This is a genomic window from Hydrogenophaga sp. (assembly GCF_030656115.1).
In the GTDB taxonomy this organism is placed as follows: domain Bacteria; phylum Pseudomonadota; class Gammaproteobacteria; order Burkholderiales; family Burkholderiaceae_C; genus Hydrogenophaga.
Genome location: NZ_JAUSOO010000073.1, coordinates 1 through 111,720, shown reverse-complemented (window position 1 = coordinate 111,720; position 111,720 = coordinate 1). Strand labels below are relative to the sequence as shown.

Genomic DNA, 111,720 nt, shown 5'->3' with positions numbered 1-111,720 from the left:
TCGCCCGCCAAAGCGCAGGCCTGGGTGACCGAGTTCGGTGGTGCTGCCCAGAGCACGCCACGCACAGCGGCGATGGGTGCCGACATCGTGTTCGCCTGCGTGGGCAACGACGACGATCTGCGCTCCATCACCCTGGGCGCCGACGGCGCGTTCGCTGGCATGGAACCCGGCGCGGTGTTCGTGGACCACACCACCGCATCGGCCGACGTGGCGCGCGAGCTGTATGGCGCGGCCAAAACGCTGGGCCTGGCCTTCATCGATGCGCCCGTCTCGGGCGGTCAGGCCGGTGCGCAAAACGGCGCTCTGACCGTGATGTGCGGCGGCGACGAAAAGGCTTTTGACGCCGTGAAGCCGGTGGCCCTGGCGTTTTCGCGCGCGTTCACCCGCATGGGCCCCAGCGGCACGGGTCAGCTGACCAAAATGGTCAACCAGATCTGCATTGCCGGGCTGGTGCAGGGGCTGGCCGAAGCGATTGCGTTTGGTCAGAAAGCCGGGCTGGACATGAACCAGGTGCTGGACGTGATCGGCAAAGGCGCCGCACAAAGCTGGCAGCTCGACAACCGGGGCAAAACCATGGTGGCCGATCAATTTGATTTCGGGTTCGCTGTGGACTGGATGCGCAAGGACCTCGGGCTGGTGCTGGACGAAGCCCGCCGCAACGGTGCCCGGTTGCCGGTCACGGCGCTGGTGGACCAGTTTTACGCCGACGTGCAAGCCCAGGGCGGCAACCGACTCGACACGTCCAGCCTGATCAAACGCTTGAAATAAGCCCACCCGCGCACCGCCTGCGGCGTCGCCCCTTCAGGGAGGCGTTACCAGCGCCCCGGCAAAGCCGGTTGCGTGGTAGCGGTGGGTGGTGCGTTCGCCGCCGGCGATGGTGGGCAACCCCTTACTTGGCGAGCGTTGCTTTTTCGTTTTCAGACGGTTTGGGCAGCATGCGGGCGAGCTCTTCCTCGCTGAGGATTTCCAGCACCCGCACCACGCGCTGCACGCCTTGGGTGTTGCGGGTGATTTCGGTGGCGCGGTCGGCTTCACGCTGGGTCAGAAGGCCCATCAAATACACCGTGCCTCGGGTCGTGACCACCTTGACGGCCGACGCCGACAAGTCGCGCGCATCGATCATGGCGGCCTTCACCCGGCCAGTGACCAAGAGGTCGGACGAGCGCTGCGAGAGCGAAGAAGCCCCCAACACACCCAGCTCGTTGACGATGCCGCGCACATTTTCGACACCCATCACGGTGCTTTCGGCCAGCGCCTTGTCCTGTTCGCTGGCCACATCACCCGTCAGCAGCACACGGCGGTTGTAGCTGGTGACGGACACATTGCCGCGCTGGCCTATTTGTTCACGCAGGCGGTTGGCCGCGCGCAGCTCAATGCCTTGGTCCTCCAACTGGGCGCCCGAGGTGCGGCGGTCGGTGACCACAAAGGCGCCGGTCATGGCACCTCCCACCACCAGAGGGGCGCAAGCCGACACCGCAGCCCCCAGCAACACAACCGTCAGGGTCGCGGCCGCCACACGGCTCCAGCGGCTTGGCTCAATGGACTTCATACGGGGTTCTCCTGCTCGTTGCTCAGCGCGTCGGGCAGCCCCAGCAACTGGGCGTCCACACCGTCGCAAATACAGTGCAACACCATGTGGTGCACCTCCAGAATCCGGGCCGGCACATCGTGGGGCACGCACACCAGCACGTCGGTGTCGCGCAGCATTTGCGCCAGGCGGCCACCGCGCCCGCCAGTCAGGGCCAACACGGTCATGTCGCGCTCGTGCGCGGCTTCCACCGCCGCCAGCAAATTGCCCGAATTGCCGCTGGTGGACAGCACCAGCAACACATCACCGGCCTGGCCCAGCGCGCGCACCTGGCGGGCGTAGACGGCGCGGGCGTCGAAGTCGTTGGCAATGCCGGTGAGCACGGCCGCGTCGGCCGAAAGCGAAAACGCGGCCAGTTCGGGGCGTTCGCGGTCGTAGCGCCCCATGAAACTGGCGGCAAAGTGCTGTGCCGCCGCGGCAGACGCGCCGTTGCCGCAGGCCAGCACCTTGCCGCCGCCCGTGACGCTGACGAGCACGGCGGTGGTGGCCGCTTCGACCACCGGGGCCAACGACTGCGCGCACTGGTATTTCAGGTCGGCGCTGTCAATGAATTGTTGTTGTATTCGTTGCAAAAGCATGGGGCGATCATAGCGGTCAAGGAAGTCATCAAAAGCCGGTGGATGCGTCAAAAGCCGCGCGCAACCAGTCGATGCGCAAGGGTTCTGGCGCCGGGGCTTGCGGCTCCAGCCGCCCGTGTATCAGCACCGCATCGAACCGGCATGGGGGCTCTGATCCGAACCGCAGCAAAAAGTGCCGCGCGGCCAGCACAATGCGGCGCTGTTTGGTGGCGGTGATGCTGGCACCGGCGCCACCCTGGCGGGTGCTGGCGCGCTGGCGCACCTCGACAAACACCAGCGTGCCGTCGGGCTCGCGCATAATCAAATCGACTTCGCCACCGCCCCGGCCCGGGGTCTTGAAATTGCGCTGCACCAGCGTCAGGCCGTGGCGCTGCAAATGCGCCAGCGCCAGGTTTTCTGCGGCATCGCCCCGGCCCTTGGTGGTGGGCCGCGTCGGCCGGTTGGGCTGCGGCGCTGGCGCCACCTGTTTTCTGGAAAACCACATTGTCTGCAAGCACTCCATCCCTGTTGGCCGCCGCACGCGAGGCAGCCGCTCACCAGCATTATCCGCAGGGCGCGCTCTACATGGTCGCCACGCCCATCGGCAACCTGGCCGACATCGGGCTGCGCGCCTTGCAGGTGCTGTCGCTGGCCGACACCGTGGCCTGCGAAGACACGCGCCACACCGCCGGCCTGCTGCAAGGCTACGGGCTGCACAAGCCGCTGCTGGCGCTGCACGAACACAACGAAGCCGAGGCCGCACAAACCGTGGTGCAGCGCCTGCAAGCAGGCCAGCGCGTGGCCTACGTGAGCGACGCTGGCACCCCCGGCGTGAGCGACCCGGGCGCGCGCCTGGTGTCGGCGGTCACGGCGGTGGGCCTGCGCTGCGTGCCCATTCCGGGCGCCAGCAGCATCACCGCGCTGCTGAGCGTGGCGGGCTCACCGCGCACCGGCGGCTGGGATGGCCGGTTTGTGTTTGCCGGTTTTTTATCGCCCAAAGCGGCCGAGCGCCAGCGCGAGGTGCAGCACATGGCCGACGACGCCCGGGCCTGCGTGCTGCTGGAAGCGCCGCACCGCATCGAAGCCCTGGCCAAAGACCTGGCCGCCCTGGGCGCGCGCATGCTGACCGTGGGGCGCGAGCTGACCAAGCAGTTTGAAGAAGTGGCACACCTGAGCGCCGAGGCATTCCCGGCCTGGCTGCAGGCCAACGCCCACCGCACGCGCGGCGAATTCGTGTTGCTGGTGCACCCGAGTGCCGCCGACAAAACGGAGGGCGGCGCGCTGAACGCCGCCACCCAGCGCACGCTGGACCTGCTGCTGACGGAGTTGCCGCTGAAAACCGCCGTGAAGCTGTGCGCCGACATCACTGGCCAGCCGCGCAACACGCTGTACGAAGCGGCCCTGGCCCAGCGCAAAAGCCGGCAAACGGAAGAAGACTGAAGACGCCCCCGCAAGCCCGGAAAAACAGCCGCTTCAGGGCAGCCGCACAACGGGGTCGCTGGCGGCACGCGGTGCGGCGCCGGGCGCCGTGGGTTCGGGCACTTCGTGGGCTTGCACGTCCACCACATCGCCCGGCTCAGCGCCGCGACCGGCTGTGCGGCCGGCGCCGGTTCGGCCCGACCACACACCCCCGGTATAGCGCTGCGACGCCTGCCGGAAGTGCTGAAACATGACCACCGGCGCCGGCTTGCGCCCGCTCAACAGCGCCCACAGCGAAGACACCAGCACAACAACCAGCACCGCCAGCAGCAGACTCAGCACAAAAATGGCCACAGCCAGTCCAAAAACCAGCTTGATGATGCCGCTGACCACGCGGCCGAGAAAGTCTGTAAAACCGTTCATAGAAGGAAGAGCCCGACGGGCCAGTGGAGTTCCGCAAGTATCGGCACACGCGCCCAACCGATTTGCCCAACAATCAACAGCGCTTTAAAACCAACGTTCATTACATAGGGACAAGCCCCTCGCTTGCAAGCATTTTCTGGAGTCTGCCATGGTTCTGGCCCACCCTTGCCTCACGCCCCACGTTCGCTTCGCTGCCAGCACACTGCTGGCGTTCGCGCTGCCCCTGGCCGCACAGGCCCTGGAGCTGTCCGACGTGGCGCTGGAAGGCGAGCTGCGCTTTTTGAGCGAACGCCCCGACCCCGGCGCCTACCACTACGCCTCGCGGGTGCAGATCAGTGACGAGAGCCTGACCAGCGGCGTGGTGCGGCTGTCCACCTGCCACCACCAGCTCGACCCCAACGCCAAAATCGTCATCGCGTTCAACCCCCAGCGGGTGCAGCAGATTGAAATGGCGTCCACCCAAGGCGTGGAGCGCGCGCAGGTGCAAGGCCACCGGGTGGAGCTGACCCAGGTTCAGCGCGGCGGCAGCGCCTGCATCAACCTCACCTCCAAAGCCCTGGAGCGGGTGAACGAACACACCTGGCGCCTGCACGCCGGACCGCTGATGCGCCGCTACCTCGACGGCTACCTGCCGATGCAAGCCCGCCTGGCCTTTCACTGGCCCGACGGACTGCTGCGCCTGCAACGCACCGAACCCGCCGGGCAACCCGGCGTCATGGTTCACAGCAACCGCGGTGGCGCTCAGCTGGACCTGGTGTTTGCCGGGCGCATGACCGCCACCCTGGACCTGGTGCGCGGCACGCCCTGAACGCATCACGCAGCGCCATCCGCCATTCTTGTCGCAGCAGCGGGAAGCTCCCGCTGCGCATGTCATGCGGCAACGGTGGTCGGCTGCTATGCTGAGAAACAGCCGCGCGCAGTCGACGCGTGGTTTTTTTACCGCCTGTCATGAAACCGATTTACCAATACTTCTTTCGCGGTCTGATCACGTTTTTGCCCCTGGCATTGACGGTCTACGTGCTGTTCCTGTTCGTCACCTGGACCGAAAGCGTGGCCATGGCAATCATCCGCCCCGTCATTGGTGACTTCTACCTGCCCGGGCTGGGCATTGTGCTGGGCGCCGGGTTGATTGTGGGGCTCGGCTTCTTCATTTCACTGCCCTCCACCGCGCGCCTGCTGTCGTGGGTGGAACTGCCGTTCACCAACCTGCCGGTGGTGAAAAGCATTTATTCGTCGCTGAAGAATTTTGCCGACTACTTCGCCCCGCACGAAAAAGACGCCCAGCAGGTGGTGCTGCTGCGCATGCCCGGGGGCGAGCTGTCCACCGTGGGCCTGGTCACGCGCCAGTCCATGAAAGGCCTGGCGCGGGGACTCAACGAACTGGAAGACCATGTGGCGGTGTACCTGCCCATGGGCTACATGATCGGCGGCTACACCGTGTTTGTGCCGCGCAGCTGGACCACGCCGATCGACATGACGGTGGAAGAAGCCATGCGCTCGGCGCTGATCGCCTTCATGTCGTCCAACCGCAGCGACAAAAGCGTCGAAAAGTCACCCACCCAAGAAAGCACATCAGCATGAGCATCCGCCACCTCGACGCCCTCTTTGCCCCCGCCTCGGTGGCGGTTTTTGGCGCCTCCGAGCGCCCCGGCAGCGTGGGCGGCACGGTGTGGCGCAACCTGCTGGGCCACGGCAACAGCGGCTACCGCGGCCGGCTCTACCCGGTCAACCCCAAACACAGCCAGCTCAGCGGCGTCACCGCCTACCGCAACGCAGAAGCCCTGCCCGAAGCGCCCGACCTGGCCGTGATCTGCACCCCCGCCCACACCGTGGCGCCGCTCATCGCGGCCCTGGGTGCGCGCGGCACACGCGCCGCCATTGTGGTCACCGCCGGACTCGACAAAGCACAAAAGCAGGCCATGCTCGACGCCGCCCGGGTGCACACGCTGCGCATCCTGGGGCCCAACTGCATCGGCATGCTGGTGCCCCACCTGGGGCTGAACGCCAGCTTTGCGCACATCGGCGCGCAACCGGGCGACCTGGCGTTTGTGTCGCAGTCGGGTGCGCTGGTCACGGCCATGCTCGACTGGGCCGGCTCGCGCGGCATCGGGTTTTCGCATTTCGTCTCGCTGGGCGAACGCGCCGACGTGGACTTTGGCGACATGCTCGACTTTTTGGGCAGCGACCCCAAAACCCGCTCGATCCTGCTCTACATCGAAAGCATCGACGACGCACCCAAGTTCATGTCGGCCGCCCGCGCTGCCGCCCGCAACAAGCCGGTGATCGTGGTCAAGGCCGGGCGCTCGGCGGCAGGCCAGCAGGCCGCCGCCACGCACACCGGTGCCCTGGCCGGGTCTGACGCGGTGTTTGACGCGGCCATTGCCCGCGCTGGCATGCTGCGCGTGGACACGCTGCACGAGCTGTTTCTGGCCGCTGAAACGCTGTCGCGCTTTCGCGACGGCCCCTCGGGCCAGCTCATCGTGCTCACCAACGGCGGCGGCGCCGGCGTGATGGCGGCGGACGCCGCAGCCGCAGCGGGCGTGCCGCTGGCTGCGCTGGACGGCGCCTTGCTGGCCCGGCTGGACGCCGTGTTGCCCGCCAACTGGTCGCGCGCCAACCCGGTGGACATCATTGGCGACGCGCCCGCCGCCCGCTACCAGGCCGCGCTGCAAGCGCTCTCGCACGAGACCGACAGCGCGGTGCTGTTCATCCACGCGCCCACCGCCATCGTGCCCAGCGCCGAGATTGCGCAGGCGCTGCTGCCGCAGGTCACGGCCGAGCCCCGGCGCGTGCTGGGCTGCTGGCTGGGCGATGCAGCGGTGGCACAAGCCCGCCAAACCTTCCGCCAAGCCGGGGTGCCCGATTTCAACACGCCCGAAGAAGCGGTGCGCGCGTTTTCTTTTCTGCGCACCTACCGCCTGCACCAGGAAGCGCTGTTGCAAACCCCGCCCGCGCGCAGCGCCGCCCAGCCGGTGGACCTGCCGCGCCTGCGCGCCATCGTCGAAGCCGTGCTCAGCAGCGGCCGAGAGCTGCTGACCGAGCCCGAAGCCAATGACTTTGTGGCCGCAGCGGGCCTGCCGGTTGTGCCCACCCGCACCGTGGGCATCGACCCCACCGAAGCCGTGGCTGCCGCCGACGCCATGGGCTACCCGGTGGTGGTCAAGATTCTGTCGCACACCATCAGCCACAAGAGCGACGTGGGCGGCGTGCGCCTGAACATCGGCAGCGCCGACGAACTGCGCGAGGTGTGCACCGCCATGCTGGAGCGTGTGCGCACCCTGCGGCCCGACGCCGATGTGCAAGGCTTCACCGTGCAGCCCATGGTGCGCAAAAAACACGCCCACGAACTCATCATCGGCGCCAGCGTGGACCCCATTTTTGGCCCGGTCATCTTGTTTGGCGCTGGCGGCACGGCGGTGGAGGTGCTGGCCGACCGCGCACTCGCCCTGCCCCCACTCAACACCCCGCTGGCGCTGGCGCAAATTCAGTGCACCCGCATTGCCAAGCTGCTCCAGGGCTACCGCGACGAGCCCGCTGCCGACGTGAACGGCATTGCGCAGGTGCTGGTGGCCGTGTCGCAGCTGCTGGTCGAAGTGCCCGAGCTGGCCGAGCTGGACATCAACCCCCTGCTGGCCAACCACGAGGGTGCGGTGGCGCTGGACGCGCGGGTGCGCCTGTCGGCCGCACGGCCCGCGGGTGCGGCGCACTTTGCCATTCAACCCTACCCGCAGCATCTGGTGGAAAGTTGGGCCTGGCAGGGCGAGGCCATCACGCTGCGCCCCATTCGCCCGGAAGACGAAGCCCAGCACCGCCGTTTTCTGGAGCAGCTGGACCCGGAAGACATTCGCCTGCGCGTGTTTTACAGCCGCCGCAGCATCGAACACAGCGAACTGGCCCGACTCACGCAGATCGACTACGCCCGCGAAATGGCCTTCATTGCCACCCGGCCGCTGTCCCATGACGGCGAAGAAACCCTGGGCGCCGTGCGCGCCACGGTGGACCCGGACAACCACACCGCCGAGTTTGGCGTGATCGTGCGCTCCGACCTGAAAGGCAGTGGCCTGGGCCACCGGCTCATGGGCAAAATGATCGAGCACCTGCGCGCCCGGGGCACGCAGCGCCTGGTGGGCACGGTGCTGCGCGTCAACACCGGCATGCTGGAACTTGCGCACGCGCTCGGCTTCCAAGAAAGCCGCAACCCCAGCGACCCGGGCGACCACCAGGTGCGCTTTGTGTCGCTGGAACTGCAACCCGCCGCCAGCACCGACCACCGCAGGGGCTGAGCCTCAACGCAAGTTCTGCTGCCCGCCGAAGGAGCCCGCCATGCCCATGCCGCCCCACCTTTTGCCAACGCCCTCGCGCCGCCAGTTGCTCGTGCGCAGCGCCTCAATGATCGCCGCCACCGCCGCACCGGCCTGGCTCACGCCCGCGCTGGCGCAGCCCAGCCTGCGGCCCACGCCCAGCCAGACCGAAGGCCCGTTTTACCCCGTGGCCCTGCCCGCCGACAGCGACTTTGACCTGCTGCGCAACGGCCACGCCACCTACAGCAAAGGCCAGCCCGCTTGGGTCGAAGGCGTGCTGACCGACACGCGCGGCGTGCCAGTGACAGGCGCGGTGGTGCAAATCTGGCAGTGCGACCAGGCCGGCCACTACCACCACCCCGGCGACGGCGGCAAGGCCGACCCCGCCTTCCAAGGCTTCGGCCAGGTGAGCGTGGGGCGCGACGGCCGCTACCGCTTTCGCACCCTGCGCCCGGCGCCCTACAGCGGGCGCACGCCGCACATCCACGTCAAGGTGCGGCTCGATGGCCAAGACCTGCTCACCACCCAGCTCTACGTGGCCGGTGACCCGGGCAACGAACGCGATTTTTTGTGGCGCCGCCTCGGTCCCGAGGGCCGCACCGCGCTCACCGTGCCGTTTGTGCCCGGCGCAGACGGTGTCAGGGCGACTTTCCCCATCGTCGTCCAGGCTTGATGGTGTCTCCCGCACGGTGCGGCGCAACCTGCCAACACCGCCAACCCACCACCCCATGGATTCTTTGACCCAAATCGCCCTCGGATCGGCCGTCAGCGTGGCCGTGATGGGCCGGCGCACCGCCGTGTGGAAAGCCGCCCTGTGGGGCGCTGTGGCCGGCACCCTGCCCGACCTCGACGCCTTCATCGACCACGGCAATGCCATCCTCAACATGACGCGCCACCGCGCCGAGAGCCATTCGCTGCTGTTGCTCACGCTGGTATCGCCGCTGCTGGCCTGGGCAGCGTCCCACATCCACCGAAGCCCGCACGCGCCAGCGGCCAGCAGCGCCCTGCACGGCGACACCCCGCAGGCGCCAGCGTTCTTGTGGTGGTGGCTCGCGCTGTGGCTCGGGCTGTTCACCCACCCCCTGCTCGACACCATGACCGTCTACGGCACCCAGCTGCTGCAGCCGTTCACCGACCACCCGTTTGGCGTGGGCAGCATCTTCATCATCGACCCGCTCTACACCGTGCCGCTGATCGTGGGCGTGGTGGCTGCGCTGCGGCTCAAGAATGCGCGCGGCCTGCGCTGGAACCTGGCCGGCCTGGCCCTGAGCACGCTCTACCTGGCCTGGAGCTTCGGCGCCCAGCAACACGCCACCCAGGTGGCCCGCGCGTCTCTGGCCGAACACAACATCCGTGCGCAGGGCCTGCTCGTCACCGCATCACCGTTCAACACCGTGCTCTGGCGCCTGGTGGCAACCACGCCCACGCAGTACTTTGAAAGCCACTATTCGCTGCTCGACAACGGCCGGCGCATCACCTGGACCGCGCACGACCGCGGTGCGGCGCTGATCGCCGAGCACGGCAACGAGCCGTCGGTGGCGCGCATGGCGGCGTTCACCCACGGGTTCTACAGTCTGTCTGAAACCGACGGCCGCCTGTTTGTGACCGACCTGCGCATGGGCCAGGAACCCGCCTACACCTTCCGCTTTGACCTGGGCAGCGCACCCGCCCGCGCCAGCGGCCAGCACCTGCCGGTGCAACAAACCATGCGCCCCGACCTGGGCAAGGCCCTGCCCTGGCTGTGGCAGCGCCTGTGGGGCCACGACGTGCCACTGCCCCGGATGTAGGGCACCAGCCTCAAGACATCCAGAACGTGATCGCAATGATCACCACGCCAATCGCCAAATTGATGCCCACCGCCGTGCGGATGCTCGCCAGCGCAGCGCCGCCCGCAGGCCAGTCGCTGGCGGCCACGGCTTTGCTCAGGCGCTTGAACAGGGCGAAGCGGATGTGGCCAAAGATCAGCATCATCACAATGCCGAGCGTGGCCATGAGGGTCCAGTTCAGCGGCATGGCGAAACCCAGGCCGGCTTGCACCGACTCTTTGGCCACACGCCCGATCATCCACAAGCCGCTGGCCAGCACCACCCCAATGGCCACCAGCACGGCGGCAAAAAAGCGCTGCAGCGTGGCGTGCATCAGGCGCACGCGCACCGGGGCTTCGAGCTGCATGGCGGCCGGGCGCAGGAAGAAATGGGCAAAGACCATGCCGCCGATCCACACCACAATGGCCAGGACGTGCAACAGTTTCAGGGTGGCGTAGATCATGTGGGGGTTTTCGTTGAGGGTGGAACAGGTTAGGCGCTCACGTCCGACAGCACGCCGTTCTGGCGGCGCTGCAGCCGGTACGGTGGCAGGCCCTTGAGCATGCGCCGGCCATAAGACTGGCGCAGCAGCCGGGCATCGTAGCAAACGACCACCGCCTCGTCGGTCTCGGCGCGGATGGCCCTACCGGTCCACTGCAATAGGCGCGCGCCGGTGGCCGGCACCACCAGTTCGCTGAACGGGTCGCGGCCCTGGCTTTTGAGCCAGTCGGCGCGGGCCTGGCCCACCGGGTCGCTGGGCGATGCAAACGGCAGCTTGGTGATGAACACCCATTCGCACAGCTCGCCCGGCAAATCGAGCCCTTCGCCAAACGACTGCAGGCCAAACAAGATGGACGGGCTGCCCGCCGCCACGCGCTCGGCGTGTTGGCGCAGCAACTGGATGCGCGAGGCGTCGCCCTGCACCAGCACCTGGTCGCGCAGGTCGCTGTGCAGGCCGCGTTCGAGCAGCGCTTGCGCGCGCCGCATTTGCACCCGGGACGTGAACAGCACCAGCGCACCGCGCTGCACCTCGGCCAGGTCGGTCATCAGCGCGTCGAGCATTTCGCGGGTGTAGGCCTCCACGTCTTTCGGGTCGGCCTGGGTCTGCACCACCACCAGGCGGCCCTGGCGGGCGTGGTCGAACGGGCTTTGCACCTCGCGCGCCACCACCGCGTCGTCAAACGCCAGACCCGACTCGTGCAGAAAATGCTCGAAACCGCCGCAAGTGACGAGCGAGGCCGACGTGACCACCGCCGCACGCACCTTGCTCCAGAGCTGGTTGCGCAGCAGGCTGCCAGGCTCCAGCGGGCAGGCGTGGGCGGTAAGGGTCACGAGCCCGTGGTTCAGACCCGCTTGCAGCCACTTGGCCAGCGGCGCCTGCCGGGGTTGCTCGGGGTCGTGGGTGGCGGGTTCTTGCAGCCACAGCGTGGCGGTTTCTTGCGCGCTTTGCAGGCGCGGCGCCAGCACGCCCAGGCGGCTGTAGAGTTTGGCGCAGCGCGCAGCGTCGCCGGGGTTGTCGCGCGCGGTGGCCTTGAGCTGGGTGGCCAGCGCGTCAAACACCTTCAGCAGCGCGCTGGCGTTGGCCTGCAACCGGGCCACGGTTTCCAGCCATTCTGGCGGCAGGGCGCCGCTTTCAAAACGGTCCGTCACCGAGGCCGCGCCGTCGCCCCAGCCGACTGTGGCGGGTGTGCCGACCTTGGCCTGTGCGCCCGCCCAGCCAGCGCGCGCCGCTGGGCGCGCCGGTGCGCGTCCGGTCAGCGCTTGCCAGTCGGGGTTGTCGCCCAAACGCGCCATGGCCATGCGCGCCAGCTCGTTTTGGGCCGACTTCATCTCGCGTGCCAGCGTGGCCACATCGGCGTTGGGGGTGTGCTGCAGCGCGCCGGCCACTTCGTCCACCGCGCGCGGCAGGCGGTCGAGCCACTGGGTGCGCATCAGGTCCATCGACGCGGTGAACTGCCCCTGCGCCACCGCGCCCAGGTGGTGCGCTTCGTCAAACACCAGGTAGCAGTCTTCGGGTGCGGGCAGCGCGTGCAGGCCCAGCGTGGCCAGCAGCAGGTCGTGGTTCACCACAATCACCTGCGACTGCGCCAGCCGCGCCCGCGCCTGGTAGTAGCTGCAGCTGTGGTAGCTGGGACAGTGGCGCGCGGTGCAGCTGTGGCGCTCGGCCGCCACCGGGCTCCACACGTCGCTCTCGGGCGGTTCGTCCAGGCGGTCGCGGTCGCCGTCCCAGGCGCCGCTGTCGAGCTGCTGCGTCCACTGCGTGTATTGCTTGGCCCGCTCGGTCCAGCGCTCGGCCGCCCGCGCGCTGGCCGCCGCCGTGGCCACGGTGTGTGCGGCCACGCCCGAAGCTGTTTCGTCGGCAGCGGCGGGTGCGTCGTCGCTCTCAAACAGGTCGGCGCTGGCCGCATCGCCGCCGCTGAGTTGGTCCAGCTTCAGGCGGCACACATAGCGCCCACGGCCCTTGGCCAGCGAAAACGTGAACGGCTCGGGCAGCGCCGCCGCCAGCGCGGGCAGGTCTTTGGCGATCAACTGCTCTTGCAGCGCCACCGTGGCGGTGGAAATGACCACCCGCTTTTGCTGCGCCAGCGCCAGCGGAATCACGGTGGACGCATACGCCGCCGACTTGCCCACACCCGTGCCGGCCTGCACCACCGCAATGCCGCGATCGGGCAAACCCGCGTCGCCGCTCACCGAACCGTCGCCCAGGCTCACGCCGCTGAGCGTGTGGGCAATGAGCGCGGCCATGTCGCGCTGGCCGGGCCGCGCCCGAAAGCCGCTGGCGTGCGACACCACATGGTCAAACGCGGCCAGCGCCAGCGCCTCGCGCGCCAGCGGGCCAGACGGCATGGCCTCGGGCGCGGGGTCGGCGGGGTCGGCGTTGAATTCGGGGGTTTGGGACATGTGGGGCGGATGGCAGGGGAACAGGCGGGCGGGGCGGAAAGCTGCGGACGCAGCTTGCAGGCAAGGTCGAGCGTGCATTGTCCCAGACCCATCACCCGCACAGCTGGTGCAACCAACCCCCTTCAGCCGCCCCACCCCCAGCGGGCACAAGGCGGCAACCGTTCCGTCCGACGGCATTTGGCGCGATTTATGGTACCGCTGGCGCAATTTCGAGTTTTGCGCCAAAATCGCGCCAATCATCTGTTAAATAGCACCCCCATGAACAACGACACCGGCCTATTACAAAGCCTTCAAGCCAGCACCACCAGCCTGAGCCTGGCGCAGCTGCTGGCATTGCACCCCGCGTTGCCGCGTCGCAGTGCGCAGCGCCAGCTGGCGCAGTGGGTGGCTGCTGGCTTGGTGCGGGCTGAGGGCCAGGCTCGGGCGCGCCGTTACCAGGTGTCCACGTTCGCGGCACCCGCCCCGGTCACGGCCGCGTTTGCGGTGCGCGAAACGGTGGCCGACCTGCTGGCGGGCAGCGTGGCCTTGTCGCCAGAGGGCCGGGAGATCCTGGCCTACATTGAGCAAGCGCCCACCGCGCGCAAGCCCGTGGGCTACCAAACCGACTTTTTGGCGGCCTACCAGCCCAACCAGACCCACTACCTGCCCGAAGCCCTGCGCAGGCATTTGCACCGCCTGGGCCGCACCCCACCGGGCCAGGCGCAAGAACCCGCCGGCACCTACAGCCGCGCCATCCTGAACCGCTTGTTGATCGACCTGTCCTGGGCCTCCAGCCACCTGGAAGGCAACACCTATTCGCGCCTGGACACCCGCAAGCTGATCGAGCAAGGCACCGCCGCCAGCGGCAAGCCCGCCATCGAAACCCAGATGATCCTGAACCACAAGGCCGCTATCGAGTTTTTGGTGGGCAACATCGACAGCGTGGGCTTTGACCGCTACACCCTGCTCAACCTGCACAGCGCCCTGGCCGAAAACCTGTTGCCCAACCCCGCCGACGAAGGCCGGGTGCGCCAGCACGCAGTGGACATCGGCCTGTCCGTTTACCGCCCCCTGTCGGTCCCCCAACAGATTGACCACCAGCTCAACCTGCTGCTGACCCAAGCCAGCCAGATTGCCGACCCCTTTGAACAATCGTTTTTCATGATGGTGCACCTGCCTTACCTGCAGCCCTTTGCCGACATCAACAAACGCACCTCGCGGCTGGCGGCCAACCTGCCGCTGTTCAAGGCCAACCTCTGTCCGCTGACCTTTGTGGACGTGCCCGAGCCCGCCTACCGCAGGGCCGTGTTGGGCGTGTACGAAATGACGCGCGTCGAGCTGCTGCGCGACCTGTATGTGTGGGCCTACGAACGCTCCACGCAAGAGTATCTGGCCATCCGCCAGGAGCTCAGCGAACCCGACCCGCTGCGACTGGCCTGGCGCGACCTCATCAAAACCACCGTGCGCCACGTGGTGCAACACCCCGAGAAGCACCCCACCAGCACCATCGCACAAGCCGTCGCCGACAGCGTGCCCAGCTCTGAACGCGCCACCGTGCAAGCCCTCATCGAAGCCGAACTGCTCCGCCTGCACGAAGGCGTGCTGGCACGCTATGGACTGCGGCCTTCGGAGTGGGTCGCTTGGCGGCGGGCGCAGGCGGGTGCTTGAAGCATTCAGGACATGAAACCACCGCTCAAGGCTTCTCTTCGTTGCGTGGTCAGATGCGCCCCATCCAGGTACTGGGCCAGCAGCTCTATGTCTGCTGCGCGTACGCCTTCGCCCTGAAACACCGGTTTCCAATGCGCCACCTGCTGCGCCACGTGTGCGGCCATACCGCGTGCGCTGGCGGCGCTCAAACCAAACGCGCTGGCTTCTGACAAAGCATTGGTAAAGCTGGCCTCATGGCCTTGCTGGCCCACGCGCATTTGCTGGTGGCCCAGGCCTTGTGCGGCGGGCAACACGTCGTAGGCGGCAGACAGTTCATAAAACCCATCGGCACCGCGCACCAAAGCATGGTTTTTTTCGTGGTCGTCCGTGTTGTCGATCAGGATGTTGAACACCATGCGCCGGAACAGCTCTTGCTGCTGTGCACGCACCTGCTCGGGGCGGCCCAGCCGCCGCAGCAGCTGCGCCAACTCCGGGTAACCCATGGGCTCGCCCGCTGCGCGCAGCGCCACATGGGCCGACAGCACATGCACACGCTGGGCGCCCGCACGGTCAAACCGCTTCACCGCAACCGCGTGCCCGCGTGGCAGAGGCAACGCACGGGTTTCGGCGGTGTGAATGCCGCAGCGCCGGGCCAGTTGCATGCTAGCGTGTTCGATCAGCGGGGCGTCCAGTTCCCCACCATCTGAAAACTTCACCACCCACGCGTGCCCGTCCATCTGCATCAACGATTTGGGTCGCGCACCGCCCATGCTCACGCCCGGCTGCAGCAGGCGGCGCTGCTGTTCGGTGACGGCCTCCCCCGCCATCACGCGCTGCACGGCGCGGTGCATGTCGTCCAGTCCGTCAAAGCTCGCCATGACGGCCGTAGGCGCGGGTTCATACACCGCGTCGCCCAAAGAAACGCCCAAAGCGCCAAACCGGTCATCGCCCGCGAAATACACATATTCCAGCAAAGACAAGCGGGCGGGCCGCTCAATCAGCCGAATGACGCGCTCGCCCCACTGGTCTGGCCGGGCGTCGTCCACCGCACCGGCAGCGGTGTCGCGCTCAGCGGGCAGGTGCAAACCGGGCTGCAGCGGCAGGTCTTCGCTCAAAGCAAAGCCTTGCGGCCACGCTAACCAGCCCGGGGCATAGCTCAGGCCCAACTTGCGCCGGTTGTCCTGCAAGCTGAGCGTGCCGATGCGCTGCGGGGCAGCCGGGTCGGCCAACCACCACAGGCTCATGCTGTCTTGCGGTTGGTATGGCATGTTCACAACACTTGGGCCGGTTTGCGCGACATGCGCCGCCCCCGCTGGCGCACGGCTTCAATGTCTTGCTCCAGCGCGTTCAGATCTTGCGCGGGCGCGGCCACGTCGGGCAAAGCGGCATGCCGACCCATGAGCCACAGCGCCGTGGCGTACACGCCCATGCCCACCGACGGGTCGCCTTTTTCCATGCGGATGAGGGTGGGAACCGACACCGCCATGCGGCTGGCCCAGGCGCGCAGGCTTTCCTTGCGGCGCTGGCGGGCCAGCGCCAGGTTTTCACCCAGATCGCGCAGCGCCTTGGCGGCAGAGGCAGGCAGTTGTTCGGCAGCGGCAGCGGGTTTTGGCATAAAGCAAACTTTAACAGAAGCGATTTTTTGTATGGTTTTGATTATCCAAGAAGTTGCACAGGGCTGCACCCTGCGCTTCATAATGCACGCACCCCTAAACCCACCCGCATGACGCTCAACCCCCTCTTTGTTTCACTCGCCCTGGCCGGCGCTGCCCTGCTCGGCGCACGCCAGTTGCTGCGCTGGGGCCTGGCCCCCACCGCCACCGTGGCCGGCACCCAACCCGGCGAACTGGGCCTGCACGCCCGCAGCGTGCACCTGAACGGGCCCAACGGCCTGCGCCTGTTTGCCTGGTACCTGCCGCCGCTTTCGCAGACCAGTGGCGCCCCCGCCGTGGCGCTCATGCATGGCTGGGGCGGCAACGCCAGCACTCTGCTGCCCGCTGCGCAGGCCCTGCACGCCGCAGGCTACGCCGTGTTGCTGCCCGAATCGCGCAACCACGGCCGCAGCAGCCGCGACGACCACAGCTCCCTGCCCCGCTTCGCCGACGATCTGGACCGCGCACTCGACTGGCTCGCCGCGCAACCCGAGGTGAACCCGCAGCGCCTGGCCGCGCTCGGCCATTCGGTGGGTGGCGCGGCGGTGTTGCTGGTGGCATCGCGCCGCCCGGGGCTGGCCGCAGCCGTGAGCGTGGGCGCGTTTGCCCACCCCGAACAGGTCATGCGGCGCTGGCTCGCCGCCTACCGCGTGCCTTACTGGCCGCTGGGCTGGCTGGTCAACCGCTATGTGGAATGGGTCATCGGCACCCGCTTCAGCCGCATCGCCCCGCTGGCCACGCTGGCGCAAGCGCGCTGCCCGGTGCTGCTGCTGCACGGCGCGCAAGACACCACCGTGCCCCTGGCCGACGCGCAAGCCCTGATCGCCCAGCGCGGCACCGCCCATGCCCGCTTGTTGGCATTGGACGGCACCCACGAAGCCTTTGCGGACCCGGCTGCGGCTGAACAGGCGGTGTTGGGGTTTCTGGCTGGGCAGATGGCTGGGTAACGGTTCAACCAACCCAGTGTCTGCGCGGCATCGGTTTCACCCATTGCACAGCTGTAGCCCAAGAGCTACACTTTGCTGATGCAAGTTGAAAAGACCGATCAGTACCGCGACTGGATTGACGCTCTGAAAGACCGAACCGGGCGGGCACGGGTGCTGATGCGCGTTGATCGCTTGATCCATGGCAATGCGGGCTCACACCGCCATTTGACGGAAGGCGTCTCGGAACTCAAGGTCGATGTTGGCCCCGGCTACCGGGTGTACTACTCGCAACGAGGTCACAAGATCCTTTTGCTCATTGCAGGCGGCGACAAGTCAAGCCAGACCAAAGACATCGCGCTCGCTATGGAACTCAACCGAAAATTTGTGGAGCCGTCATGACAAAAATTGCCACCAAAGCGCCTGAGAAACCAAAGACCTCGGCCTACGACGTATCCGAACACCTGCGCACACCCGAAGAGATGGCTGCCTACCTCGACGCGTGGTTGGAGGAAGCACCGGAAGACGCCGCTGGCATTGCCCGCGCACTGGGCGACATCGCCCGGGCAAAAGGCATGTCACAAGTAGCCAAAGATGCCGGCCTCAGCCGCGAGAGCCTCTACCGCGCCCTAAGTGCTGAGGGCAACCCCAGCTTCGCTACCGTGCTCAAAGTGGCCAAGGCCCTTGGCGTCAGGCTTCACGCACAGGCTGTGCCGAGCGGCAGCTGATCGGGTGGGCAACGGTTTCTAACCATCGCCTGTCCCCAGTGGGGCGGGGGAACTCCCGTGACTTTTCTGCAATTTGATGAGGGGGTGGGTTCGCTGCCGTACCCACCCCCTCAAGCGCGTGGCGGCGCTTGTGGCGCCATGGCGTCAAAGCCGGCCACCACGTCGAACAGCTCTTCGTCAATGCCGCTTTGGCGGATGCGGTGAAACCTGGCGCCCAGCTCAGTGAGCAGTTCCCCGATGTTGCGGTCGGCACGTTGCATGGCGGCCAGGCGGCTGGCGTTTTCGCTGGCCAGCGACTCGGCGCTGGCGCGAAACAAGGACACAAACAGGTGTTCGCGCACAAAGGCCCGCAGCACTTGGGGGCTGGTACCCAGCACCTCGGGCTGCTGTGCCGTGGGCCAGGGCTGGGCGGCGAGCCCGGCTTGCCAGTGCCCGTCCAGCGGCAGCAGGCGCTGGCTCACCGGTTCGTAACTGGCACCGCTGGGACGGTTGTAAAACAGCACCAGCGTTTCACCCGGCGCGGCGCCCTCGTTCTCTTGGCCCGGCGTTGGCACCTTCAACAAGATCTGCCCGACCAGGCGCGTGATCAGTTCCACCGACCCAGGGACCGGAAACGTGAAGGCGGGCGACAGACCCTCGTCGTGCAGACGCGCCTGCACGCGCTCGCCCACCGCCCACACCTGCGCCTTGGCGGGCTGCTGGCCCAGTTGCGCCATGGCGTGCTCAACCACCGCCTCGTTGAAGCGGCCCACCAGCCCTTGGTCGGAGCCGAACACGATGGCGTGCACAACGGTTGGGCTGTGGGTCTGATGGGTCTGGTGGGTCTGGTGGGTCTGGTTTTGGGCCAGCGCCTGCCCGCCTTGGGCATGGGCCGAGCGCAGGCACAGGCTCAGCCCCAGCTCCACCGTGCGGGCGTAGTCGCCCAGCGCGGCCACCGAATTTTCGTATTGCCCAATGGCCGAAGCCGCCGACGCTTTCATGGTGCGCACCACGGCCTTGAGGTCGCGGGCGCTGCCGATCTGGCGGCGCAGTGCGGTGGTGGTGTTGGCCATCAGCGCGCTGTTTCGGTCATGGCGGGCCTTCCGCGTTTGCCGTGGCCTCAGCGTTTTCAACGCCTTCATCGCCTTCCGCGCCCTCCCCGTCTTGATCCAAAAAGCAGGCCAGTGCCTCGCGTGCGGCTTCGGTGACCCGATGGCGGTCGTCATCGCTCAGGGCATCGGCATCGGCCAGCCGCTTGACGAGGTCGTCGGGCAACCCCAGGGCGGCGGCTTGCACGGCCTGCTGCGCGGCGGCCATGCGGTGCAGCGGCATGGGGTCGAACAGCGCCGCGTTCAGGGCCAGCAAGATGGCGATTTGCGCGGGCACGGGCACCGGTGCCAACTCCGGCTGGCCCAGGCAGGCGCGGATGCGCTGGCCGTGGGCAATGGCTTGGCGGGTGTCGTCGTCGAGCCGAGCGCCAAAGCGGGCGAAGGTTTCAAGCTCTTCAAACTGGGCATAGGCCAGCTTCAAATCGCCCGCCACCGCCCGGTAGGCCGCGCGCTGCGCCTTGCCGCCCACGCGCGACACCGACTGGCCCACATCCACCGCAGGCAACACCCCCAGCGCGAACAGCGAGGGCGACAGCACGATCTGCCCGTCGGTGATGGAGATCAGGTTGGTCGGGATGTAGGCCGAGATGTTTTGCGCCTCGGTTTCGATGATGGGCAGCGCCGTCAGGGAGCCGCCGCCACGCGCAGCGTTCAGGTGGGTGGCGCGCTCCAGCATGCGCGAATGGATGTAGAAAATGTCGCCCGGAAACGCCTCGCGCCCCGGCGGGCGGCGCAGCAGCAACGACAGTTCGCGGTAAGCGCGGGCGTGGTGGGTCAGGTCGTCGTAGACGATCAACACGTCGCGACCCACTTCCATGAAATGCTCGGCCATGCTGGTGGCCACATAGGGCGCGATGTAGGCCAGGCCCGGCGCGTCGTTGCCTTCGGCCACCACCACCACGGTGTATTCCAGCGCGCCGTTTTCGCGCAGGTTCGCCACCGCTTTGGCCACGGCGGAGGCGCGTTGCCCAATGGCGCAGTACACGCACAGCACGCCCTTGCCGCGCTGGTTGAAGATGGTGTCGATGGCAATGGCGGTCTTGCCGGTCTGGCGGTCGCCCAAAATCAGTTCGCGCTGGCCGCGCCCGATGGGAATCAGCGCGTCGATGACCTTCAACCCCGTTTGCAGCGGCTCGGAGACGGGCGCACGGTCCATGATGGCCGCCGCTGGCCGCTCCATGGGCAGGCGCGTGTCGGTGCTGATCGGCCCTGCGCCGTCCAGTGGCCGCCCCAGCGGGTCCACCACGCGGCCCAGCAACGCATCGCCCACGCCCACATCCATCACGCGGCCGGTGCGCTGCACCTCCTGGCCCGCGTGCAGGTGGGCATGGTCGCCCAGCAACACCACGTCCACCCCGTCGGCGTCGAGGTTGAAGGCAATGCCCGACAACCCGCCGGGAAACTGGAGCAATTCCTCAAAGCCCACCTGCGGCAGCCCGTGGACCCGCGCAATGCCGGTGGACACGCGGGCCACGGTGCCCACTTCGCGCGGCAGCAGTTGAGGCTGAAAGGCCTGCAGCCGCTGGCGAATGCCAGCAAAGGCTCCGTCCAGCGCGCCTTGCAGCGTGGTGGTCTCGGATGCTGCGGTGTTCACGCGAGCGCCCTCACGCCGAACCGTTCTGGCCCAGCCGCGCTTCGGGCAGGCCCGACGACAGCGTGGTCAGGTAGTCCGACATGCTCCAGGTCAGTTTTTGGCCCTGCGCGCTCAGTTCTATGCCGCAAACCAGCGCGGGAGCGGTTTCAAACTTCAGTGGAATCGACTGTCCAAACGCTTCATCCAGCGCGGTTTGAACAGCGGCTTGCTGCGCCGCTGGCAGTGCAAAAGCGCTGCGCAGCAAGGCCGGTTCGGCTGTGGTTGCGGCCTTGAGCGCGTGGGCCAGCGTGTCGCGTACGGCGCCTGTCATGGCTTGCAGGCGCTGGACAAACACCTCGCAGACCCGCTGCTCCAGGCCAGCCGAAGCCAGGTCGCCCAGCACCCGGCGGGTGATGTGAAACACCTGCTGTTGCGTGTGGCGGGTCAGGTCCATGCGCAGGCGCTGTTCGTCGGCCCGCAGCGCCTTCGCCAGCGCGGTGCTGGCCGCGTCGGCTGCCTCGCGGGCCTGGGCTTGCAGGCGTTCGCCCTCGGCTTTCGCGGTGTCTCGGGCCTGTTGCAGCATATCGGCGCGCTGCTCGTCAAAGGCCTGGTTCTTCTGCTCAAACGTGTCTTGCTGTTGCTTCGCCTGGGCCTGGGTGGTGGCGGCGTCGGCCAGCTCCGTGGCAATTTTTTCCTCGCGTGCGGCGATGGCGCCCAGCACCGGCTGGTACAGAAAGCGCTTCATCAGCCACACCAGAATCACGAAGTTCAGCAACTGCGCACCCACGGTGAACCCGTCGATCAACATCGATTTACTGCCCCGCCGCTTGGGTGGTGGCTTGCAGCGCGGCGTTCCAGAACGGGTTGGCAAAGATCAGGATCATCGACACCACAAAGCAGTAAATGGCGGTGGACTCGATCATGGCCAGGCCCACGAACAGCGTGCGGGTGATGGTGGCCGAGGCGTCGGGCTGCTGGGCCAACGCACTGAGCGCCACCGACACCGCCCGCCCTTCGGCCAGCGCCGGCCCCATGGTGCCAAAGCCGGTGGTCAGGCCGGCCATGACGATGGACGCAACGGCAATCCAGGTGAGAGAGTCCATGGGGGTTTCCTTGATGTTGATGGGGTGGGGCAAAAAACGCGGCACCCCTCAGGGCGCCACCGGGGGTGGCTTGGGCTTGTGGCGGCCCGGGCTGCTGGTCGCGGCGGCGATGTACACCGCCGCCAGAATGGTGAAGATGTAGGCCTGCACCATGCCGGTCAGCAGGCCCAGCACCGTCATCACCACGGGGAACACAAAGGGCGTGATCGACAGCAAGATGGCGATGATCATGGCGCCGCTCATCATGTTGCCGAACAGGCGCACGGCCAGCGCCAGCGTGCGCGAGACCTCGCTGATGAGGTTGAACGGCAGCATCACCGGCGTGGGCTCCACATACGATTTCAGGTAGACCACCAGACCCTGGCCCGAAATGCCGAACAGCGGCACCGCCACCAGCACGCACAGCGCCAGCGCCGCTGTGGTGGACAGCGAGGCGGTGGGCGGCTCAAAGCCGGGCACCACGGTGGCCAGCGCCGAAGCGGCCACAAACAAAAACAGCGTGCCCAGAAACGCCAGATAACGGCGCGGCTGCTTCAGGCCAACGTCTTCGATTTGGTCCACGATGCCGGTGACCACGATCTCCAGCAGGTTTTGCCAGCGCGAACGTTGATGCCCGGTGGCAAGCTTGCGCGTGATGAGCGCGGCCCCCATGACGAGCACCCCCATCAGCACCCAGGTGAACACGATGGTGGCGTTGAGCTTGACGAAGCCGTACTGCCAAAAAATCCATTCGTCGGGCGTCAGGCGCATGGCGGCTCCATCGCGGCGGGGGTGGGCCGTGTGGCGCGCACCACGGCAGCCCGCGCCAGCACAAAGCCCAGCAGACACAGCCCCATGCGCACCGGCTGGCCATCGCCCACGGCGTAAAACCCCGCCAGCACGGCGGCGGTGCGCACAAACAGGCTGCCCACGAACCAGCGGGCGGGGTTTGCCGACGCGGCACCCCGGCGCACCGTCCACCACAGGCCCCCAAAAAAGGCCACGCCCAGCACCCCGCCCGCGAGCAGCGCACCCAGCCACACCCAAGGCCCATCGGCGTATTCAGGCATCGCCGTCCTCCTCGTCGCGCATGGCGCGGTCTTCTTGCGACACCCAGTGCCAGGCGTTCAGGCAGCCCAGCGTCAGCCCCGCCACCAGCAGGGCCAGCGTCCACGAGCGGCCACCCGGATCGCGCTGGTCGAGCCACAGGCCCAGCGCCGCGCCCAGCAGCGTGGGCACCGCCACCGACCAGCCGATCAAACCCATCATGCCCAGGCCAAACCAAACCCCCGGCGGGCCGCCGCGGCGGGCCTTGAGCTTGCGCGCAGCCCGTGCGCCCACCTGTTCGGCCAGGGTCTGGGCCCGCGCTGACCCGGGGCGCTTGGGCTTTGGGTCTTGGCTCATGACGGACGGTCCCGCATCGAGGCAAAGCGGCGCATGAAGCCGGTCTCCAGCCGAGCCATGGCGGTGCGCAGGACTTCTTCGTGTGCGTCCAGCGTCAGAAACTCTTGCTCCACCGCGTCGCGCAAGCGCGACAGATCGTCGCCGCGCAGCGCACGCCGCACCGAGATCAGAACCGATAGACCGGTCTTGACCAGCACGCCCTCGTCCAGCGCCAAAAACACCTCGCCGTCTGAAGCGGTCTCAAAAATCAAGATGCCCGGTGCCAAAGCGGCCACGCAGTCCAGCCGCTGCGGCAGCAGGCCAAACGCGCCTTGCGCTGTTTCGAACACGATGCGACTCACGCCCTGCTCCTGGGCAAAAACCTCAAAGGGCAGCAGCACCTTAAGCGTCATCGAGCGCATGCGCTTTCTCCTTGGCGGGCTGCTGTTCGGGGGCGGGTTGGGGCTTCCTTGCCCCATGAACCTTGGCCTTGGCCGTGGCCTCGTCCACCGCACCAATCATGTACAGCGCACTCTCCGGCAGGTCTTTGAACTCGTCGGCCAAGATGCGTTCGCAGCCATCCAGCGCATCCTGCAGGCTCACCAGCTGGCCACTGAGGCTGGTGAACTGCTCGGTGGTGAAAAAGGGTTGCGTCAGAAAGCGCTCCAGCCGCCGCGCGCGGGCCACCACCTTGCGGTCGTCGGGCGACAGCTGCTCCAGCCCCAGCATGGCGATGATGTCTTTCAGCTCGGCGTATTGCGCCAGCGTGCGGCGGATGGCCTGCGCCAGCGCGTAATGCCGCTCGCCCACAATGCCGGGCGTGACCATTTTTGAGCTGGACTGCAGCGGGTCGATGGCCGGAAACAGGCCCTCGCTGGCCCGTTTGCGCGACAACACGATCGACGCCGACAGGTGCGAAAACGTGTGCACCGCCGCCGGGTCGGTGAAGTCGTCGGCGGGCACGTACACCGCCTGGATGGCGGTGATGGCGCCGCTGTCGGTGTTGGCAATGCGCTCTTGCAGGGCCGCCAGTTCGGTGCCCATGGTGGGCTGGTAGCCCAGGCGCGAAGGCATTTGCCCCATCAGGCCCGACACTTCCGAACCGGCCTGGATGAAGCGAAAAATGTTGTCCACCAGCAGCAACACATCGCGGTGCTCGTCGTCGCGGAAATACTCGGCCATGGTCAGCGCCGCGTGGCCCACCCGAAAGCGCGCCCCGGGCGGCTCGTTCATCTGCGCAAAGATCATCACCATGTGCGGCAGCACGCCCGCAGCCTTCATCTCGCGGTGCAGCTCTTCGCCCTCGCGCGAACGCTCGCCAATGCCGCAAAAAATGCTCACCCCGGCTTGGTGCCCCACCATGTTGTGGATCATCTCGGTCAACAACACCGTCTTGCCCACACCGGCGCCGCCAAACAGGCCCGCCTTGCCACCGCGCTCCAGCGGCGACAGCACGTCAATGGCCTTGATGCCGGTCTCAAAAACCTCGGACTTGGTCGAGCGGCGCACCAGCGCAGGCGGCGGGCGGTGCACCGAACGCCAGGCCACGTCCGCCAGCGCGGGCTCGCGGTCGATGGCGTTGCCAAACACGTCGAACATGCGCGACAAAATGGCCTTGCCCACCGGGGCCTGCAGCGGGCCGCCCGTGTCGTGCACCGGCATGCCACGCGCCAGGCCCTGCGTGGGGGTGAGCGCAATGCCGCGCACATGCTGCGCGTCCAACTGCGCCAGCACCTCAATGGCCACCGCGTCCCCGTCACCGGCACGCAGCAGGGTGTAAATGGCGGGCAAGGCGCCGCCAAAACGCACATCCACCACGCTGCCCCGCACCGAGACCACTTCGCCCACATTCGCGCTGGCCGCTGGGGTTGCCGCTGGGCATTCCGTCATTCTGTAAGCCTTTGTTCCATTCACCGTGCTCGGGGGATGCCGTTCGCGCACATGCCCAAACCATGGGGCGCCCATCGTGCCAGCCGTGCCCAGCGGTCACCGTGCGGCAGCGAACACAGGCCGGCATGCGCCAGAACCCTTCGCAGCACGGCCCTGTGCAACAGCCACCCAGCCCCAGGGCTTGCGCGCTACCGCACGGACAGCGCCTCGCCGCGTGGCTACAAGGGTCTGGCCTGCCCAGGTTGTGGGACAGGTCAACAACACCCCGCCGCCACCGGAGCACCGCGCCATGCCCCAACACATCCACCTCGTTCGACACGGGGAAACCGCCTGGTCCTTGACCGGCCAACACACCGGCACCACCGACCTCGACCTGACCGCCCACGGCGCGGAGCAGGCGCGCGGTCTTGCCAGCGTGCTGCAGCCCTTGGATGCCCGCCACGTTTTGTGCAGCCCGCGCCTGCGCGCACGCCGCACCGCCGAACTGGCCGGCCTGGGCGAGCGCCTGCAGACCGAGGCCGACCTGTGCGAGTGGGACTACGGCGCCTACGAGGGCCGACGCACAGAAGACATACAGCAGGAACGCCCGGGGTGGAGCGTCTGGCGCGACGGATGCCCCCACGGTGAAATGCCCGCCGACGTGGCCGCGCGGGCCGACCGCCTCATGGCCCGCCTGCTGACGCTGGAGGGCGACGTGGTGTTGTTCGCGCACGGCCAGTTCGGCGCCGCGCTGGCCGCGCGCTGGATCGGTCAGCCCTTGCCGCTGGGGCAACACCTGGCGCTGCATCCCGCATCGCTCAGCACCCTGAGCCTCGACGCACAACACCCCGGGCGGCGTCTCATCACCTTGTGGAACCAAACCCCGGCGCAGTGCGGCGTGAACGGATGAAGCGCCCCGGCCCGCTGGAGCCAGTGTCCGCCAGCGCACAGACCACAGACCCAGCGGCGTGCTCCCCTGAACGAACTGCCCACCCTGGAACCCCCATGCCCGACACCCTCGCCCCCGACCTGCTCCACCGCATGCACGCCTGGTGGCGCGCCGCCAACTACCTGTCGGTTGGCCAGATTTACCTGCAAGACAACCCGCTGCTGGAGACACCGCTCACGCAAGACCACGTCAAGCGGCGCCTGCTCGGACACTGGGGCACCACGCCGGGGCTGAACCTGATTTATGTGCACCTGAACCGGCTGATCAAAGACCACGAACTGAACATGCTGCTGGTGGTCGGCCCCGGCCACGGCGGGCCAGGCATCGTGGCCAACACCTACCTGGAAGGCAGCTACACCGAGCACTACCCCGCCATTGAGCGCGACCGCAGCGGCCTGCGGCGGCTGTTCCGCCAGTTCTCGTGGCCGGGCGGCATTCCCAGCCACGTGGCGCCGGAAACCCCGGGCTCCATCCACGAAGGCGGTGAGCTGGGCTATTCGCTGGCGCATGCCTACGGCGCGGCCTTTGACAACCCGGGCCTGATCGTGGCCTGTGTGGTGGGCGACGGCGAAGCCGAAACCGGGCCGCTGGCCGCGAGTTGGGATTCGAACAAATTTCTGAACCCTGCACGCGACGGCGCCGTGCTGCCCATCCTGCACCTGAACGGCTACAAGATCGCCAACCCGACCGTTCTGGCCCGCATCGATCGCGCCGAACTCTTCGAGCTGATGCACGGCCACGGCTACGAGCCGCACTTCGTGTCGGGCGACGACCCGGATCGGGTCCACCAGAGCCTGGCCGCCGCGCTGGACAAAGCGCTGGCGCACATTCAGCGCATCCAGGCCACGGCCCGCGCACCCGATGCCCCGATGCCGCCACAGCGCCCACGCTGGCCCATGATCATTCTCGACACGCCCAAGGGCTGGACCGGCCCGAAAGCGGTGGACGGCCAACCCGTCGAAGGCACCTGGCGCGCCCACCAGGTGCCGATTGCCCGGTTCACCCAGCCCGAACACCTGCAGCAGCTCGAAGCCTGGCTGCAAAGCTACCGGCCGCAAGAACTGTTCGACGACGCAGGCAAATTCCGCGCAGAGTTCGCCGCGCTCGCACCCACCGGGCGGCTGCGCATGGGCTTCAACCCACACGCCAATGGCGGCCAGTTGCTGCAACCGCTGGTGCTGCCGCGCCTGCACGAACACGCGGTGGCCGTGCCCACGCCGGGCAGCACCGAAGCCGAAGCCACGCGGGTGCTGGGCGGTTTTCTGCGCGAGGTGATGCGCTTGAACCTGGCCAGTGCCAACTTCCGCCTCTTCGGCCCGGACGAAACCGCGTCGAACCGGCTGGACCCGGTGTACGCCGTGTCGGGCAAAGCCTGGATGGCCGAGACCGTGGCCAACGACACCCACCTGAGCGCCGACGGCCGCGTGATGGAGGTGCTGAGCGAACACCTGTGCGAAGGCTGGCTGGAAGGCTACCTGCTCACCGGGCGCCACGGCCTGCTGTCGTGCTACGAGGCCTTCATCCACATCATCGACTCCATGTTCAACCAGCACGCCAAGTGGCTCAAGGTCAGTCGCAAGATTGCGTGGCGAGAGCCCATCGCCTCGCTCAACATCCTGCTCACCTCCCACGTCTGGCGCCAGGACCACAACGGCCTGTCGCACCAGGACCCGGGCTTCATGGACCACGTGGCCAACAAGTCGCCGGATGTGGTGCGCATCTACCTGCCGCCCGACGCCAACTGCCTGCTCTCGGTGGCCGACCACTGCCTGCGCAGCCGCCATTGCGTCAACGTCATCGTGGCCGGCAAACAGCCCGAGTGGCAGTGGCTGGGCATGGACGCCGCCGTGCGCCACTGCGCAGCCGGTGCCAGCGTGTGGGACTGGGCGGGCACCGAAACGCCCGACAGCACCGAAGACCCCGACGTGGTGATGGCCTGCGCCGGTGACGTGCCCACGCTGGAGTGCCTGGCCGCGGTGATGCTGCTGCGCGAAGACGCGCCCGGCATCCGCATCCGCGTGGTCAACGTGGTGAACCTGATGGCGCTGCAACCGCCCTCGGAACACCCGCACGGTCTGAACGACCGCGACTTCGACACGCTGTTCACCACCGACCGCCCGGTGATCTTCGCCTTTCACGGCTACCCGTCGCTGGTGCACAAACTCAGCTACCGCCGCCACAACCACGCCAACATCCATGTGCGCGGCTTTAAAGAAGAAGGCACCACCACCACGCCGTTTGACATGGTGGTGCTCAACAACCTCGACCGCTACCAGTTGGCGCTGGACGCCGTGCGGCGCATCCCCTACCTGACCAGCGAGGTGGAACGCGCCACCGCGCGCTACTGGACGCGCATCGAACGCCACAAACTGCACATTGCCGAACACGGCGAAGACCTGCCCGAGGTGCGCGACTGGCGCTGGCAACCGGGGGCTTGAAATTCAAACCGCTACAACCGCCCGTGCCTGCGGCGGCGCAGCCAGGGACGCCCACCCTCGCGCCAAGCCCACACCAGCGACAGCCCCAGCGCCACACCCACCAAGTCCACCCGCAAATCAAACCATTCGGCAGAGCGACCGGGCACCAGTTTTTGCACCACTTCCGAACAGGCCGCCAGCAAACCCAGTTCGGCCAGGCAGCGCAGCAGCGACCAGTCGGGGCGGTTCAGCGCCAGCAGCACCGCCGCCAGCCCAAACATCAGCCCATGCACAGCCACATTGACCATGGGGTGAAAAACCAACGCGGGTGAAAAACCCGGCCCGGCCACCAACCACTGCGCCAGCGCGTCGCGCCAGGCGCCGGGCAAGGTCACCGCCGACAACACCAGCACCGCCCCCACAACCGGCAACCAGCGGTTTTGAACCCCATGCAACCAGGCCCAGCCCAAACCGGCAAAACCCCCAACCCACACCAGCCACACACCCACAACCACCCAGTCCATGCCGCTGCGCTCAGCCACAAAGCTCAGCTGCAAACCGTGCACATCCATGCTGCCGGAGGCACGCAGCAAACGCACCAGCAACTGCACCGACTCCGCACCGGGCAACAGCGCGTGAACCTCATCCACCTCCTGGGTCAGCGTGCCGGTTTCGCCGAACACCGAGCGCTCCCGGGGCTTGGCTTGCTCAGCGACCTGCCGCAGCGCCACACTGGCCCGCTCCCAACGCTTCGGGCCCTGGACCACATCGGCAATGTCCACCCGCGCCTGAACCCGCACCGCTTGCGCGCCAGGCGGCACGGGAAACTGCCAGCTCAAGCCCCGGTGCGCTTTTTGGTCCGCTGCCTCCAGCCGCCAGGCACCCGGCGCCGAGTCCAAGGCCGACAACGTGGGCTGGCTCTGCAGGCGCACATCGGCAGCCCAAGGCGATGGTGAAAATTGGCTCAGCGCCTCATAACGCACCCCGTGCTGGGTCACCCACAGCGTCAGCACCAAAGCCAACAGCAAACGAAACCAGTGATTCATGGGCACGCCCGTTCAAGCAACGGGGCAACCAGCAGGGCACACGGCGGGGCGAAGAGCATGGGCAAAAAAACCATTTTTCAGAGGATGACGCCGCACCAAGCCAACGCGGTGCCTGAGGGTAAGGGATGGACAGGTGCCCACGGTGGGGCGAACACGCGAAAACCGGGGAACCGGCAACGCGCATGCACAACCAATGCCAACCGTATCAGCCTCTGCGATCCGCAAACACCCAGCGCGGCAGCGCCCACAGGCACAGCACCATGCCCAGCAACTCCACCAGCGACTGCAGCACGATCAGCACCGCCGCCGCCTCCCAGCCCGGCGGCAGCGCCAGCGCAAACGGCAGCACCACAAATGAATTGCGCGTGCCCAGGCTGAACGCCAGCGTGCGCCCCAAATCGGGCGGCAGACGCAGCCACAGCGCCAGCCCCTTGGCCACACCCACCGCCACCAGCAAAAAACCCGCAAACAGCGGCACCGCCCACGGCAGCAGGTGCTGCGCCGCACGCACCGCGCCCACCTGCGCCCCAGCGATCAGCAACACCACCAGCGCCAACAACGGCACCGGCCACCAGGCCAGCCGCTCGCGCCACACCCCGCGCCCGCTGCGTGCGCCCATCCAGCGCTCCGACACCGCCGCCGCCAGCAGCGGCAAGCTCACCGCCGCCAGGGCAGGCAGCACATCGCGCAGCCCCAGCGCGGCGCCCTGTGCCGCAACCAAGCCATCCCCCACGCCACCGCTCAAACCCTCACCCAGCATCAGCCACACATACGCGGGCAACAGCAGCAACTGCAACACCAGGTTCAGCGGCGTCACCGCCACCGCGCGCGGCACATGGCCACCGCCCAGCGCGGTGAACGTGATGAACCAGTCGGTGCACGGCACCAGCAGCACCAACAACACGCCCAGGCGCAAAACCGGGTCTGCGGGCAACCAGGGCAGCGCCGCCCACACCCCCAACGGCAGCAGCACAAAGTTGCCCAGCAGCACCGCACCCATGAAGCGCCGATCGCGCAGCGCACCGCCCAGATGCAGCAACGGGACCTGCACAAACGTGGCATACAACAACACCACGAGCGCCGGCCACAGCAACGCTTCAAACGCCGGCGCCAGCCCCGGCCAGCGGCTGCCCAGCGCCAGGCCGAACGCAATGGCCAGCAGGTAAATGAACACCTGCTGGCGTTCGAGGGTGAGACGGGTCATGCGGGTGTGCGTGGCGTGAGCGGTTGGTCAGCCCCGCCCGCCGCCACCTTGCTGGACGCTGCTCAGGGCTTCCAGGATGCTGGGAAGGCCTTTCTTCCGGGGGCCTTTGCCATTGGAGCCGGATTCTATGGCAGACACGTTCACGCCGACGGCGGCTATCCAGGGTTGGCGGGCGAACCCTTCCCGACAGCTTCGCCCACGTTGTGGAGAACCGTCAAGCGGTAGCCAGCCCCGCGAACGGTTTCGACCATGGCCGCAGCAGCGCCCAGACTCGCCCGCAAGCGCTTGACATGGACATCGACCGTGCGCTCTTCGATGAAGACATGGTCACCCCACACACGATCGAGCAAAGCACCCCGGGTGTGCACCCGCTCGGCATGCTTCATGAAATGGTGCAGCAACTTGAATTCCGTCGGTCCGATCTTGAGTTCGTCACCGCGAAACGTCACCCGGTACGTCGTTGTATCCAGAAACAATTCGCCCACCTGAATCGACTCGCTGACGATGTCGGGCACGCGTCGACGCAATACAGCTTTGATGCGCGCCATCAACTCCTGGGTGGAAAACGGTTTGGTGAGGCAGTCGTCGGCGCCCGCGTCAAGCCCCGGAACCTGGTCAGACGCCTCACTGCGCGCAGTGAGCATCAGGATGGGGATGCGCTGGGTTCTCACATCCGTTCTCCACTGGTGCAACAGCCCAGACCCGCTGCCGGTGGACAACATCCCGTCGAGCAAAATCAAATCGGGCACAACCGCCTCCACCTCTCGCTGTGCTGCCTCACCGTCGAAGACGATGATCGATACAAAACCGTTGTGGCGAAGATTAACGGCGATCAATTCGGCGACCGACAGATCATCCTCAACGATCAGTACCCGAGGCGGTTTTCTCATCCGATCACCGACTGCACGTCCTCAAGCGGGATATGACGCACGTCTTCGCCCTTGACGATGTAGATGATCATTTCCGCAATGTTCTTGGCGTGGTCGCCGATGCGCTCCAGTGCCTTGGCCACGAACAGCAGGTCCAGACTGGGAGAAATGGTGCGGGCGTCTTCCATGATGAACGTCACCAACTTGCGCACAAAACCGTTGAACTCGATGTCGATCTTGTCGTCTTCGCGCAAGATGAGCAGCGCTTCTGCGACATCAAGGCGAGCCAGTGCATCGAGAGCACTCCGCAGGATCTTGGACGCCAGTTCTGCGGCCAGCCGAAGCTCTGCCACAGGCATGCGTCTTGATGCACCGCTTTCGATGATGGATTGCGCCATTCGCGCAATTTTGGTGGCCTCGTCACCTGCGCGTTCAAGGTTGGCCGTGGTCTTGGAAATCCCTATCAGGAAGCGCAGATCGCTGGCCGCGGGTTGGCGGCGCACGATCATGGTGGAGAGATCCCGATCGATGTCGACCTCCATCTGGTTGACGGTTTTTTCCATTTGATACACGCGTTCCGAGGCGGTCGCATCGAATTGGGTTAAAGCCAGCACAGCTGAGGCGATCTGGCTCTCCACCACGCCACCGAGTTCGAGCACACGGCTGGAAATGGAGTTGAGTTCGGAGTCGAACTGACTTGAGATGTGTTTGTCCATGGCGGTTCCTGGTTACCTTCAACGCTGTTTTCGTCAGCCGAAACGGCCGGTGACGTAGTCTTCAGTCTCCGACCGCGAAGGGTTGGTGAAGATCTGATCGGTGGGGGCATATTCAATCAGCTCGCCCAGGTACATGTAGGCCGTGTAGTCCGACACACGGGCGGCCTGCTGCATGTTGTGGGTCACCATCACGATGGTGAACTTGGCCTTGAGTTCGTGCAACAGCTCTTCCACTTTCGCGGTGGAAATCGGGTCCAGCGCCGAGCAGGGTTCGTCCAGCAACAGAACATCGGGCTCCAGGGCAATGGCGCGGGCAATCACCAGACGCTGCTGCTGTCCACCCGAAAGACTCAGACCGTTGGTGCTCAGTCGATCCTTCACCTCGTCCCAAAGTGCGGCGCCCTTCAGCGATTTCTCTACCGCATCGTCCAGCTGCGCCTTGTCACGCACCCCCAGCAAACGAAGGCCGTACGCCACGTTCTCATAAATGGACTTTGGAAACGGATTGGGCTTCTGGAACACCATGCCAACACGTCTGCGGAGCTGAGCCACGTTGACGTTGCGCTCATAAATATTGCGTCCTTCGTGGACGATCTCACCCTCGATGCGGCAATTGTCCACCAGGTCGTTCATGCGGTTGAAACAACGCAACAGTGTCGACTTACCGCAACCGCTGGGACCGATGTAGGCAACCACCTTGCCCTTGGGAATGCCCATTGACACGTTCTTGAGCGCTTGATTGGGACCGTAAAACAAATTGAGGTTCTTCACCTCTATGCTCATCACCTGCTCAGCCAATGGAACGATCGGCGGGAATGCGCGGCTGGCTGGCGAAGGAACCTTGGGGCGGAGTACATCAACGGAGGAGTTCATGGTGGTCATCTGCTTGCAATGGAGACGTTTTGAATCGGTGGCCTGGAACGGTTAAACCGACTCAAGACCGCGGAACTTTTCGCGCAGGCTGTTGCGCAGGCGAATGGCAAAGATGTTGAGGACCATGATCACGACCACCAACAACAAGGCGGTGGCATAAACCAGCGGCCGTGCGGCTTCCACGTTGGGGCTCTGGAATCCGACGTCGTAGATGTGGAAGCCAAGATGCATGAACTTGCGCTCCAGGTGCAGATAGGGGAAGTAGCCGTCCAACGGCAGGGTGGGGGCAAGCTTCACAACGCCCACCAACATCAGGGGAGCCACCTCGCCTGCGGCGCGCGCAACAGCCAGAATCAAGCCCGTCATCATGGCTGGACTGGCCATGGGCAGCACGGTCTTCCACAGTGTTTCGGCCTTGGTGGCACCCAGTGCCAGGCTGCCTTCGCGCAGCGAACGGGGCACCCGCGAGAGCCCTTCTTCCGTGGACACAATCACCACGGGCAAGGTCAGGATGGCCAGTGTCAACGACGCCCAGAGAATGCCCGGGCTACCGAAGGTGGGTGCGGGCAAGGCTTCCGCGAAGAAGAGCTGGTCGATGTTGCCGCCGAGAAAATAAACGAAGAAACCCAGGCCGAATACGCCGTAGACGATGGAAGGCACACCCGCCAGGTTGTTCACCGAAATGCGGATGATGCGGATCAGCGGGCCCTGCTTGGCGTATTCGCGCATGTAGACGGCGGCCATGATGCCGAACGGCGTGACGATCACGGACATCATGAGCACCATCAGCACCGTGCCGAAAATGGCCGGAAAGATACCGCCCTCCGTGTTGGCTTCGCGTGGGTCGTCCTTCAGAAACTCACCCAACTTTTTGAAATAGTGGCCTGTCTTGGCCAGCATGCCCATGTCATTGGGGCGGTACACATCGGCGATGAGAGCGAGCTTCACCTCTTTCATCTGCCCGTCCATCACCTCACCCACCACCGAGTCCCGACCAATCTCGGTGCGAAGCACCTGGAGCTTGTCCTGCAGGCCGGCAAATTCGGTATTGAGCGCTTCGCGCTGTTGAGCGAGCCGCGCCTTGAGCGCTTCGGTGAGCCGCCCGCCCAACTGCGCGCGCCGTTCTTCCAGTCGCAGCTTCTCGATACGGTAGTTCACGTCGCCGATGTCGTTCTTTTCAATGCGGTAAATCTGGTTGAAGAGATCGTTGGCACGTTTAAACCGTTTCTGCAGCTCTGGCCAGGCGGCTTCGCCTGCCGCGACCACCTGATCGCCCTCTTTGACAGCTGTGAGGTGACCATAGAAATTGCCCCACTCGCGGCGCTCAATGACCAGCAGGTCTTTGGGGTAGGCGCGCTCGGTGAGCAAGGGCTCGGGGAACCAGCGGAAGTCGACGCCCGTCACGTCCCGGTTGCCCATCTTGAGCAAAACACGCGTGACGAAAAGGTCTTTGGTCTCGATCTTGAAACCAGACTCGGTGAGACGGCGCAGCGACACCTCCTCCTGCTCCCGGATTTCGCCAATCAGGCGAATCTTCGAACCGTCCTTTTCCTCGAACTTCATCTCGACCACGGCCTTGGGCCAGAAATGGCCCAGCCCCCGCAAAGCGGTGAGCGAGAGAACACCCGCGACCATCAACAGACTGAGTGCGACCGCGCCAGCGGTAAGCCAGATCCAGGGCGAACCCGATTTGAACCATTCTTTCATGGGGTGTCCTTCAGATAGAGCTGTACTTTTCGCGCAAGCGCTGCCGCACGATTTCGGCGGCCGTGTTGACGACAAAAGTGAAACCAAAAAGAACCAGCGCCGACAGGAACAGCAGTCGGTAATGGGTTTCACCCACCCCGGCTTCCGGCATTTCTACGCCGATGTTGGCCGACAAGGTGCGAAAGCCGCTGAACAGGCTGAAGTCCATCACGGCGGTGTTGCCGGTCGCCATCAGCACAATCATGGTTTCGCCCACGGCGCGCCCGAGCCCGATCATGACGGCCGAAAAGATGCCTGGGCTGGCCGTCAGAAGCACCACACCCAACAAGGTCTGCCAGGGCGTTGCCCCCAAAGCCAGAGAGCCCGAAGTCAGGTGCTTGGGAACGGAAAAGACCGCGTCTTCGGCGATGGAGAAAATAGTGGGCGTCACGGCAAAGCCCATGGCAATACCCACCACCAGCGAGTTGCGCTGTTCATAGCCAATACCCATCTCGTTGCTCAGCCAGTTGGGCATGTCGCCACCAAAGAAGACCGCTTCGATGGGATGGCCGATCTGAAAGAAAAACCAGAACATCAGGATCAGGACGGGCAACAGCATGGCGGCCTCCCAACCCGGGGGCACACGCGATCGCAGGGCCACCGGCAAGAGGTGAAAGAGGTAGGCCGCCAACACGAACCCGGCCGGCAGGAACACGATCGAGATCAGCACACCGGCCAAGTTGTTTTCCACAAAGGGTGCCAGCCAGAGGCCGGCCAGAAACCCCAAAATCACGGTCGGCAAGGCCTCCATGACCTCGATGGTTGGCTTGACCACCGTGCGCATCCTGGGCGACATGAAGTAAGCCGTAAAAATGGCGCCCAGCAGTGCCAGCGGCACCGCAACCAACATGGCGTAGGTGGCCGCCTTCAAGGTGCCGTAGGTCAGCGGTGCGAGGCTGAACTTGGGCTCAAAGTCCGCGTTGGCCGCTGACGATTGCCACACATAGTCGGGGTCTTCGTAGTTCTCGTACCAGACTTTTTGCCAGATGGAACTGAAGGAGACTTCCGGGTAGTGGTTGACGACCTTGGCCGAGTAAACGCTGCCATCGGCATCCTTGGCCAGATAGCCATTGCCTCGCGGAGGAACGGCCAACACGGTCAACGGCTTGTCGGACAGTTTCTCGGTGAAAAGCAGCCGATTGGAGGTGGCGAAGTAGCTTCCCAGGGTGCCCGTGCTGTCCCCCACGATGAAGCCCTTGCGGAAAAACTCCGGCGCCAGCGCCGTCACCGAACCGCGCATGGCGGGGAACTCGCGAATGCGCGTGAGCACGAAGTCGATGCCCTCCTTGCGCACCAGGAACCATTGGGACAGGTTGCCTTTGTCGGTGCCCACCACAATGGAGTGGCCACCACTGAGCATGGTCATTTGGGTGACCTTCTCACCCGGCGGCACGAGCAGAACCGATTCGATGCGCACAGGAGCCGACTTGTCGGTGATGCCGTAGCGCACCAGCTCCCGCTCGCCAGACAGCACGTACATCTCACGCTGCTTGGATTCGATCAGGATCTGCCCGATCTGGGGCGGAACCGATGCGATCTCGGACTGCTGGATCTCGCTCTTGGTCTCACCTGTCATGCGGTTGGTGGTCGTGACAACCGCCGACAGCAAGAGGCGTCCGTCTTCCGTGACAGCGGCAAGGGTTGAACCCGCATCCGACTGCTGCACAGCGAGGCGAACCAAGGCCTTGCCTTGCGTGTCGATCTGCACCGGCTCTTCACCCAGCGGGTACTCAATCAGCGGCCGAATGCTGCGCTTGCCATCGGGAAAGGTGACCTCGAAGCCGAATTTGGCCAACATGGCGCGACCGTCGGAAAGGCCGAAAGCAGCCGCATAGGTGCTTTCGTCGCCCTTGGAAAAGCTCGTGACCGTCACCCCTTCGGGCAATGCCAGCGGTGTTTCAGACAGCACGGTGCCGGTGTCGAAAGCGAAAAAACTGATCGCACCCTGGTCACCAATTCGCACGCCGATTTCGCGCTGCTCTTCTGCCGTAAAGGCGGCCGTTGTCTGGCTGGCCAGGCCCGGCGAAGCAAACTTGGCCTGGTGCTCAATACTGGGTGGCAGAAAAAGCGGCACCACCACGCTGGCGAGATAGAAAAAGATGGCCGAGACCGCCACGATGACGCCGATCCCTCCCGCCGTCATAACCTGCTTGAACACCTTGTCGCTGAACAACCTGCGCCCCATGGCGAGGTCCACGCTCTTTGCGGTGCTGCTTTTTGTGTTGGCAACTGTTGTCATCTTGGAGATCCTGACGTCACGAACGACAAGGCGGGCAGCGATGACTCGTCCTGCCCGCCTCCTCTTCTTGTTGTGGCTTTACTTGGCTGCGCGAAGCGCCTTGAAACGCTCCATCGTGGCCACCGGGCGACCCGTCTTGATGCTCGTGCTGTTCATCACCCAGACCAGCGTCTCGCCATTGGGCCCGGCACCGATGTCGGTGAACGAGTAAGGCACTTCGCCGAAGGCAATGAAAGGCATCATGTCCTTGAGTTCGGGGAACACGTAGAAGCGGCCGTCCTTGAACACCTCGCCATGGAAGTTGGGGGCAGCGGGCAACTTGGCTTCCAAGATGCGCTCGCCCATGCTGGGCTTGTTGGCCTTCACATCGTCGCTGGTGATGCCGTACACCACGGTGGCACCGCCGGGGCCGGTGCCGATCTTGGTGCGGGTCAGCGTCACCTCGCCGTGCGCGAGGAAATCAAAGTAGTTCCTGGTGTCGCCGAAGGCGTAAATTCGCCCATCTTTCAGCACCGAGAAAAACTCCTTGGCTTCTGTCGGCTCTGCCGCGGTGCTGGCCGGAGCCGCCTTCGGCGCTGCGGCCGTCGGAGCCGCCGACGGTGCCGCGCAACCGGAGATGACCAAAGCCGCCAGGGTCGCCACCGACAGCGATGCCAGTTGAAGTGTGTGTTTCATGATCGTTGTCCTGAAGAAGTGCGCTGCTGCGCGCGCAGGACCTGGTCCGGCGCGAGAAGCAACGTGTTGAACGGTTTACTTGGTCAGATCGGCGACGATCTTGCTGGCCATGGCGGCTGGCATGGGCACAAACCCGTCCTTGATCACAACTGCCTGGCCCTGCTTGGACAGCACCATTTTGAAGAACTCGCGCTCAAGCGGGTTCAGCGGCTGGTTGGGTTTCTTGTTCACATACACATAGAGCACACGGGCCAGCGGGTAGCTGCCGTCGATGGCGTGCTGGGCATCGGGCTCAACGAATGGCTGGCCTTTTTTCAGCGAGAGCGGAATGGCGCGCACACCGGAAGTTTTGTAGCCAATACCGGAGTAGCCAATGGCACCGATCTGGGTGGCCACGCTTTGCACCACCGAGGCCGAACCCGGCTGTTCGGCGAGGTTGCGCTTGAAATCGCCCTTGCACAGCGCCACGTCTTTGTAGAAACCGTACGTACCCGAGACCGAATTGCGTCCGTACATGGCGATGTCGCGGTTGGCCCATTCACCGGTCATGCCAACCTGGCCCCACTTGGTGATGTCGGTGGGAAAGCCGCACTTGCGGCCCACCGACATCACGGCGTCCACTTCCTGGAGGCTCAAGCCGGGAATGGGGTTGTCCTTGTTCACATACACGGCCAATGCGTCGATGGCCACACCCACCGCGTAAGGCTTGTAGCCGTGCTTCTTCTCGAAACTTTCCACTTCGCGAGCGGTCATCAGACGGCTCATGGGGCCGAAGTTGGAGGCGCCTTCGGTCAGGGCTGGGGGAGCGGTCGAAGAACCGGCACCCTGGATCTGGATGTTGACGTTGGGGTAGAGGCGCTTGTACTCCTCGGCCCACAGGGTCATGAGGTTGTTCAGCGTGTCCGAGCCCACGCTGGTGAAGTTGCCAGACACGCCCGCCGCCTTTTGGTAGGTGGGCAACGCTGGATCGACCTGAACGGCCTGTGCAAATGCCCCGTGAGCCACGAACCCCATCGAAGCAACGCCCATCAGCGCCACGAGTTTTTTCAGTTTCATCAGATTTTCTCCAGTCGGTTACAAGAATGAAACGCTTGAAGTTCAAGCCGCTTTTCTCACTGTAAGTACCCGACGTGTCAAAGGTATGACGCAAAAACACCCGCCGGCAACGGCGCACCCCAGCGCCCAACGGTCAAGCAATCAAGCGGTCAAGCGCAGACGAACGAAAGAACTTCGCCATTGCAGTCCGAGAAGCGCACAAGCCCCTCCCTCTGAAACGCGGCTCAGAAGCTGGGCGTTTAACGTGCCCGATCAAGGCGCAAAGCACCGCCCCAGCCCGGGCCAGTGAAGCGCCTTTGCAACGCCGGCGGGTGCGTTGTGGGGTGGTGAGCGGGCATGGACGAAAGACGCTCAGCCCCTCATCACCCCCTCACCTCAGCCCCGCCAGCCGGAGCGGGCCGTCCCGCGGGCCGCACTGCAGCAGCGACCGCAGGCACCTTACACGTATTCGCTAATGGCCAAAGCCGGACGCTCCTCCACAATCGATTCGCATGAGCACCCCCCACGCCCCCCCGGAAACATGGCACACCCTGCAACTGGCCTTCAACCTGGCGCCAGTCGGCATGTGCGTTTCGCGCCAACGGGTCCTGGAACTCTGCAACGAGACCTTCGCACGCCAGTTTGGCTACGAGATCGACGAGTTGCTGGGTCAGCCGCTGGCGCCGCTGTACCCGTCGATGGAGGAGTTCACGCACATCGGCAACCTCGGCCTGCCCGTCATGCAGGAAAAAGGCGTCTACTGCGACGAGCGCATCATGCGCCGCCGTGACGGCTCGCTGTTCTGGTGCCATGTGGCCGGGCGTGCGCTCGACCGCGCGGACCCCTTCGCCTGCGCCGTGTGGATGTTTGAGGACATTTCGGCGCGTCGCCCGGTCACCACCAGTCTGACCCTGCGCGAGCGCGAGATCGCCCAACACCTGGTGACCGGCTCAACCAGCAAGCAGATCGCACGGGTGCTGGGCATCAGCCCGCGCACGGTTGAGGCCCACCGGGGCCGGCTGATGAAAAAATACGAAGCGGCCACCCATGGCGATCTGGTGGCGCGCCTGCTGGGCCGGGCCTGATCGGCCGAAGGTTTATTTCAGCAGCCGGCCGCTGCTGCCGATGACGGTGACCTCCACATAACGCGAACCCACCCGGTTATCAGCGGAGTAACCGACCAACGTGCCACCCAGGTCGAAGCGCCCCATGCTCTCCAGCGCCTTCACCACTTGCGCGCGGGTCGGTTGGGGGCCGGCGCGTCGCAGGCCTTCCACCAGCACCTTGGCACCAAGGAACTGCTCGAAGCTGGTGTAGTTGACCAACTCCCCCGGCGCATACTTCTTGAGCAGGGCTTGGTATTCGCGAACCACCGGCAGGTTGGGCGTGAAGGGGTAAGGCACCACCTGGCTGACCCCGAGTCCATGCGCGTTCTTCAGCCCGGCCAGCCTGACGATTTCGGCCGGGTCCACCACAGAGATGTTGTACAGCTGGGCACCGCCGCCGGCTTCCCGGTAACGCTTGATGAAGGCCGACGTCGGCCGGTTCACCGAGATCATGATCACCGCCTGGGCATCCGAGGCCTTTACCAGCTTGACGGCCTCGTCCACGTTGTCGGTGTTGCGTTCATACGGTGCGGCAACCGACAGCGTGAGCTTGCGTTTGGCCAGCGCTTTTTGCACACCCTCAAGCCCGGCCTTGCCAAAACCGTCGTCCTGGTACATCACGGCAATACGCGTCATGCCCAGGGTCGTGGCCTGCTGCACCATGTGCTCGGTTTCGTCGGCGTAGCCGGCACGCACGTGAAAGATCCAGGGGTTGAACGGGCTGCGCAGCGGCTCGCCGCCGGTGTACGGCGCCACCAGGGCCGCACCGCCCTGATTGAGCACGCCATCGGTCAGCAGCTTGCCCACATTCGACGTGCCGGCAAAACCGTACAGCGCCACCACCGCCGGGTTGGCCAGCGCCTCCCGGGTCAACCGCACGGTTTCTTCCACCTTGTAGCCATCGTCAGCAACCAGCACCCGGATTTTCTGGCCATGCACGCCGCCGGTGTCGTTGATATGGCTGAAGTAGATCTGACCGCCCAGCACCATCTGTTTGCCGGTGCTGGCCAGCACCCCGGTCAGCGGGGCCAACTGGCTGATGACGATGTCGGCCGCCAGGGCCGTGGTTTGCAACAGCGCCAGCGCAAGCGCGCAGACCGTTCGGCCCAGGGCTTTTGTCGGTGCCTTGTTCATGCTTGTCCTTCGTTTGTGTTCCGTGGCAGGAAGGCAAGCGTAGACGCTGCGGCACCCGGTGCGCCAGACGTAGTGTTACTCCATGGGGCATACCATTAGGGGTTTCTACGCTGTGGTGGCCGTCGCCCGAACGGCCTGCCACAATGGCGGCGTCTCACACAGCATGGAGTCACCGGACGTTCAGCCCGGTAGCGTTTCGGACGTATGACGCGGGGGTGTGAGACACCTCTTCGGGTGTGCAGCGCTGTCACACCACCCAGCCCCCAAAAACCTCACCCCCGCCAGCCGCCGCCCTCTTGCCGCGCGCGGCCCAGGGCTTCCAGGGTTTCCAGAATGCGGGGCAGGCCTTTCTTCCAGGGGCCTTTGCCTTTGAAGCGGGCTTCGATGGCGGGCAGGGGCAGCGGCGCGGGGCTGGCGCTGAGCAACTGGGCCACGGCGCGCACCTGCTCGGGCAGGCTGCTGGGCCAGGGCTGGGCCGACGGCGCCACAGCGGCCAGGGGCGCGACCGCTGCACCGGTCTCGCCGTTGGTGGCTGTGGCCTCAGCGGTGTCAGCGGCCTGCGCTTGGGCCGCGCGGGCGGTGGCGTCGGCTTTCGACTCCACGCCGTCGATGCCGCTTTGCTGCGGCACGGCGGTGGCGGCCGGGGCGCCCGCTTCAGCGGCGGCCTGGTTCGCCGCTTGCTCGGCCGCTTGTGCCGCCGCCGCGCGGCGTGCCGGGTCCTGGAACTCGGGGCGCAGCCAGCGCACGGTGCCGGCGGCTTCTTCGGCGGCGCGTTGGGCGTTCAGCGCCACCAACCGCTCCAGCAGGGTTTCGGTCCACGCGGCGCGGGCGGCTTCGTCGCGCCACGGCACCGCACCCAGGTCGCTCCAGCCGTAGGCCTGCAACACGGCGGCGTCCAGCCCGTCGTGCAGGCTTTGCAGCACGCTCACCAGGCCTTGTTCGTGCAGGGTTTTGTCTTTGGCGGTGAGCGCTTCGCCCTTGCGCAGCTTCTCCAGCACGTTGTACAGGCCCGTGAGCGTGACGCTCTCGTGGGCCGCCTGCCGCGCCTTGCGGTGGGCGTCGAGCTGTTCGGCCAGGCTGCGGATGCGCTCGGTGAGGGCGGGGGTGAGGCCGGTGTCTTCGTGGGGGAAGGGGAAGGGTTCGAAGCAACGGGATTTGTTGTAGCGCGGGTCGTTGCCGACGCCGAGGCGACCGCCTGCGGCGAGCGCCCATTCGACATGCACCTGACTCGACAGCACGCCCAGCCACGCAGCATCATTCGACGCGATGGCGATGAGCATGTTGTCGGGCAAAACACTCGCATCGAGAAACTGGAACGTGCGGTGCTTGGCGGTTTCGACGGTGGCGATGTAACGGGGCAAACCATGGAGTGCCGGTCGAAAGTCTTTGCGTGGCTCGCCGAACAACCACCAGTTGTCGCGGTAAGTGGCTCGGTTGTTCTGGTCGCGTTCGGGCTTCACCCGCTCCACCAGCCATTGAAAAACCGCCGGAAAACGTTCGCGCAATTGCTCGGCGCTCAGGCCGAATGCGTCGATGACCAGCACGTCGCGCGGCGTGGCCATGAGGTCGCGGCCGTTGCGGTATTCGCGGATGAGGAGCTCCTTGGCGGGCGTGCCCCCACCCCCGCCCTCCCCCAGAGGGGGAGGGAGCAAGACAGCGGCCTCTTGGCGGGTGACGATGAAGCCTGCGCCGTGCAGCTTGACGCCAGGGGAAGAAATTCCGAGGTTGGCGCACAGGGTTCTGGCATTCGCCACGTTGGCACCGATGCGCAAATCGGCATGCAGCAGGCCGGTGCGTTCGGCCAGTGTCACGGCGACTTCGCCGTCGTGCCCTTCGCGCTCGTCGGTCACGCTCAGCAATCGGCCCTCTTGCAGGCCGGGCACGCCCACGGTCATGGCAATGCGCACGGCAGCACCGTTGGCACCATCGACCCAAGGGTGGTCGGGAATGGCGTAGACCAGCGACAACGCAGGCAGGCCGGCATGGCCCGCTCCGGCTGAGGCCGCGGTGGCTGCTGTCTGGGTTCCGTCCAGCGCCAGTTGCACCACGCGCCGGTTGAAGGTTTGCCGCAGGCTGTTGGTGGTGATAAGACCAAAACACCGCGCGCGGCCCGCACGCACTTGGCAGGCCGCCTTGTGCCACCAGTACATGACCAGATCGGCGCTTTCGGGCACATCGGGCCACGCAGCGCGCAGCGTTTGCGCATAGCCGTCGCCCAGCGCAGCGCGCATGGCACCCGCACCAATGAACGGCGGATTCCCCACGATGAATGTGGCCTCCGGCCACTCGGCGGGGCGTGGGTTCACATAGCGCCACTGCACCACCTGCGCCGCCTCGTCGGGCACGGCTTCGCCGGTGACGGGGTGCGTCTTGAACGTCACACCGTCCCAGCGGGTGATGGTTTTCCCATCGGCGTCCAGCGCCGGTTCGGCCCGGTCGTAGGCCAGCACGGCGTCGCGGTTTTCGATGTTGCCGTAGTCGTGCACCACCGGCTCGGCCACGCTGGCCAGGCCCCGCGTGCGCACATGCCATTGCAGCCAGCCGATCCACAGCACCAGCTCGGCCAGCGCGGCGGCGCGCTGGTTCAGTTCAATGCCGCGCAGCTGCTGCAGCGTGACGGTTTCGCCCTCCAGGCCCAGCTTGTCCTGCGTCTGGCCCATGGCTTCGAGCTGGTTCATCACCTCGCCTTCCAGCCGCTTCAAATGCTCCAGCGTCACATACAAAAAGTTGCCGCTGCCGCAGGCCGGGTCCAGCACGCGGGTGGTGCACAGCTGGTGGTGAAAGCGGCGCAGCTCGGCGCGGGCTTCTTCCAGCTTGGCTTCGCGTTTCTTGCCGTCCAGTTCGTCGGCCTCGCGCGCCAGCAGCACGGCGGCGGCCTGGGCGTTGGCCCAGTCGGCGCGCAGCGGCTCCACCACGGTGGGCAACACCAGGCGCTCCACATAGGCGCGCGGCGTGTAGTGAGCGCCCAGGGCGTGGCGCTCGGTGGGGTCGAGGGCGCGTTCCAGCAGGGTGCCGAAGATGGCAGGCTCCACCTCTTGCCAGTTGGCGCTGGCCGCGCGCAGCAGGCCGTCGATTTGCGCGGTGGTGAGCGGCAGGGTGTAGCCGTCGGTGCCCGCGCCTTTGAAGAGCTTGCCGTTGAAGCGCAACACGTCTTGCGCAATGGCGGCGTTGAAGCCGCCCACGTCCATGCCGGCCCAAAACACCTTGAGCATTTGCGCCAGGGTGGTGGGCTGTTCGCGGTATTGCTTGAGCAGGTGGACGAAGCTGCCTTGGCGTTCGGTGCCGGCGGTGGGCAGCAGGCCCACGTCTTCGGCAAACATGCTGAACAGGCAGCGGGTGAGGAAGGCGGCCACGGGCTCGGGGCGGTGGCCGGCGGCTTCCAGGCTTTTGGCCAGCTCGGCCAGCTCGGCGGCCACGGCGCGGGTGACTTTGGCGCTGATGCGCGAGGGGTCGAGGCTGAGCGGGTCGGTCCACAGCGCCTGGAGCCGCGCGCGGATGGCCGGGTCGGCCAGTTGCGCCAGGCGGATGCGGTGGCTGCGCGGGTCGGGAAACGGGGTGTAGGTGGCACCGCTGCGGGTGAATTCGGCGTACAGCTCAATGACATGGCCCACGTCCACCACCACCACAAAGGGCGGGCGCCCCTCCGATGCGGGCAGGGCTCGGGCGTAGTTTTCGGCCTGCTGGCGGGCTTTGAGCAGGGCGTCGTCAAAGGCTTTGGTGGTGGTGCCGCTGCGTTGGGCTTGGGCGCCGGGTTTGAGCTTTTTGCTCTCCCACACAAAGTGGCCGCGCCTGTAGCAGTCCACCCGGCCCGCGCTGGTGCTGCCGTCGCCGTGCTGGAAGGTGATGGGGCGCTCGAACTGGTAATGCGGTTCGTGCGTGGGCGGCTCCACGCCCAGCAACGCACAGAGTTCGATGACAAAACTTTGCGAGGTGGCCAGCTCGGAAGCGGCCACGCCGTGCCAGCGCTGGATGAAGGCCTGGGCGGCTTCTGTGGCGGCAGCGGTGACAGCGCTGTCGGCGGGGGTGGGGGTCCCTGGGGGGCTGGGGTTTTGCATGCGGGGAATGATAGGGGGCAGTTGGGCTGTCTGACTGACGCCACGGGGGGTGGGGGCTTATCCTGGGCAGCTGAACAGCGGTTTCTGTCATATGAGGCTGTGATCCCACGCTTGCCCCCATCCCAACCTTCCCCCAGCGGGGGAAGGGGTAAGACACGCCACACCGGACACCCAAGCGGACCGCCGCCTCCTCAGCGCCCCAGCATAGGCGAGGCCCATTGTTTTTGCTGGCGTTCGTCGCTGGCGGCTTCGGCTTCGATGCTGTCTTGGGGCAGCTGTTTGAGGCATTCGGCGTAGGCGATGGGGTCGAGTTTTTCGGTGGGCGGCTCTGCGGTGGCGGCGGTCTGGGGTGAGCGGCCGTCCCACACAAAGCGGTTGCCGTGTTGCGGCGGGTCGGGCTCGCAGTCGTTTTTGTACAGCGGCGGGGTTTCGGTGGTGAAGGCGTCAAACACAATGGTTTTCTCAAACACCAGGGGCTTGCCATTGGGGGTGGGCGGCAGCGGCGGCATGGCCTGCACGGCCTGGCGGGCGCGTTGTTCGACGGCGGGCGAGGTGGTCCACAGGGTGTCGAGCTGGGCGATTTGGCCGCTGGGCGCCACTTCGATGCGAAAGCGCACGGCGCCTTGTTCGGCGCCCTCAAAGGCGGTGCCCATCAGGCTGCGCACGTGTTGACCCCAGTGGTAGCGGTAGCGCTTGCTGTTTTTGAGCGTGTAGGTGGCGGCCTGCGCCCATTCTTGGGCGCTGGGTGCGGGCGGCGCGTCCATGTAAGCCGGGCCGGGCTGGGGTTCGGCGGGCTCGGGGGCGCTGGCGCTGGCGGTGGACAGGTCGGGCGCAACAGGGGCTGGCGGTGGCGCTGGCTCGGGTGGCTCGGGTGGCTCGGGTTTTACCTGGGGCGGTTCGGCGGGTGGGGGTTCAACCAGGTAGACAACGGTGTCTTCGGGCGGCGGCACAGGTTTGCGCAGGGCCGGGTTGGGCGCCAGCATGATCAGCCCGGCTGCGGCCAGGTGCAGCAGCACCGCCAAACCCATGGCCCAGCGCCGGTGCGGTTTTTCGTGCGGGTCAGCCATGGGCGGATGGATGGAACATACATTGACTACAATCTAACGATCATTGGATTGTAGTCATGAACGAACGCACGTTGAAATCGGCTCTGTACGAGCAAGTGGCCCGCATGGGCAAGGCCTTGTCCAGCCCGAAGCGGCTGGAGCTGCTGGAGGTGCTGGCGCAGGGCGAGCAGACCGTGGACGCGCTGGCGCAGCAACTGGGCATTGACATGAAGCTGACCAGCGCGCACCTGAAGGCGCTGCGCGAGGCGCGGCTGGTGGAAGGCCGGCGCGAGGGCAAGTTCGTGGTGTACCGGCTCACGGGGGCCGATGTGGCGGTGCTGGGTGTGCAGTTGCGCGCGGTGGCTGAGGCCCATTTGCTGGAGTTTCAGCGGGCTTTTGCGCAGTTGGTGAACACGCCTGAGCGGCTGACGCCGCTGGACCGCAAGACCTTGATGGCGCAGGCGCGGCGCGGCGAGGTGGTGGTGATTGATGTGCGGCCCGCGCACGAATACGACACGGCCCACCTGCCGCATGCGCGCAGCGTGCCGCTGGACGAGCTGCGCCAGCGCCTGGCCGCCTTGCCCAAAGACCGCGAGATCGTGGCGTATTGCCGGGGGCCTTTTTGCCTGATGTCGGACGAGGCGGTGGCGCTGTTGCGGGCCGAGGGATTCCAGGCGCGCAAGATGCTGGACGGCGTGAGCGAGTGGCAGGCGGCCGGGCTGGCGTTGGCGGTTTGATGAACCTGGGAGAAACCGGTATGGCATTCGAAATCTGGGTGATGGCCAACGAGCCGCTGGTCCGCATCGGTTTTTTTGTGGCGGTGTTTGCACTGGTGGCGCTGTGGGAAACAGCGTCGCCGCGCCGCGCCCTGCTGTTGAGCCGAAAGCAGCGCTGGACGGCCAACCTGGGGCTGGTGCTGCTGAACACGGTGGTGGTTCGATGGGTGTTTCCGGTGGCGGCTGTGGGCATGGCAGCGCTGGCCGCCGAGCGGGGCTGGGGCTTGCTGAACCTGTATGCCGTGCCGTTCTGGCTGGCCGTGCCGCTGGCGGTGGTGGCGATGGATTTTGCGATTTGGCTGCAGCATGTGATGGTGCATGCCGTGCCCGCGCTGTGGCGGTTGCACCGGGTGCACCATGCCGATGTGGACTACGACCTGACCACCGGGGCGCGCTTTCACCCACTGGAGATCGTGCTGTCCATGGGCATCAAGTTCGCGACCATCGCGCTGTTGGGCGCTCCGGTGCTGGCGGTGCTGGTGTTTGAGGTGCTGCTCAGCGCCTGCGCCATGTTCAACCACGGCAACATCCGCCTGCCCGCGCGGGTGGACCGGGTGTTGCGCTGGTTCATGGTGACGCCGGACATGCACCGCGTACACCACTCGGTGGAAGACGACGAAAGCAACAGCAATTTCGGCTTCAACCTGACCTGGTGGGACCGGTTATTCGGCACCTACCGCGAGCAACCGCGCGCGGGGCAACGGGGCATGACCATCGGCATTCGCGACCACACCGACCCGCACGAGGTGGCGCGGCTGCCGGGCCTGCTGAGCTTGCCCTTCAAAGGGCCGATCACCGACTACGCCATCAACCGCCGACCCTACAGCGCGAAGGCGTTGGCAGATGCGCCCGTTTTCAAATCCCAACCCCAACAAGAATCCAAATGAAACGGGTGCGAAACCGCGTACATCCCGACCGACTGCGGCGCGAGGTGTCGGCATCGCCACCGTGGTGGCACGCTGTTGCAGCGGCGGTTCGTCCAAGGCGTGTTTGGCGATGAAGGCATCAAAGCTGCTCAGCTCGCCCACGTGCGTCACCACCACTGGCTGGCCACCAGCCCGGCGACCGCGCAGGCGCTGAGCAAGGGCATCACGCCCACCTGGTAGCGAAACAGCGCCACCGCAGCGCCAGCGGCGATGACGGCCGACACGGTGTCGAAGCGCCCGACAAAGCCCAACGGCCACAGCACGTGGTACGCAAAAAACATCGCCAGATTCAGGATCACGCCCACCACCGCCGCCGTGATGGCCGACAGCGGCGCTGTGAAGCCCAGCTTGCCGTGGGTGGCCTCGACCACCGGGCCACCCGCCAAGATGAACACGAACGACGGCAGGAAGGTGAAAAACGTCACCACCGTGGCGGCCAAGGCACCGCCGAGAAACAGCGCGTCGGGCCCGAGCACTTCTTTGAACCAGCCACCCACGAAGCCCACAAAGGCCACCACCATGATGAGCGGACCGGGGGTGGTCTCGCCCAGCGCCAGGCCGTCGATCATCTGCGGGCCGCTGAGCCACTGGTGGGTCTCGACCGCGCCCTGGTACACGTAGGGCAGCACGGCGTAGGCGCCGCCAAAGGTGAGCAACGCCGCCTTGGTGAAGAACCAGCCCATCAGCGTGAGCGTGCCCTGCAGGCCGTTGACGGCCACCAGCAACGCCATGGCGAGCAGCCACAGGCCCAGGCCGACCGCGAGCACCCTGGCGAGGTGGCTGCGCGAAAAACGGGCGTGGGCCGGCGTGGGCGTGTGATCGTCGATCAGGGCCGGTCCATAGCCCTGTTTGGCGCTGCCATGGCCGCCACCCAGCGCAAACACGGCAGGCCAGCGCTGCGCACCGAAGTGACCGATGAGCGCTGCGACCAGCACGATGGCGGGAAACGGTGTGTCGAACGCAAAAATGGCCACAAAGGACGCGGCGGCGATGCCCCACATCCAGCGGTTCTTCAGCGCCCGCGTGCCGATGCGGTGGGCGGCGTGCAGCACGAGCGCGGTCACGGCCGGCTTGAGCCCGTAGAAGAGCCCGGCCACCAGCGGCACGTCGCCAAAGCGCAGGTAGATCCAGCTCAAGGCGATCAGGATGAACAGCGAGGGCAGCACAAACAGCGCACCGGCCACGATGCCGCCCCAGGTGCGGTGCATCAGCCAGCCGATGTAGATGGCCAGTTGCTGCGCCTCCGGGCCGGGCAGCAGCATGCAGTAATTCAGCGCGTGCAGAAAACGCTGCTCGCTGATCCAGCGGCGGCGCTCCACCAGCTCGGTGTGCATGATCGCAATCTGCCCGGCCGGGCCGCCAAAGCTGATGAAGCCGAGCTTGAGCCAGAAGCGGAAGGCCTCAGCAAAGCTCACTGCGGCGGGGACAGTCTGTGGTTCGGTGCTCGCGGGAGCGGATGGGTTGGTGGTGGTCATGTTGCGGTTCCGGTCAAGGGCGTGGGCGTGGGCGCGGCGTACAAGGCGTCAAACACGGCGGCTGCGGCTGCGGCCAGCGCATCGTCTTGCGCATGCAGTTCGCGCAGCCCACCCAACACGCTTTCCAGCCCGGCGGCTTCCGGTACCGGAATGCCCCCCGCGTCCAGGTAATGCACGGCGCTGGCGATGCGCTGCAACCGGGCGTCTGCATCAAAGCCAAAGGCCGTGATCAACACCTCAAAGGAGACACGCGAGCCCACGTGGGTGAAGCGGGCGCCGTCAAAGTCGAAGCCCAGCGCGCCGCGCGGCGCGGGCGTGGTACCCGCTGGGTCGCTCAGCCAGACAAAGCGGGCCTGCGGGTCGATGAAGCGGCGGATCAGCCAGGCACAGGCGAGCCGGTCCACCCAGGGGCGGGCACGGGTGGCCCAGCGCTTGTCCTGGAACTTGCGCACATCGAGCCGTTCGATGCCGTGGTCCCGTTGGGCCTGGGGTTCGCCGCGCGAGAACCGCGCGTCGAGCGCGAGCCGCAGCGCGTCCATGGCGGACTGCGCCTGCTCTGCGGCGGCGCCGGGATAGTAGTCGACACGGCGCAGCGCTTGCAGCGCCTCGGCCACCGCCCGGCCGCGCCGGCGCGCATCGGTCTCCCCCAGCGTGGGCAGCTCCGCCTGCAGGGCCGTGGCGGTGTCGCGCCACAGCGCATAGGCCTCGGTTCGGTCGAACAGCGCCAGCAACTCATCGCGCTGTGCATCGCTCTGGGGCGACAGCGACAGCACCATGGCCGAGCCGCCGTGCTGCCGCACTTCGGCGGCAAGCGGCTCAAACAGCGCGGCGTGTTCCGCAGGGAGCAGGTAAGCACCGTCGCGCAAGGCGCCGCAGCCCAGCGTCTTGAGCGCACGCCACACGCGCACCCTCACCGCGTTGGGTTGGGTCGGGAGTGTGAGGATCAGGATGGCCAGCATGTGTTGAAATATACGCCACACTTTTAGTTATGTATATTTCAAACAAATGCCCGGGATGTGACCAGGGAGAACGCCCACATGGGGCGTTTACCGCGGACCGCCTTGTGGTTCACCCACCCAGATGGGGCCAGTGGGGATGGTGGTCATCGACCACAAAGGGGTGCGCGTGTCGCACGCCATCGGTTGTGGCCAAGGCACCCTGGATGTGGGCATGACCGATGGGCAGGTCCGGGTGTTCGTGCACGATCACTTCGGGGTCCTGAACGGGCCAGACCCTCGTGGCGATCACGATGGCCAGGGCGCCCGCGCAACCCAGCACCACGAAGGTTGCGGGCATGCCATACCGGGTGCCGAGCCAGCCGGCCAGGGGATAGAACAACAGCCAGCAGGCGTGCGACAGGGCGAACTGCGCGGCAAACAGCGCCGGGCGATCCTCTGGATGCGCGGAGCGCCGCAGCAGGCGCCCGGAGGGTGTCTGGGCGGTGGAGTAACCCAGACCGAGCACGAACCACAAAACCATCAGCGAAGCATGCCCCTGGACCCAGGTGCCCACGAACAGACCCGCGACCATCAAGCCGATGCCGCCGAGCATCGCGCTGCGATCGGGCAGCTGCTCTAGCAGTTTCGGCAGGGCCAGCGCCGCCACCATGGAGCCGGCACCGAAACTGGCCAAAGCCAGCGCCACCGCGCTCTGGGTCAGGCCCCAGCCGGCCTGCACGATGACCACCGTGTTGACAAACACCATGGAGCCCGCCGCGGCCACGGCCGCATTCACGGCCAGCAGTCCGCGCAGCCGGGGTGTGGCCAGGTAGATGCGCAGCCCGCGCGTGGTCCGGTCGTAAATGCCGCGCCGTTGCGGCGCCGGATGCGCCGGCAGGGCCACCGACACCACCAGCGCTGCGGAGGCCAGGAAGCCCACCACCGTGCCCGCGAACAGATCGTGAAAACCGATCACCGTGAGCAAGGCGGCCGCCAGCATCGGGCTGACCAGGCTCTCCATGTCGTACGCCAGGCGCGAGAGCGACAGGGCCTTGGTGTAGTCCTTTTCGTCGGGCAGCACGTCGGGGAGGGTGGCCTGGAAAGTGGGCGTGAAGGCCGCAGACGCCGCCTGCAGCACAAAGATCAGCAGGTACACCTCCCAGATCTGGGAGACGAACGGCAGCAGCAGCGCCACCGCCGCGCGCACCAGGTCCAGCGCGACCAGCAGGGTGCGCCGGGGCAGGCGATCGGCGAAGGCCGCCGCGACCGGTGCCACGCCCACGTAGGCGATCATCTTGATGGCCAGGGCCGTGCCCAGCACCATGCCCGCGTTGTCGCCAGCCAGGTCAAAGGCCAGCAGGCCCAGCGCCACCGTGGCCAGCCCGGTCCCGATCAGGGCGATCACCTGGGCGGCGAACAGATGGCGGTAGGTGCGGTGGGCCAGGATGTCCAGCATGTTGTTCTCGTTTTCGAAGCGCTTGGGTACAGCTTGGGCCAGAGTCTCAGAGGTAGCGTGTGATTTCCCTGAACCCGTCCAGGGAATCGCGCTGCCCGGCGTCCAGCGGCCCCACGAGGTCTTCGAGACAGTGACCCAGGTGGTCCTGGATCAAGGCTTTTTTGGCCTGCTGGATCGCCTTCTCCACCGCCTGCAGTTGCTGGGCCACATCCAGGCAGGTGCGTCCCTGCTCCAGCATGTCGATGGTGCTGTTCAGGTGTCCGCTGGCCCTGCGAAGGCGTTTGATGATGGCGGGGTGGGAGGCATGTGTGTGCGGTTGTGTCATGTTTGTTCGTATCCCCTCAGGGGGGTTACTATAATCGCATCATTTTTGAAACACCCCCCTGATGATCCTCAACCTGTCATGTACCGTGCAACCCAATCGGGCAGCCCTGGGTGTGCGGTGGCTGGTTCTGATGGTGATCCTGTTCGGCACAGTTTTCTCTTCGATCGGGGGCACCAACTCGCATGGCATTGCCGTGATCGCGGCATCGCTGCACGCCACGCCAGCGTCTGTTGACGCACAGAACGAACAGGCACACGGGCATGCGCACGGTGAAGAAGAGGGAGAGGGCGAATGGATGGCGGTGGGTCATGGCACAGCACCCGACCATCCCCACCATGGGGCCGATCATTCGCACGACAAAGCGCATGCCTTGCCCACCGCATGGCTTTCGTTCGCACCGCAGCTTCCCGATTGGACAGGACGGGTGCGACCGTGGATTGAAATGGTTCAGGCATCCCGGCTGGAACGCCCACCCATGGGCTGAGAGATTCCCCGCTCTCGCGCTGCTTTTTGCGGCGCATCCCATTTTTCCAGACCACCGGAGTCTTTATGCACAGCCTTGTTCACGACAGGCTGCCACGTTCGCCATGGGCGAATTGGCAATCCCGTCTGCTTCTACTTTCAGCCTTCGTCATCTGCCTTTTTTTGAGCAGCACAGAAGTCTTTGCCCACGCCGTGACCGAAGGCGACAAGGGCTACATCCAGGAAATTTCGGGCGTCAATTTGTTGCCCTTCATGTACCTGGGCGCCAAACACATGATGACCGGCTACGACCACATCCTGTTCCTGTTCGGCGTGATCTTCTTCCTCTACCGGCTGCAACACATCGCCATCTACGTGAGCCTGTTTGCACTGGGTCACTCCACCACCATGATCCTGGGCGTGTATCTCAACGTCGGGATCAACAGCTACCTGATCGACGCGATCATCGGTCTGTCCGTCGTCTACAAGGCGTTGGACAACATCGGTGCGTTCCAGCGCTGGCTGGGGTTCCAGCCCAACACCAAGGCCGCGACCCTGGTGTTTGGCCTGTTCCACGGCTTTGGTCTGGCGACCAAGATCATCGAGTACGAAATCTCGCCCAACGGCCTGGTGCCCAACCTGCTGGCCTTCAATGTGGGCGTGGAGATCGGGCAGTTGCTGGCCCTGGCCGTCATCCTGATCGGCATGAGCTACTGGCGCCGCACCCGCAGCTTCAGCCGCCACGCCTACACCGCCAACGTCGCCATGATGAGCGCGGGTTTCATTCTGGTGGGCATGCAGCTCACCGGCTATTTCGTGTCTTGAACACCCCAGGAATATTCAACATGTACAACAGCGATACCCCCAACCGCGCCGAACTGCCCTCTTCGAAGCAGCTGGTGCGCTCCACCGTCCTCGCCGCCGTGTCTGCCGTGATTCTTCTTGTGGCCGTCGTGCTCCCGGCCGAATATGGCATCGATCCCACCGGCATCGGCAGAGTCCTGCGCATGACCGACATGGGCGAGATCAAGCAGCAGCTCGCGGCAGAGGCCGCCGCCGATGCCGCCGCCACGCCCACCGCCGTCCCGTCGCCGTCGGTAGATGCACCCACCGGCTTGGCCCCGGCCACTGCCGCACCACCAGCCGCCACAGTTTCTGCACCACCTCCTGTTGCTGTGGTTGCCGCGCCCAAGATCGAATGGCGAGATGAAATTCCCTTCACGCTGACCCCAGGCGAAGGTACGGAAATCAAATTGAAGATGACCGAAGGCGCCAAAGCCCAGTATGCGTGGGTGGTAGAGGGCGGGGAAGTCAATTTCGACACCCACGGTGATGCACCTGGCAAGTCGATCAGCTACGAATAAGGCAGAGGCGTGCCCGCCGACGAGGGTGTGCTGGAAGCAGCGTTCACCGGCAACCACGGCTGGTACTGGCGAAACCGGGGCCAAGCCGACGTGAAGGTGATCCTGCGCACGCGCGGTGACTACACCGACATCAAAAAGGCGATGTGAAGCCAAGGCGCCGCCGTTTTGCTGCAGGTCAGCCAGATCGGCGCCACCGTGCTGGTACACGCCATGGTGCGCAACGTGTTCCGGCTGGACGACCGGCAGATCGGTTCGCTGATGGTGCCGCGCGGCGATGTGGTGTCGCTCGACCTAGAACAGAGCTTTGAGGTGAACATGGCGCGCGTCGAAGCCTCCGACCACGCCCGATTCCCGGTGGTGCGCGGCGACATGCAGGAGGTGGTGGGTGTGGTGAATGCGCGCAAGTGGCTGTCGCAGGCGCTGCGCGGCGGCGAACGCGAACTGACCAGCCAGTCGCTGCAAGATCCGCTGTACGTGCCCGAAACCATCACCGGCATGGAATTGCTGGGCAACTTCCGCCAGTCGGGCGGGCAGATGGCGTTTGTGATCGACGAGTACGGCGAAGTGCAGGGCATCGTGACGCTGCCAGACCTGATCGAAGCCATCACCGGCGAGTTCAGCCCGCGCGACCCCGCCACCTCATGGGCTGTGCAGCGCGACGACGGCTCGTGGCTGCTCGACGGCCACATTCCCGTGCCCGAGCTGAAGGACCGGTTGGACCTGGACGCGGTGCCCGACGAAGAGCGCGGCCGTTACCACACGCTCAGCGGCATGATGATGCTGCTGACGGGCCGCATGCCCAAGGAGGGCGACCACGTCGATTGGGAATCCTGGCGTTTCGAGATCGTGGACATGGATGGCCGGATCATTGACAAAGTGCTGGCCACCCGTCTGGACCCGAATGCACCCGAAAGCACCGACGAGGCCATGACCCCTTGATAACCTGGCCACGCACATGCGCCGCAGCGGCCTTGCTGGCACTGGGCGCCTGCTCAGAAGGCTATTCCGGCAAGGGCGACACCGAAGCCACGGTGGGAAAAAACCCCGACGGTGAAAGCTTCCGGGTGACGATTGCCCACCGGTCCACCCCTTGAAAACGTTCATAGCTCAGCGCTGGCAGGGTCGCATCGGGTGGACCACCCTGTTCTGGCGCGACCTGCTGCTCATCGGCACCAGTCTGAATGTGCTGATGACGGGCACGGCCTTGGCACTGCTCTCGCAAGACGCGCCCATGCATTGGGTGTTGCTGGCGCACCTGTCGCCACTGCCTTACAACCTGCTCATCGTGTCCGCCCTCTGGCGCTCGCCTCGACGGCCTTCGGTGGTGGTGGCTTTCAGTGTGGGCTGGTTGCTGCTGTTCGTGGTGGTCTGAGCGGCGCTTGAACACCGTCGGTGGTCAGTGCGCCAGCACGGGCCTCTGGGCATTTTGCACATAGGCCACCAGCTGTCGGGCGGGCACGGCCAGCGGGGCGTCGCTGCGCCAGACCAGCGACCACTGGCGCTGAATGGGAAAGCCTTCCACCGGCAAACACACCCACGGCGCGCTGGGCGCGTGCCCGGCCTCGACGGTGAGCGCCGACACCACCGCCAACCCCAAGCCCGCGCCCACGGCGTGCTTGATGGCTTCGTTGCTGCCCAGGCTCATGGCCATGCGGGGCGAAAAGCCGTGGTCGGCAAAGTGCTTTTCGGTCACTTGGCGGGTGCCGCTGCCGGCTTCGCGCATGAGCCAACGCTCGGCGCTCAGGCGCTCCAGCGCAATGGGTTGCGTGCTCTGGGCCAGCGGGTGGCTGCGCGGGGCCAGCACCACCAGCGGGTTGTCCAAAAACGGCAGACTTTGCAGCGGCAGTTCGTCGGGCGGCAGCATCATCACGGCCAGATCGTCGGCCTGGCGGTGCAGGCGGGCAATGACGCGGTCGCGGTTTTCGATCGCCAGATCAATGTCCACACCGGGGTGCAGCGCGGCAAACGGCCCCAGCAGGTCGGGCACGAAGTATTCGGCGGTGGTCACGGCGGCAATGCGCAGGCGCCCGCGCAGCAGGCCGCTCAGGTCGGACAGCCGTTCTTCAAAGCGCTGCCAGCAGGCGGCAATGTCGGCCACGGTGCTTTGCAGCGCCTCGCCTGCGGGCGTGAGGCGGATGCCCCGACCCACCGGCTCAAACAGGGGTTCGCCCACCAGCGTGGCGAGTTCGCGCAGTTGCACGCTCACGGTGGGCTGGCTCACATGCAGTTCGCGCGCGGCCTGGGTGACCGACATGAGCCGCGCAGTGGCCTCAAAAGCGCGCAGTTGCTGGGGCGATGTGCGCAGTAAGCGTTTGATGGCGGTGGGCATGGGCGTTGGGACGGAGGTCAGTGCGGCGGCGGTGTTCTGGTCGGCGTGTCAAATTCATAGATTTATACCTATGAATTTTATAAAAACAAAGTATTTTTCTTTATGTGTGTGTTTGCCTACAGTGCGCTCACCTTCAACACACCCCAGGACATGCGATGAAAAACGACACCCCGAAAGACCTGATCACCGACGCTTTGAACGCCACGGGCACCAGCCACCAAGCCGACACCTTGGTGCCGATCACGGTGGCGCACGGCGACGGCATTGGCCCGGAGATCATGGCCGCCACGCTCAAGGTGCTGGCGGCGGCGGGTGCGCGCATTGCGCCCGAGACCATCGACATTGGCGAAAAGCTCTACCAAGCGGGCCACAGCAGCGGCATTGCGCCCGAGTCGTGGGAGAGCCTGCGCCGCACCCAGGTGTTTCTGAAGGCGCCCATCACCACACCCAGCGGCGGCGGCTACAAGAGCCTGAACGTGACCATCCGCAAAACGCTGGGCCTGTACGCGAATGTGCGGCCCTGTGTGAGCTACAGCCCGTTCGTGGCCACCAAGCACCCCAAGCTGAACCTGGTGATCGTGCGCGAGAACGAGGAAGACCTGTACGGCGGCATTGAGCACCGCCAGACCGACGAGGTATTCCAGTGCCTGAAGCTGATCACGCGCCCAGGCTGCGAAAAAATCGTGCGTTACGCGTTTGAATACGCGCGGGCCAACGGGCGCAAGAAGGTCACTTGCATGACCAAAGACAACATCATGAAGCTGACCGATGGCCTGTTTCATCAGGTGTTCGACGAGATTCGCGTGGAATACCCCGAGATAGCAGCGGACCACATGATCATCGACATCGGTGCGGCGCGCCTGGCCACCCGGCCCGAGCTGTTTGATGTGATCGTCACGGCCAACCTGTACGGCGACATCATCAGTGACATCGCCGCCGAGATGACCGGCAGCGTGGGTCTGGCGGGCAGCGCCAACATTGGCGAACACGTGGCGATGTTCGAGGCCATTCACGGCAGCGCGCCCGACATTGCGGGCCAAGGCATTGCCAACCCCAGCGGCCTGCTGCTGGGCGCGGTGATGATGCTGGTGCACATTGGCCAGCCCGAGGTGGCGGCCAAAATTCACAACGCTTGGCTGTGCACGCTGGAAGACGGCGTGTTCACCGCCGACCTGCAACGCGCGGGCAGCGCCAAGGCGGGCCTGCCGCTGCCGTTTGGCAGCATGGACTTTGCCGACGCGATCATCGAGCGCCTGGGCCGTTTGCCCGAGAAGTTCAAGCCGGTGCGCTACCAAGCGCCGGCGCCGCGCGCCGAACAGGCGGCCAAGCCGCTGTATGTGCGCGCGCCCACCGCCAGAAAAGCGCTGGTGGGGGTGGATGTGTTTGTGCACCAGTCGGCTCTGAGCGCCGACGATCTGGCGGTGCAGCTCAAGGCCAGCGACACCGCCGCGCTGCAACTGCAAATGATCACCAACCGGGGCGTGAAGGTGTGGCCGGGCGGTTTCCCCGAAACTTTCTGCACCGACCACTGGCGCTGCCGCTTCGCAGCGGGCACCGACAGCGGCGAGGTGGCGCAGCGCGACATCGTCCACTTGCTGGGTGCGCTGACCGACGCCGGGGTGGACGTGATCAAGACCGAAAACCTCTGCACCTTCGACGGCGTGAAGGGCTTCGCCCTGGGCCAGGGGCAGTGAGCCGCTGAGCGCAGCCCCAGTGCCGCAAGGCCAGGGGTGAAAGCAGGGACACGGCTTGAATATAAGTAATTGTTGAATTACATTTAGGGCCATGTTGTCCAAACAGCCCACCGAAACCCGCCAGGCCGCTCTGGTGGCGGCCGCGCTGGCGCTGGCTGCCGAGCGCAGCCCCGCCACCGTGACCACCGCCGAGCTGGCGCAGGTGGTGGGCATCACACAAGGCGCGGTGTTTCGGCACTTTGACAGCAAAGAAGCCATTTGGCTGGCGGTGATTGACCACGCGCACCGCACCTTGCTGCACCGCTTGCAGGCCGCCGCTGCCGCCCACGCCGCACCCTTGCCAGCGCTGCGTGCGGTGTTCATGGCGCATGTGGACTTTGTGGTGGAACACCCGGGCGTGCCGCGCCTGATTTTTCAAGAACTGCAGCAGCCGCACGACACCCCACTGAAGGCGCGGGTGCGCGGTCTGATGCGCGACTACCGGTTGCTGTTGATGCGCTTGCTGCAACAGGCGCAAGACCAGCAGGCCCTGCAACCCGGCACCGACCTGCAAGCCGCAGCGGTGCTGTTCATTGGCTCGGTGCAGGGGCTGGTGATGCAGTCGCTGCTGAGCGGCCAGGTGGGCGCCATGCGGCAGCAGGCGCCGGGCGTATACCAACTTTTACAACAAGCGATGTCGGCACCTTGCGCCACCCAGGAAACCCCATGACGATGAAACCCCCAAACACCCGCCGCCTGTTGCTGGGCGGCTTGGCGCTGGCGCTGGTGGCCGCGCTGGCCTATGTGGCACTGCGCACCGGGCCGCTGGCGCCTATCAAAGTGCAAACCACGCGGGTGGGCACTGGCAGCGTGAGCCCCGAGATTTTTGGCATTGGCCAGGTGGAAGCGCAGCGCAGCTGGATGGTGGGGCCGACGGTGGCCGGGCGGGTGCGCGCGGTGCAGGTGGACGTGGGCGACACGGTGCAGCCCGGCCAGCCGCTGGCCGAGATGGACCCGGTGGACCTGGACCAGCGCATTGCCGCGCTGGACGCTGCGATGGCGCGGGCGAAAAGCACACAGCAAGCGGCAGCGGCGCAACTGACCGATGCGCAGGCGCGGCGTGCGCTGGCGGCGGCCAACTTCAAGCGCAACCAAGACCTGGCGAACCAGAACTTCATCAGCGCGGGCGCTTTGGAAGCACGCACGCAAGAGGTGGCTTCGGCCAGCGCGGGCGTGCAGGCGGCGCAGGCCAACCTGAGCGGCAGCGCGCAAGACGCCACCCGGCTGCAGGCCGAGCGCGCGGCGCTGGTGCAGCAGCGTGGCCGCTTGAAACTGGTGGCCCCAGCCCTTGCAGTGGTGACCACGCGCGAGGCCGAGGCGGGCAGCACGGTGGTGGCGGGTCAGGCGGTGTTGCGCCTGGTGGACCCGGCCAGCTTGTGGATAAAACTGCGGGTGGACCAGGGCCGCTCCGCCGGGCTGGCACCGGGGCTGGCGGCGCGCATCGCGCTGCGCTCGCGTCCGGGCGAGACGCTGGCGGGCACGGTGGCGCGGGTGGAGCTGTTGGCCGACAGCGTGACCGAAGAGCGGCTGGCGATGGTGGCGTTTGACGCGCTGCCCGCTGGCGTGTCTGTGGGAGAAATGGCCGAGGTGACGCTGGCCCTGCCCGCCACCGCGCCGAGCCTGCTGCTGCCCAACGCGGCGGTGGTGCAGCACGCTGGCCAAACCGGCGTGTGGCGGCTGGCCGACGGTGGCCTGGCTTTTGTGCCGGTGACGCTGGGCGCACAGGGGCTGGACGGCTCGGTGCAGGTGCTGGGCCCGCCAAAAGGAGGCCTGAACGAGGGCGACACGGTGGTGCTGTACAGCCAGAGCGCGCTGAAAGCCAAGGCCCGTATTGCGGTGGTGGACCCACTGGTGCCCGCCGGAGGCGCCAAGTGATCAGCCTGGCGGGGCGCGACATTCTGCACGGCTGGAGCAAGTACGTGCTGACCGGGCTGGGCCTGGGACTGCTGATTGGCGTGACGCTGACCATGGCCGGTGTGTACCGGGGCATGGTGGACGACGCGCACGCGCTGCTGAGCAACAGCCGCGCCGACCTGTGGGTGGTGCAGCAAGACACGCAGGGGCCTTACGCCGAGTCGTCGAGCATCAAGGACGACGTGGTGCGCAGCGTGCGCGGCATGCCCGGTGTGGGTGCTGCGGCCAACGTGACCTACTTCACCATGCAGGTGGCGCACAAGGGCCGCGAAAACCGCGTGATGGTGGTCGGCATGGAGCCCGGCATGCCCGGCGCGCCGGGCTACCTGGTGGCTGGGCGGCACCACACGCGCAACCACTTTGAGGCGGTGGCCGATGTGAAAACCGGCTTTGCGCTGGGCGATGTGGTGCGCATCCGCCGGCACGACTACACGGTGGTGGGGCTGACGCGGCGCATGGTGTCGTCGGGCGGCGACCCGATGCTGTTCGTGCCGCTGAAAGACGCGCAGGAAACGCAGTTTTTGAAAGACAACGACGCCATCGTGAACGACCGCGCCCGCACCGCTGCCAACCCGGCCTTCAACCGCCCGGGCAGCCCCGGGCTGCTGGAGGCGGTGCAAGGCCTGCAGACCAGCAGCCGCAGCGTGAACGCGGTGCTGGTGCAGATCGCGCCGGGCTTCACGCCCGAGCAGGTGGCCGAACCCATCCGGCGCTGGAAGCACCTGAGCGTGTACACCCGCGACGGCATGGAAGACATTTTGGTGGTGAAGCTCATCGCCAATTCGGCCAAGCAGATCGGCATGTTTCTGGTGATTTTGGCCATCGTGAGCGCGGCGATTGTGGCCTTCATCATCTACACCATGACCATGGGCAAGCTGCGCGAAATTGCGGTGCTCAAGCTCATCGGCACGCGCGACCGCACCATCGCCGGGATGATCCTGCAGCAGGCGTTGGGCCTGGGCCTGATCGGCTTCGCGGTGGGCAAGGTGGCGGCCACATTCTGGGCGCCCGCGTTTCCCAAATTTGTGCTGCTGCTGCCAGGCGACGCGGTGACCGGCCTGCTGGTCACGCTGGTGATCTGCGCGCTGGCCAGCACGCTGGCGATACGGGTGGCGCTGAAGGTGGACCCCGGCGCGGCGATTGGATGAACGCGATGAACACACACACACCAGGCGGCATCTTGATTGAAGGCCTGCGCAAGGTCTACGGCCACGGCGACACCGCCGTGGAAGCGCTCAAACACGTCAACATGCAGGTGGCCCCCGGCGAGGTGGTGGGGCTGGTGGGGCCGTCGGGCTCGGGCAAGAGCACGCTGCTGAAATGCCTGGGCGCGATCATCGAACCCACCAGCGGCAGGATGAGGCTGGGCAGCGACGTGATTTACGACAACGGCTGGAAAGTGAAAGACCTGCGCGAACTGCGGCGCGACCGCATTGGCTTCGTGTTCCAGGCGCCGTACCTGATTCCGTTTCTGGACGTGACCGACAACGTGGCGCTGTTGCCCATGCTGGCTGGCATGCCGAACGCCAAGGCGCGTGCGCGTGCGCTGGAATTGCTGACCGCGCTGGACGTGCAGCACCGCGCCCGCGCCGAGCCCTCGCAGCTGTCGGGTGGCGAGCAGCAGCGCGTGTCGATTGCGCGGGCGCTGGCCAACAAGCCGCCGGTGATCTTGGCCGACGAGCCCACCGCCCCGCTGGACAGCGAACGCGCGCTGGGCGTGATGCGCATCCTGAACCAGATGGCGCAACACGCGCAAACGGCCATCATCGTGGTGACGCACGACGAGAAGATCATTCCCACCTTCAAGCGGATCTACCACATCCGCGACGGCCAGACGGTGGAAGAAGCGGGCGAAGGCCGCACCCTCTGAGCATCGACGGTGCGGGGCCCGTTCCCCACGGGAACCCCGCATCAGCCCCGTCCCCCGCTGGCGGCCCCGTATCAGCTCCTTCCCCCTCTGGGGGAAGGCTGGGATGGGGGCTCTCCGCGCCCACAGCCGTTGGACTCGACCGGGCCCCTTGGCAGTGCCATATGCTGCAACGCACAATAGAACCTGCTCCCGATTTCCGCAGAACCACCGCCCATGACACGCCCCAACCGCCCACGCACCCCAAACGCCCCCGCCCGCGCGGCCGACGCCAAACTGCAACTGGACCTGGCCCTGCAAGGCGGTGGCTCGCACGGCGCGTTTACCTGGGGCGTGCTCGACCGCCTGCTGGAAGAAGAATGGCTGGAAATCGCGGCCGTGAGCGGCACCAGCGCGGGGGCCATGAACGCGGTGGCGCTGGCGGCGGGCCTGATGGACGGCGGGCGCGAGGGCGCACGCGCCACCTTGCGCCACTTCTGGCAACGGGTGGCCGAGCTGTCGCCGTTTCACCACATTCAAAGCAGCCCCCTGGGTGGGCTGATGGGCTCGGCCACCGCCTGGATGGCCCCGTGGGTGGAGCCCTGGCAACAGGCCGCCAGCGCGCTGGGCAGCCAGCTGTCGCCCTACCAGCTGAACCCGCTCAACCTGAACCCGCTGCGCCAGATTTTGCTGGACACGGTGGACTTCGAGCGCGTGTGCCGCTGCGACAAAACGCAGCTGTTCATTGCGGCCACGCAGGTGCGCACCGGCGCGCTGAAGGTGTTTGACCAGCAAGGCCTCACGCCCGACATGGTGCTGGCGTCGGCCTGCCTGCCGCTGCTGTTTCAGGCGGTGGAGATTGACGGCGAAGCCTACTGGGACGGGGGCTACGCGGGCAACCCGTCGCTGATGCCGCTGATTGAACAAAGCGCGGCCGACGACCTGCTGCTGGTGCAGATCAACCCGATCGAGCGCGCCGATCTGCCCACCCGGGCCAGCGACATTCTGGATCGCATCAGCGAAGTGACGTTCAACGCCAGCCTGCTGAAAGAGCTGCGCTCGATTGCGCTGCTCAAGCAGCTGATTGAAGACGAAGGCCGGCCCGGCCACCAGTACCGCAACCCGCTGTTTCAGCGCGTGGAGGCGCTGCGCGTGCACCTGATCGACGGCGGCGCCTCGCTGAGCACCCTGGGCGCAGCGAGCAAGAACAACACGCAGTGGAAGTTTCTGCTGCAGTTGCACGACCTGGGCCGCACCGCAGCCGGGCAGTGGCTGGAACAACACGGTGCCGACATGGGCCAGCGCAGCAGTTGGGACCTGGCACAGGTGCTCGCGCCATGACCAGCATTGCAGGCATTGTGTTGGCGCTGGTGCTGCTGATGGCGCTGGCCTACCGGGGCGTGAGTGTGTTGCTGCTGGCGCCGATCATGGCGCTGCTGGCCACGCTGTTCAGCCCGCAGGCACCGCTGCTGGCCAGCTACACGCAGGTGTTCATGCCGGCGCTGGGCGGTTTTGTGATTGCGTTCTTTCCGCTGTTTCTGCTGGGCGCGGTGTTTGGCAAGCTCATGGAAGCCTCGGGCGCGGCGCGCGTGATTGCGCACGCCATCGTGGCCTGGCTGGGGGCGCAGCGCGCCATTCTGGCGGTGGTGCTGGCCTGTGCGGTGCTCACCTACGGCGGTGTGTCGCTGTTTGTGGTGGCGTTTGCGGTGTACCCCATTGCGGCGGCGCTGTTTCGCCAGGCCGACCTGCCCAAGCGGCTGATCCCCGCCACCATTGCGCTGGGCGCCTTCACCTTCACCATGACGGCGCTGCCCGGCACGCCAGCCATACAAAACGCCATTCCCATGCCTTACTTCGGCACCACGCCGTTTGCCGCGCCGGGCCTGGGCCTGATCGGTGGCACGGTGATGCTGGTGCTGGGCACGCTGTGGCTGGTGCGCCGCGCAGGCGCTGCCACGGCGCGCGGTGAAGGCTACGGCGAGCACGACGAGCCCGCCGTGTTGAGCGACCCGGCTTCGGCTTCGGCTGCACCAGCCTCAGCCTCAGCCTCACCCCCCACAGCCGCATCCCACACCGACTTCAACGGCCGCGCCTTTGCGCGCGCCATCGCGCCGGTGGTGCTGGTGATTGCGCTGAACTACCTGCTGGCCACCTGGCTGCTGCCCGCACTGGACACGTCTTACCTGGCCGAGCCGCGCTTTGGCGCCACGGCCATTGGCAACGTGCGCGGCATCTGGGCCGTGATTGCCGCGCTGGCAGCGGCCATTGTGTTGCTGGTGCTGCTGCAGCGCCCGCACCTGCCGCACCTGAGCCGCACGCTGGAGCAAGGCGCCAGCGGCTCGGTGCTGCCCTTGCTGAACACCGCGTCGCAGGTGGGTTTTGGGGCGGTCATCGCGTCGCTGGCGGGCTTTGCCCTCATCCGCGATGCGGTGCTGGGCATTGCGCCGGGCAACCCGCTGGTGTCGGTGTCGATCGCGGTGAACATTCTGGCGGGCATCACGGGTTCGGCCTCGGGCGGCATGAGCATTGCCCTGCAAACCCTGGGCGAGACCTGGCTGACCATGGGCCAGGCCGCCGGCATTGCGCCCGACCTGCTGCACCGCGTGACCGCCATCGCCACCGGTGGGCTGGACGCCCTGCCGCACAACGGCGCCGTCATCACGCTGCTGGGCATTTGCGGATTGAACCACCGCCAGGCCTACGCCGACATTTTTGTGGTCGCCGTGGCCATTCCGGTGCTGGCTTTGGTGGCGGTGGTGGTGCTGGGCAGCGCCCTGGGCTCGTTCTGAGCCGCGCAACCAGACACGACAAAGCCGCCTGCAGGCGGCTTTGTCAGCCCAGCACAGGCCTGGGCGTTCAGATTTTCGCTGTGGCGATGTAGCTGTCGTAGCGCCACTCCGAGAAGCGGCTCCACAGCACCTGGTCGCGCTGGAAAGCGCGCATGTCCTGGTGGATCTTCTTGAACTCGGGCGACTTGGCCTCGTGCTCGGCAAACACCGACATCGCGGCTTTGAAGCCTGCGTCCATCACGTCCTTGGAGAATGGCTTGAGCTGGGTGCCCGCGGCCACCAGGCGCTTGAGGGCCATCGGGTTCTGGGCGTCGTACTTGGCGGTCATGTCGCGCGCGGCCACGGCGCCGGCGGCCCGCACGATGGCCTTGTTCTCGGCCGACAGGGCGTCAAAAGCTTTCTTGTTGATGAAGAACTCCAGCTCGGCGCCGCCTTCCCACCAGCCGGGGTAGTAATAAAAAGGCGCGACCTTGTTGAAGCCGAGCTTTTCGTCGTCGAACGGACCGACAAATTCGGTGGCGTCCAGCGTGCCTTTTTCCAGCGCCTGGTACACCTCACCGGCCGGCATGTTTTGCGCCACCACGCCCAGCTTGGCCATGGTTTCACCAAACAGGCCACCGCCCAGGCGCATCTTCAGGCCCTTCAGGTCGGCCACGGTCTTGATCTCTTTGCGGTACCAGCCGCCCATCTGGGTGCCGGTGTTGCCGCTGCTCATGGAGGCGATGTTGTAGTGGGCGTAGAACGCGTCCATCAGCTTGCGGCCGTTGCCGTGCTCCATCCAGGCGTCCATGTGGCGCGCGGTCAGGCCGAAGGGCACGGCACAGCCGAACGCGAAGATGGGGTCTTTGCCGGTGAAGTAGTAGGGCGCGGTCTGCGCCATTTCGACGGTGTTGCCCTGAATGGCATCGACCACGCCAAAGGCCGGCACCAGCTCGCCGGCCGCGTGCACAGACACCTCGAACTTGCCGCCCGACAGGGCCTTGACGGTTTCCGAAAACTTCTCGGCCGAGCCAAAGATGGTCGGCAGCGATTTGGGGAAGCTGGACGTCAGGCGCCAGCGGACCGCGGCTTGCGCATGCACGGCCGGCGCAATGCCAGCGGCCAGGACGCCGGCGATGCCGGTGTTTTTGATGAGGGAACGACGATCCATGGAAACTGCACTCCTGAGTGATGTTGTCGGTGGGCGCGGGACAAAACCCGCCGCGCGCACCCCTTGCAAAAAGACAAGGGGGGACACCATACCCCATCGGGTAAACCCTAGGATGCGCCCCAGGTGACAAGGAGCAAGCGGAGTAAGGCGTGACATTCGTCACAACTCAAGCACTCCAGCCGGTGCCACGCCCACCACCGGCCCCCAGCGCACCGGTCAGGCGGTGTCTGGGTAAAGCCCGGCCACGCGCGCTTTCAACCGCGCCAGGCCCATCAAGGTGTCGATGTTCGGTGTGGGTACCTGCAGTTGCTGCGCCATGTCCAGCACCACGGCCACCAGGGCGTCCAGCTCCAGCGGTTTGCCAGCTTCGGCGTCTTGCAGCATCGAGGTGCGAAACGCGCCGAGCTGTCGGGTCACGGCGTGGCGCGCTTCGGGGTCGGCGTCGATGGGCAGGCCGATGCGCTGGCCAATGGCCGCGGCCTCCTGCATGCAGCGCGACATGAAGGCGCGCACGAAGCCGTCGGCCACGATGCGGTCGCCGGTGGCACCGGTGAGTGCAGAGATGGGGTTCACCGTCATGTTGCCCCACAGCTTGAACCAGATCTCGCGCTGGATCGATCCGGCCGCGTCCACCTCAAAACCGGCCTGACGCAGCAGCGCCAGGATGTGCTGGGCACGCGGCGTGTCGGCGCCGCCGGTGGGCTCACCCACCACAAGCCGCCGGCCGGCCACATGCTGCACCACGCCTGGCGCAGGCACCGTGGCAGACAGGTGCGTCACACAGCCCACCACCCGCGCGGGCGCGATGGCTTGGGAGATGGCGCCCTGCGGGTCCACGCTGCTCAGCTGCAACGGAGCCAGCGCTGGCGCCAGGCCATGAAAAAACCACCAGGGCACGCCGTTCATGGCCGACAGCACGGTGGTGTGCGCACCGAGCAAGGGCGCAATGTCGCGGGCCACGCCCCCCAGGCCGGTGGTCTTGACCGCGACGATGACCAGGTCCTGAACCCCGAGTTCGGCCGGCTGCTCGGCCACGGTGATGGCGTGGTGCGTCACCACCGGTTGCCCGTCCAGCGTCTCGCGCAGTTCAAGGCCACGGGCACGCGTGGCGGCGAGTGTGTGCCCGCGGGCGACCGCACTGACCGGAATTCCGGCGCCCACCAGGCGCGCCGCCACCAGCCCACCCACAGCCCCCAGCCCGTAAATGCAGATGTTTTTCATGGCGTGGCTCCATGCGCGTCGCCCAGATCGCGAAACGAGGGGTCGAGACGCTCCACCTGCCGCGTCAGCGCGGCGAACACGTCGCGGCCCGCGCCATGCCGGGGGTCGAACTGCAAGGCATCGGCACTGGCTTTGCGCTGAATGGCCTCGGGGATGGCGATGGCCGGGCCCAGCGCCGCACCCGCCACCTGGATCTCACACGCGCGCTGCAGCGTCCACAGGTAGGCAAAGGCCTGCGCCACCGTGTTGCCCCACGAGAGCAGGCCGTGGTTGCGCAGGATCACGGCCTGGCGGTTGCCAATGGACCGAACCACGCGCGGCCCCTCGTCGGCGTGCACAGTGATGCCTTCGAAGTCGTGGTAGGCCACGCGGCCATGGAGCTGCGCGGCGTAGAAGTTGTCCATGGTGAGGCCGGCCTGACTGCCCGCCACGGCGCAACCTGCCGTGGTGTGGGTGTGCATCACGCAGTGGGCCTCTTCAATGCCGCTGTGGATGGCCGAGTGCAGCGTGAAACCCGCCGGGTTGACCGGCCAGCGCGCATCGCCCACGGTGCGGCCGTCCAGGTCGATCTTGACCAGGTTCGACGCGGTGACTTCGCTGTAGTGCAGTCCGAAGGGATTGATCAGAAAGTGCTTCTCGGGCCCGGGAATGCGCACCGTGATGTGGTTGTAGATGAGCTCGGTCCAGCCCAACAGGGCAAAAATCCGGTAGCAGGCGGCCAGCTCGTTGCGCAGGGCCAATTCGTCGGCAGACAGGGTGTGGGACATGGCGGGTCAAACCTCGGTGGGTGGCGGTGGGTGGGTGCCGGGTGGTGGCCCGCTCATCGCCCGGTGGGGACGACAAACAGGGTGTCCACGGCGTTGGGCTGGTCCATCGCCTGGATGGCGTTGAACAAGGCGGTCTCGCCGCCGGCGCCCAGGGTGTCGCGCACCAGCAGCGAAAACTTGGCACGCAGTTCGGCGGCGCTGAGCATGGTTTCGGGTTCGCCGCGCGGTGCGTAGACGAACTCGCGCCAGGTCTGGCCGTCGCGGGTGCGGATCTCCACCACGCCCGAAAACGCCGTGGGGAAGTTGCGCTCGCATTCGGCGTCTTCGTACACGTCGATGCGCTGCATGAGGGCGCGAATCTCGGGGTCGGCCAGCGCGGGCTCGTAATCGTCCCAGCCCATGTGCCGGTGCTTGAGGGCGATCGACAGGCACAGGTGGGTGGAGAACTGGCAGTCCACCACGTTGTGGGGGTTGCGCCGGCGCGCCTGGGGCTCGCCCACCACGTACACGCTGCGCCTGGCCAGCCCGACGCGCACCGATTCGATCTGGGCGATGTCGATGGTGTGTCGGGCGTGCAGGTTCATCACCGCGTCCAGCGGCGCGTGGATGCCGCGGCAGCACGGGTAGGGCTTGAGCCCCGAGCGCAAAATTTCCCAGACGGTGCCCAGCCCCTCGACGGCTTTGTCGGGTTGTGGCGCGGGCGAGTACACGTTGAAGAAGCCCTCTTTGCCCTCAAACGCCTGCGTGGCACCGGTGTAGCCCCGGCGCGCCAGCGACGCGGCCAGCACCCCGCCCGCGGCCGCATTGCCCACGTGAAAGCGCTTGGTCCAGGCGCCGTTCACCACAAACTGCCCGGTGCCGGCGGACTCGCTGAGCGCGGTTCCAAAAGCGTGTTCCATCTGCTCGGGGCTGAGCTTGAACAGGTTGCCCGCCGCCGCCGTGGCGCCGAACACACCGACGGTGGCGCTGGGGTGAAAGCCCCGCTCACCGTGTTTGAGCACCGGCAGCCCCAGGGCGACGCGGATCATCACCTCGTACCCTGCCACGATGCCGACGATCAGGTCGCGTGTGCTGGCGCCCACCATCTGCGCGGCGGCCAGCGCGGCCGGAATGATGGGTGCGCCCGGATGCAGCTGGGCGGGTGCGTGGGTGTCGTCAAAGTCGAGGCTGTGCGCCGCGGCGCCGGCCAGCAAGGCAGCGGCCTGCGGCAACCAGCGCTCGGCACTGCCCTGCACCTGCAGGGTGCCGCTGTTGAGCCCGAGGTCGCGCAAGGTCTCTTTGAGCACCAGCGACGAGTCCAGGCTCTGCGACCGGATGATGATGCCGCTCAGGTCCATGAAGAGCAGCTGGGTGCGCTCGACCACCTCCGGGGGCAGATCCTCAAAACGCAGGTCGGCGGCGAAGCGGGCCAGGGGCTGTGTGACGGCGGTCATGACAAATCCTTTTGCAACACGGCCGCTCAGGCGACTTGTTTGAGGGCGGGGATGCCCCGGCGCACGAACGAGGCGAAATCGGGCGACAGCTGCACGCTGTCTTCCAGGTTGATCCACATGCGCAGCAGGTAGCGCTTGCGGCCGTCGTCGTGGTCGAAGTAGTTGCTGCGCGAATGCAGCGTGATGTAGTTGTTGATGATCTGGATGTCGCCCGGCTCCAGCATCATGTCCACCCGCATGTCTTCGCGCGTGCCCAGTTCGTGCACATAGTCGATGGCCGCTTGCTGCAGCGGGGTCAAAGGTACGCCCCGCTTCTTCGCACCGGTCTCGATGATCTTCTTGGCAAAGGCGCAGTTCACGCGGCCGTTGTTGTATTCAAAGACCGGAATGGGCGTGGCCGTCACCTCGTTCGGGTCGGCGTTGGGGCCGTAGCCGCGGTAGTCGTGGTAGAAGCCCTCGTACAGCACCTCCAGGTATTCCGGGTGGTGCTGCAAGACCTCGTTGTGTATCGCCACGGTGCTGACGAGGCTGCTCATGCCACCTTCCTGCGCCTGCTCGACGCACAGCAAGGAGACCACGTCGGCCAGATCGGTGTGCGGGTCGAGCAGCTGGTTGGTGGTGTTGTTGCGGCGGTTCGGGTCGGACGAGTTGAGGGCCAGATCGGTCACCGCGGCCACGAAATCGCCAGCCACGTTGTGCGAGATCACCTGGCCCATGTGGGTGCCCAGGCCCCAGTAAATGGTCTTGATCTCGTCTATTGTGTAGCGCTGCACCGGGAAGCCCTTGAGCAGCACAAAGCCCCGGCCGTTGCGGATCTGGTCGTCGATGCTGCGCAGCTTCTCTGCCAGCACGGGCAGCACGAAATCTTCTTGGCCGAACTCGCCCCAGGTCTGGCCGCTGGCCTGCACCTGGCGAAAGGCCGCGTCGATTTCCGCCAGCTCGGCGGGGGTGAGGTGGTAGGTCCAGGAGCTGTCGTTCTGAACGTCGGCGGCCTTCCAGGCGGTGGCGTCCTTGACGGGGGTGCGCAGGATGTTCTTGGTCATGGTGGTGTCTCTTGGTGTCGGGGTGATGTGTGGGTGATCCGTGCGGTGTGTTCCTCAGCCGCGCGGCGGGACGTCCAGATCGACCAGCGGGCCGAACTGCTGGCCGCCGAACAGGTCGGTGTCGGCCGGGTCGCCCGAGGTGACCAGGCGGGGCACCGTGACCTTGATGGCGTTGCCCGGCGCGTAGTTGAAGAGCCGGACCTTGGACTCATCGACCTTGAAAAAGGCCGCCATGGCGGGCTTGTTGATCACGCCACTGGCGACCACGTGCTCGTAGCTGGCGGCGTCAGGAAACATGATGTCCAGGGTGAGCTGGAACGGGCCGGCGTTCTTGGTCCGGATGAGTTTGGCGATGTCGCGCAGGCGGGTCATGGTCAGGTCTCCTCGTAACGAATGGGGTGCAACTCCAGCGGGTCGTCGAGCTCCACCACGTGGTTGAGCACGAACTGGTAGGCCTCGCCGAGGTTCCAGAAGTGGGGCGCGATCGGGAAGGCGAGGTTGGACAACAGCCCTTGCCACTGGGGCACCGAGTGGTGCAGCACCATGTGCGCGGCCTGGCCGGCAATGGCGTAGGCCACCTCCTGGGTTTTCGCCAGCGTGACCATGAGCACGCCGATTTCGTTGCCGATGCGCTCGGGGAAGGGCTCGCGATCGCCCATCACGCCGGACTTGCCGTACAGCTTGTAGTGAATCTGGTACTGGTCGCGGATGGCCGGTCCGTACACGGCTTCGACGTTTTCGGCGATGTGGTCCTTGAGCCCGTCGAACCAGCTGTCGAACTGCTCCAGGATGACCGGGTCGCGCACACCGCCGAGCACCATGGCGCGGTAGCCGATACGGCTCGCACCCTCCAGCTTCACCGTGTAGGGCATGGGACGGAACTGGCTGCCGCTCACGCGCACCACGCGGTCGTTGACGGCCTCGTACTGGGCGCCGGTCAGGTCCATTTCGCCCCCCGGCTCCAGCATCCGGTACGGGTCGGCGGTTTCGTACAGCGCGTGGGCGGCCACGCTCAACGGGGAACACTGCTGCGTGGGACTGACGGGCTCCAGCGTGAAGTGGTCGTCGGTGACGGTGCAGATCATGCCTTCGGGCTTTTCCATGGTGACCACGGCGGCACCGCCGCACTCCATGATCTTGGCGGCGTGCCAGCACAGCCCGGCCGGGAATCCGCGCGCCACCGGGATGGCGGCAAAAATCGCGGCATCGGTGGAGCGGCCGGCCAGCACCACGTCGGCGCCGCCGTCCAGCGCCGCGACATAGGCTTCGGCGCCCATCATGGCCACGATGTGGTCGGCCCCGGACAGAACGTCTTCGCTGAGGGCGGGCGCGGGGTCCAGCGCGCGGATCTTGCCCGCCCGGTATTTTTCAAGCAGCACCTCGCGCGGTGGTTCGGACTCGATCACTGCCAGGCGAAAGTGCAGGTTTTCTTCCTGGGCGATCTCCCGCACGATCTCACGCACCCAGTTCAGGTTCCAGTTGCCGCCACTCCCACCGCACGAACCAATCAGCAACGGAACCTGGATGGAGCGGGCGCCCGTGACCAGGATGCGCAGGTCGCGCTTGATGGCGGCGCGGGAAAAGAACGGCTTGTTGCCGCCCAGGTTGGCGGGTCCACCGTCGGTCGAACCCGCGTCGCAGCCGATGAAAGCGAGGTCGGGCGAGAGCGCGGCGCGGAAGTGGTTTTCCGAAAAGCCCACGCCCAGGATGCCGGTCGGAGAAAGGTATCGGATGTGTCGTGTCATGTGCGTTGTCTCCATGAAGGTCTTGATTCAGAATTTTTCAGTATTGATAACATTTGTTATTGATTGGACAAAAAAAGAGGACACCCCGCGTCACATCACACGGGACAGGAAGGCGCGCAGGCGGTCGGTTTTCGGGTTGGACAGGGTTTCTTTGGCCTCGCCCTGCTCGTGGATGCGCCCGCCCTCCATGAACACCACGCGGGTCGCCACCTCGCGCGCAAAGGCAATTTCATGGGTCACCACCACCATCGTCTTGCCGGCTTGGGCCAGGTCGGACACCACGCTGAGCACCTCACCCACCAGCTCCGGATCGAGCGCGCTGGTGGGTTCGTCAAACAGCATGACCTTGGGCCGCATGGCCAGGGCGCGGGCAATGGCCACACGCTGCTGCTGCCCGCCGGAGAGCATCTGGGGGTAGGCCGTGAGCTTGTCGCCCAGGCCCACGCGGCCCAGCAGGTGGTGTGCGCGGGTGCGGGCATCAGCCACCGAATCGCCCAGCACCTGCACCGGGCCCTCCATCACGTTCGCTTCCACCGTCATGTGGGGAAACAACACAAACTGCTGGAACACCATGCCAAGTTGCTGCCGCTGCAGAGCAATGTCTCTGGGACCGAGCTGGCGCAGGTGTGTGCCTTCCTGCTTGTAGCCCAGCAATTCACCGTTGAGGTAGATCGATCCACCCTCAATGGTTTCGAGCTGGTGGATGCAGCGCACCAGGGTGGACTTGCCCGATCCCGACGGACCAATGACCGCGACCACTTCGCCTTCATCGATGTCGAGCGAGACACCGTTCAAGACCTGGAAGCTGCCGTAGCGTTTGACGACGTTGTGCAATCTCAGCACAGGCCCGGGCTGGGCGCTGGCTGTTTGGTTTTTTTGCATGGGGTACCTTGGCTTTCTTTACGCTTGCTCGGACGCCGGGACCGCCTGGGTCGTGTCACGGCGGTGGCCTTTGGAGTAGTGGCGCTCCAACCGAGACTGGAAGGCGTACAGCAGGGTGATGACCGCGAGGTACCAGAACACCGCCACCATCAGCAGGGGAACGATCTCGTAGGTGCGGTTGTAGATGATCTGCACCGAGTGCAGCAAATCGTTCATGGCGATCACGCTGACCAGCGCCGTGGCCTTGGCCATGCCAATGACCTGGTTGCCCGTCGGCGGAATGATGAAGCGCATGGCCTGCGGGAAGATGATGCGAAAGAAGGCCTTGGTGGGCGTCATGCCCAGGGCTCTGGCCGCGTCGTGCTGGCGGGTGTCCACGGACGACAGACCCGCCCGGACGATTTCGGTCATGTAGGCCCCTTCTGCCAGACCCAGACCCAGCAGGGCGGCCAGAAACGGGGTGATCACCGCGTTGGTGGGCCATTCCACCCAGGGCGCCAGGAAGGGCAGTCCGATGCCGATGTTGGGGATCAGGTACGCCAGGTTGTACCAAAAGATCAGCTGGATCAGCAGCGGGGTGCCGCGAAAAGCCCAGAGGTAGGTCTGTGCAGCCCAGCGGGCGGGCTTGAAGTCCGACAGCAGGGCCAGCGCGGCCACGGTGCCGATGACGGTGCCGATGACCATGGCCACCACCGTCAGCGCCAGCGTGGTGCCCAGCCCCTGCAGCACGTTCACCGAGAACAGGTACTTGCCCACCACCGCCCACTCGAAGCGCGGGTTGGAAAACAGAAAGTACACCACCTGCAGCGCCACCACGGTGAGCAGCAGCGACAAGCCCCAGCGGATCGGGCTGGTGCGCTGGCGGGCGGTGGACACATCCGCCCAGCCGGGCGGGGAAGACGCCGACGCGGCGGCTGCGTTGGACATGGCCAGAGTTCCTTGCAACATGGTCAGGGCTTCACGGGTTGCTGGCGGGGTTGAGCTGCGGCGCCGGCGCTTTGGTGAGCGTCAGGCCCCATTTGTCCATGATGCGTGCGTACTCGCCCGACTTCCACAGCGCCTTGAGCGCGTCGAGCATGACCGGGCTGAGTTCCGCGTTCTTTTTCATGACAAAGCCTTGGTGCAGCACACCCAGCCCGTCGGTCTCGTCGGTCTGGATGGTGAACTTGCCGGGGTTGCGCTGCTGCAGGTACAGCGCCGCCGCGAGCTGCATGCCCGCCACGTCGGCCCGACCCGACTGGGCGGCCAGCACCGTCGCGTTCTGGTCGGCCAGGGGCACCATGTCCAGCGGCGCCTTTTGGCCCGCGATGCAACGGTCACTGACTTTCTTGGCGTAAGCCTCTTGCGCCGAACCGGCCGGGAACGACATGCGCAAGCCGCACAGGTCTTCCAGCCTGGACGTTTTGCGACCCGAGGCCACCGGCAGCACGAAGGCGGGCTTGCTCAGCATCCAGGTGAGGATGTCGTAGCGCTCTTCGCGCGCCTTGGTGGACAGCAGCGGCCCCGCCGACAGGTCGTAGCGCCCCGTGTCGATGCCGGCCAGCATGGCGGGCAGGTTGCTGACAATCGTCAGTTCGACCTTGACCCCCAGCAGCGGCTCCAGCGCCTTCGCCATGTCGGCATCGACACCGGTGACCGTTTTGCCATCGTCACCCACGATGCGGTAGGGCGCAAAGGAGTCGCCCACCATTTTGAGCACCTTGGCGCTCTTGACGGAGGCGGGCAGGCGGTCAAACAGCGGCGCCGCAGCGGTTTGCGCAGCGGCGCTCAGGCTGCAGGCCCAGACAGCGAGCGACAAGGCGCCCAGCTTGAGCGTGCGGCGAAGCGCCTGGGAGCCCATCTGCCCAGCAGACGGTTGGAATGGGGTAAGTCTTGATGTCATCGGGGTCTCCAGCTTGTTAAGCTCAAATGAGCGCGTTTTTGATCTAGGACAAATGTTATTGATATCATTTGTTATTGACATCGGTACTTACCCTAAACTTCCAGCGCTCGCAAAATACGACCTCCGAACTTGACGCCATGACCGTTTTGCACCGATCCCCCCTCACGGAAGTCAGCAATGACAGCGCGGCTGTGATTTCCCCAGGGCCGTCTGAAGGTGGCCATGTGCTGACCCCCGCCATGGCCGGATTTCGGCTGCTCAAGCTCACCAACCTGATGAGCCGACCGTTCTTTGGCCAGTTTGCCAAGCAGCACGATCTCACGCTCAATGAGTGGCGCTCCATCGTGGTGCTGGCCAACCAGCCGGGCAGTGCGGCCCAGGATGTGAGCGCCGCGACCGGCTCGCACCCCATGAACATCAGCCGCGCCGTGATTGCCTTGCGCAAGCGCGGCTTGATCGAAGAAGCCCGCGATCCCGACAACCACCGGCGCATGCTGCTGTGGCTGACCGCCACCGGCAAAGACCTGTTCAGGGCCATCGCGCCGCACTCGGAAGCCCAGAACAGGCTGCTGTTCGACGTGTTGAGCCAGGAAGAGCTGGCGGCGTTTATCCGGACGCTGGAGAAGTTGACCTCGCGCGCCGAACAAATCACCCACGACGAGCGGGTGCCAGACGTTTAAAACGTGTTGGCGGTCTGCGCCTCTGCGTGGCCCATGCGGCATCCACCGGCTGTGGGTAGGTGAATAGGAGCCAACCCCGCGCGGGCGGCTACCATCGGCGCATGCTCACCCTGACCTCTGAAGCCGCCCGTGCGGCCCTGCCTTTTGACCGTTTGATCGCCGCGCTGCGCGAACACTTCACCACCACCTGCGAGGTGCCGCTGCGCCATGTGCATGAAATCGCCAGCCCCGGCGGCAAGATCACCTCGCTGATCATGCCGGCCTGGCTGCCGGGCCGTTACTACGGCGTGAAGATTGTGAACATTGCGCCGGGCAATGCCGCCGAGGGCCTGCCGGGGTTGCATTCGGCCTACCTGCTGTTTGACGCACGCACCGGCGTGCCGCTGGCGCAGATCGACGGCGACCAGATCACCACGCGGCGCACCGTGGCGGCCTCGGCGCTGGCGGCCTCGTACCTGGCGCGCGCCGATGCCCGGCTCCTGCTGGTGGTGGGTGCGGTCGCGGTGGCCGCGCTGCGGCCCGAGGCCTACCGCACGGTGCGCCCGATTGAACAGGTGACGGTGTGGGCACGCCGCGCCAGCGAAGCGCAGGCGCTGGCCGCGCGCTGGCGCGAACAGGGTTTTGACGCCAGCGCCACCACCGACTTGCCCGCCGCTTGCGCCCTGGCCGATGTGGTGAGTTGCGCGACCCTGGCCACCGACCCGGTGGTGCGCGGCGCCTGGCTGGCGCCGGGCTCGCACCTGGACCTGATTGGCAGCTTCACCCCGACCATGCGCGAGGCCGACGATGTGTGCTTTGAAGACGCGCGGGTGTTTGTGGACACCGAAGAGGCGCTGCAGAAAAGCGGCGACCTGATCGGCCCGCTGTCGCGCGGCGTGCTGCGCGCCGACGATGTGCGCGGCACCCTGACCACACTGTGCAAAGGCATGGCCACCGGGCGCAAGACGGCCACCGAGCGCACGGTGTTCAAGTCGGTGGGCACCGCGCTGGAAGACCTGGCGGCGGCGGTGCAGGTGTTTGAAACCGCGCGCGGCTGAAGGCGCCAGCAGGCACCGGCGGGCCCACCGCCATCACCAGCGACGCCCGTCCTGGATGACCCGCCCGGACGGGGCCAACGCATGGCGGTGACCGTCCAGCGGCCAGGCGGCTCACTCGCCACTGTCCACCGGGGGCAATCGGTGTGTGGACGCGGCCACCATGCCGTGCACGCGTGCCTGCAGCTTTTCGATGGCGTGGTCCAGCTGCTCTCGCTCGGCGGGTGTCAGCGCGCTGGCGAGTTCGCGGTTGATGGCCGCGACCTGCGGAAAGATCGCCTGGTACACGCGCCGCCCCTCGTCGCTCAGGAACACATGCACCTCGCGCCGGTCCGACGGCCTGGGCTGGCGCCGGATGAGTTTCTTTTCTTCCAGCCGGGTGAGCGTGCGCGAGGTGCGCGCGCGGTCCAGCATGGCGTGTTCGGCCAGCTCGCTGGAGAGCGCGCCCTCGTGCTCGGACAAGAAGGACAGCACCCGCCATTCGCGCCGCGTCAAGCCAAACCCGTGCTCGCACAGTTGCACCACCAGGCGGCTGGCGGTGATGTGCACACGGTAGAGCCGGTACAGCAGCAGGTCGGTCTGAACCTGGGGGTCGGTGAGGCGGTCTTGAATGGTCGGCTCCTGCAGCGGAATCGGTGTCTGGGCACCCGTCAGGGAAAACACCTGCTTTGATTGATTTCTGCAATTGATTGTCGGTCCATAGCATCGGGGGCTTGACGGGGAAACACCCGTTTGACAACCCACTGGAGACACGACCATGCTCAAAAGAACCGTTTTGACCGCCGCCCTGGCCCTGGCCGCCTGCGCCGCCGCCGTGCCCGCTCTCGCGCAGGACAAGCCGCCCCTGAAAATCGTGGTGGGTTTTCCACCGGGGGGCTCGGCCGACCTGCTGGCCCGGCTGATGGCCGAGGGCCTGAAGAACGACTTCTCGTCGGTGATTGTGGAGAACAGGCCCGGTGCGGGTGGCCGCATTGCGTTGGGACAGGTGAAGCGCGCGCCGGCCGACGGGCAGACCGTGATCATCCTGCCCAGCGGACCGATGGTGCTGTTCCCGCATGTGTACAAGAAACTGGACTACGACGCGGTGACGGACTTCACCCCGATCTCGCTGCTGGCGCACTTTCAGTTCAGCGTGGTGGCCGGTGCCGGGGTCCCGGTGAAGAACGTGAAAGACATGATCGCGCGGGCCAAGGCCGAGCCCGGCAGAAGCACCTATGGCACCCCCGGCCAGGGCACGCTGCCACATTTCATGGGGGTGCTGTTCGGCCAGCAGGCCGGTGCCGAGCTGACGCATGTGCCGTTCCAGGGTGGTGGCCCGGCCAACACCGCCTTGCTGGGTGGCCACATCGACTACAAGTTCGACGTGGTGACCGAAACCGCCGAACTGCACCGGGCGGGCAAGGTGCGCATCATCGGCGTGACCGGCGCCCAGCGCGACCCGCAGGTGCCCGATGTGCCCACGCTCAAGGAGCAAGGCCTGGACATGGTGGCCACCGCCTGGTTCGCGATGTACGGCCCGGCCGGCCTGAAACCCGAGGTGCGCGACCTGCTGAGCGCAGCCGTGGCCAGGGCCGTGCGCACGCCCGCGCTGCGCACCAAGCTGATCGAGCAGGGCTACGACCCGGTGGGCTCCACACCGGCCGACCTGGCCGCCGCGCAGGCCGCCGATCTGAAGCGCTGGGAAGGACCGATCAAGGCCACCGGTGTGCAACTGGATTGAGCACCTGCCTCGCCCCCTGGCCCCTTGTTTGCCCTATGGAATACCGATGAACCCCATGCCCCTGTTTCGCCGCCACCACCTCGCCGCCCTCGCCTGCACCGCCGTGTCCCTGCTGGTTGGCCCCGCCGCCCTGGCCCAGCCGGCGTACCCCAGCCAGCCGGTCACCTTCGTCAACAACTTCCCGCCCGGGGGGCCGTCCGACATCCTGGCGCGCTCGGTCGCGGCGGTGCTGCAAGAGACGCTGAAGCAGCCCTTTGTGGTGGACAACAAGGCCGGTGCGGCCGGCAACCTGGGTGCGAGCGCCGTGGCCAAGGCACCGGCCGATGGCCACACCGTGTTGTTCGGCATCGACACCGTGTTCACCGTGAACCCGCACCTGTACCCGGCCATGCCGTTCAAGAACACCGACTTCAAGCCGGTGGTGATCATGGCCTCGTCGGGCCTGTTGCTGGGCGTGAACCCGCGCACCGGCATCCAGAGCTTTGGCGACCTGCTGAGCCAGAGCCGCACCAAGGCCCTGAACTTCAGCTCGGCCGGCAACGGCAGCCCGGGCCACCTGGCCGCTGCCCAGCTGGGCAGCAGCACGCCCGTGAAGGCGCAGCACATACCTTACCGCGGCAACACGCCGGCGGTGACGGCGGTGCTGAGCGGCGAGGTGGACGGCGGCATTCTGGCCACGCCGGGCATGCTGCCCCACGTGCAGAGCGGCAAGATCACCGCGCTGGCCGTCACCAGCGCCCAGCGCTCGCGGCTGGCCCCGCAGCTGCCCACCGTGGCCGAGCTGGGCCTGAAAACGCTGGAACAGGAGGTGCTGTACGTGGTGATGGTGCCCGCCGCCACGCCCGATGCGGTGGTGCAGACGCTGGCCAACGGCATCAACGCCGCGCTCAAGCGCCCCGAGCTGCAGGCGCGCATGAACAGCCTGGACCTGTTTTACGAAGGCACCACCGGTGTGGCCGCCGCCCAGCGGCTGGCCAGCCTGTCGGCGCGCTACGGCCAGATCGTGCGCAACACCGGCATGCAAGCGAACTGAAACCCAACCCGCCCATTTCTCTGCCCATGCCCATGCAACGACCCAACATCATCTACATCGTCTCGGACGACCTGGGCTTCGCCGACCTCGGCTGCTACGGCGGCCGCGAAGCCCCCTTTGGCGCGGTGTCGCCCCACATCGACGCGCTCGCGGCTGGCGGCCTGCGCCTGACCGAGGGCTACGCCAACTCCCCGGTGTGCTCGCCCACGCGCTTCGCGCTCATGAGCATGCGCTACCAATACCGCCTGCGCGGTGCGCTGGAAGAACCCATCAACAGCCGCAGCAAGGGCAGCGCCACGCTGGGCCTGCCGCCTGAGTTGCCCACCCTGCCCTCGCTGCTGCAAGCGGCCGGCTACCGCACCGCGCTCATCGGCAAATGGCACCTGGGCTACCCGCCGCACTTCGGCCCGCTGCGCTCGGGCTACGAAGAGTTCTTCGGAATCATGGCCGGTGGGGTGGACTACTTCACCCACTGCAGCAACAACGGCGACCACGACCTGTACATCGGCGACGAAACGCACAAAGAAGTGGGCTACCTCACCGATGTGTTCTCAAAGCGCGCGGTGCAACACATCCATGAGCGCGCGGTCGACGCGAAAGCGGGTCAGCCGTTTTTCTTGAGCCTGCACTACACCGCGCCGCACTGGCCGTGGGAAACGCGGGACGACGCGCACGTGGCGCCCGAGGTGGCCAAAAACCTGTTTCACCTGGACGGCGGCAACGTGAACAGCTACCGCAAAATGATCCACCACATGGACGAGGGCATTGGCTGGATCATGGCGGCCCTGCGCGAGCACGGGCTGGCCGAGAACACCCTGGTGGTGTTCACCAGCGACAACGGCGGCGAGCGCTTTTCCGACAACTGGCCGCTGGTGGGCGGCAAGATGGACCTGACCGAGGGCGGCATTCGCGTGCCGTGGATCGCACACTGGCCCGCCGTGATCGCGCCCGGCAGCACCAGCGCGCAGCATTGCATGACCATGGACTGGTCGGCCACGATGCTGGACCTCGGCGGCGGCCGGCCCCACGCGGACTACCCGCTGGACGGCGTTTCGCTGGCTCCGCTGCTGCGCAACCCGGCGCACCGCTTCGAGCGGCCCATGCACTGGCGCATGAACCACCGGGGCCAGCGCGCGCTGCGCGACGGCGACTGGAAATACCTGATGGTGGACGGCCACGAATACCTGTTCAACATCCCGGCCGACGAACGCGAACGCGCCAACCAGGCCCAGCGCGAGCCCGAGCGCCTGGCCCGCATGCGGGCGCAGTGGCTGGCCTGGAACGGCACCATGCCGCCCATTCCGGACGACGCCACCGTGAGCCTGGGCTATTCCACCCAACACATGCCGCAGCGCTGAAACGCGGACATGGCCCGGCTGGACGCTACGATCGGCGCATGAACCGATTGCGCCGTTTTCTACCGTTTCTGGCCTGGCCCCGGCCCACCGGGGCCGTGCTGCGGGGCGATGCGCTGGCCGGCATCACGGTCGGCCTGATGGTGATCCCGCAAGGGGTGGCCTACGCGGCGCTGGCCGGCATGCCGCTCATCACCGGCATCTATGCGTCGATGCTGCCCGCGCTGGTGGCGGTGCTGTTCAGCGGCTCCATGCGGCTGTCGGTGGGGCCCACCGCACTCACGTGTCTGCTGGTCAGCGCCTCGCTCACCGGCATGGCCGAGCCGGGCAGTGCGCAGTGGATTGCGCTGGCGGTGTGGCTGGCCCTGCTCTCGGGCCTGGTGCAGGTGGTGCTGGGCTTTGCGCGCTTTGGCTGGTTGCTCAACCTGGTGAACGCACCGGTGCTGATGGCGTTCACCCAGGGTGCGGCGGTGCTCATCATCGCGTCGCAACTGCCGTCTTTGCTGGGGCTTTCGGGCGGCTGGGCCGCGCTGGCCAATCCGCAGCAGGTGCACCTGCCGGCGGTGGCGTTCGGGCTGGGTTCGGTGGTGTTTTTGCTGCTGGCGCGGCGCTGGCGGGCCACGTTTCCGTCGGTGTTGCTGCTGGTGGTGGTGTCGGCGGGCGTGAGCGCCTGGATCGGGTTTGAGCCAGCGGGCGGCGCGGTCATTGGCGCGCTGCCGCAAGGCCTGCCGGCCTTGTATGTGCCGGCCTGGCCGGGCTGGGCCACGCTGGGCCAGCTGCTGCTGCCCACGCTGGTGATCAGCCTGGTGAGTTTTCTGGAAACCGCGTCCAGCGCCAAGGTGGACAGCAGCCGGCGCGGCCAGCGCTGGGACCAGGACCAGGACCTGATCGGTCAGGGGCTGGCGAAGCTGGTGTCGGGCTTTTCAGGTGCGTTTCCCACCAGCGCCTCGTTTTCACGCTCGGCCCTGCTGCTGCACAGCGGCGCCCAAACCGGCTGGGCCACGGTGTTTTCGGTGGCGCTGGTGGGCGTGGCGCTGGTGTTGCTCACCCCGCTGCTCAAGCATGTGCCGCTGGCGGTGCTGGCCGCCGTGGTGGTGGTGGCGGTCATGGGGTTGCTGCAGCCGCTGGCTTTTGTGCGGCTGTGGGCCATTTCACGGGTGGAATCGGTGATTGCGGGCACCACCTTTGTGGTGACGGTGCTCACCGCGCCGCAGCTGTACTGGGGCGTGCTGGCGGGCGTGCTGATGGCGCTGAGCCATTTTCTGTACCTGCGGCTGCACCCGCGCATCATTGAAGTGGGCCTGCACCCGGACGGCAGCCTGCGCGACCGCCACCTGTGGCACCTGGCGCCGCTGGCACCGGCCACCTACGCGCTGCGCATGGACGCCGCACTCGACTTCGCCACCGCCAGCGCCTTTGAACACACCGTGACGCGCTACCTGAGCGAGCACCCCGGCACGCAGCATGTGGTGCTCATTGCGCACCCCATCAACTGGATCGACGCCACCGGCGCCGAGGGCTTTGGGCGGCTGCAGTCGGTGCTCGCTGAAAAGCACGTCACGCTGCACGTGGTGGGCATCAAGCTGCCGGTCGAAACCGTGCTGCGAACGGCGGGCCACCTGCGCGAAGGCCCCCGGCTGCGCCTGTACCGCACCGAGGCCGACGCGCTGCGGGCCGTGCCGGACTGGAGCGAAGCGCCCCCAGGCCATGCCACATGAACGCGGCCCATTGACGCGGCAGCATCACACCCGGGTGTAAGCCAGGCCCGAGGCCACACCCCCAAACAAATCACCCTCCACCAGCGGCACGCTCGGAAATTCGGCCTGCAAGGCGCGCTGAAACGGTCGCAAAGCCGACGAGCCGCCGGTGAGGTAGATCGCGTCGAGCGAAGCATCGGTCAGCCCCGCACGCTGCACGCAGGCCCGGGTACAGGCCACGGTGCGCGCCAGCAGCGCGCCCAGGTGCTCGCGCATGTCGGTCGTGTCCAGCGAAGCCTGCAAGTCGGGCTCCACACACGACAGGTCCACCTGCGTGGCGCCGTCGCTCATCGAACACCGGATCTTGGCCTGCTCCACCTCGTGCGCCACGTGGTGGCCGGCCCGCTCTTTCAACACCGTCATCAGCCGCTCGTGCAAACGCGGGTCGGCGTAGTTCACCCGCAGCCCCTGGGCCTGGCTCAGCGCACGCGGCAGGTACAGCCACTGGATCAGGTGCCAGGTGGACAGGTCAAAAAACGTGCGGCTGGGCACCTCGCGCAGCTGCGGGCCCAGGTGGCGGTAACCCAGCAAGGGCATCACCCGCTCCAGACTGAGCTTCTGGTCAAAGTCGGTCCCGCCAATGTGCACGCCGGTGGTGGCCAGCACATCGCTGGCACGGTCGGCCAGCGCCATGCGCTGCGGGCCCAGGCGCACCACGGTGAAGTCCGAGGTGCCGCCGCCCAAGTCCACCACCAGCACCAGGCTCTCGCGTGTCAGGCGCCGCTCGTAGTCCAGCGCCGCCGCAATCGGCTCCAGCTGAAACGACACCTCGTCAAACCCCACAGCCTGCGCCGCCTGCAGCAGCGAAGCCTGCGCCAGCGCGTCGCGCTCGGGGTCGTCGTCCACAAAATGCACAGGGCGCCCCATCACCACGCGGGTGGGGGCCTCGCCCAGCGCGTGGGCGGCGCGTTCGCGCAGTGCGTCCAGAAAGGTGGCCACGATGTCCAGAAAACTCACCTGCTGGCCGTTGACCTCGGTTTTTTCCATCAGCAGCGGGCTGCCCAGCAGGCTCTTGAGCGAGCGCATCAACCGGCCCTCGGTGCCGCTCAGGTACTGCGCCACCGCGTCGCGCCCAAAGTGCGTCAGGTGGTCTTCGGCGTTGTAAAACACCGCCGTGGGCATCGACACCGCATCGCCTTCGAGCGGAATCAGGTGGGCCGCGCCCTGCACATCGGCCCAGGCCATGGCCGAGTTGGAGGTGCCGAAATCAATACCGAGTGTGCCGTGGAGCGAAAGCGTCATGAAGCAAAAGAAAAAAGAATAGGACTTGCGGCCAGGCAGTCGGCGCAACGGGTGTTGTTGGAACGGGTTCGTAAACGCGGCCCGGTCGTCTGCGGGTTGGGGCGATCCCCGCGCCATGCCAGGCACCGACGGAGCCAACAGACCGGGGCATCACGCCGGCACAGTTCTGGTCATTCGGCTCTGTTCAGGCAAGAGAAAAGCCCGCAACTTTTACAAGCTGCGGGCTTTCTTTTTTGGTGCGGCTGGCAGGAATCGAACCCACGACCCCTTGGTTCGTAGCCAAGTACTCTATCCAGCTGAGCTACAGCCGCGAAGCTGCTTATTGTACACAGAAATGGACCAAAAAATCCCACTCCCCTGTTTTCTGTTCATTTGGAAGCACTCGGCCAGGCATTCAAAACTGCAGTAACGCCTGTCGAGAAGCCCAGCACCCCGTCAGCTTGATCTCAAGCACTCTTGGGAGGCGGCTCACCCTGATGTGCCGCAGAAGCGTGCGTGCCACCCTGGAGGAAGCACACGCAATCAGATTGAGCCCAGACCCATGCTTCGGTGTACGAGCGTACCCGAAGCGTCCGGGACGCGTGCCGAGATAGGCAAGCGCCTTCTTGGAGAAGGGGCGCAGAATGGTTGCTCAAAACAACGTGAACGTCGCCTCGGACAGGCCGTTCACGCCCAGATTCCACGCAAGTCGATGATTGTGGTGCGGCTGGCGGGGATCGAACCCACGTGCCTTGCACTTTCTTGAGCGGCTCCGTGACAGTGGTCTTCTCACTTAGAGCCTTCTGTCACACCCCAGTCCCAGAAAGTCAGCACGGAGAGGTTCTTTGAAGGGTCTCTGAGCTGCTGACCATTGCTCTCGTCGCTTAGTTAGTCTCTCCCGTCAACAGCTCGATGCTCCCAGCCTGGCGCGCATCCACCACCAGCAGATCCACCAGTTCGCGCGCGAACTGTGGCAGGGCTTCCAGGTTGCGCACGCAGATCTGCATCGCGCGCAGTGACCATGGGTCGCTCAGCGGCACGATGCGAATGACCATCTTTTGTGCGTGGCGGCGGGCGGCAGATTCAGGCAGGATGCCGATGCCCACGCCGGTCTCGATCATGCGGCACGCCCCCTCGAAACTGCTGACCTGGATGCGCAGCTTGAGCGAGCGGTTGAGGCGGTCGCAGGCCTGGCGCAAAAAGGCGTGGATGGCGCTGGATTCGTGCAGGCCCACGTGGTCGAAGTCCAGGGTGTCGACGAAGGCGACATGTTCGGCTGTGGCCAGTGGGTGGGCGGGGTCGACCACCAGCACCAGACGGTCGCTGCGGTAGGGCACGGTCTCCAGGTTCTCGGTGCGCACCGAGCCGGCGACGATGCCGATGTCGGTCTGACCGTCGGTGACGGCCCGGATGATGTCGTTCGACAGCCGCTCACGCAGATCGATGTTCACATCGGGATGGGTGCTGAGGTAGGCACGCAGCACCGGCGGCAGAAACTCGCTGAGCGCGGTGGTGTTGGCGTAGACCCGCAGGTGGCCTTTGATGCCGCGCGCGTATTCCTGCAGGTCGCCACGCAGGTGCTCCAGCTGACCCAGCACCAGGCGGGCGTGGTGCACGAAGGCTTGACCTGGCGGCGTGAGCGTGACACCTTGGCTGTTGCGGTAGAACAGCTTGGTGCCGATGCTTTCTTCCAGGTGCTTGATGCGTGTGCTGGCAGCGGGCAGCGAGATGTGTGAAGCCTCGGCGCCCTTGGTCAGGCTGTTGGCCTCGGCCACGCGCACCATGAGGCGCAGGTCGACCAGATCGAAGTGCATGGACATGGCGGCCATTCTGCCACCCTGCCCTGTGGTCGCCATCAAGGCAGGAGAAGGCGGCGCGCCCGGGCCAGCACGGGCGCATCCACCATGCGGCCTTCGAACTGGAACACGGCGCCTTGAGCTGTGTCGTTGGCCAACAGCACGCGCTGCGCCCAGTCGCGCTCGGCCACACTGGGCGCGAAGGCGGTGTGCACCAGCGCCACCTGGCCGGGGTGGATGCAGAGCTTGCCGCCAAAACCCAGTCGCTGTGCGCGGCGGGTGTCGGTGTCGCAGGCCACCGCGTTGCCCACGTCGGGTGTGACACCGTCCACCGGTGGCGCCAGGCCGGCACGCCGGGAAGCCGCCACCAGCGCGAGGCGCACCGGCATCAGCTCCGTCTGGGCCTCGTCGGCGGCCATGCCCATGTCGAGCTGGAAATCCAGGTGACCGAACACCAGCCGCAGCACGCCGGGCGCACGGGCCAGCGCGTCTGCCTGTGCCCAGCCTTCGGCGCTTTCAATCAGCGGCAACAGCGCCACGCCGGGGCCGGCGGCCTCTGCCACGGCAGCGAGGGTGTTCGCATCGCTGGCCTTGGGCAGCACCACGCCGCCCAAGGGGCGGTCGCGCAGCGAGCGCAAGGCCTGCAGATCACCGGCGTGTTCGGGCGCGTCCACCGGGTTGATGCGCACCAGCAGGCGGGCGCGCTGTGCCGGTTCGGCCTGCTGAACAAAGGCCCGCACGTATTCCCGTGCGGCGGCCTTGTCCTGCGGTGCCACGGCGTCTTCCAGGTCCAGGATGACGCCGCCGGCTTCCGTGGCCAAGGCTTTTCCGAACCGTTCCGGGCGGTGGCCGGGCACGAACAGCAGGCTGCGAGCAACGGCCAGCACGGAAGCGTTCATAGCGAGTCCAGCAGCGCGCCCACACGCGGCCATTGGGCCACCTGCCACAGCGCGTCCACGGCGGCCTGCATCTGCCCGGGCGTGGCGCCACCGCTGTGGGCGGCCAGGCGCAGGGCCTTGGCGGTGATCTCTTCGCGGCTGAGCGTGTTGCCCGGGTCGCCTTTGGGCTCGTCGACGCGGCCATGCAGCGTGCGACCGTCGGTGGTCTGCACCGTCACTTTGCCGATCCAGCGTGCGGGGTAGGCGCGGTCCACTTCTTCGTCCAGCACCATGCTGACGCGGTCGCGCAGCGCACGGGTGATGTCGCTCAGAAAGTGCTGATCGAACTCGGCCAGGCCAGCGTGACCGAACTGGGCCACCAGGGCCAGCACCGTGCCCATGGAGAACTTGCTCTGGTGCACCGTGGCCGGGTTGACCACCGGGCCCAGCACGTCGATGGCGCCCTGGTGCACGTGGGTGGTGACCTGTGCCAGATCGGCTGGCTTGAGTTGGTGTTCTTGCATGACCTTCAGCAGTGCGTCGGCCGCCGGGTGGGTGTGGCGGCAGCTGGCGTGGTACTTGAACGAGGTCTCGGCCGTGGCCCAGCGCGTGCCCAGGCGGTCGGTGAGGCGGGCCACATCGGCATCACTGGACATGCCGGCGGCCATGCCCTGCGGGCCTTCGAGCACCTGGGCCGCGCCGGTGAAACCGTCCTGTGCCAGGTAGGCGGCCATCAGGCCGGCGCCGGCGGCGTGGGCGGTGTGCAGCTGCTTGCTGTCGGCCGCCGTTCTCAGGAACTCCCACAAGCCGGCGGCGGTGGTGCCGGCCGATCCCATGGCATGCTGCATCTGCTGGGGTGTGAGCTTGAGCAGGTGGCCCACCGCGACCGCGGCGGCCACGGTGCCGGCGGTGCCGGTGGTGTGGAACACCTTGTAGTGCGAACGACCGAGGAACTCGCCAATGCGGATGCCGACCTCGTAGCCGGCGACCGATGCGGTGATCAGGTCCTGCCCGGAAGCGCCGAGCGCCTGGGCCACCGCCAGCGCGGGTGGAAACACCACCGTGGCCGGGTGGAACACCGAACCGTTGTGCACGTCGTCCTGTTCGGCCACATGCGAGGCGGCGGCGTTGGCCATGGCCGCCGCGTAGGGGCTGGAGCGGCGGCGCTCGTTGATCACTTCGCTGGGACCATCGGTCGGGCCCATGGCCAAGGCGAATCGCGCAATGCTGTTGACCGGGCGCGAGCCAAAACCGGCCACGGTGGAACCGAACCAGTCCACCAGCAGGTCTTCGGTCTTGCGCACCACGGGGTCGGGGATGTCGGTGAAGCGCAGTTGTGCGGCAAAGGTGGCCAGGGTGGTGGACGGTGTGGTCATGTTCGGCAGTTTCAGATGGCCCCTGCGGCGCGCAGGGCTTCAATGTCGGCATCGCTGCGGCCAAGCTGGCGCAGGATGGCGTCGGTGTGTTGGCCCACGGCGGGCACCGGGTCCATGCGGTAGTCAAAGCCGCTGTGGCGCCCCGGCGGCAACAGGGCCGGCACAGCGCCGGCGGGTGTGTCCACCTGCTGCCAGCGCTTGCGTGCGGCCAGTTGCGGGTGGTTCCACACGCCGGCCATGTCGTTCATGCGGGCGTTGGCGATCTGTGCGCGGTCCAGACGATCCACCACGGCTTGCGTGTCCAGGCTGGCGAACGCCGCGAGGATGAGGGCTCGCAACTCGGCGCGGTGCTGGTTGCGCTGCGCATTGCTGTGAAATCGAGGGTCGGTGGCCAGCTCAGGTTGCTCCAGCACGGAGTCGCAGAACACCTTCCATTCGCGTTCGTTCTGCAGGCCCAGCATCACGGTGCCGCCATCGCCTGCGGCGAAAGGGCCATACGGGTAGATGCTGGCATGCGAGGCGGCGGTGCGCGGTGGCGGGCTGGCGCCTTCGAAGGCGTAGTACAACGGGTAGCCCATCCATTCGGCCAGGCTCTCCAGCATGGACACGTCGATGTGTGAACCTTCGCCGGTGCGCCCGCGCTGCAGCAAGGCGGCCAGGATGGCGCTGTAGGCGACCATGCCGGCGGCGATGTCGGCAATCGAGTTGCCCGCCTTGGACGGGTCGTCGGGCGTGCCGGTGATGGAAAGCAAGCCCGCCTCGCTCTGGATCAACAGGTCGTAGGCCTTCTTGTCGCGGTAGGGGCCGTCTTCGCCGTAGCCGGAGATGTCGCACACGATCAGGCGCGGGCAGCGTTCCCGCAATGTCTCGTACCCCAGACCCATGCGCGCCGCCGCGCCGGGTGCGAGGTTCTGCACCAGCACGTCTGCGCCTTGCAGCAGCTCGTTCAATACAGCCATTGCAGCGGGTTGTTTCAGGTCCAGCGAGAGGCTTTCTTTGGAGCGGTTCGTCCAGATGAAATGCGAAGACTGCCCCTTCACACGCGTGTCGTAAGCCCGCGCAAAGTCGCCCACCCCGGGCCGCTCCACCTTGATCACCCGCGCGCCCAGATCGGCCAGCTGGCGTGTGCAGAAAGGCGCAGCGATCGCGTGTTCCAGTGACACGACGGTGATGCCGTCAAGTGGTCTCATGCTGCTGCCTTTCAATCTTTTCTTTGCTGCCCTGTGGGCGAATGCCCGGTCTCACTCGTTGCACCTCGCGGGCCAAAGCGTGCACGGGCTGGCCAACAGAGATAGGGATTCGACAGCCCAAGAGAGCTTCAACCATGCAAGACCTCCGGCGAGAAGTGAACCTGTCCAGAGATACCGTCGGGCCGGCTTCGCCGGACGACTGGTATCGCCCCCTTGAGGGGGTGACGCCGAAGGCGGCGCAGGGGTGGGCCATCAGTAACTCCGGGGCAACCCCAGCACGTGTTCGGCCACGTACGACAGGATCATGTTGGTGGAGATCGGTGCCACCTGGTACAGGCGGGTCTCGCGGAACTTGCGTTCCACGTCGTATTCGTTGGCGAAACCGAAGCCGCCGTGCGTCTGCAGGCAGGCATTGGCGGCCTCCCAGCTGGCCTTGGCGGCCAGGTACTTGGCCATGTTGGCTTCGGCGCCGCAGGGCTTGTGCGCATCGATCAGTTCGCAGGCGCGCCAGCGCATCAGGTTGGCGGCCTCGATCTCGATGTAGCTCTCGGCGATGGGGAACTGCACGCCCTGGTTCTGGCCGATCTTGCGGTTGAACACCACGCGTTCGCTGGCGTACTTCGTGGCACGGTCGACGAACCAGTAACCGTCGCCAATGCACTCGGCCGCAATCAGCGTGCGCTCGGCGTTCAGGCCATCGAGGATGGTCTTGAAGCCCTTGCCTTCCACGCCCAGCAGGTTTTCTTCAGGAATTTCCAGGTTGTCGAAGAACAGTTCGTTGGTCTCGTGGTTGACCATGTTCGGTATGGGGCGCACGGTCAGGCCCTTGCCTTCGGCCTGCTTGAGGTCGATCAGAAAGCAGGACAGGCCGTCGGATTTTTTCTGCACCTCGGCCAGCGGCGTTGTGCGCGCCAGCAGGATCATCATGTCGCTGTGCTGCACGCGCGAAATCCACACCTTCTGGCCGTTGATGACCCAGCGGCCGTCGTTCTTCACGGCCTGGGTCTTGAGCTTGGTGGTGTCGCTGCCGGTGGTGGGCTCGGTCACGCCCATGGCCTGGATACGCAGTTCACCCGCCGCGATGCGCGGCAGGTAGCGGTCTTTCTGCGCTTCGGTGCCGCTGCGCACGATGGCGTTCATCACGTACATCTGCCCATGGCAGGCGCCGGAGTTGCCACCCGATCGGTTGATCTCTTCCATGATCACCGAAGCCTCGGCCATGCTCAGGCCTGAGCCGCCGTAGGCCTGCGGAATCAGTGCCGCCATCCAGCCTGCCTTGGTCAGGGCATCGACAAAGGCTTCCGGGTAGGCCCGCTGTTCGTCGACCTTGCGGTGGTACTCGTCAGGGAACTCGGCACAGAGGGCGCGCACGGCGTCGCGGATGTCCTGGTAGGCGTCGGTGGTGTGTTGCATGGAGAAATGGGGTGTTCGGGAAGAGTTCAGGCGACTTCGGCCACAGCGGACATGGTCAGCCAACCATCGGTGTCCTGTGCCCACAGGCGCACACTGCGGCCGTCGGGTGAGGGTTGTCCGTTCACGCGCAAGGCACGACCGTCGAAGCTGGGGCGCAGCGCCTTGAAGTGGAACGCCCTGACGGTGGCGATGGGCAGGTGTCGGCGCAGCAGGTCCATCAGCAGCGTGGCGATCAAGGGGCCGTGCACCACCAGGCCGGGGTAGCCTTCCGTTTCGGTCACGTAGCGTCGGTCGTAGTGGATGCGATGACCATTAAAAGTGAGCGCGCTGTAGCGGAACAGCAGCACGTCGTCGGGCGTGAGTTCGCGCTGCCAGGCCGCTCCGGTCTCGGCGGCGGTCGGCTCGGGCGCCGGGTCGCCCGGGCGGGGGGCGTCGCGGTAGACGATGTCGTGCACATCGCTCAGGGCCAGGCCGCGTACGTTGTGCAGCTCGTGCGCCACCTGCACGAACACCAGGTCGCCACTGCGGCCGTGCTTGTGCTGCACCGAGGCGATGCGGGAACGCCGCTGGACGTCGTCGCCCACGCGCAAGGGGTTGTCGGTGTTCCAGACCAGGCGGCTGCCCGCCCACATGCGCCGGGGCAGCGGCACCGGCGGCAGGAAGCCGCCGCGCTGCGGGTGGCCGTCGGGTCCGATTTCGCTGTGGCGGTGCGTGGGCAGAAAGTACAGCCAGTGCCCCAGTGCCGGCAGAGGGGTGCCTGCAGCAGGCGCCGGGTCGTCGCGATCCAGTGTGGCCAAGAGCGCACGCAGCGGCGCAGCGGTGACCTGGTCGTGCAGCGTTTCGGTGCGCCCTTGCCAGGTCTGCAGATGCGTGAGGGTCCCGGTGTCCAGGCCGGGCGGTGCGGTGCTCATGTGTCTCCTGTGGTGCTTTGTTCCGGGTTGGCCCAATGATCGCGGCCACCCGGCCGGGAGGCAATCTTCGATTGCCAAACCCTCCCCTCTGGAAAGGTGAAGGGCCGCTTCAGCTCCTGGCAAACAGGCGTTCGCGGGCCTGGCGGTACTCGCGTTCCAGCCGGTTCACGCGCTCGGCCACGGGCTCCACCGCGTGCACCGCACCAATGCCCTGGCCGCAGCCCCAGATGTCTTTCCAGGGCTTTCGCGTGCTGCCGAAGTTCATGGCCGACGGGTCGCTCTGCGGCAGTTGGTCGGGGTCCATGCCGGCGGCGCGGATGGACGGCTTGAGGTAGTTGCCGTGCACGCCGGTGAACAGGTTGGAGTAGACGATGTCGTCGCTGCTGCTTTCCACGATCATGCGCTTGTAGGCCTCGTCGGCGCGCGCTTCTTCGGTGGCAATGAAGGCGGACCCGATGTAGGCCAGATCGGCGCCCATGGCTTGCGCGGCCAGGATGGCGTCACCCGTGGCGATGGCGCCCGAGAGCGCCAGCGGGCCGTCAAACCAGGCGCGGATTTCCTGGATCAGCGCAAGCGGGTTCTTGGTGCCAGCATGGCCGCCGGCGCCAGCGGCCACGGCCACCAGGCCATCGGCGCCTTTGTCCACCGCCTTGTGCGCGAAGCTGTTGTTGATCACGTCGTGCAACACGATGCCGCCCCAGGCATGCACGGCGTCGTTCACTTCGGCGCGCGCGCCCAGCGAGGTGATGACCAGTGGCACGCGGTATCTGGCGCACACGGCCATGTCGGCGTCGAGCCGGTCGTTGCTCTTGTGCACGATCTGGTTGATGGCAAAGGGCGCGGCAGGCTGCTCAGGGTGTGCCTTGTCGTGCTCTGCCAACGCTTCCGTGATCTCTGCCAGCCACTCATCGAGCAGCGACTGCGGGCGCGCATTGAGCGCCGGCATGGCGCCCACGATGCCGGCCTTGCACTGCGCAATGACGAGTTGCGGCACGCTGATGATGAACAGGGGCGAGGCGATCACCGGCAGGCGCAGGTGTTGCAGGCAAGCTGGCAATGACATGTTGGAAGTAAACAAAAAAAGGTTCGATTGATTTCAGGTTGCTTCAGGCAATGGCAGGTAGCGAAAGCTGCCCATGCCACGGGCGACGACTTCGTCGGTTGCATCGCGCACCTCGGCCTGGCACAGGATCACGCCGTCGAGCGTCTGCAGCACGTCGCCGTCCGCCACCAGCCGGCCACGCCCGGGACGAACAAAGCTGGAACTCAGGTTGAGCGTGACGGCTGTCTTTTGGAAGTCCACCAGCGACACCGCCGCGCTGGCCATGACCACGTCCATCAGGGTGAGCACCACGCCGCCATGGATGGCGTGGATCACGTTTTCCAGTTCGGGGCGCCCCTCAAGCGTGAGCCGCGCGCGGCCGTCTTTCGAGTAGGCGCGCTGCACGCCCAGCCAGCGGGTGAAGGCCACGCGCGCATAGGCATTGCGGCGCGCTTCGGCCAATGCCTCGAGGTCCGACGCATCTTCTTCGACGTGGCGGACGCTGGTCATGCGCGCAAGGTGTCGCGCAACACGGTCTTGAGCACCTTGCCGGCCGCGCTCATGGGCAGGGCCTCGACGAAGTGCATGCCGCGCGGGCACTTGTAGCCGGCCAGTTCGCGGCGGCACCAGGCCGTGAGTTCGGCCTGCAGCTCGGCGGTGTGGGCGCTGTCGCCGCGCAAGACCGGGTCGCGGGCCACCACCACGGCATGCACGGCCTCGCCCCACTTCACGTCGGGCAGGCCGATGACGGCCGCGTCCACCACCTGCGGGTGGCTGCGCAGCGCGGCTTCCACTTCGGCGGAGTACACGTTTTCGCCGCCGGAGATGATCATGTCCTTCAACCGGTCGGCGATGAAGAGATAGCCGTGTTCGTCCATGCGTGCACCGTCGCCGGTGCGGAACCAGCCGTCGATGAATGCGCGTTCGGTGGTGTCGGGCAGGTTCCAGTAGCCGCGCGTGACCATGGGGCCGCGCACCTGGATCTCACCCACCTCGCCGCGAGGGACTTCCTCACCCAGCGGGTCGACGATGCGCACTTCGGCGCCCAGGCCAGGCCGACCCACCGCGCGCCAGCGGCCATTGCGCCGGCCTTCGCCGCGGTGGTTGGCGGGTGGGTTGATGCAGACCGCGCCGGCGGTTTCGGTGAGGCCGTAGGCCTGGAAGAACTCGGCATCGGGCCAGGTCTGCAGCGCGCGGTCCAGCAGGTCGGGCGGCATGGGGGCCGCGCCAAAGGCGATGCGCGTGAGCGACTGCATGCGGCCAGCGTCGAAGCCCGGCAGGTCGAGCATGGCCTGCAGCATGCTGGGCACCATGATGGTGTCGGTGATGCCCAGGCGATCCACGGCGGCCATCACCTGGTCGGGCCGGAAACTCGGCATGGTCACGCAGGTGCCGCCCACGCTGGCCTGGCCCACCAGCCGGCCCAGGCCGGCCACATGGAACAGCGGCGCCACCAGCAGCGACACGCCTTCTGGCGGGTTGGGCAGCTCTGCGGCGCGGGTGATGGAAGCGGTCCAGAAATTGGCGTGCGACAGCATCACGCCCTTGGACCTGCCGGTGGTGCCACCGGTGTACAGCAGGGCGGCCAGGGCGTCGCCGCCGGTGCGGCTGTCCGGCATTGGCGTGCAGGTGGCGGCTTCGACGGCGAATGCATCGGTGGACAACACCGTGGTCTGGTCGGCCAGGTCGGCGGCGGGCCCGGCCAGCGAAGGGTCGACCACCAGCAGGCGCGCACCCGAATCCGCCAACGCGTGGCGCAGTTCGGCCACGCTCCAGCGCGTGTTCAGCGGGCAGGCCACGGCGCCCAGCCACCAGCACGACCACAGCAGGATGATCAAGGCGTCGTTGTTGGGTGCGAGCAAGGCCACACGGTCGCCGGGCGCCACGCCGCGTTGGCGCAGGGCAGCGGCGTGGCGGCCAGCGAGGTCGGCCAGGCCGGCGAAGCTCAGGGCGCGGTCGCCGTCTTCGGCGACGTGGCGCACAGCGATCTTCTGGGGATGGGTTTGCAGCGCGCGCTGCAGGCCCTGGGTGAGGTACATGGCAGTTTCCGTGAACGGTTCAGGGGGTGCCCTGGTCGGCATCGGTCGGTGTGTTCACCGGCGCGCGGTAGCGGAAGGTGCCCATGGCCTTGGCCACCACGGCGCCGGTGCCGTCGACCAGCTCGGCCTCGCAGAAACACACCGAGCGGCCACCGCCGGTGGTGCGACCCGTGGCCACCAGCCGGCCCGAAGCGGGGCGCATGAAGCCCACGTGCATGTCGATGGTGACCACCTCGCGCGCAAAGTCCACCAGGCCCAGCGCGGCATTGGCCATGGCGCTGTCGAGCAAGGTCATGACCACGCCGCCGTGGCCACCGCCGTGGTTGTTGAGCAGGTCGGGCCGCAGGTCCACCGCCACCACGGCCACCCCCTTGCCCACCGACTCGCGTCGCGCCGAGATCAGTTCCAGGAAAGGGATGTGGCGGTCAGGGCCAGCCACCGGCTTGCCCTGGTTCGGGACGGATAAGGTCTCTGTCATGGTGATGGGACTGCGCGCGTTCATGAAGGCTTGAATCCGATTTCGTCGAGCATCTGCTTTTCACGCACGAACTGAGCGGAAGCGTACTGCTGATAGGCGGCACCGTCGAGCAACCAGGGGACCAGGTCGTATTCGGCGCTCAGCCGCTGATAGTCGGCGTTCTGCGTGGCCTTCTGCAAGGCTTTCTGCAAACGCAGGGCAATGGCCGGGTCCAGGCCCTTGGGGGCCACGATGCCCACGGGCGACTGGATCACCAGGTCGTGGCCCAGTTCCTTCACCGTGGGCACCTGCTGCCACCGGGGCAGGCGCTGCTCGGTGAAGGTGGCCAGCAGGCGCAGCTTGCCGCTCATGGCCATGGCACCGAAGGCAGGATCGCCGTATACATGCAGGTGCCCGCCCAACACGGCAGCCACCTGTTCGGCGCCGCCCTTGTAGGGAATGAAGTTGATTTCCACGCCAGCGGCCTTGGCCAGGCGCTGGGCGTAAATGCGGTTGGCGCTGGTGGCGCCCACGTTGCCCCAGGTGATCTGGCCCGGGCGGGCTTTCGCGTCTGCCAGCAGTTCTTCCAGGCTCTTCCATGGCGCATCGGCCGCCACGGCAATACCGGTGGTGAGACTGGCCAGACCGGTGATGTAGGTGAAGTCCTTGACCGGGTCCCAGCTGACCTTGGTGATGTGAGGGTGGCGGATGACCGAGTTGTGCATCACGCTCAAGGTGTAGCCGTCGGCCTCGTTCATCATGGCCAGTCCCGCCGTGCCCGAGACGCCGCCGGCACCCGGCTTGTGGTTGAGCACGATGGGCTGGCCCAGGTCCTGTGCAGCCGCGTTGCCCATGGCGCGCAGCACGGCATCGAACATGCCACCGCCCGGGAACGGCAGCACCAGGGTGATGTGGCGGTCCGGGAAAGTGCTGGCACCAAACGCGGGCACGGCGTTCAGTCCGAACGCACCCAGGCCGGCGGCCAGCAGGGTGCGGCGATCAAGGCCGCGCGGGCCCTGGTGGTGAATCGGTTTTTGCATGTCTGTCTCCTCTTTGGGGTGGTGTCGGGCTCATGCCACCTGTCCATGGCGCAAACGTTGCAACATGAGAGATGGTGCGGCCAGTCTAGAAACTTCAACCCGCTGCGCCCATTGCCAAAAACATGCGGGCCGTTGGCGATTTCGATCAATCCGACAATGCTTCAAGTCGCTGTCGCTGCGCGAGACCCACTGCCAGCCGTTCGTGTTGGAGCACTTTGCCGCTGAGCGTCATGGACAGTTGGTGCAGACACGCGCTGACGCCACGCACCCGAGAGGGCGGGCGTTCCCGGGATCGGCGGTGTCCACGGCAGACGACTGCCGTGGGGGTGGGTGAGCCGGCCTGCCCCCGGTGGAGGCATGGCCTGGCCGAGCGATCACTTCAACGTGATCTTGGTTTCCTTGATGATGTTGGCGTACACCTTGGCATCGCTTTGCATGACCTTGGCGAATTCCTCAGGGGTTTCCCCGCCGACGAACAGGCCCAGGCCTTCGATGCGCGCGCGCACATCCGGCAGCTTGAGCACGCGCGCGGCCTCGGCTGCGAACTTGTCCAGCACCGGCTTGGGCACACCCGCAGGCATCAGCAGCCCGAACCAGCCCAGGGGTTCGTAGGAGTGCAGGCCCTGCTCGGCGAAGGTGGGCACGTCGGGCAAGGCTGGCATGCGGCTGGGGCCGGTCACGGCCAGCACCTTGAAGGACTTGAGGTGGGGCCGGGCAGTGGCGCTGTCGATGAAGGCCGCCGGAAGTTGCCCGCCCAGCATCGCAGCCACCAGCGGTGCGGCACCCTGGTAGGGCACATGGACCATGTCCAGACCAGCCTGCGTGTTGAGCAACTCGCCCTGGATGTGCGAGGAGGTACCGGCGCCGTAGCTGCCGAAGTTGTATTTGCCTGGGTTGGCCTTGACCTGAGCAATGAACCCCTTGAGGTCCTTGGCCGGATCACTGGGTTGCACCGCGAGCAGGCTGGGGCTGATGGCCACGCGGGTGATGGGCTGGAAGTCCTTGACCGGGTCGTAGGGCAGTTGCATCAGCGGCGGCTGCTGGATGATGGCCGTGATGGCCAGCAGCACGGTGTGCCCATCCGGTGCGGCCTTGGCCACGAAGTTGTTGCCGATGGTGCCACCCGCACCCGCGCGGTTTTCCACCACCACAGGGTTGTTCCAGTTCTCCTGGATCTTCTGGGCGATCAGTCGGCCCAGCGTGTCGGTGGCGCCACCGGCCGGATACGGAATCACCAGCTTGATCGGCTGGTTGGGGTAAGCGCTCTGCGCCAACGCGGGAGCTGCGGCGAGCATCCCAAGCGCGGCCATGGTGGCCAGGGTGGTACGGCGGGTGGTGAGTTTCATGGCTTGTCTCCTGTATGGGTGTATGAATGGCGAACGGGAAAAACGGAGCGCGCAAGCCCCTTCAGCGGGTGGCTTCTCGCACCAGGTTGCGGGCGATGACGATCTGCTGGATCTGTGTGGTGCCTTCGTAGATGCGGAACAACCGCACGTCGCGGTAGAAGCGCTCGATGCCGTACTCGCTCATGTAGCCGGCACCGCCGAAGATCTGCACCGCGCGGTCGGCCACGCGACCGCACATTTCAGAGGCAAACATCTTGCAGCACGAGGCCTCGGTGGCGACGTTCTGGCCCAGATCGCGGCGGCGGGCAGCGTCCAGCACCATGCAGCGGGCTGCGTAGATTTCGGCCTGGCTGTCGGCCAGCATGGCCTGCACCAACTGGAACTCCGCGATGGGCTGGCCGAACTGCTTGCGCTCAATGGCGTAGTTCAGGGCGTCGCGCTGCATGCGCTCGGCCACACCCACGCAGATGGCACCGATGTGGATTCGCCCCTTCTCCAGCACCTTCATGGCCGTCTTGAAACCCTGGCCTTCCTTGCCACCGATCAGCTGGCTGGCGGGCACACGGCAGTTCTCGAAGATCACGTCGGCGGTGTGGGCACCGCGCTGGCCCATCTTCTTGTCCTTCTTGCCGATGGTGATGCCGGGCGTATCGGCCTCGACGATGAAGGCCGAGACACCGCCCGCGCCCATGTCGGCCGGGTTGGTGCGCGCCATCAGGGTGAAGATGCCGGCCTGCGGCGAATTGGTGATGAAACGCTTGGTACCGTTGACCACATAATGGTCGCCATCGCGGATGGCGGTGGTGCGCAGCGAAGCCGCGTCCGACCCGGCCTCGGGTTCGGTCAGCGCAAACGAGGCGATCAGTTCTCCGGTGGCCAGCGGTGGCAGGTATTTCGCCTTCTGCTCCGGCGTGCCGTCGAACACGATGCCCTGCGAGCCGATGCCCACCGTGGTGCCGAACAGCGAGCGAAAGCAGGGCGAGGTCTGGCCCATCGCCAGCATCACTTCCCCCTCTTCTTCCATGGTCAGGGCCAGGCCGCCGAACTCTTCGGGCACGGTCAGACCGAACAGGCCCATTTCCTTCATCTCGCGCACGATGTCGGCCGGGATTTCATCGGTTTCAGACACCAGGGCCTCGGCTGGCACCAGGCGTTCGCGCACGAAGCGATTGACGGTATCGAGCAAGGCATTGAGGGTTTCGGGGTCGCGGATCATGAGGACGTGGTTTCGTATTTCAAAGTGCGGCAGCGGTGCCGAGAATGGCCGTGGACTGGCTGGAGAGCGTGCCGCCGTTGCCGTGGGCAATGGCTGTGGTGGCACCCGCCACCTGGCGGTTGCCACCTTCGCCGCGCAATTGGCGCACCGCTTCAATCAGCGCGAAGATGCCGTACATGCCGGGATGCACACAGGAAAGACCGCCGCCGTTGGTGTTCACCGGCAGGCGCCCACCCGGGGCGATGGCACCGTCGCGCACGAAGGCACCGCCCCCGCCCTTGGCGCAAAAGCCCAGGTCCTCCAGGAACAGCAGGGTGTTGATGGTGAAAGCGTCGTAGAGCTGCACCACGTCGATGTCCTTCGCCTGCAGGCCGGCCATGGCGTAGGCATCCGCGCCGGACTGGCTGGCAGCGGTCACGGTGAGGTCGGGCATGCTGGAGATCTGCCGGTTCCACACGGCCGTGCCATTGCCCAGCACATAGACCGGTGGCTTGGGCAGGTCGCGGGCGCGGTCTGCGCGCACCAGCACATAGGCGCCACCGCCGTCGGTCACCAGACAGCAGTCGCGCACCGAGAGCGGATCACTCACCATGCGGCTGGCCAGCACGTCGTCGATCGACAGCGGATCGCGCATGAAGGCCTCGGGGTTGAGTCGGGCCCAGGCGCGCGCGGCCACTGCCACTTCGGCCAGGTCGCGGCGGGTGGTGCCGTACTGGTGCATGTGGCGTGAGGCGGCCAGCGCGTAGGCCGATGGCGGGAGCATCGGCTCATAGGGCGTCTCGTAGGGCTGCGGGTCCAGGAACTTGCGCGCACGCGCGATCTCGGCGCGGCTGAAAGCCCCCGAGCGCTGCGCGCTGCCGTAGCAGACCAGCACCGCGTTGCACTGACCCGCGTGCAGCGCATGCATGGCAGGCAGCAGGTGCGCAATGAAGCTGGAGCCGCCGAGCATGGTGCCGTCGATGTAGCGCGGGTTGATGCCCAAGTGCTCGATCACCGGCATGGGCCACATGGTCGAAGCCACACTGGCGGTGCACAGGCCATCGATGTCGCTCATCTTCAGGCCAGCGTCTGCCACGGCCGCGCGGGCCGAACGGGCCAGCAGCTCCATGTCGGTGAAGCCGGGTGCCTCGCCGCAGCCGAAGGTGGCCACGCCGGCGATGGCGGCGCTGCCGCGCAGGGCTTTGAGGGTTGCGTTCATGCGCCTTCTCCGGCAACAGCATCGAACACCACCAGGCCCACGCCATCTTTCACCGCCACGCGGGCCTGCACCCGCTGGCCAATGATCACGTCGGCAGGCGCCACGCCTTCGACCCGGCTCATCAGTCGCACGCCTTCGTCCAGGTCGATCAGCACCACGTTGTAGTCGCCTCCCGAATCGGGCTTGCGGCGCACCGTGGTGGTGGCGTACACCGTGCCGGTGCCCCGGGGGAGCACCAGGCTCAGCGCATCGCTGCCGCAATGGGGGCAGACTTCGCGCGGGTAGTAGATGTGGCGATTGCAGTCATCGCAATGCTGGATCAGGAAGTGGCCGGCGTTGAGCTCGGCCTGGTGGCGGGCCTGGATGCCTTGTTCAGCGGTATTCATCGTCGCTTCGCTCACACTGGGTCCCAGGAGAACACGTCGCCCGAGCGGTCCAGGTCGAAATAGCTGGCCTGCATCGCAGGCAGCGCGTGGCTGGCCACCGACTGTGGAGTCCAGCCTTCGCCACGGTGCACCGAGCGAATCGGGCGCGGCTGGCTGAACAGGAAGATCTCGTTGTTGCGCACGCCGAAGATCTGGCCGTTGGTCTGGGCCGATGCATCGCTGGCCAGGGCCACCGCCAGCGGCGCGATCTTGGCCGGTGTCATCTGCTTGATGCGCTCCACCCGCGCCTGTTCTTCGGGCGTGTCGGTGGGGATGGAGCCGATCATGCGGCTCCAGGCAAAGGGCGAAATGCAGTTGGAGCGCACGTTGAACTTCTGCATGTCCAGCGCGATGGACTTGGACAGCGCAGCCACACCCATCTTGGCGGCCGCGTAGTTGGCCTGGCCGAAGTTGCCGATCAGACCCGAGGTGGAGGTCATGTGGATGTAGTTGCCCGATGCCTGTTCCTTGAAATGCGGTGCGGCGGCGCGACTGACGTGAAAGGCGCCATACAGGTGCACCTTGATCACCGCATCCCACTCGTCCAGGCTCATCTTGTGGAAGAAGCGGTCGCGCAGGATGCCGGCGTTGTTGACCACCACGTCGATACGGCCAAAAGCGTCGAGCGCGGTCTGCACGATGCGCGCGGCGCTGGTGGCGTCGGACACGCTGTCGGTGTTGGCCACGGCCTCGCCACCCAGTTCCCTGATTTCGTTGACCACTGCCTGCGCCGGGCCGGCGTCGTTGCCCTCGCCGGAAACCGAAGCACCGATGTCGTTGACCACGACCTTGGCGCCTTCGCGTGCCATGGCCAGCGCGATGTCACGGCCAATGCCGCCGCCGGCACCGGTCACCACGACGACCTTGCTCTCGACCATGCGGGGGGTGTTGTTGTCTGTCTTGCTCAAAACGAAGTTCCTTTTTTGTCTGGGTTGTATGGTGTGCGGTGGGGTGGCTGCGCACAATCTGCGATTGCTGAAGGTGGTCTTTCGTGGGGGTGAAGACTGGGGTTGACCCTTATGTGTTTGGGGGGAGGTTGTTTGTCTTTGTTGTTGTGTGTTGGCTTTCGTGGCGTGCCGGGTCTCGGCCCGGCGGCCGAGCTACTTTTCTTTGATTCGCCAAAGAAAAGTAGCCAAAAGAAAGGCGAGCCGAAGTCCGGGCCCCTTCGGGGTTCCTTGCGCTGCTCGGATCGCCCGGGGTGCGCGCAAACTCGCCTGCGGCTCAAACATGCGCGCCCCTTTCTCCGGGCGCTCCTGCGCTGCTCAGCCCGGCCACACGGCAAAGCGAAATCGGGATCGGGATCGGATATCCGCTCAGGCATGGCGCGCTGCCCGCCGGAGAGAACCCCTTCTGCGCGAGCCGAGCAGCGCAGGCCTGGGCGGATCTAGGGCTGCGCATGTTTGAGCCGAAGGCGAGTTTGCGCAGACCCCGCCCAGGGCGAGCACCGCAGGGTGCCCGGAGCGCAGCGGAGGGTCTCGCGCAGCAGGGGTCGTTTTCTTTGCCTCCTTTCTTTGTCGACACAAAGAAAGGAGGTGCGCGCCGGGCGCACATCCCGGCACGCCACGAAAGCCAACACGCACCGACAAAGAAAACCGAGCGCCGATCCACGGAGAACCTCAAGGCTTCACATCCACAGGCCAAACAAACGGCAAAGGCTGCTTCTCCAGAAAACACCTCACCGCCTCCCGATGCTCAGGCGTCGCAGCCGCCAAGGCCTGCGCATTGACCTCCGCATCCACCAACGCAGCCAGACTCGCACCAGGCGCCTGCTCCAGCGCCCGCTTGATGAGACTCACCGCCGTAGGCGAAGCGCCCACAAAGCTGGTGGCCAGCGCCTGCGCACGGTCCAACAAGGCTTCAGGCGCATGCAACTCCATCACCAGCCCCAGTCGCAAGGCCTCGTCTGCCCCCACGTCGCGAGCAGACAGCATCAGCTCCTTGGCACGCTGCACGCCCACGATGCGGGGCAGCGTGTAAAAGGCCGCCATGTCGGGCACCAGGCCCACCTTCAGAAACGACATGCAGAACGTCGCGCGCGGCGTGGCCAGCACGAAGTCCGCCATCATGGCCAGGCTGAAGCCGGCGCCTGCGGCGGCACCGTCCACCGCAGCGATCACCGGACGGTCCAGCGTGATCAGGTCGTGCAACCATTCGTGCAGGCTGCGCATGCGGTGGCGCCAGCCGGCGGTGTCCAGCCCGGCAGCGGCGATGTTGCGCAAGTCACCGCCTGAACAGAAGTGGCCGCCCGCACCGGTAAGCACCACGGCGCGGATGCCTGCGTCGCGCCGCACCTGGCCCACCACGTCGGCCAGTCGCTCGCGCACTTCGGCGTCGAAGACGTTGCGTTTGGCGGGGTTGTTGAAGGTGATGGTGGCGACCTGGTCGCGCACCTCGAACAGCAGAGCCGACACCTCGCTCATGACAACCCTCCGGACAGGTCGCGGCCACCACCTAGCGAGCTGCCGCCGTCCACCGGTATGACCGCGCCGGTCACGAACTGCGCGCGCGACGAGGCGAGGAACAGCGCCATGTGGGCGATCTCTTCCACCCGGCCCATGCGGCGCAGCGGAATGCTCTGCTCCATGCGCTCCAAGGCCTCAGGGGTGGGGGCGAGGCGGCGCACGCCTTCGGTGTCGCCAATGGGGCCGGGCACGATGGAATTGATCCGCACACCCTCGGGGCCCCATTCCATGGCGAGCACCCGGGTGAGCATGTCCACGCCCGCCTTGGCGGCACAGACGTGCGCCTGCAGCGGCGTCGGGTTGAAGGCCTGCGGCGCGGAGATGTTGAGCACGCAGGCACCTGGCTTTTTGAGGTGTTCGTGGCCGGCACGCAGCACGTGGAAGGTGCCGTTGAGGTCGATGTCGACCACGGTGCGAAAGCCCTTGGCCGACATGCCCAGCGCGGGCGCCACAAAATTGCCCGCCGCGCCGGAGACCAGCACATCGAACGGTCCGATGGCGGCGCGCGCCTGGGCCAGCACATCAGCAATGGCGTCGGCGTCGCGCACGTCGGCGCTGTAACCGCGCACCTGGGTGCCGTGCGCCTGCAACTCGGCCACGGCTCCGGCCACGCGTTCCGCGTTGCGGCTGGCAATGGCCACGTTCGCGCCCGCTGCCGCAAAGGCGTGGGCGATGCCCAGGTTGATGCCGCTGCTGCCGCCGGCCACAAAGACCGATCGGCCGGAAAAATCAAAGGGGTCGTTGCTCATGTGCCGCTTTCTTCAGGGGAAGGTTCAGTCGTGGATGAAGCGCTTTGCTCGGCCGCCTGCAGCTCTCGCCACAGGATCTTGCCGGTGCCCGACTTGGGCAGGCTGTCCATGAAGCGCACCAGGCGCGGCGCCTTGTAGACCGCCATGCGCTGACGGCTCCAGTCGATGATGTTCTGCTCGCTCACGCGGCCGCGGTGTTCGGGCTTGAGCACGATCAGCGCCTTCACCGTTTCGCCACGGCGCTCGTCGGGCACGCCGACGATACAGGCTTCGTGGATGGCGGGATGTTCGTACAGCGCACTCTCCACCTCGGCCGGCCACACCTTGAAGCCCGACGCATTCACCATGCGCTTGAGCCGGTCGCGCATGAAGAAGTAGCCCTCTTCGTCCACATGGGCCAAGTCGCCGGTGCGGAAAAATCGCAGGCCATCGAGCTCGATGAAGGCGGCCGCATCGGCCTCGGGGTTGCGCCAGTAGCCGGTCATCACCTGCTCGCCGCGCGTGACCAGCTCACCTACTTCGCCGGGCGGCAGCTCTTGCAAAGTGACCGGGTCGACGATGCGCGAGTCCACGCCCTGCGTGGGCATGCCCAGGCACTGGCGCTTGCCGCGCGCCACCGGGTTGGCGTGCAGAAAGGCCGCCGTCTCCGACAGGCCGTAGGCTTCGTTGTACTGCAGCCCAAAGCGGTCAGCCAGCAAGGTGGCCACCGCTTCGGGCATGGCCGCGCCACCGCCTGACAACAGGGCCAGGCTGGAGAGGTCGCGGGTCTGCGCCTCGGGTTGGGCAAAGAAGTCGATCACCATGGCCGGCGGTGCGGTCCACACCGTCACGCGGTGGCGCTCCACCAGTTCCACCGCCTGTGCGGCGTTCCAGCGCGGCATCATGACGATGGTGGCGCCCAGCGTGAGCGGCATGTTCATGCCGTTCTGCATGCCCAGCATGTGGAACAGCGGCGCCACGCACAGGAACACCGCGTCGCCGTGCAAGCCGCGCCACACCTGCGAGGCGAGGTTGGAGGCCAGCACGCTGCGATGGCTGTGGCAGCAGCCCTTGGGGTGGCCGGTGGTGCCCGAGGTGTAAGGCAGCACGGCCAGATCGTCCGGGCTGCTCTCACTCGCGCGCGGCGCCTGCTCAGCCGTCAGCGCGTCGGTAAACCGGTGCGCGCCTTCTGGCAGCGTAGCTGGCATGTCGGCGCGCATGGCCTCGGGCAGGCTGTCGTCGGGCACCTGCGGCAGGCCGTCGGCGTAGCGGTGCAGCACCAGATTCTGCAGAGACTCGTCGCCACCCTGGCGCAGCAGCGGGAGGATCTGGGGCAACAAGTCGCACGCCACCAGGGCCACACGGGCACCGCTGTCGCGCACATAGAAGGCCAGTTCCGGCGTGGTGCTCATAGGGTTGACCGGCACGATGGCCGCACCCGCGCGCAACGCGGCGTAATAGGCCACCACAAACTGCGGCCCGTTCTGGCTCATCAGCAACACCCGGTCGCCGCGCGCCACGCCCAGTGTGTGCTGCAGATAGCCCGCGAGCACGTTCACCTGGCGCAGCAGTTCGGCGTAGCTGAGCATTTGGCCGCAGAACACAATGGCCGGCTTGTCAGGGTAGCGCTGTGCGGCCACTTTCAGGTAGTGGTTCAGCGTGACCTGGGGCACGCGCAGGGTATGCGGCACGCCGCGGGGCCAGTACCGGTAATGCGCAGGCAGCGGGGCGACTTGTCTCATGTCTTTTTTCTGGAAGGGGCTAGCGACCGCGCTCCACCGAGCGGGCAATGATCTCCTTCATCACCTCGTTGGTGCCGCCGTAGATCTTGCTCACCCGCACATCGGCGTACAGACGCGCGATGGGGTATTCGGTCATGTAGCCGTAGCCGCCGAAGAACTGCAGGCATTCGTCCACGATGCGCACGTTGGTGTCGGTGGCCCACCACTTGGCCATGGCAGCGGTGGTGGCGTCGAGCTCGCCGCGCAGCAGGCGGCCGATGCAGTCGTCCACAAAGCTGCGCGCCACGGTGGCTTGCGTTGCGCACTCGGCGAGCTTGAAGCGGGTGTTCTGCATCGACATCAGCGGCTGGCCGAACACCTGGCGCTCGCGCACGTAGGTGATGGTCTCGTCCAGCGCGCGATGCATGGTGGCCACCGCGCCCACGGCGATGATCAGGCGCTCCTGTGGCAGCTGTTGCATCAGCTGGCCGAATCCCTTGCCCTCTTCGTCGCCCAGCAACTGGTCGGTGGGCACGCGCACCTCGTCGAAGAACAGCTCGGCGGTGTCCTGCGTTTTCTGGCCCAGCTTCTCCAGCAGCTTGCCGCGCCGGAAGCCTTCAGAGCCCTCGGTTTCCACCATCAGCAGCGACACACCCTTGGCGCCTGCCGCCGGGTCGGTCTTGACCGCCAGGCAGATCAGGTTGGCGTGCAGGCCGTTGGTGATGAAGGTCTTGGAGCCGCTGACGACGTAGTGATCGCCGTCGCGGCGGGCGTGGGTCTTCATGCGCTGCAGGTCGGAGCCAATGCCCGGCTCGCTCAGCGCAATGGCCGCCACCAACTCGCCAGTGGCCATGCGCGGCAGCCAGCGCTGCTTCTGCGCTTCGCTGCCATAGGCCAGCAGGTAGTGCGCCACGATGCCACTGTGCACGTTGTTGCTGAAGGCGTTCACCATGGCACGGGCCTGCTCTTCGCAGATCACGGCCTCGTGCCGGAAGTCGCCGCCGCCGCCGCCGTACTGCTCCGGAATGCCGGCACACAGCAGGCCCGCCGCGCCGGCCTTGAGCCAGATGTCGCGGTCGGCGTGTTGTTGCTCGGTCCAGCGCTTTTCATGCGGCACGCATTCGCGCTCGTAGAAGCGGCGCGCGGTGTCGCGCAGCTGCTCCAGGTCGGCGTCCATCCAGGGGCGTGGCCCGTTCAGCGGCGCATGGCTCACGGCCGGCCTCCGCCGCACACCAGCACCTGGCCACTCACATAGTTGGACTCCGGAATGCAGAACATGTAGACCGCACCCGCCGCTTCTTCGGGTGTGCCGCCACGGCCCAGCGGGATCAGCGCTTCGGCGTTCTTGAGCACCTGCGGGTTCACGCCCACCTTGATCTGCTGGCCGGCGATGTCGATCTTCGCGTCGGCATCGGCCGCGGCTTCGGTCAGGCGCGTCATGATCAGGCCGAAGGCCACGCTGTTGACGTTGACCTTGTAGCGACCCCATTCCTTGGCCATGGCCTTGGTCAGGCCGTTGATGCCCGCCTTGGCCGCCGCGTAATTGGCCTGGCCGGCGTTGCCGTACACGCCCGAGGTGGACGAGATGTTCACCACCTTGCGGAACACCGGCGCACCCGCTTCGGCCTCGCGTTTGGCTGCATCACGGATGAAGCCGGAGGCTGCGCGCAGGATGCGGAACGGCGCCGTCAGGTGCACCGCGAGCATGGCTTCCCATTGTTCGTCGCTCATCTTCTGCACCACGTTGTCCCAGGTGTAGCCGGCGTTGTTGACGATGATGTCGACGCCCCCGAAGGCGTCCAGCGCGGTCTTCACGAACTTGTCGCCAAAGTCGGCATCGGTCACGCTGCCCACGCAGGCCACGGCCTGGCCGCCGCGCGAAACGATGTCGGCCACGGTCTGTTCGGCCGGTGCGGCGTCCAGGTCGTTGATCACCACACGGGCGCCTTCGCTGGCGAGCTTGAGAGCGATCTCGCGGCCAATGCCCCGGCCAGAGCCGGACACCAGGGCCACCTTGCCTTCGAGTTTTTGGGTCATGTCGGATTTCCTTTGTGTGGAGGTTTCAGGGCAGGCTCAGAACAGCCTCACCCAGCAGTTTTTGCACGCCGGCCTCGTTGGTGGTGGCCAGGCTCACACGCACGAGGCGTTCACCGTCGTGCTCGAATTTTTCGGTCACCGTGCCGGTGCAGCGGATGCTTTCGCCCACATGGGTGATGGCGGCGAAGCGCACGTTGAAGTCGCGCAAGGCAGACTGGGGCACCCAGTCGGTCAGCGCACGCCCCAGCCAGGCCATGGACAACATGCCGTGGGCGAACACGTCGGGCATGCCGGCTTCTTTTGCAAAGTCCAGGTCCACGTGAATGGGGTTGTGGTCGCCCGAGGCGCCGCAGTAGAGCGCCAGGGTCAGGCGGCTCAGGGGCGGAAGGTCCAGCGCCGGCAGCGCATCGCCCACATTGACGTTGTCAAAGCGAACAGGTGTCACGGTGTTCATGCGCTCTCCTTTTCCGGCTGGCGCATGACCGTGACGCCACGCAGATCGGCCACGTGTTCGCCCCGCTGGTTGCTCACGCGCGTCTTGCGCACCACGAATTCCAGCGCGCCGCCTTTCTTGTCGTAGATGTCTTCAATGCGCTGCTCGAAGCTCAGCACGTCGCCCGCATGGGCCATGCGGTGGTAGGTGAAGCCCTGCTCGCCGTGCAGCAGGCGCTTGTAGTCCAGTCCCAGCAGGTTGCGGATGGCGGCCGGATCGGGCGACTCCATTTCGAGGCAGAACAGGAAGGTGGGCGGCACGGGCAGGCCGGGGTGGCCTGCGGCTCGCGCCGCTTCATCCTGGCTGTAGACAGGATCGGTCTGTCCGGTGGCCTTGGCGAAGAAGCGCAGTCGCCCCGCTTCCACCGCGACTTTGAAGGGAGCCATGGTGTGGCCGATGTACTTTCGATCGATCATGGCCTGGCTCCTCAGGCCTTGGCGTACAGCGTGACCACGCAGGCCCCGCCCAGCCCCAGGTTGTGCTGCAGCGCCAGCCGCGCGCCTTCCACCTGCCGCTGCTCGGCCTGACCGCGCAGTTGCCACACCAGTTCGGCGCACTGCGCCAGCCCGGTGGCGCCCAGCGGGTGGCCCTTGGACAGCAACCCGCCCGACGGGTTGGTGACGATGCGACCGCCGTAGGTGTTGTCGCCTTCCACGATGAAGCGCTCGGCCGTGCCTTCGGGTGTCAGGCCCAGGGCTTCATAGGTGATGAGTTCGTTGGCAGTGAAGCAGTCGTGCAGTTCCACCACGTCCAGGTCATCGGGGCCGATGCCGGCGTCCTCGTACACCTGCTGCGCGGCGGCTGCGGTCATGTCGTAGCCCACGACCTTGCGCATGTCGCCTGTCTCGAAGGTGCTGGGCGTGTCGGTGGTCATGGCCTGGGCGGCGATCACCACGCTGGCGTCCAGCCCGTGCTTCTTGGCGAACTCGGCCGAACACACGATGGCCGCTGCGGCACCGCAGGTGGGCGGGCAGCACTGGAAGCGTGTCATGGGGTCGAACACGGTGGGCGCGGCCATCACCTCGTCGAGCGTGAGGGTCTGGCGGAACACAGCGAGTGGGTTGCGTGCGGCGTGCTGGCGCGCCTTGACCGAGATGCGGCCGAAGGTGTCGGCGCGGATGCCGTACTGCGCCATGTAGTCGCGCCCGGCGCCGCCGAAAAACTGTGCGGCGCGGGGCACGCCGGCCTCGAAGCCCTGATGCTCGGTCATCACGTCGGCGAAGCGCGCCATGGGCGAAGGCCGGTCGTCGTAAGCGCCCTTGAGCGCGCCCGGCACCATCTGCTCGAAGCCCAGCGCAATGGCGCATTCGATCATGCCGCTCTCCACCGCCTGGCGCGCCAGGAACAGCGCACTGGAGCCGGTAGAGCAATTGTTGTTGACGTTGAAGACTGGTATGCCGCTCAGGCCCACGCCGTAGATGGCGGCCTGGCCGGCGGTGGAGTCACCGTACACGTAGCCCACATAGGCCTGCTGCACCTCGGCGTAGTCCACGCCCGCGTCGGCCAGCGCGGCCTGTGCGGCCCGCGCACCCATGACGGTGTAGGGCTCGCTGGCGCCGGGTTTGGTGAAGGGAATCATGCCCACGCCCACGACGTGAACGGGTCTGCGCATCTGGCTCATCGGGTGTCCTCATGTCAAAAACAATGACCCGAGTTTGGGCGCCGGGGGCGCTGCGGCCAATAACGGATAGGCCCAAAATGATTGGCAGAAACGCTCAGTCTGCCGCGATCCGCAGGACCTTGCCGATGCGCGTCAGTCGCCTGCTGCGGCGTCCGCCTGAGTGGGTGCCTGCGCTTGCAGACGGCGTTGCCGGTACACGCCCGGCGCCAGTCCGGTCCAGCCCTTGAAGGCGCGGTGGAAGGTGCTGGCTTCCGAAAAGCCCAGCCGGTTGGCGATGTCCAGCAGCGTGAGGTCGGGCTGCGACAGGTACTCCACGGCCACGTCGCGGCGCAGGCTGTCCTTGATGGCCTGGTAGCCCTGGCCTTCGCGCTGCAGATGGCGCCGCAGGGTCTGCGGCGTCATCGCCAGCGATTGGCTCACTTCGTCGAGCGAGGGCATGTCTTCGGCCAGGTAGCGCCGCAGCAGGCGGCGAATGCGCTCGGTCAGGCTGGTCTGGTCGCGGTATTTCACCAGCAGACTGGTGGGCGCCTGCTGCAGGAATTCGCGCAGGCTCTCCCGGTTCTGCACCACGGGAAGCTCCAGCCAGCGCGCGTCGAAACGGTAGCCCATCCAGTCGGGCTGGAAGCGCACGGGCGCCTGAAACAGGCGCGAAGCGTCGCTGCGCAGACCGGATTCCGGGTGGGTGTAGATCACCTCGCGCAAGGGAATGCGCCGCGCCACCAGCCAGCACGCCAGGCCAAAGCTGAAGAACATGAACACACGCTGGGCGTAGATCAGGCCGGCATTGGCCGGGCCACGCGCGCTCAGGCGACAGGTGGCCATGCCCTCGCTCACCTGCAGGCGCGGCACGAAGTCGTGCAACTGCTGGTGGTAGTAACGCAGGCCGGTGTGCATGGCCTCACCCAGGGTCTTGCAGTGCACCAGCAGTTCGCATCCCATGGCAAAGCTGCCCATCGGCAAAGGGTGCGCGCACAGGCCCCAGAGCTCGTCGCGCGTGAGGCGGCGCAGTTCGAAGATCAGCCGCGCATACTGCGCCTGGGTAACGCGGGACAAGGGCGACTCCAGCAGCGCTGGCGCAATGCTGGCCCGCCGCAGCACCCGCTCCCAGTCTAGGCCACGCGAACGCACGCCCTGCAGGATCTGGATCACCTGCGGAATGGCGATGGTGTGCTGGATCGGAGAGAGGTAGGTGGAGGCTGCCATGGACCGTTGCGCGGACGCGCGCATGCAGGCTGGATGAAGCGGTTTTATCCGAGCACGCCCAACGCCCGCAAGTCTGCCACGCGCTGCTCGCTCCAGCCGGATTCCTGCAACACCTCGTCGGTGTGCTCGCCGGGTCGCGGTGCCGGGCGCACCACGCGGAATTCAAAGTCGCTCATGCGCACCGGGCAGGCCAGCTGTCGCATGACCTGGCCATTGGCACCGTGTACCTCCACCGTCATGCCGCGCGCCACGAAGTGCGGGTGCGCGAGCGCTTCGTCCAGCCGCAGCACAGGCGTCACACAGCACTGGGCATGTTCGAACAGGCCCTGCCAGTGCGCCAGCGGCTGAGCGCGCAGGATCCTGGCCACTTCGGCCCGCAGGCGCATCGAATCCTCGGGCGAAGCGGGCACATGCTGCGCCTGCAGGTCTTCGCGACCCAGGCATTGGCAGAACGCGTCCCAGAACTTACGCTCCAGCGCACCCACCGCCAGGAAGCGGCCATCGGCTGTTTCGTAGAAGGCGTAGCAGGGCAGCAAGCCCGTAAGGCGGTCGCTGCTGGCCGCGCGCGGCCGGCCTTCGCGGTGCACCGCGGCCATGGGCAGCACGGCATGGGCCAGCAGGCCGTCGGCGATGGCGATGTCCACGTGCCGGCCCCTGCCCGTGCGCGTGGCATCGAACAGGGCCGCCAGTATGCCCATGACCGCTGTCATGGTGCCCCCCAGCAGGTCGGCCACCGGCACATTGGACAAGGCCAGCTCACCCGAAGGACTTCCCATCTGGTCGGCCACGCCCACCAGCGCGCTGTAGTTCATGTCGTGACCAGGCTCGTTGCGCAGCGGGCCACTCTGTCCGTAGCCGCTGATGCTGGCGAAAACCAGCCGGGGGTTGTGCGCATGCACCGCGGCCCAGCCCACGCCCAGTCGCTCCATCACTCCCGGGCGAAAGCCTTCCACCAGCACATCGGCGCTTTCGCAGAGCGACAGCAGCGCGGCCACGCCTTGGGGGTGCTTGAGATCTAGCCGTATGCCCCGCTTGTTACGATTGACCATGTCGCGCACCGGTGCTGAAGCGTAATCGCCCGCGCCGGCGTCCTCGATCTTGATCACGTCGGCACCCAGGTCGGCCAAGTGCAGCGTGCACATGGGCCCGGGCAAAAGTCGGGTGAGGTCAAGCACTTTCACACCTGCCAGGGGTGCTCCGGTGGCATGCGTGGCAGGAGCAGCTGAAGTAGGTGGATTGAATTCGGGAAGGTCCATGGCGGAGGGCGAGGTGATGTGTAGCAGCATGGGAGGTACGGTAGTGCAGTTGCCAAGGCGTGCTCAATGGCATGTGGACTCCATTGAGTTGGCAGAAAGTGACACTTTCCATGCAGTAGGAAGCCGGTGTGAACGGCTGTCAATTTCCTGATAAAAATGGTGTCGGCTTCAGCCGAGCGCGATCACCTGCAGCAGTCAGCTGACTGGCGCGTGGTAGTCCACCGAGACGCCCCCGCAGATCCAGCGGTAGGCATCGTGCTCCTGGCTCAACCGTGCCAATTCGCGCCCGCTGCCCACACTCTGCAGCGTGGCGTACAGCCACAGCGCGAAGAGGATGTGCGGGTCGATGGCGGCACGCCCGGCGTTGCTGCCGCGCGCTTTGATGTCAAGGATCAGCTGGCTCAGGTCTTGGTGTACGACGTAGCCCCACACCAGGCGGGCTCGGTGGTCTGCGGGGAGCAAGGACTCCAGGTCCGAGGCGCGCAACTCAACCTGTGAGCGGTTGGGTTGCAGCAGCCGTGGTGCGCCTTGACGGCGTTTGAGGGCCATCTGGGCTTGCGCCTGCTGTGCCTGCTCAGCAGTTGGCAC

The 111,720-nt window shown here is 66.3% G+C and carries 107 protein-coding genes, 1 tRNA gene and 2 pseudogenes (1 of these 110 only partly in view); 36 read left to right on the top strand and 74 right to left on the bottom strand.

The genetic code is table 11. The features are described from left to right. Positions 1-768, top strand: partial view of an NAD(P)-dependent oxidoreductase gene (locus Q7J58_RS10655; protein ID WP_304827350.1) — the 3' portion only. 135 nt of this gene lie to the left of the window's left edge; the window shows 768 of its 903 coding nt (coding positions 136-903); its start codon lies beyond the left edge, outside the window; its stop codon occupies positions 766-768. 121 nt (positions 769-889) lie between these two features. Here the strand turns inward: Q7J58_RS10655 and Q7J58_RS10650 are convergent, their stop codons facing one another. From Q7J58_RS10650 to Q7J58_RS10640, 3 genes are read right to left on the bottom strand one after another with little or no spacing between them, the layout of a single operon-like run. Next, positions 890-1,549, bottom strand: coding sequence for a BON domain-containing protein (locus Q7J58_RS10650; protein ID WP_304827347.1), 660 nt, complete (start codon positions 1,547-1,549; stop codon positions 890-892). Continuing rightward, on the bottom strand, positions 1,546-2,166 hold the full coding sequence (locus tag Q7J58_RS10645; RefSeq protein WP_304827345.1) for an SIS domain-containing protein: 621 nt from the start codon (positions 2,164-2,166) through the stop codon (positions 1,546-1,548). The genes Q7J58_RS10650 and Q7J58_RS10645 overlap by 4 nt, the downstream gene beginning before the upstream one ends. 28 nt (positions 2,167-2,194) lie before the next feature. Next, the gene (locus Q7J58_RS10640; RefSeq protein ID WP_304827342.1) at positions 2,195-2,650 is read right to left on the bottom strand and encodes a YraN family protein; all 456 of its coding nucleotides are present in this window, start codon (positions 2,648-2,650) and stop codon (positions 2,195-2,197) included. Here Q7J58_RS10640 and rsmI point away from each other — a divergent pair. Continuing rightward, entirely contained in the window at positions 2,650-3,585 is a 936-nt protein-coding gene (rsmI, locus tag Q7J58_RS10635) for a 16S rRNA (cytidine(1402)-2'-O)-methyltransferase (RefSeq protein WP_304827339.1), read from the top strand. The genes Q7J58_RS10640 and rsmI overlap by 1 nt on opposite strands. Positions 3,586-3,618: 33 nt before the next feature. On the opposite strand, the gene Q7J58_RS10630 is transcribed toward rsmI, so the two are convergent. Beyond that, on the bottom strand, positions 3,619-3,987 hold the full coding sequence (locus Q7J58_RS10630) for a hypothetical protein (RefSeq protein ID WP_304827336.1): 369 nt from the start codon (positions 3,985-3,987) through the stop codon (positions 3,619-3,621). Positions 3,988-4,135: 148 nt separating this feature from the next. Between Q7J58_RS10630 and Q7J58_RS10625 the strand changes: the two genes are divergently transcribed. The 5 genes from Q7J58_RS10625 (at position 4,136) to Q7J58_RS10605 (ending at position 10,075) form a co-directional block, all read left to right on the top strand. Further along, complete coding sequence (locus Q7J58_RS10625; protein ID WP_304827334.1) at positions 4,136-4,795, top strand: hypothetical protein; 660 nt, start codon at positions 4,136-4,138, stop codon at positions 4,793-4,795. Positions 4,796-4,935: 140 nt separating this feature from the next. Next, complete coding sequence (locus Q7J58_RS10620) at positions 4,936-5,568, top strand: DUF502 domain-containing protein (RefSeq protein WP_304827331.1); 633 nt, start codon at positions 4,936-4,938, stop codon at positions 5,566-5,568. Then, complete coding sequence (locus Q7J58_RS10615) at positions 5,565-8,270, top strand: bifunctional acetate--CoA ligase family protein/GNAT family N-acetyltransferase (protein WP_304827329.1); 2,706 nt, start codon at positions 5,565-5,567, stop codon at positions 8,268-8,270. The genes Q7J58_RS10620 and Q7J58_RS10615 overlap by 4 nt, the downstream gene beginning before the upstream one ends. Positions 8,271-8,376: 106 nt before the next feature. Then, the gene (locus tag Q7J58_RS10610) at positions 8,377-8,961 is read left to right on the top strand and encodes a protocatechuate 3,4-dioxygenase (protein WP_304827402.1); all 585 of its coding nucleotides are present in this window, start codon (positions 8,377-8,379) and stop codon (positions 8,959-8,961) included. 55 nt (positions 8,962-9,016) lie between these two features. Next, complete coding sequence (locus Q7J58_RS10605; RefSeq protein WP_304827326.1) at positions 9,017-10,075, top strand: metal-dependent hydrolase; 1,059 nt, start codon at positions 9,017-9,019, stop codon at positions 10,073-10,075. Positions 10,076-10,085: 10 nt separating this feature from the next. Here the strand turns inward: Q7J58_RS10605 and Q7J58_RS10600 are convergent, their stop codons facing one another. Continuing rightward, the gene (locus Q7J58_RS10600) at positions 10,086-10,556 is read right to left on the bottom strand and encodes a CopD family protein (RefSeq protein ID WP_304827323.1); all 471 of its coding nucleotides are present in this window, start codon (positions 10,554-10,556) and stop codon (positions 10,086-10,088) included. Between the two features lie 29 nt (positions 10,557-10,585). After that, on the bottom strand, positions 10,586-12,994 hold the full coding sequence (dinG, locus tag Q7J58_RS10595) for an ATP-dependent DNA helicase DinG (protein ID WP_304827320.1): 2,409 nt from the start codon (positions 12,992-12,994) through the stop codon (positions 10,586-10,588). Between the two features lie 258 nt (positions 12,995-13,252). Between dinG and Q7J58_RS10590 the strand changes: the two genes are divergently transcribed. Continuing rightward, complete coding sequence (locus Q7J58_RS10590) at positions 13,253-14,641, top strand: Fic family protein (protein ID WP_304827317.1); 1,389 nt, start codon at positions 13,253-13,255, stop codon at positions 14,639-14,641. Positions 14,642-14,646: 5 nt separating this feature from the next. On the opposite strand, the gene Q7J58_RS10585 is transcribed toward Q7J58_RS10590, so the two are convergent. Together Q7J58_RS10585 and Q7J58_RS10580 are read right to left on the bottom strand one after the other, a co-directional pair. Further along, the gene (locus Q7J58_RS10585; RefSeq protein WP_304827314.1) at positions 14,647-15,888 is read right to left on the bottom strand and encodes a HipA domain-containing protein; all 1,242 of its coding nucleotides are present in this window, start codon (positions 15,886-15,888) and stop codon (positions 14,647-14,649) included. Positions 15,889-15,890: 2 nt separating this feature from the next. Then, entirely contained in the window at positions 15,891-16,235 is a 345-nt protein-coding gene (locus Q7J58_RS10580; RefSeq protein ID WP_304827311.1) for an XRE family transcriptional regulator, read from the bottom strand. Between the two features lie 108 nt (positions 16,236-16,343). Between Q7J58_RS10580 and Q7J58_RS10575 the strand changes: the two genes are divergently transcribed. From Q7J58_RS10575 to Q7J58_RS10565, 3 genes are all read left to right on the top strand, one after another. After that, positions 16,344-17,219, top strand: a complete 876-nt coding sequence (locus Q7J58_RS10575; protein ID WP_304827308.1) for an alpha/beta fold hydrolase — start codon at positions 16,344-16,346, stop codon at positions 17,217-17,219. Positions 17,220-17,297: 78 nt separating this feature from the next. Next, positions 17,298-17,597: a type II toxin-antitoxin system RelE/ParE family toxin gene (locus Q7J58_RS10570; RefSeq protein WP_304827305.1), complete on the top strand. Its 300-nt coding sequence runs from the start codon at positions 17,298-17,300 to the stop codon at positions 17,595-17,597. Next, on the top strand, positions 17,594-17,923 hold the full coding sequence (locus Q7J58_RS10565) for an addiction module antidote protein (protein WP_304827302.1): 330 nt from the start codon (positions 17,594-17,596) through the stop codon (positions 17,921-17,923). The genes Q7J58_RS10570 and Q7J58_RS10565 overlap by 4 nt, the downstream gene beginning before the upstream one ends. Positions 17,924-18,033: 110 nt before the next feature. On the opposite strand, the gene Q7J58_RS10560 is transcribed toward Q7J58_RS10565, so the two are convergent. The 9 genes from Q7J58_RS10560 to atpD are packed head-to-tail and all read right to left on the bottom strand — an operon-like array spanning position 18,034 to position 24,939. Then, positions 18,034-18,975 (bottom strand): F0F1 ATP synthase subunit gamma, encoded by a 942-nt coding sequence (locus Q7J58_RS10560; protein ID WP_304827299.1) that lies wholly within the window; start codon positions 18,973-18,975, stop codon positions 18,034-18,036. A gap of 16 nt (positions 18,976-18,991) precedes the next feature. Further along, positions 18,992-20,605, bottom strand: a complete 1,614-nt coding sequence (locus tag Q7J58_RS10555; protein ID WP_304827296.1) for an alternate F1F0 ATPase, F1 subunit alpha — start codon at positions 20,603-20,605, stop codon at positions 18,992-18,994. A 10-nt stretch (positions 20,606-20,615) separates the two neighbouring features. Beyond that, positions 20,616-21,392: a F0F1 ATP synthase subunit delta gene (locus Q7J58_RS10550; protein WP_304827293.1), complete on the bottom strand. Its 777-nt coding sequence runs from the start codon at positions 21,390-21,392 to the stop codon at positions 20,616-20,618. Between the two features lie 4 nt (positions 21,393-21,396). Then, complete coding sequence (locus Q7J58_RS10545; RefSeq protein ID WP_304827290.1) at positions 21,397-21,687, bottom strand: F0F1 ATP synthase subunit C; 291 nt, start codon at positions 21,685-21,687, stop codon at positions 21,397-21,399. 48 nt (positions 21,688-21,735) lie between these two features. Then, positions 21,736-22,437 (bottom strand): F0F1 ATP synthase subunit A, encoded by a 702-nt coding sequence (locus tag Q7J58_RS10540; protein ID WP_304827287.1) that lies wholly within the window; start codon positions 22,435-22,437, stop codon positions 21,736-21,738. Beyond that, positions 22,428-22,736, bottom strand: coding sequence for an ATP synthase subunit I (locus Q7J58_RS10535; RefSeq protein WP_304827284.1), 309 nt, complete (start codon positions 22,734-22,736; stop codon positions 22,428-22,430). The genes Q7J58_RS10540 and Q7J58_RS10535 overlap by 10 nt, the downstream gene beginning before the upstream one ends. Beyond that, positions 22,729-23,070, bottom strand: coding sequence for an AtpZ/AtpI family protein (locus Q7J58_RS10530; RefSeq protein ID WP_304827281.1), 342 nt, complete (start codon positions 23,068-23,070; stop codon positions 22,729-22,731). Before Q7J58_RS10530 ends, Q7J58_RS10535 begins: the two co-directional genes overlap by 8 nt. Continuing rightward, a complete protein-coding gene (locus tag Q7J58_RS10525) occupies positions 23,067-23,471 on the bottom strand; it encodes a F0F1 ATP synthase subunit epsilon (protein ID WP_304827279.1) in 405 nt (134 codons plus the stop codon). The genes Q7J58_RS10530 and Q7J58_RS10525 overlap by 4 nt, the downstream gene beginning before the upstream one ends. Further along, positions 23,452-24,939, bottom strand: coding sequence for a F0F1 ATP synthase subunit beta (gene atpD / locus Q7J58_RS10520; RefSeq protein WP_304827277.1), 1,488 nt, complete (start codon positions 24,937-24,939; stop codon positions 23,452-23,454). Before atpD ends, Q7J58_RS10525 begins: the two co-directional genes overlap by 20 nt. Before the next feature lie 289 nt (positions 24,940-25,228). Between atpD and Q7J58_RS10515 the strand changes: the two genes are divergently transcribed. Together Q7J58_RS10515 and Q7J58_RS10510 are read left to right on the top strand one after the other, a co-directional pair. Then, positions 25,229-25,828, top strand: a complete 600-nt coding sequence (locus tag Q7J58_RS10515) for a histidine phosphatase family protein (protein ID WP_304827274.1) — start codon at positions 25,229-25,231, stop codon at positions 25,826-25,828. Between the two features lie 95 nt (positions 25,829-25,923). Continuing rightward, complete coding sequence (locus Q7J58_RS10510) at positions 25,924-28,305, top strand: phosphoketolase family protein (protein WP_304827271.1); 2,382 nt, start codon at positions 25,924-25,926, stop codon at positions 28,303-28,305. Positions 28,306-28,316: 11 nt separating this feature from the next. On the opposite strand, the gene Q7J58_RS10505 is transcribed toward Q7J58_RS10510, so the two are convergent. From Q7J58_RS10505 to Q7J58_RS10465, 9 genes are all read right to left on the bottom strand, one after another. Then, entirely contained in the window at positions 28,317-29,330 is a 1,014-nt protein-coding gene (locus tag Q7J58_RS10505) for a hypothetical protein (protein ID WP_304827268.1), read from the bottom strand. A 205-nt stretch (positions 29,331-29,535) separates the two neighbouring features. After that, the gene (locus tag Q7J58_RS10500; RefSeq protein WP_304827265.1) at positions 29,536-30,534 is read right to left on the bottom strand and encodes an arsenic resistance protein; all 999 of its coding nucleotides are present in this window, start codon (positions 30,532-30,534) and stop codon (positions 29,536-29,538) included. A gap of 155 nt (positions 30,535-30,689) precedes the next feature. After that, entirely contained in the window at positions 30,690-31,424 is a 735-nt protein-coding gene (locus tag Q7J58_RS10495; protein ID WP_304827262.1) for a winged helix-turn-helix domain-containing protein, read from the bottom strand. Further along, entirely contained in the window at positions 31,421-32,119 is a 699-nt protein-coding gene (phoU, locus tag Q7J58_RS10490) for a phosphate signaling complex protein PhoU (protein ID WP_304827259.1), read from the bottom strand. The genes Q7J58_RS10495 and phoU overlap by 4 nt, the downstream gene beginning before the upstream one ends. A gap of 33 nt (positions 32,120-32,152) precedes the next feature. Next, positions 32,153-32,902, bottom strand: coding sequence for a phosphate ABC transporter ATP-binding protein PstB (pstB, locus tag Q7J58_RS10485; RefSeq protein ID WP_304827399.1), 750 nt, complete (start codon positions 32,900-32,902; stop codon positions 32,153-32,155). Between the two features lie 141 nt (positions 32,903-33,043). Continuing rightward, entirely contained in the window at positions 33,044-34,699 is a 1,656-nt protein-coding gene (gene pstA / locus Q7J58_RS10480; protein WP_304827256.1) for a phosphate ABC transporter permease PstA, read from the bottom strand. Positions 34,700-34,709: 10 nt separating this feature from the next. Then, positions 34,710-36,977 carry an ABC transporter permease subunit gene (locus Q7J58_RS10475; protein ID WP_304827254.1) on the bottom strand — a complete coding sequence of 756 codons (2,268 nt, stop codon included), beginning with the start codon at positions 36,975-36,977 and terminating at the stop codon, positions 34,710-34,712. A 78-nt stretch (positions 36,978-37,055) separates the two neighbouring features. After that, complete coding sequence (locus tag Q7J58_RS10470) at positions 37,056-37,652, bottom strand: hypothetical protein (RefSeq protein WP_304827251.1); 597 nt, start codon at positions 37,650-37,652, stop codon at positions 37,056-37,058. Positions 37,653-37,727: 75 nt separating this feature from the next. Continuing rightward, positions 37,728-38,708, bottom strand: a complete 981-nt coding sequence (locus Q7J58_RS10465) for a phosphate ABC transporter substrate-binding protein (protein ID WP_304827248.1) — start codon at positions 38,706-38,708, stop codon at positions 37,728-37,730. A 491-nt stretch (positions 38,709-39,199) separates the two neighbouring features. Between Q7J58_RS10465 and Q7J58_RS10460 the strand changes: the two genes are divergently transcribed. Beyond that, a complete protein-coding gene (locus Q7J58_RS10460) occupies positions 39,200-39,772 on the top strand; it encodes a LuxR C-terminal-related transcriptional regulator (protein WP_304827245.1) in 573 nt (190 codons plus the stop codon). Positions 39,773-39,784: 12 nt separating this feature from the next. Here Q7J58_RS10460 and Q7J58_RS10455 read toward each other — a convergent pair whose 3' ends face one another. From Q7J58_RS10455 to Q7J58_RS10445, 3 genes are all read right to left on the bottom strand, one after another. Beyond that, the gene (locus tag Q7J58_RS10455) at positions 39,785-40,927 is read right to left on the bottom strand and encodes an ABC transporter substrate-binding protein (protein ID WP_304827243.1); all 1,143 of its coding nucleotides are present in this window, start codon (positions 40,925-40,927) and stop codon (positions 39,785-39,787) included. A gap of 272 nt (positions 40,928-41,199) precedes the next feature. Continuing rightward, complete coding sequence (locus Q7J58_RS10450; RefSeq protein ID WP_304827240.1) at positions 41,200-44,982, bottom strand: DNA methyltransferase; 3,783 nt, start codon at positions 44,980-44,982, stop codon at positions 41,200-41,202. A 191-nt stretch (positions 44,983-45,173) separates the two neighbouring features. After that, the gene (locus Q7J58_RS10445) at positions 45,174-46,049 is read right to left on the bottom strand and encodes an energy transducer TonB (RefSeq protein ID WP_304827237.1); all 876 of its coding nucleotides are present in this window, start codon (positions 46,047-46,049) and stop codon (positions 45,174-45,176) included. 56 nt (positions 46,050-46,105) lie between these two features. On the opposite strand from Q7J58_RS10445, the gene Q7J58_RS10440 reads away from it, so the two are divergent. Beyond that, entirely contained in the window at positions 46,106-46,765 is a 660-nt protein-coding gene (locus Q7J58_RS10440) for a metalloregulator ArsR/SmtB family transcription factor (protein ID WP_304827235.1), read from the top strand. Positions 46,766-46,785: 20 nt separating this feature from the next. Beyond that, positions 46,786-47,691 carry a sterol desaturase family protein gene (locus Q7J58_RS10435; RefSeq protein WP_304827232.1) on the top strand — a complete coding sequence of 302 codons (906 nt, stop codon included), beginning with the start codon at positions 46,786-46,788 and terminating at the stop codon, positions 47,689-47,691. A 146-nt stretch (positions 47,692-47,837) separates the two neighbouring features. On the opposite strand, the gene chrA is transcribed toward Q7J58_RS10435, so the two are convergent. The 4 genes from chrA to Q7J58_RS10415 form a co-directional block, all read right to left on the bottom strand. Beyond that, positions 47,838-49,205 (bottom strand): chromate efflux transporter, encoded by a 1,368-nt coding sequence (gene chrA / locus Q7J58_RS10430; RefSeq protein WP_304827229.1) that lies wholly within the window; start codon positions 49,203-49,205, stop codon positions 47,838-47,840. Next, positions 49,202-50,164: a chromate resistance protein ChrB domain-containing protein gene (locus Q7J58_RS10425; protein ID WP_304827226.1), complete on the bottom strand. Its 963-nt coding sequence runs from the start codon at positions 50,162-50,164 to the stop codon at positions 49,202-49,204. Before Q7J58_RS10425 ends, chrA begins: the two co-directional genes overlap by 4 nt. Positions 50,165-50,273: 109 nt before the next feature. Then, positions 50,274-51,599 (bottom strand): MFS transporter, encoded by a 1,326-nt coding sequence (locus tag Q7J58_RS10420; RefSeq protein WP_304827223.1) that lies wholly within the window; start codon positions 51,597-51,599, stop codon positions 50,274-50,276. A 46-nt stretch (positions 51,600-51,645) separates the two neighbouring features. After that, a complete protein-coding gene (locus tag Q7J58_RS10415; RefSeq protein ID WP_304827220.1) occupies positions 51,646-51,924 on the bottom strand; it encodes a metal-sensing transcriptional repressor in 279 nt (92 codons plus the stop codon). A gap of 61 nt (positions 51,925-51,985) precedes the next feature. Between Q7J58_RS10415 and Q7J58_RS10410 the strand changes: the two genes are divergently transcribed. The 7 genes and pseudogenes from Q7J58_RS10410 (at position 51,986) to Q7J58_RS10380 (ending at position 55,122) form a co-directional block, all read left to right on the top strand. Next, the gene (locus Q7J58_RS10410) at positions 51,986-52,408 is read left to right on the top strand and encodes a hypothetical protein (protein WP_304827217.1); all 423 of its coding nucleotides are present in this window, start codon (positions 51,986-51,988) and stop codon (positions 52,406-52,408) included. Positions 52,409-52,533: 125 nt separating this feature from the next. Continuing rightward, positions 52,534-53,211, top strand: a complete 678-nt coding sequence (locus Q7J58_RS10405; protein ID WP_304827396.1) for a HupE/UreJ family protein — start codon at positions 52,534-52,536, stop codon at positions 53,209-53,211. Positions 53,212-53,231: 20 nt separating this feature from the next. Beyond that, on the top strand, positions 53,232-53,750 hold the full coding sequence (locus tag Q7J58_RS10400) for a transmembrane anchor protein (protein ID WP_304827215.1): 519 nt from the start codon (positions 53,232-53,234) through the stop codon (positions 53,748-53,750). Positions 53,751-53,759: 9 nt separating this feature from the next. Continuing rightward, positions 53,760-53,897, top strand: coding sequence for a hypothetical protein (locus Q7J58_RS10395; RefSeq protein WP_304827212.1), 138 nt, complete (start codon positions 53,760-53,762; stop codon positions 53,895-53,897). Positions 53,898-53,954: 57 nt separating this feature from the next. Continuing rightward, positions 53,955-54,689: pseudogene (locus Q7J58_RS10390) on the top strand (hemolysin family protein); the annotation flags it as partial. After that, complete coding sequence (locus Q7J58_RS10385; protein WP_304827209.1) at positions 54,686-54,844, top strand: hypothetical protein; 159 nt, start codon at positions 54,686-54,688, stop codon at positions 54,842-54,844. The pseudogene Q7J58_RS10390 and the gene Q7J58_RS10385, both read left to right, overlap by 4 nt. Further along, positions 54,841-55,122 carry a hypothetical protein gene (locus tag Q7J58_RS10380; RefSeq protein ID WP_304827206.1) on the top strand — a complete coding sequence of 94 codons (282 nt, stop codon included), beginning with the start codon at positions 54,841-54,843 and terminating at the stop codon, positions 55,120-55,122. Before Q7J58_RS10385 ends, Q7J58_RS10380 begins: the two co-directional genes overlap by 4 nt. A gap of 24 nt (positions 55,123-55,146) precedes the next feature. Here the strand turns inward: Q7J58_RS10380 and Q7J58_RS10375 are convergent, their stop codons facing one another. After that, positions 55,147-56,079 (bottom strand): LysR family transcriptional regulator, encoded by a 933-nt coding sequence (locus Q7J58_RS10375; RefSeq protein ID WP_304827203.1) that lies wholly within the window; start codon positions 56,077-56,079, stop codon positions 55,147-55,149. A gap of 155 nt (positions 56,080-56,234) precedes the next feature. Here Q7J58_RS10375 and Q7J58_RS10370 point away from each other — a divergent pair, with 155 nt between their 5' ends. From Q7J58_RS10370 to Q7J58_RS10340, 7 genes are all read left to right on the top strand, one after another. Further along, positions 56,235-57,773 (top strand): NADP-dependent isocitrate dehydrogenase, encoded by a 1,539-nt coding sequence (locus tag Q7J58_RS10370; RefSeq protein ID WP_304827200.1) that lies wholly within the window; start codon positions 56,235-56,237, stop codon positions 57,771-57,773. Between the two features lie 91 nt (positions 57,774-57,864). After that, positions 57,865-58,482, top strand: coding sequence for a TetR/AcrR family transcriptional regulator (locus Q7J58_RS10365; protein WP_304827197.1), 618 nt, complete (start codon positions 57,865-57,867; stop codon positions 58,480-58,482). Then, positions 58,479-59,687, top strand: a complete 1,209-nt coding sequence (locus tag Q7J58_RS10360; RefSeq protein WP_304827194.1) for an efflux RND transporter periplasmic adaptor subunit — start codon at positions 58,479-58,481, stop codon at positions 59,685-59,687. The genes Q7J58_RS10365 and Q7J58_RS10360 overlap by 4 nt, the downstream gene beginning before the upstream one ends. After that, on the top strand, positions 59,684-60,874 hold the full coding sequence (locus tag Q7J58_RS10355; protein WP_304827188.1) for an ABC transporter permease: 1,191 nt from the start codon (positions 59,684-59,686) through the stop codon (positions 60,872-60,874). The genes Q7J58_RS10360 and Q7J58_RS10355 overlap by 4 nt, the downstream gene beginning before the upstream one ends. Beyond that, positions 60,871-61,596 carry an ABC transporter ATP-binding protein gene (locus Q7J58_RS10350; protein WP_304827185.1) on the top strand — a complete coding sequence of 242 codons (726 nt, stop codon included), beginning with the start codon at positions 60,871-60,873 and terminating at the stop codon, positions 61,594-61,596. The genes Q7J58_RS10355 and Q7J58_RS10350 overlap by 4 nt, the downstream gene beginning before the upstream one ends. Positions 61,597-61,809: 213 nt before the next feature. Then, on the top strand, positions 61,810-62,913 hold the full coding sequence (locus tag Q7J58_RS10345; protein WP_304827182.1) for a patatin-like phospholipase family protein: 1,104 nt from the start codon (positions 61,810-61,812) through the stop codon (positions 62,911-62,913). Continuing rightward, a complete protein-coding gene (locus Q7J58_RS10340) occupies positions 62,910-64,361 on the top strand; it encodes a GntP family permease (RefSeq protein ID WP_304827180.1) in 1,452 nt (483 codons plus the stop codon). Before Q7J58_RS10345 ends, Q7J58_RS10340 begins: the two co-directional genes overlap by 4 nt. A 67-nt stretch (positions 64,362-64,428) precedes the next feature. Here the strand turns inward: Q7J58_RS10340 and dctP are convergent, their stop codons facing one another. The 10 genes from dctP to Q7J58_RS10290 all read right to left on the bottom strand — a co-directional run bounded on the left by dctP (position 64,429) and on the right by Q7J58_RS10290 (position 74,484). Beyond that, positions 64,429-65,511 (bottom strand): TRAP transporter substrate-binding protein DctP, encoded by a 1,083-nt coding sequence (gene dctP, locus Q7J58_RS10335; RefSeq protein ID WP_304827177.1) that lies wholly within the window; start codon positions 65,509-65,511, stop codon positions 64,429-64,431. Positions 65,512-65,727: 216 nt separating this feature from the next. Then, a complete protein-coding gene (locus Q7J58_RS10330) occupies positions 65,728-66,732 on the bottom strand; it encodes a 2-dehydropantoate 2-reductase (protein WP_304827174.1) in 1,005 nt (334 codons plus the stop codon). Continuing rightward, on the bottom strand, positions 66,729-67,499 hold the full coding sequence (locus tag Q7J58_RS10325; RefSeq protein ID WP_304827172.1) for a class II aldolase/adducin family protein: 771 nt from the start codon (positions 67,497-67,499) through the stop codon (positions 66,729-66,731). Before Q7J58_RS10325 ends, Q7J58_RS10330 begins: the two co-directional genes overlap by 4 nt. Before the next feature lie 53 nt (positions 67,500-67,552). Then, positions 67,553-68,932, bottom strand: a complete 1,380-nt coding sequence (locus Q7J58_RS10320; protein ID WP_304827169.1) for an MmgE/PrpD family protein — start codon at positions 68,930-68,932, stop codon at positions 67,553-67,555. A gap of 26 nt (positions 68,933-68,958) precedes the next feature. Beyond that, positions 68,959-69,975, bottom strand: coding sequence for a TauD/TfdA family dioxygenase (locus Q7J58_RS10315; RefSeq protein WP_304827167.1), 1,017 nt, complete (start codon positions 69,973-69,975; stop codon positions 68,959-68,961). 54 nt (positions 69,976-70,029) lie between these two features. Then, the gene (locus tag Q7J58_RS10310; protein ID WP_304827165.1) at positions 70,030-70,347 is read right to left on the bottom strand and encodes a DUF4387 domain-containing protein; all 318 of its coding nucleotides are present in this window, start codon (positions 70,345-70,347) and stop codon (positions 70,030-70,032) included. Positions 70,348-70,349: 2 nt separating this feature from the next. Beyond that, positions 70,350-71,720: an acyclic terpene utilization AtuA family protein gene (locus Q7J58_RS10305; protein WP_304827163.1), complete on the bottom strand. Its 1,371-nt coding sequence runs from the start codon at positions 71,718-71,720 to the stop codon at positions 70,350-70,352. 90 nt (positions 71,721-71,810) lie between these two features. After that, positions 71,811-72,602, bottom strand: a complete 792-nt coding sequence (locus Q7J58_RS10300) for an amino acid ABC transporter ATP-binding protein (protein ID WP_304827160.1) — start codon at positions 72,600-72,602, stop codon at positions 71,811-71,813. A gap of 18 nt (positions 72,603-72,620) precedes the next feature. After that, a complete protein-coding gene (locus Q7J58_RS10295; protein ID WP_304827157.1) occupies positions 72,621-73,550 on the bottom strand; it encodes an amino acid ABC transporter permease in 930 nt (309 codons plus the stop codon). 10 nt (positions 73,551-73,560) lie between these two features. After that, positions 73,561-74,484 carry a transporter substrate-binding domain-containing protein gene (locus tag Q7J58_RS10290; protein WP_304827154.1) on the bottom strand — a complete coding sequence of 308 codons (924 nt, stop codon included), beginning with the start codon at positions 74,482-74,484 and terminating at the stop codon, positions 73,561-73,563. A 137-nt stretch (positions 74,485-74,621) separates the two neighbouring features. Here Q7J58_RS10290 and Q7J58_RS10285 point away from each other — a divergent pair, with 137 nt between their 5' ends. Both Q7J58_RS10285 and Q7J58_RS10280 read left to right on the top strand, forming a co-directional pair. Further along, on the top strand, positions 74,622-75,164 hold the full coding sequence (locus Q7J58_RS10285) for a MarR family winged helix-turn-helix transcriptional regulator (protein ID WP_304827151.1): 543 nt from the start codon (positions 74,622-74,624) through the stop codon (positions 75,162-75,164). A gap of 101 nt (positions 75,165-75,265) precedes the next feature. After that, positions 75,266-76,201 carry an ornithine cyclodeaminase family protein gene (locus Q7J58_RS10280; protein ID WP_304827148.1) on the top strand — a complete coding sequence of 312 codons (936 nt, stop codon included), beginning with the start codon at positions 75,266-75,268 and terminating at the stop codon, positions 76,199-76,201. Between the two features lie 111 nt (positions 76,202-76,312). On the opposite strand, the gene Q7J58_RS10275 is transcribed toward Q7J58_RS10280, so the two are convergent. Beyond that, entirely contained in the window at positions 76,313-76,861 is a 549-nt protein-coding gene (locus Q7J58_RS10275; protein WP_304827146.1) for a MarR family transcriptional regulator, read from the bottom strand. A gap of 94 nt (positions 76,862-76,955) precedes the next feature. Here Q7J58_RS10275 and Q7J58_RS10270 point away from each other — a divergent pair, with 94 nt between their 5' ends. The 4 genes from Q7J58_RS10270 to Q7J58_RS10255 are packed head-to-tail and all read left to right on the top strand — an operon-like array spanning position 76,956 to position 82,024. Continuing rightward, the gene (locus Q7J58_RS10270; RefSeq protein ID WP_304827143.1) at positions 76,956-77,918 is read left to right on the top strand and encodes a tripartite tricarboxylate transporter substrate-binding protein; all 963 of its coding nucleotides are present in this window, start codon (positions 76,956-76,958) and stop codon (positions 77,916-77,918) included. Positions 77,919-77,964: 46 nt separating this feature from the next. Then, positions 77,965-78,951 (top strand): tripartite tricarboxylate transporter substrate binding protein, encoded by a 987-nt coding sequence (locus tag Q7J58_RS10265; RefSeq protein ID WP_304827140.1) that lies wholly within the window; start codon positions 77,965-77,967, stop codon positions 78,949-78,951. A gap of 32 nt (positions 78,952-78,983) precedes the next feature. Beyond that, on the top strand, positions 78,984-80,309 hold the full coding sequence (locus tag Q7J58_RS10260) for a sulfatase-like hydrolase/transferase (protein WP_304827137.1): 1,326 nt from the start codon (positions 78,984-78,986) through the stop codon (positions 80,307-80,309). 38 nt (positions 80,310-80,347) lie between these two features. Continuing rightward, positions 80,348-82,024 (top strand): SulP family inorganic anion transporter, encoded by a 1,677-nt coding sequence (locus Q7J58_RS10255; protein WP_304827134.1) that lies wholly within the window; start codon positions 80,348-80,350, stop codon positions 82,022-82,024. A 24-nt stretch (positions 82,025-82,048) separates the two neighbouring features. Here Q7J58_RS10255 and Q7J58_RS10250 read toward each other — a convergent pair whose 3' ends face one another. The 29 genes and pseudogenes from Q7J58_RS10250 to Q7J58_RS10110 form a co-directional block, all read right to left on the bottom strand. Further along, a complete protein-coding gene (locus tag Q7J58_RS10250) occupies positions 82,049-83,305 on the bottom strand; it encodes an Hsp70 family protein (RefSeq protein WP_304827131.1) in 1,257 nt (418 codons plus the stop codon). 234 nt (positions 83,306-83,539) lie between these two features. Then, a tRNA-Arg gene (locus Q7J58_RS10245) sits at positions 83,540-83,616 on the bottom strand. Positions 83,617-84,168: 552 nt separating this feature from the next. Further along, the gene (locus Q7J58_RS10240; RefSeq protein ID WP_304827127.1) at positions 84,169-85,104 is read right to left on the bottom strand and encodes a LysR substrate-binding domain-containing protein; all 936 of its coding nucleotides are present in this window, start codon (positions 85,102-85,104) and stop codon (positions 84,169-84,171) included. 35 nt (positions 85,105-85,139) lie between these two features. Then, on the bottom strand, positions 85,140-85,979 hold the full coding sequence (locus Q7J58_RS10235) for a CoA ester lyase (protein WP_304827125.1): 840 nt from the start codon (positions 85,977-85,979) through the stop codon (positions 85,140-85,142). Next, positions 85,976-87,334, bottom strand: a complete 1,359-nt coding sequence (locus Q7J58_RS10230; protein WP_304827122.1) for an MmgE/PrpD family protein — start codon at positions 87,332-87,334, stop codon at positions 85,976-85,978. Before Q7J58_RS10230 ends, Q7J58_RS10235 begins: the two co-directional genes overlap by 4 nt. A gap of 11 nt (positions 87,335-87,345) precedes the next feature. After that, positions 87,346-88,524, bottom strand: a complete 1,179-nt coding sequence (locus Q7J58_RS10225; protein WP_304827119.1) for a CaiB/BaiF CoA-transferase family protein — start codon at positions 88,522-88,524, stop codon at positions 87,346-87,348. A 252-nt stretch (positions 88,525-88,776) separates the two neighbouring features. After that, a complete protein-coding gene (locus Q7J58_RS10220; protein WP_304827116.1) occupies positions 88,777-89,937 on the bottom strand; it encodes an acyl-CoA dehydrogenase family protein in 1,161 nt (386 codons plus the stop codon). 26 nt (positions 89,938-89,963) lie between these two features. After that, on the bottom strand, positions 89,964-90,848 hold the full coding sequence (locus Q7J58_RS10215; RefSeq protein WP_304827114.1) for a MaoC family dehydratase N-terminal domain-containing protein: 885 nt from the start codon (positions 90,846-90,848) through the stop codon (positions 89,964-89,966). A 109-nt stretch (positions 90,849-90,957) separates the two neighbouring features. Further along, positions 90,958-91,911: a nitronate monooxygenase family protein gene (locus Q7J58_RS10210; protein ID WP_304827111.1), complete on the bottom strand. Its 954-nt coding sequence runs from the start codon at positions 91,909-91,911 to the stop codon at positions 90,958-90,960. 33 nt (positions 91,912-91,944) lie between these two features. Beyond that, positions 91,945-92,400 carry a PaaI family thioesterase gene (locus Q7J58_RS10205; protein ID WP_304827108.1) on the bottom strand — a complete coding sequence of 152 codons (456 nt, stop codon included), beginning with the start codon at positions 92,398-92,400 and terminating at the stop codon, positions 91,945-91,947. Next, positions 92,397-93,929 carry an AMP-binding protein gene (locus Q7J58_RS10200; protein WP_304827105.1) on the bottom strand — a complete coding sequence of 511 codons (1,533 nt, stop codon included), beginning with the start codon at positions 93,927-93,929 and terminating at the stop codon, positions 92,397-92,399. The genes Q7J58_RS10205 and Q7J58_RS10200 overlap by 4 nt, the downstream gene beginning before the upstream one ends. Positions 93,930-93,948: 19 nt before the next feature. Beyond that, on the bottom strand, positions 93,949-94,407 hold the full coding sequence (locus Q7J58_RS10195; protein ID WP_304827102.1) for a PaaI family thioesterase: 459 nt from the start codon (positions 94,405-94,407) through the stop codon (positions 93,949-93,951). 20 nt (positions 94,408-94,427) lie between these two features. Further along, positions 94,428-95,426 carry a tripartite tricarboxylate transporter substrate binding protein gene (locus Q7J58_RS10190; protein ID WP_304827100.1) on the bottom strand — a complete coding sequence of 333 codons (999 nt, stop codon included), beginning with the start codon at positions 95,424-95,426 and terminating at the stop codon, positions 94,428-94,430. 374 nt (positions 95,427-95,800) lie between these two features. Continuing rightward, entirely contained in the window at positions 95,801-96,772 is a 972-nt protein-coding gene (locus tag Q7J58_RS10185) for a tripartite tricarboxylate transporter substrate binding protein (protein WP_304827097.1), read from the bottom strand. A 61-nt stretch (positions 96,773-96,833) separates the two neighbouring features. Next, entirely contained in the window at positions 96,834-97,988 is a 1,155-nt protein-coding gene (locus Q7J58_RS10180) for an acyl-CoA dehydrogenase family protein (protein WP_304827094.1), read from the bottom strand. Between the two features lie 19 nt (positions 97,989-98,007). Then, positions 98,008-99,186 carry a thiolase gene (locus tag Q7J58_RS10175; protein WP_304827091.1) on the bottom strand — a complete coding sequence of 393 codons (1,179 nt, stop codon included), beginning with the start codon at positions 99,184-99,186 and terminating at the stop codon, positions 98,008-98,010. Then, positions 99,183-99,572, bottom strand: coding sequence for an OB-fold domain-containing protein (locus Q7J58_RS10170; RefSeq protein WP_304827089.1), 390 nt, complete (start codon positions 99,570-99,572; stop codon positions 99,183-99,185). The genes Q7J58_RS10175 and Q7J58_RS10170 overlap by 4 nt, the downstream gene beginning before the upstream one ends. A gap of 11 nt (positions 99,573-99,583) precedes the next feature. Next, positions 99,584-100,489, bottom strand: a complete 906-nt coding sequence (locus Q7J58_RS10165; protein WP_304827393.1) for an SDR family NAD(P)-dependent oxidoreductase — start codon at positions 100,487-100,489, stop codon at positions 99,584-99,586. Between the two features lie 738 nt (positions 100,490-101,227). Beyond that, positions 101,228-102,031, bottom strand: coding sequence for an enoyl-CoA hydratase/isomerase family protein (locus Q7J58_RS10160; RefSeq protein WP_304827086.1), 804 nt, complete (start codon positions 102,029-102,031; stop codon positions 101,228-101,230). After that, positions 102,028-102,822 carry an SDR family oxidoreductase gene (locus tag Q7J58_RS10155; protein ID WP_304827083.1) on the bottom strand — a complete coding sequence of 265 codons (795 nt, stop codon included), beginning with the start codon at positions 102,820-102,822 and terminating at the stop codon, positions 102,028-102,030. The genes Q7J58_RS10160 and Q7J58_RS10155 overlap by 4 nt, the downstream gene beginning before the upstream one ends. Beyond that, positions 102,819-104,543: a long-chain-fatty-acid--CoA ligase gene (locus tag Q7J58_RS10150; RefSeq protein ID WP_304827080.1), complete on the bottom strand. Its 1,725-nt coding sequence runs from the start codon at positions 104,541-104,543 to the stop codon at positions 102,819-102,821. Before Q7J58_RS10150 ends, Q7J58_RS10155 begins: the two co-directional genes overlap by 4 nt. A gap of 19 nt (positions 104,544-104,562) precedes the next feature. Then, positions 104,563-105,699 (bottom strand): acyl-CoA dehydrogenase family protein, encoded by a 1,137-nt coding sequence (locus Q7J58_RS10145; RefSeq protein ID WP_304827390.1) that lies wholly within the window; start codon positions 105,697-105,699, stop codon positions 104,563-104,565. 32 nt (positions 105,700-105,731) lie between these two features. Further along, positions 105,732-106,559, bottom strand: a complete 828-nt coding sequence (locus tag Q7J58_RS10140; protein WP_304827077.1) for an SDR family oxidoreductase — start codon at positions 106,557-106,559, stop codon at positions 105,732-105,734. Between the two features lie 25 nt (positions 106,560-106,584). Further along, positions 106,585-107,013, bottom strand: coding sequence for a MaoC family dehydratase (locus tag Q7J58_RS10135; RefSeq protein WP_304827074.1), 429 nt, complete (start codon positions 107,011-107,013; stop codon positions 106,585-106,587). After that, positions 107,010-107,468 carry a MaoC family dehydratase N-terminal domain-containing protein gene (locus Q7J58_RS10130; RefSeq protein ID WP_304827071.1) on the bottom strand — a complete coding sequence of 153 codons (459 nt, stop codon included), beginning with the start codon at positions 107,466-107,468 and terminating at the stop codon, positions 107,010-107,012. Before Q7J58_RS10130 ends, Q7J58_RS10135 begins: the two co-directional genes overlap by 4 nt. Positions 107,469-107,479: 11 nt before the next feature. Next, a complete protein-coding gene (locus Q7J58_RS10125) occupies positions 107,480-108,664 on the bottom strand; it encodes a lipid-transfer protein (RefSeq protein ID WP_304827387.1) in 1,185 nt (394 codons plus the stop codon). A 141-nt stretch (positions 108,665-108,805) separates the two neighbouring features. Then, a complete protein-coding gene (locus tag Q7J58_RS10120; RefSeq protein WP_304827068.1) occupies positions 108,806-109,876 on the bottom strand; it encodes an AraC family transcriptional regulator in 1,071 nt (356 codons plus the stop codon). 44 nt (positions 109,877-109,920) lie between these two features. Further along, positions 109,921-111,132 (bottom strand): CaiB/BaiF CoA-transferase family protein, encoded by a 1,212-nt coding sequence (locus Q7J58_RS10115; RefSeq protein ID WP_304827384.1) that lies wholly within the window; start codon positions 111,130-111,132, stop codon positions 109,921-109,923. Between the two features lie 210 nt (positions 111,133-111,342). Next, positions 111,343-111,681: pseudogene (locus Q7J58_RS10110) on the bottom strand (transposase); the annotation flags it as partial. Between the last annotated feature and the right edge of the window lie 39 nt (positions 111,682-111,720).

Coding starts and splice junctions, on each gene's coding strand:
- Q7J58_RS10650 (WP_304827347.1), bottom strand. CDS start 1,549: ATGAAGTCCATTGAGCCAAGCCGCTGGAGCCGTGTGGCGGCCGCGACC.
- Q7J58_RS10645 (WP_304827345.1), bottom strand. CDS start 2,166: ATGCTTTTGCAACGAATACAACAACAATTCATTGACAGCGCCGACCTG.
- Q7J58_RS10640 (WP_304827342.1), bottom strand. CDS start 2,650: ATGTGGTTTTCCAGAAAACAGGTGGCGCCAGCGCCGCAGCCCAACCGG.
- Q7J58_RS10630 (WP_304827336.1), bottom strand. CDS start 3,987: ATGAACGGTTTTACAGACTTTCTCGGCCGCGTGGTCAGCGGCATCATC.
- Q7J58_RS10625 (WP_304827334.1), top strand. CDS start 4,136: ATGGTTCTGGCCCACCCTTGCCTCACGCCCCACGTTCGCTTCGCTGCC.
- Q7J58_RS10620 (WP_304827331.1), top strand. CDS start 4,936: ATGAAACCGATTTACCAATACTTCTTTCGCGGTCTGATCACGTTTTTG.
- Q7J58_RS10615 (WP_304827329.1), top strand. CDS start 5,565: ATGAGCATCCGCCACCTCGACGCCCTCTTTGCCCCCGCCTCGGTGGCG.
- Q7J58_RS10610 (WP_304827402.1), top strand. CDS start 8,377: ATGATCGCCGCCACCGCCGCACCGGCCTGGCTCACGCCCGCGCTGGCG.
- Q7J58_RS10605 (WP_304827326.1), top strand. CDS start 9,017: ATGGATTCTTTGACCCAAATCGCCCTCGGATCGGCCGTCAGCGTGGCC.
- Q7J58_RS10600 (WP_304827323.1), bottom strand. CDS start 10,556: ATGATCTACGCCACCCTGAAACTGTTGCACGTCCTGGCCATTGTGGTG.
- dinG (WP_304827320.1), bottom strand. CDS start 12,994: ATGTCCCAAACCCCCGAATTCAACGCCGACCCCGCCGACCCCGCGCCC.
- Q7J58_RS10590 (WP_304827317.1), top strand. CDS start 13,253: ATGAACAACGACACCGGCCTATTACAAAGCCTTCAAGCCAGCACCACC.
- Q7J58_RS10585 (WP_304827314.1), bottom strand. CDS start 15,888: ATGCCATACCAACCGCAAGACAGCATGAGCCTGTGGTGGTTGGCCGAC.
- Q7J58_RS10580 (WP_304827311.1), bottom strand. CDS start 16,235: ATGCCAAAACCCGCTGCCGCTGCCGAACAACTGCCTGCCTCTGCCGCC.
- Q7J58_RS10575 (WP_304827308.1), top strand. CDS start 16,344: ATGACGCTCAACCCCCTCTTTGTTTCACTCGCCCTGGCCGGCGCTGCC.
- Q7J58_RS10570 (WP_304827305.1), top strand. CDS start 17,298: ATGCAAGTTGAAAAGACCGATCAGTACCGCGACTGGATTGACGCTCTG.
- Q7J58_RS10565 (WP_304827302.1), top strand. CDS start 17,594: ATGACAAAAATTGCCACCAAAGCGCCTGAGAAACCAAAGACCTCGGCC.
- Q7J58_RS10560 (WP_304827299.1), bottom strand. CDS start 18,975: ATGGCCAACACCACCACCGCACTGCGCCGCCAGATCGGCAGCGCCCGC.
- Q7J58_RS10550 (WP_304827293.1), bottom strand. CDS start 21,392: ATGTTGATCGACGGGTTCACCGTGGGTGCGCAGTTGCTGAACTTCGTG.
- Q7J58_RS10545 (WP_304827290.1), bottom strand. CDS start 21,687: ATGGACTCTCTCACCTGGATTGCCGTTGCGTCCATCGTCATGGCCGGC.
- Q7J58_RS10540 (WP_304827287.1), bottom strand. CDS start 22,437: ATGCGCCTGACGCCCGACGAATGGATTTTTTGGCAGTACGGCTTCGTC.
- Q7J58_RS10535 (WP_304827284.1), bottom strand. CDS start 22,736: ATGCCTGAATACGCCGATGGGCCTTGGGTGTGGCTGGGTGCGCTGCTC.
- Q7J58_RS10530 (WP_304827281.1), bottom strand. CDS start 23,070: ATGAGCCAAGACCCAAAGCCCAAGCGCCCCGGGTCAGCGCGGGCCCAG.
- Q7J58_RS10525 (WP_304827279.1), bottom strand. CDS start 23,471: ATGCGCTCGATGACGCTTAAGGTGCTGCTGCCCTTTGAGGTTTTTGCC.
- atpD (WP_304827277.1), bottom strand. CDS start 24,939: ATGACGGAATGCCCAGCGGCAACCCCAGCGGCCAGCGCGAATGTGGGC.
- Q7J58_RS10515 (WP_304827274.1), top strand. CDS start 25,229: ATGCCCCAACACATCCACCTCGTTCGACACGGGGAAACCGCCTGGTCC.
- Q7J58_RS10510 (WP_304827271.1), top strand. CDS start 25,924: ATGCCCGACACCCTCGCCCCCGACCTGCTCCACCGCATGCACGCCTGG.
- Q7J58_RS10505 (WP_304827268.1), bottom strand. CDS start 29,330: ATGAATCACTGGTTTCGTTTGCTGTTGGCTTTGGTGCTGACGCTGTGG.
- Q7J58_RS10500 (WP_304827265.1), bottom strand. CDS start 30,534: ATGACCCGTCTCACCCTCGAACGCCAGCAGGTGTTCATTTACCTGCTG.
- Q7J58_RS10495 (WP_304827262.1), bottom strand. CDS start 31,424: ATGAGAAAACCGCCTCGGGTACTGATCGTTGAGGATGATCTGTCGGTC.
- phoU (WP_304827259.1), bottom strand. CDS start 32,119: ATGGACAAACACATCTCAAGTCAGTTCGACTCCGAACTCAACTCCATT.
- pstB (WP_304827399.1), bottom strand. CDS start 32,902: ATGAGCATAGAGGTGAAGAACCTCAATTTGTTTTACGGTCCCAATCAA.
- pstA (WP_304827256.1), bottom strand. CDS start 34,699: ATGAAAGAATGGTTCAAATCGGGTTCGCCCTGGATCTGGCTTACCGCT.
- Q7J58_RS10475 (WP_304827254.1), bottom strand. CDS start 36,977: ATGACAACAGTTGCCAACACAAAAAGCAGCACCGCAAAGAGCGTGGAC.
- Q7J58_RS10470 (WP_304827251.1), bottom strand. CDS start 37,652: ATGAAACACACACTTCAACTGGCATCGCTGTCGGTGGCGACCCTGGCG.
- Q7J58_RS10465 (WP_304827248.1), bottom strand. CDS start 38,708: ATGAAACTGAAAAAACTCGTGGCGCTGATGGGCGTTGCTTCGATGGGG.
- Q7J58_RS10460 (WP_304827245.1), top strand. CDS start 39,200: ATGAGCACCCCCCACGCCCCCCCGGAAACATGGCACACCCTGCAACTG.
- Q7J58_RS10455 (WP_304827243.1), bottom strand. CDS start 40,927: ATGAACAAGGCACCGACAAAAGCCCTGGGCCGAACGGTCTGCGCGCTT.
- Q7J58_RS10450 (WP_304827240.1), bottom strand. CDS start 44,982: ATGCAAAACCCCAGCCCCCCAGGGACCCCCACCCCCGCCGACAGCGCT.
- Q7J58_RS10445 (WP_304827237.1), bottom strand. CDS start 46,049: ATGGCTGACCCGCACGAAAAACCGCACCGGCGCTGGGCCATGGGTTTG.
- Q7J58_RS10440 (WP_304827235.1), top strand. CDS start 46,106: ATGAACGAACGCACGTTGAAATCGGCTCTGTACGAGCAAGTGGCCCGC.
- Q7J58_RS10435 (WP_304827232.1), top strand. CDS start 46,786: ATGGCATTCGAAATCTGGGTGATGGCCAACGAGCCGCTGGTCCGCATC.
- chrA (WP_304827229.1), bottom strand. CDS start 49,205: ATGACCACCACCAACCCATCCGCTCCCGCGAGCACCGAACCACAGACT.
- Q7J58_RS10425 (WP_304827226.1), bottom strand. CDS start 50,164: ATGCTGGCCATCCTGATCCTCACACTCCCGACCCAACCCAACGCGGTG.
- Q7J58_RS10420 (WP_304827223.1), bottom strand. CDS start 51,599: ATGCTGGACATCCTGGCCCACCGCACCTACCGCCATCTGTTCGCCGCC.
- Q7J58_RS10415 (WP_304827220.1), bottom strand. CDS start 51,924: ATGACACAACCGCACACACATGCCTCCCACCCCGCCATCATCAAACGC.
- Q7J58_RS10410 (WP_304827217.1), top strand. CDS start 51,986: ATGATCCTCAACCTGTCATGTACCGTGCAACCCAATCGGGCAGCCCTG.
- Q7J58_RS10400 (WP_304827215.1), top strand. CDS start 53,232: ATGTACAACAGCGATACCCCCAACCGCGCCGAACTGCCCTCTTCGAAG.
- Q7J58_RS10375 (WP_304827203.1), bottom strand. CDS start 56,079: ATGCCCACCGCCATCAAACGCTTACTGCGCACATCGCCCCAGCAACTG.
- Q7J58_RS10370 (WP_304827200.1), top strand. CDS start 56,235: ATGAAAAACGACACCCCGAAAGACCTGATCACCGACGCTTTGAACGCC.
- Q7J58_RS10365 (WP_304827197.1), top strand. CDS start 57,865: ATGTTGTCCAAACAGCCCACCGAAACCCGCCAGGCCGCTCTGGTGGCG.
- Q7J58_RS10360 (WP_304827194.1), top strand. CDS start 58,479: ATGACGATGAAACCCCCAAACACCCGCCGCCTGTTGCTGGGCGGCTTG.
- Q7J58_RS10350 (WP_304827185.1), top strand. CDS start 60,871: ATGAACGCGATGAACACACACACACCAGGCGGCATCTTGATTGAAGGC.
- Q7J58_RS10345 (WP_304827182.1), top strand. CDS start 61,810: ATGACACGCCCCAACCGCCCACGCACCCCAAACGCCCCCGCCCGCGCG.
- Q7J58_RS10340 (WP_304827180.1), top strand. CDS start 62,910: ATGACCAGCATTGCAGGCATTGTGTTGGCGCTGGTGCTGCTGATGGCG.
- dctP (WP_304827177.1), bottom strand. CDS start 65,511: ATGGATCGTCGTTCCCTCATCAAAAACACCGGCATCGCCGGCGTCCTG.
- Q7J58_RS10330 (WP_304827174.1), bottom strand. CDS start 66,732: ATGAAAAACATCTGCATTTACGGGCTGGGGGCTGTGGGTGGGCTGGTG.
- Q7J58_RS10325 (WP_304827172.1), bottom strand. CDS start 67,499: ATGTCCCACACCCTGTCTGCCGACGAATTGGCCCTGCGCAACGAGCTG.
- Q7J58_RS10320 (WP_304827169.1), bottom strand. CDS start 68,932: ATGACCGCCGTCACACAGCCCCTGGCCCGCTTCGCCGCCGACCTGCGT.
- Q7J58_RS10315 (WP_304827167.1), bottom strand. CDS start 69,975: ATGACCAAGAACATCCTGCGCACCCCCGTCAAGGACGCCACCGCCTGG.
- Q7J58_RS10310 (WP_304827165.1), bottom strand. CDS start 70,347: ATGACCCGCCTGCGCGACATCGCCAAACTCATCCGGACCAAGAACGCC.
- Q7J58_RS10305 (WP_304827163.1), bottom strand. CDS start 71,720: ATGACACGACACATCCGATACCTTTCTCCGACCGGCATCCTGGGCGTG.
- Q7J58_RS10300 (WP_304827160.1), bottom strand. CDS start 72,602: ATGCAAAAAAACCAAACAGCCAGCGCCCAGCCCGGGCCTGTGCTGAGA.
- Q7J58_RS10295 (WP_304827157.1), bottom strand. CDS start 73,550: ATGTTGCAAGGAACTCTGGCCATGTCCAACGCAGCCGCCGCGTCGGCG.
- Q7J58_RS10290 (WP_304827154.1), bottom strand. CDS start 74,484: ATGACATCAAGACTTACCCCATTCCAACCGTCTGCTGGGCAGATGGGC.
- Q7J58_RS10285 (WP_304827151.1), top strand. CDS start 74,622: ATGACCGTTTTGCACCGATCCCCCCTCACGGAAGTCAGCAATGACAGC.
- Q7J58_RS10280 (WP_304827148.1), top strand. CDS start 75,266: ATGCTCACCCTGACCTCTGAAGCCGCCCGTGCGGCCCTGCCTTTTGAC.
- Q7J58_RS10270 (WP_304827143.1), top strand. CDS start 76,956: ATGCTCAAAAGAACCGTTTTGACCGCCGCCCTGGCCCTGGCCGCCTGC.
- Q7J58_RS10265 (WP_304827140.1), top strand. CDS start 77,965: ATGAACCCCATGCCCCTGTTTCGCCGCCACCACCTCGCCGCCCTCGCC.
- Q7J58_RS10260 (WP_304827137.1), top strand. CDS start 78,984: ATGCAACGACCCAACATCATCTACATCGTCTCGGACGACCTGGGCTTC.
- Q7J58_RS10255 (WP_304827134.1), top strand. CDS start 80,348: ATGAACCGATTGCGCCGTTTTCTACCGTTTCTGGCCTGGCCCCGGCCC.
- Q7J58_RS10250 (WP_304827131.1), bottom strand. CDS start 83,305: ATGACGCTTTCGCTCCACGGCACACTCGGTATTGATTTCGGCACCTCC.
- Q7J58_RS10240 (WP_304827127.1), bottom strand. CDS start 85,104: ATGTCCATGCACTTCGATCTGGTCGACCTGCGCCTCATGGTGCGCGTG.
- Q7J58_RS10235 (WP_304827125.1), bottom strand. CDS start 85,979: ATGAACGCTTCCGTGCTGGCCGTTGCTCGCAGCCTGCTGTTCGTGCCC.
- Q7J58_RS10230 (WP_304827122.1), bottom strand. CDS start 87,334: ATGACCACACCGTCCACCACCCTGGCCACCTTTGCCGCACAACTGCGC.
- Q7J58_RS10225 (WP_304827119.1), bottom strand. CDS start 88,524: ATGAGACCACTTGACGGCATCACCGTCGTGTCACTGGAACACGCGATC.
- Q7J58_RS10220 (WP_304827116.1), bottom strand. CDS start 89,937: ATGCAACACACCACCGACGCCTACCAGGACATCCGCGACGCCGTGCGC.
- Q7J58_RS10215 (WP_304827114.1), bottom strand. CDS start 90,848: ATGAGCACCGCACCGCCCGGCCTGGACACCGGGACCCTCACGCATCTG.
- Q7J58_RS10210 (WP_304827111.1), bottom strand. CDS start 91,911: ATGTCATTGCCAGCTTGCCTGCAACACCTGCGCCTGCCGGTGATCGCC.
- Q7J58_RS10205 (WP_304827108.1), bottom strand. CDS start 92,400: ATGACCAGCGTCCGCCACGTCGAAGAAGATGCGTCGGACCTCGAGGCA.
- Q7J58_RS10200 (WP_304827105.1), bottom strand. CDS start 93,929: ATGTACCTCACCCAGGGCCTGCAGCGCGCGCTGCAAACCCATCCCCAG.
- Q7J58_RS10195 (WP_304827102.1), bottom strand. CDS start 94,407: ATGACAGAGACCTTATCCGTCCCGAACCAGGGCAAGCCGGTGGCTGGC.
- Q7J58_RS10190 (WP_304827100.1), bottom strand. CDS start 95,426: ATGCAAAAACCGATTCACCACCAGGGCCCGCGCGGCCTTGATCGCCGC.
- Q7J58_RS10185 (WP_304827097.1), bottom strand. CDS start 96,772: ATGAAACTCACCACCCGCCGTACCACCCTGGCCACCATGGCCGCGCTT.
- Q7J58_RS10180 (WP_304827094.1), bottom strand. CDS start 97,988: ATGATCCGCGACCCCGAAACCCTCAATGCCTTGCTCGATACCGTCAAT.
- Q7J58_RS10175 (WP_304827091.1), bottom strand. CDS start 99,186: ATGAACGCAACCCTCAAAGCCCTGCGCGGCAGCGCCGCCATCGCCGGC.
- Q7J58_RS10170 (WP_304827089.1), bottom strand. CDS start 99,572: ATGAATACCGCTGAACAAGGCATCCAGGCCCGCCACCAGGCCGAGCTC.
- Q7J58_RS10165 (WP_304827393.1), bottom strand. CDS start 100,489: ATGGTCGAGAGCAAGGTCGTCGTGGTGACCGGTGCCGGCGGCGGCATT.
- Q7J58_RS10160 (WP_304827086.1), bottom strand. CDS start 102,031: ATGAGCGAGGTGTCGGCTCTGCTGTTCGAGGTGCGCGACCAGGTCGCC.
- Q7J58_RS10155 (WP_304827083.1), bottom strand. CDS start 102,822: ATGAGCAACGACCCCTTTGATTTTTCCGGCCGATCGGTCTTTGTGGCC.
- Q7J58_RS10150 (WP_304827080.1), bottom strand. CDS start 104,543: ATGAGACAAGTCGCCCCGCTGCCTGCGCATTACCGGTACTGGCCCCGC.
- Q7J58_RS10145 (WP_304827390.1), bottom strand. CDS start 105,699: ATGGACGCCGACCTGGAGCAGCTGCGCGACACCGCGCGCCGCTTCTAC.
- Q7J58_RS10140 (WP_304827077.1), bottom strand. CDS start 106,559: ATGACCCAAAAACTCGAAGGCAAGGTGGCCCTGGTGTCCGGCTCTGGC.
- Q7J58_RS10135 (WP_304827074.1), bottom strand. CDS start 107,013: ATGAACACCGTGACACCTGTTCGCTTTGACAACGTCAATGTGGGCGAT.
- Q7J58_RS10130 (WP_304827071.1), bottom strand. CDS start 107,468: ATGATCGATCGAAAGTACATCGGCCACACCATGGCTCCCTTCAAAGTC.
- Q7J58_RS10125 (WP_304827387.1), bottom strand. CDS start 108,664: ATGCGCAGACCCGTTCACGTCGTGGGCGTGGGCATGATTCCCTTCACC.
- Q7J58_RS10120 (WP_304827068.1), bottom strand. CDS start 109,876: ATGGCAGCCTCCACCTACCTCTCTCCGATCCAGCACACCATCGCCATT.
- Q7J58_RS10115 (WP_304827384.1), bottom strand. CDS start 111,132: ATGGACCTTCCCGAATTCAATCCACCTACTTCAGCTGCTCCTGCCACG.